The organism is Saccharomonospora xinjiangensis XJ-54 (assembly GCF_000258175.1).
In the GTDB taxonomy this organism is placed as follows: Bacteria; Actinomycetota; Actinomycetes; order Mycobacteriales; family Pseudonocardiaceae; genus Saccharomonospora; species Saccharomonospora xinjiangensis.
Genome location: NZ_JH636049.1, coordinates 952899 through 1062556, shown reverse-complemented (window position 1 = coordinate 1062556; position 109658 = coordinate 952899). Strand labels below are relative to the sequence as shown.

The 109658-nt window shown below is 69.5% G+C and carries 108 protein-coding genes and 1 tRNA gene (2 of these 109 cut by a window edge); 62 read left to right on the top strand and 47 right to left on the bottom strand.

Annotated elements, in window-relative coordinates; translation table 11 throughout:
* The 3 genes in view from nadA to nadC are tightly spaced (each overlapping or abutting the next) and all read left to right on the top strand, a layout consistent with a single transcriptional unit that may run on beyond the window.
* Positions 1 to 177 carry the final stretch of a quinolinate synthase NadA gene (nadA, locus tag SACXIDRAFT_RS04285; protein WP_006237257.1) on the top strand. It extends 831 nt beyond the left edge of the window, so the window shows 177 of its 1008 coding nt (coding positions 832–1008); its start codon lies beyond the left edge, outside the window; its stop codon occupies positions 175 to 177.
* The gene (locus SACXIDRAFT_RS04280) at positions 174 to 1835 is read left to right on the top strand and encodes an L-aspartate oxidase (RefSeq protein WP_006237256.1); all 1662 of its coding nucleotides are present in this window, start codon (positions 174 to 176) and stop codon (positions 1833 to 1835) included. Before nadA ends, SACXIDRAFT_RS04280 begins: the two co-directional genes overlap by 4 nt.
* Positions 1832 to 2692 (top strand): carboxylating nicotinate-nucleotide diphosphorylase, encoded by an 861-nt coding sequence (gene nadC / locus SACXIDRAFT_RS04275; protein ID WP_006237255.1) that lies wholly within the window; start codon positions 1832 to 1834, stop codon positions 2690 to 2692. The genes SACXIDRAFT_RS04280 and nadC overlap by 4 nt, the downstream gene beginning before the upstream one ends.
* Positions 2693 to 2709: 17 nt before the next feature.
* On the opposite strand, the gene SACXIDRAFT_RS04270 is transcribed toward nadC, so the two are convergent.
* Complete coding sequence (locus SACXIDRAFT_RS04270) at positions 2710 to 3519, bottom strand: carbon-nitrogen hydrolase family protein (RefSeq protein WP_040922455.1); 810 nt, start codon at positions 3517 to 3519, stop codon at positions 2710 to 2712.
* 206 nt (positions 3520 to 3725) lie between these two features.
* On the opposite strand from SACXIDRAFT_RS04270, the gene hisD reads away from it, so the two are divergent.
* The 4 genes from hisD to SACXIDRAFT_RS23260 are packed head-to-tail and all read left to right on the top strand — an operon-like array spanning position 3726 to position 6909.
* Positions 3726 to 5051, top strand: coding sequence for a histidinol dehydrogenase (hisD, locus tag SACXIDRAFT_RS04265; RefSeq protein ID WP_006237253.1), 1326 nt, complete (start codon positions 3726 to 3728; stop codon positions 5049 to 5051).
* Positions 5048 to 6154 carry a histidinol-phosphate transaminase gene (locus tag SACXIDRAFT_RS04260; RefSeq protein WP_006237252.1) on the top strand — a complete coding sequence of 369 codons (1107 nt, stop codon included), beginning with the start codon at positions 5048 to 5050 and terminating at the stop codon, positions 6152 to 6154. Before hisD ends, SACXIDRAFT_RS04260 begins: the two co-directional genes overlap by 4 nt.
* On the top strand, positions 6151 to 6750 hold the full coding sequence (gene hisB / locus SACXIDRAFT_RS04255) for an imidazoleglycerol-phosphate dehydratase HisB (RefSeq protein ID WP_006237251.1): 600 nt from the start codon (positions 6151 to 6153) through the stop codon (positions 6748 to 6750). Before SACXIDRAFT_RS04260 ends, hisB begins: the two co-directional genes overlap by 4 nt.
* Positions 6751 to 6909, top strand: coding sequence for a CG2302 family histidine operon protein (locus SACXIDRAFT_RS23260; RefSeq protein WP_006237250.1), 159 nt, complete (start codon positions 6751 to 6753; stop codon positions 6907 to 6909). It begins immediately after the preceding gene.
* Between the two features lie 55 nt (positions 6910 to 6964).
* Here the strand turns inward: SACXIDRAFT_RS23260 and SACXIDRAFT_RS04250 are convergent, their stop codons facing one another.
* The gene (locus SACXIDRAFT_RS04250) at positions 6965 to 9154 is read right to left on the bottom strand and encodes an MMPL family transporter (protein ID WP_006237249.1); all 2190 of its coding nucleotides are present in this window, start codon (positions 9152 to 9154) and stop codon (positions 6965 to 6967) included.
* A 196-nt stretch (positions 9155 to 9350) separates the two neighbouring features.
* Between SACXIDRAFT_RS04250 and SACXIDRAFT_RS04245 the strand changes: the two genes are divergently transcribed.
* Complete coding sequence (locus SACXIDRAFT_RS04245) at positions 9351 to 9944, top strand: TetR/AcrR family transcriptional regulator (protein ID WP_006237248.1); 594 nt, start codon at positions 9351 to 9353, stop codon at positions 9942 to 9944.
* Positions 9945 to 10031: 87 nt separating this feature from the next.
* On the opposite strand, the gene rpsR is transcribed toward SACXIDRAFT_RS04245, so the two are convergent.
* From rpsR to rpmB, 4 genes are read right to left on the bottom strand one after another with little or no spacing between them, the layout of a single operon-like run.
* Entirely contained in the window at positions 10032 to 10271 is a 240-nt protein-coding gene (gene rpsR / locus SACXIDRAFT_RS04240; RefSeq protein ID WP_006237247.1) for a 30S ribosomal protein S18, read from the bottom strand.
* 11 nt (positions 10272 to 10282) lie between these two features.
* The gene (gene rpsN / locus SACXIDRAFT_RS04235) at positions 10283 to 10588 is read right to left on the bottom strand and encodes a 30S ribosomal protein S14 (RefSeq protein WP_006237245.1); all 306 of its coding nucleotides are present in this window, start codon (positions 10586 to 10588) and stop codon (positions 10283 to 10285) included.
* Positions 10588 to 10752: a 50S ribosomal protein L33 gene (rpmG, locus tag SACXIDRAFT_RS04230; protein WP_006237244.1), complete on the bottom strand. Its 165-nt coding sequence runs from the start codon at positions 10750 to 10752 to the stop codon at positions 10588 to 10590. The genes rpsN and rpmG overlap by 1 nt, the downstream gene beginning before the upstream one ends.
* Positions 10753 to 10989, bottom strand: coding sequence for a 50S ribosomal protein L28 (gene rpmB, locus SACXIDRAFT_RS04225; RefSeq protein WP_006237243.1), 237 nt, complete (start codon positions 10987 to 10989; stop codon positions 10753 to 10755).
* Between the two features lie 50 nt (positions 10990 to 11039).
* Here rpmB and mrf point away from each other — a divergent pair, with 50 nt between their 5' ends.
* The 3 genes from mrf to ykgO all read left to right on the top strand — a co-directional run bounded on the left by mrf (position 11040) and on the right by ykgO (position 12825).
* Positions 11040 to 12362: a ribosome hibernation factor-recruiting GTPase MRF gene (mrf, locus tag SACXIDRAFT_RS04220; RefSeq protein WP_006237242.1), complete on the top strand. Its 1323-nt coding sequence runs from the start codon at positions 11040 to 11042 to the stop codon at positions 12360 to 12362.
* Positions 12359 to 12616, top strand: a complete 258-nt coding sequence (locus SACXIDRAFT_RS04215) for a type B 50S ribosomal protein L31 (protein WP_006237241.1) — start codon at positions 12359 to 12361, stop codon at positions 12614 to 12616. The genes mrf and SACXIDRAFT_RS04215 overlap by 4 nt, the downstream gene beginning before the upstream one ends.
* 86 nt (positions 12617 to 12702) lie before the next feature.
* A complete protein-coding gene (ykgO, locus tag SACXIDRAFT_RS04210) occupies positions 12703 to 12825 on the top strand; it encodes a type B 50S ribosomal protein L36 (RefSeq protein ID WP_040922454.1) in 123 nt (40 codons plus the stop codon).
* A 233-nt stretch (positions 12826 to 13058) separates the two neighbouring features.
* Here the strand turns inward: ykgO and soxR are convergent, their stop codons facing one another.
* The 4 genes from soxR to SACXIDRAFT_RS04190 form a co-directional block, all read right to left on the bottom strand.
* A complete protein-coding gene (gene soxR / locus SACXIDRAFT_RS04205; protein WP_040922039.1) occupies positions 13059 to 13520 on the bottom strand; it encodes a redox-sensitive transcriptional activator SoxR in 462 nt (153 codons plus the stop codon).
* Between the two features lie 310 nt (positions 13521 to 13830).
* Entirely contained in the window at positions 13831 to 14388 is a 558-nt protein-coding gene (locus SACXIDRAFT_RS04200; RefSeq protein WP_006237238.1) for a WXG100 family type VII secretion target, read from the bottom strand.
* Between the two features lie 39 nt (positions 14389 to 14427).
* Complete coding sequence (locus SACXIDRAFT_RS04195; protein WP_006237237.1) at positions 14428 to 14862, bottom strand: type VII secretion target; 435 nt, start codon at positions 14860 to 14862, stop codon at positions 14428 to 14430.
* A gap of 40 nt (positions 14863 to 14902) precedes the next feature.
* The gene (locus SACXIDRAFT_RS04190; protein WP_006237236.1) at positions 14903 to 15178 is read right to left on the bottom strand and encodes a YbaB/EbfC family nucleoid-associated protein; all 276 of its coding nucleotides are present in this window, start codon (positions 15176 to 15178) and stop codon (positions 14903 to 14905) included.
* Positions 15179 to 15473: 295 nt separating this feature from the next.
* Between SACXIDRAFT_RS04190 and SACXIDRAFT_RS04185 the strand changes: the two genes are divergently transcribed.
* The 15 genes from SACXIDRAFT_RS04185 (at position 15474) to SACXIDRAFT_RS04115 (ending at position 35724) form a co-directional block, all read left to right on the top strand.
* On the top strand, positions 15474 to 16442 hold the full coding sequence (locus SACXIDRAFT_RS04185; protein ID WP_006237235.1) for a threonine ammonia-lyase: 969 nt from the start codon (positions 15474 to 15476) through the stop codon (positions 16440 to 16442).
* Between the two features lie 3 nt (positions 16443 to 16445).
* The gene (locus SACXIDRAFT_RS04180) at positions 16446 to 16853 is read left to right on the top strand and encodes a nitroreductase family deazaflavin-dependent oxidoreductase (RefSeq protein WP_006237234.1); all 408 of its coding nucleotides are present in this window, start codon (positions 16446 to 16448) and stop codon (positions 16851 to 16853) included.
* A 50-nt stretch (positions 16854 to 16903) separates the two neighbouring features.
* The gene (locus SACXIDRAFT_RS04175) at positions 16904 to 17608 is read left to right on the top strand and encodes a lysophospholipid acyltransferase family protein (RefSeq protein ID WP_050986906.1); all 705 of its coding nucleotides are present in this window, start codon (positions 16904 to 16906) and stop codon (positions 17606 to 17608) included.
* An 8-nt stretch (positions 17609 to 17616) separates the two neighbouring features.
* On the top strand, positions 17617 to 19014 hold the full coding sequence (lpdA, locus tag SACXIDRAFT_RS04170) for a dihydrolipoyl dehydrogenase (protein WP_006237232.1): 1398 nt from the start codon (positions 17617 to 17619) through the stop codon (positions 19012 to 19014).
* A gap of 264 nt (positions 19015 to 19278) precedes the next feature.
* A complete protein-coding gene (locus tag SACXIDRAFT_RS04165) occupies positions 19279 to 20754 on the top strand; it encodes an ArnT family glycosyltransferase (RefSeq protein ID WP_006237231.1) in 1476 nt (491 codons plus the stop codon).
* A gap of 390 nt (positions 20755 to 21144) precedes the next feature.
* Positions 21145 to 22257 (top strand): Gfo/Idh/MocA family protein, encoded by a 1113-nt coding sequence (locus SACXIDRAFT_RS04160; protein WP_040922453.1) that lies wholly within the window; start codon positions 21145 to 21147, stop codon positions 22255 to 22257.
* Between the two features lie 49 nt (positions 22258 to 22306).
* Positions 22307 to 26890: a ThuA domain-containing protein gene (locus tag SACXIDRAFT_RS04155; RefSeq protein ID WP_006237229.1), complete on the top strand. Its 4584-nt coding sequence runs from the start codon at positions 22307 to 22309 to the stop codon at positions 26888 to 26890.
* Positions 26891 to 27058: 168 nt separating this feature from the next.
* A complete protein-coding gene (locus SACXIDRAFT_RS04150) occupies positions 27059 to 28207 on the top strand; it encodes an inositol-3-phosphate synthase (RefSeq protein WP_006237228.1) in 1149 nt (382 codons plus the stop codon).
* Complete coding sequence (locus SACXIDRAFT_RS04145; RefSeq protein ID WP_006237227.1) at positions 28204 to 29076, top strand: SCO3242 family prenyltransferase; 873 nt, start codon at positions 28204 to 28206, stop codon at positions 29074 to 29076. Before SACXIDRAFT_RS04150 ends, SACXIDRAFT_RS04145 begins: the two co-directional genes overlap by 4 nt.
* Positions 29073 to 30500: an EboA domain-containing protein gene (locus SACXIDRAFT_RS04140; protein ID WP_006237226.1), complete on the top strand. Its 1428-nt coding sequence runs from the start codon at positions 29073 to 29075 to the stop codon at positions 30498 to 30500. The genes SACXIDRAFT_RS04145 and SACXIDRAFT_RS04140 overlap by 4 nt, the downstream gene beginning before the upstream one ends.
* A complete protein-coding gene (locus SACXIDRAFT_RS04135; RefSeq protein ID WP_006237225.1) occupies positions 30497 to 31357 on the top strand; it encodes a TatD family hydrolase in 861 nt (286 codons plus the stop codon). Before SACXIDRAFT_RS04140 ends, SACXIDRAFT_RS04135 begins: the two co-directional genes overlap by 4 nt.
* 3 nt (positions 31358 to 31360) lie before the next feature.
* Positions 31361 to 32455, top strand: coding sequence for a metabolite traffic protein EboE (gene eboE, locus SACXIDRAFT_RS04130; protein WP_006237224.1), 1095 nt, complete (start codon positions 31361 to 31363; stop codon positions 32453 to 32455).
* The gene (locus SACXIDRAFT_RS04125; RefSeq protein WP_006237223.1) at positions 32452 to 33852 is read left to right on the top strand and encodes an alkaline phosphatase family protein; all 1401 of its coding nucleotides are present in this window, start codon (positions 32452 to 32454) and stop codon (positions 33850 to 33852) included. The genes eboE and SACXIDRAFT_RS04125 overlap by 4 nt, the downstream gene beginning before the upstream one ends.
* Positions 33849 to 34868: a sugar phosphate isomerase/epimerase family protein gene (locus SACXIDRAFT_RS04120; protein ID WP_006237222.1), complete on the top strand. Its 1020-nt coding sequence runs from the start codon at positions 33849 to 33851 to the stop codon at positions 34866 to 34868. Before SACXIDRAFT_RS04125 ends, SACXIDRAFT_RS04120 begins: the two co-directional genes overlap by 4 nt.
* A complete protein-coding gene (locus tag SACXIDRAFT_RS04115; RefSeq protein ID WP_006237221.1) occupies positions 34861 to 35724 on the top strand; it encodes a sugar phosphate isomerase/epimerase family protein in 864 nt (287 codons plus the stop codon). Before SACXIDRAFT_RS04120 ends, SACXIDRAFT_RS04115 begins: the two co-directional genes overlap by 8 nt.
* Before the next feature lie 126 nt (positions 35725 to 35850).
* Here the strand turns inward: SACXIDRAFT_RS04115 and SACXIDRAFT_RS04110 are convergent, their stop codons facing one another.
* Positions 35851 to 36771, bottom strand: a complete 921-nt coding sequence (locus SACXIDRAFT_RS04110; RefSeq protein WP_006237220.1) for a prenyltransferase/squalene oxidase repeat-containing protein — start codon at positions 36769 to 36771, stop codon at positions 35851 to 35853.
* Between the two features lie 187 nt (positions 36772 to 36958).
* Between SACXIDRAFT_RS04110 and SACXIDRAFT_RS04105 the strand changes: the two genes are divergently transcribed.
* On the top strand, positions 36959 to 37345 hold the full coding sequence (locus tag SACXIDRAFT_RS04105; RefSeq protein WP_006237219.1) for a VOC family protein: 387 nt from the start codon (positions 36959 to 36961) through the stop codon (positions 37343 to 37345).
* Positions 37346 to 37498: 153 nt separating this feature from the next.
* On the opposite strand, the gene SACXIDRAFT_RS04100 is transcribed toward SACXIDRAFT_RS04105, so the two are convergent.
* Positions 37499 to 37951: an anti-sigma factor antagonist gene (locus SACXIDRAFT_RS04100; protein ID WP_040922037.1), complete on the bottom strand. Its 453-nt coding sequence runs from the start codon at positions 37949 to 37951 to the stop codon at positions 37499 to 37501.
* Between the two features lie 157 nt (positions 37952 to 38108).
* Between SACXIDRAFT_RS04100 and SACXIDRAFT_RS04095 the strand changes: the two genes are divergently transcribed.
* Complete coding sequence (locus SACXIDRAFT_RS04095; RefSeq protein ID WP_006237217.1) at positions 38109 to 38525, top strand: CBS domain-containing protein; 417 nt, start codon at positions 38109 to 38111, stop codon at positions 38523 to 38525.
* A gap of 134 nt (positions 38526 to 38659) precedes the next feature.
* On the opposite strand, the gene SACXIDRAFT_RS04090 is transcribed toward SACXIDRAFT_RS04095, so the two are convergent.
* From SACXIDRAFT_RS04090 to SACXIDRAFT_RS04050, 9 genes are all read right to left on the bottom strand, one after another.
* Complete coding sequence (locus tag SACXIDRAFT_RS04090; protein ID WP_040922036.1) at positions 38660 to 39964, bottom strand: UDP-glucose dehydrogenase family protein; 1305 nt, start codon at positions 39962 to 39964, stop codon at positions 38660 to 38662.
* On the bottom strand, positions 39895 to 40929 hold the full coding sequence (locus SACXIDRAFT_RS04085; protein ID WP_006237215.1) for a glycosyltransferase family 9 protein: 1035 nt from the start codon (positions 40927 to 40929) through the stop codon (positions 39895 to 39897). Before SACXIDRAFT_RS04085 ends, SACXIDRAFT_RS04090 begins: the two co-directional genes overlap by 70 nt.
* Positions 40920 to 41597, bottom strand: a complete 678-nt coding sequence (locus SACXIDRAFT_RS04080) for an SDR family oxidoreductase (RefSeq protein ID WP_006237214.1) — start codon at positions 41595 to 41597, stop codon at positions 40920 to 40922. Before SACXIDRAFT_RS04080 ends, SACXIDRAFT_RS04085 begins: the two co-directional genes overlap by 10 nt.
* A gap of 20 nt (positions 41598 to 41617) precedes the next feature.
* Entirely contained in the window at positions 41618 to 43021 is a 1404-nt protein-coding gene (locus SACXIDRAFT_RS04075; protein WP_006237213.1) for a PfkB family carbohydrate kinase, read from the bottom strand.
* Positions 43018 to 43581: a D-sedoheptulose-7-phosphate isomerase gene (locus tag SACXIDRAFT_RS04070; protein WP_006237212.1), complete on the bottom strand. Its 564-nt coding sequence runs from the start codon at positions 43579 to 43581 to the stop codon at positions 43018 to 43020. The genes SACXIDRAFT_RS04075 and SACXIDRAFT_RS04070 overlap by 4 nt, the downstream gene beginning before the upstream one ends.
* Entirely contained in the window at positions 43578 to 44717 is a 1140-nt protein-coding gene (locus SACXIDRAFT_RS04065) for a glycosyltransferase family 9 protein (protein ID WP_006237211.1), read from the bottom strand. The genes SACXIDRAFT_RS04070 and SACXIDRAFT_RS04065 overlap by 4 nt, the downstream gene beginning before the upstream one ends.
* A complete protein-coding gene (locus SACXIDRAFT_RS04060; RefSeq protein ID WP_006237210.1) occupies positions 44714 to 46222 on the bottom strand; it encodes an HAD-IIIA family hydrolase in 1509 nt (502 codons plus the stop codon). The genes SACXIDRAFT_RS04065 and SACXIDRAFT_RS04060 overlap by 4 nt, the downstream gene beginning before the upstream one ends.
* A complete protein-coding gene (locus SACXIDRAFT_RS04055; protein WP_006237209.1) occupies positions 46219 to 47859 on the bottom strand; it encodes a carbamoyltransferase family protein in 1641 nt (546 codons plus the stop codon). The genes SACXIDRAFT_RS04060 and SACXIDRAFT_RS04055 overlap by 4 nt, the downstream gene beginning before the upstream one ends.
* Before the next feature lie 153 nt (positions 47860 to 48012).
* A complete protein-coding gene (locus SACXIDRAFT_RS04050) occupies positions 48013 to 48996 on the bottom strand; it encodes an NAD-dependent epimerase/dehydratase family protein (RefSeq protein WP_006237208.1) in 984 nt (327 codons plus the stop codon).
* A gap of 61 nt (positions 48997 to 49057) precedes the next feature.
* Between SACXIDRAFT_RS04050 and SACXIDRAFT_RS04045 the strand changes: the two genes are divergently transcribed.
* From SACXIDRAFT_RS04045 to SACXIDRAFT_RS04030, 4 genes are all read left to right on the top strand, one after another.
* Positions 49058 to 49927, top strand: coding sequence for a polysaccharide pyruvyl transferase family protein (locus tag SACXIDRAFT_RS04045; protein ID WP_006237207.1), 870 nt, complete (start codon positions 49058 to 49060; stop codon positions 49925 to 49927).
* Positions 49924 to 50754 (top strand): glycosyltransferase family 2 protein, encoded by an 831-nt coding sequence (locus SACXIDRAFT_RS04040; protein ID WP_006237206.1) that lies wholly within the window; start codon positions 49924 to 49926, stop codon positions 50752 to 50754. The genes SACXIDRAFT_RS04045 and SACXIDRAFT_RS04040 overlap by 4 nt, the downstream gene beginning before the upstream one ends.
* Entirely contained in the window at positions 50751 to 51641 is an 891-nt protein-coding gene (locus SACXIDRAFT_RS04035) for a glycosyltransferase family 2 protein (protein ID WP_006237205.1), read from the top strand. The genes SACXIDRAFT_RS04040 and SACXIDRAFT_RS04035 overlap by 4 nt, the downstream gene beginning before the upstream one ends.
* Positions 51642 to 51713: 72 nt before the next feature.
* Positions 51714 to 54245 (top strand): ATP-dependent Clp protease ATP-binding subunit, encoded by a 2532-nt coding sequence (locus tag SACXIDRAFT_RS04030; RefSeq protein ID WP_006237204.1) that lies wholly within the window; start codon positions 51714 to 51716, stop codon positions 54243 to 54245.
* Between the two features lie 46 nt (positions 54246 to 54291).
* On the opposite strand, the gene SACXIDRAFT_RS04025 is transcribed toward SACXIDRAFT_RS04030, so the two are convergent.
* From SACXIDRAFT_RS04025 to SACXIDRAFT_RS04010, 4 genes are all read right to left on the bottom strand, one after another.
* Positions 54292 to 55503 (bottom strand): glycosyltransferase, encoded by a 1212-nt coding sequence (locus tag SACXIDRAFT_RS04025; protein WP_006237203.1) that lies wholly within the window; start codon positions 55501 to 55503, stop codon positions 54292 to 54294.
* A gap of 19 nt (positions 55504 to 55522) precedes the next feature.
* A complete protein-coding gene (locus SACXIDRAFT_RS04020; RefSeq protein WP_006237202.1) occupies positions 55523 to 56467 on the bottom strand; it encodes a glycosyltransferase in 945 nt (314 codons plus the stop codon).
* Between the two features lie 96 nt (positions 56468 to 56563).
* On the bottom strand, positions 56564 to 56998 hold the full coding sequence (locus SACXIDRAFT_RS04015; RefSeq protein WP_006237201.1) for a DUF4383 domain-containing protein: 435 nt from the start codon (positions 56996 to 56998) through the stop codon (positions 56564 to 56566).
* Between the two features lie 48 nt (positions 56999 to 57046).
* Positions 57047 to 57490 carry an ATP-binding protein gene (locus SACXIDRAFT_RS04010; RefSeq protein WP_040922035.1) on the bottom strand — a complete coding sequence of 148 codons (444 nt, stop codon included), beginning with the start codon at positions 57488 to 57490 and terminating at the stop codon, positions 57047 to 57049.
* A gap of 197 nt (positions 57491 to 57687) precedes the next feature.
* Between SACXIDRAFT_RS04010 and SACXIDRAFT_RS04005 the strand changes: the two genes are divergently transcribed.
* From SACXIDRAFT_RS04005 to SACXIDRAFT_RS03985, 5 genes are read left to right on the top strand one after another with little or no spacing between them, the layout of a single operon-like run.
* Positions 57688 to 58101 carry a phage holin family protein gene (locus SACXIDRAFT_RS04005; protein WP_006237199.1) on the top strand — a complete coding sequence of 138 codons (414 nt, stop codon included), beginning with the start codon at positions 57688 to 57690 and terminating at the stop codon, positions 58099 to 58101.
* A complete protein-coding gene (locus SACXIDRAFT_RS04000) occupies positions 58098 to 58379 on the top strand; it encodes a DUF3618 domain-containing protein (RefSeq protein ID WP_006237198.1) in 282 nt (93 codons plus the stop codon). Before SACXIDRAFT_RS04005 ends, SACXIDRAFT_RS04000 begins: the two co-directional genes overlap by 4 nt.
* Entirely contained in the window at positions 58376 to 58639 is a 264-nt protein-coding gene (locus tag SACXIDRAFT_RS03995) for a DUF4235 domain-containing protein (protein ID WP_006237197.1), read from the top strand. Before SACXIDRAFT_RS04000 ends, SACXIDRAFT_RS03995 begins: the two co-directional genes overlap by 4 nt.
* A gap of 4 nt (positions 58640 to 58643) precedes the next feature.
* On the top strand, positions 58644 to 59297 hold the full coding sequence (locus tag SACXIDRAFT_RS03990; protein ID WP_040922033.1) for a HemK2/MTQ2 family protein methyltransferase: 654 nt from the start codon (positions 58644 to 58646) through the stop codon (positions 59295 to 59297).
* On the top strand, positions 59269 to 59499 hold the full coding sequence (locus SACXIDRAFT_RS03985; protein ID WP_006237196.1) for a CDGSH iron-sulfur domain-containing protein: 231 nt from the start codon (positions 59269 to 59271) through the stop codon (positions 59497 to 59499). The genes SACXIDRAFT_RS03990 and SACXIDRAFT_RS03985 overlap by 29 nt, the downstream gene beginning before the upstream one ends.
* A 32-nt stretch (positions 59500 to 59531) precedes the next feature.
* On the opposite strand, the gene SACXIDRAFT_RS03980 is transcribed toward SACXIDRAFT_RS03985, so the two are convergent.
* The 3 genes from SACXIDRAFT_RS03980 to SACXIDRAFT_RS03970 form a co-directional block, all read right to left on the bottom strand.
* A complete protein-coding gene (locus SACXIDRAFT_RS03980) occupies positions 59532 to 60545 on the bottom strand; it encodes an iron-containing redox enzyme family protein (protein ID WP_006237195.1) in 1014 nt (337 codons plus the stop codon).
* Positions 60546 to 60621: 76 nt separating this feature from the next.
* Positions 60622 to 61275, bottom strand: a complete 654-nt coding sequence (locus SACXIDRAFT_RS03975) for a hypothetical protein (protein WP_006237194.1) — start codon at positions 61273 to 61275, stop codon at positions 60622 to 60624.
* A gap of 218 nt (positions 61276 to 61493) precedes the next feature.
* The gene (locus SACXIDRAFT_RS03970) at positions 61494 to 62315 is read right to left on the bottom strand and encodes an alpha/beta fold hydrolase (protein WP_006237193.1); all 822 of its coding nucleotides are present in this window, start codon (positions 62313 to 62315) and stop codon (positions 61494 to 61496) included.
* 68 nt (positions 62316 to 62383) lie between these two features.
* Here SACXIDRAFT_RS03970 and SACXIDRAFT_RS03965 point away from each other — a divergent pair, with 68 nt between their 5' ends.
* From SACXIDRAFT_RS03965 to SACXIDRAFT_RS03955, 3 genes are all read left to right on the top strand, one after another.
* On the top strand, positions 62384 to 63715 hold the full coding sequence (locus SACXIDRAFT_RS03965; RefSeq protein WP_006237192.1) for an aminotransferase-like domain-containing protein: 1332 nt from the start codon (positions 62384 to 62386) through the stop codon (positions 63713 to 63715).
* A gap of 56 nt (positions 63716 to 63771) precedes the next feature.
* Complete coding sequence (locus SACXIDRAFT_RS03960; protein WP_006237191.1) at positions 63772 to 64086, top strand: DUF2795 domain-containing protein; 315 nt, start codon at positions 63772 to 63774, stop codon at positions 64084 to 64086.
* A gap of 71 nt (positions 64087 to 64157) precedes the next feature.
* Positions 64158 to 64550, top strand: coding sequence for a hypothetical protein (locus SACXIDRAFT_RS03955; protein ID WP_006237190.1), 393 nt, complete (start codon positions 64158 to 64160; stop codon positions 64548 to 64550).
* 56 nt (positions 64551 to 64606) lie between these two features.
* Here the strand turns inward: SACXIDRAFT_RS03955 and SACXIDRAFT_RS03950 are convergent, their stop codons facing one another.
* Positions 64607 to 64816, bottom strand: coding sequence for a Rho termination factor (locus SACXIDRAFT_RS03950; RefSeq protein WP_040922450.1), 210 nt, complete (start codon positions 64814 to 64816; stop codon positions 64607 to 64609).
* A gap of 123 nt (positions 64817 to 64939) precedes the next feature.
* On the opposite strand from SACXIDRAFT_RS03950, the gene SACXIDRAFT_RS03945 reads away from it, so the two are divergent.
* On the top strand, positions 64940 to 66109 hold the full coding sequence (locus tag SACXIDRAFT_RS03945; RefSeq protein ID WP_006237188.1) for a site-2 protease family protein: 1170 nt from the start codon (positions 64940 to 64942) through the stop codon (positions 66107 to 66109).
* An 18-nt stretch (positions 66110 to 66127) separates the two neighbouring features.
* On the opposite strand, the gene SACXIDRAFT_RS03940 is transcribed toward SACXIDRAFT_RS03945, so the two are convergent.
* The 5 genes from SACXIDRAFT_RS03940 to SACXIDRAFT_RS03920 form a co-directional block, all read right to left on the bottom strand.
* Entirely contained in the window at positions 66128 to 67195 is a 1068-nt protein-coding gene (locus SACXIDRAFT_RS03940; protein WP_006237187.1) for an NAD-dependent epimerase/dehydratase family protein, read from the bottom strand.
* Between the two features lie 5 nt (positions 67196 to 67200).
* Positions 67201 to 67635 (bottom strand): SRPBCC family protein, encoded by a 435-nt coding sequence (locus SACXIDRAFT_RS03935; protein ID WP_006237186.1) that lies wholly within the window; start codon positions 67633 to 67635, stop codon positions 67201 to 67203.
* Between the two features lie 48 nt (positions 67636 to 67683).
* The gene (locus SACXIDRAFT_RS03930) at positions 67684 to 68976 is read right to left on the bottom strand and encodes a glycosyltransferase (RefSeq protein WP_006237185.1); all 1293 of its coding nucleotides are present in this window, start codon (positions 68974 to 68976) and stop codon (positions 67684 to 67686) included.
* A 245-nt stretch (positions 68977 to 69221) separates the two neighbouring features.
* Entirely contained in the window at positions 69222 to 70088 is an 867-nt protein-coding gene (gene folP / locus SACXIDRAFT_RS03925; RefSeq protein WP_006237184.1) for a dihydropteroate synthase, read from the bottom strand.
* Positions 70089 to 70185: 97 nt separating this feature from the next.
* Positions 70186 to 71019, bottom strand: a complete 834-nt coding sequence (locus SACXIDRAFT_RS03920) for an SAM-dependent methyltransferase (protein ID WP_006237183.1) — start codon at positions 71017 to 71019, stop codon at positions 70186 to 70188.
* 134 nt (positions 71020 to 71153) lie between these two features.
* Between SACXIDRAFT_RS03920 and SACXIDRAFT_RS03915 the strand changes: the two genes are divergently transcribed.
* Together SACXIDRAFT_RS03915 and SACXIDRAFT_RS03910 are read left to right on the top strand one after the other, a co-directional pair.
* On the top strand, positions 71154 to 71369 hold the full coding sequence (locus SACXIDRAFT_RS03915) for a type II toxin-antitoxin system VapB family antitoxin (protein WP_006237182.1): 216 nt from the start codon (positions 71154 to 71156) through the stop codon (positions 71367 to 71369).
* Positions 71366 to 71791 carry a PIN domain nuclease gene (locus SACXIDRAFT_RS03910; RefSeq protein WP_006237181.1) on the top strand — a complete coding sequence of 142 codons (426 nt, stop codon included), beginning with the start codon at positions 71366 to 71368 and terminating at the stop codon, positions 71789 to 71791. The genes SACXIDRAFT_RS03915 and SACXIDRAFT_RS03910 overlap by 4 nt, the downstream gene beginning before the upstream one ends.
* A 21-nt stretch (positions 71792 to 71812) precedes the next feature.
* Here SACXIDRAFT_RS03910 and SACXIDRAFT_RS03905 read toward each other — a convergent pair whose 3' ends face one another.
* Positions 71813 to 72283, bottom strand: a complete 471-nt coding sequence (locus tag SACXIDRAFT_RS03905; RefSeq protein WP_006237180.1) for a hemerythrin domain-containing protein — start codon at positions 72281 to 72283, stop codon at positions 71813 to 71815.
* 210 nt (positions 72284 to 72493) lie between these two features.
* Here SACXIDRAFT_RS03905 and SACXIDRAFT_RS03900 point away from each other — a divergent pair, with 210 nt between their 5' ends.
* Positions 72494 to 73111, top strand: a complete 618-nt coding sequence (locus SACXIDRAFT_RS03900; RefSeq protein ID WP_006237179.1) for an NUDIX hydrolase — start codon at positions 72494 to 72496, stop codon at positions 73109 to 73111.
* Here SACXIDRAFT_RS03900 and SACXIDRAFT_RS03895 read toward each other — a convergent pair.
* Positions 73062 to 75989 carry an AfsR/SARP family transcriptional regulator gene (locus tag SACXIDRAFT_RS03895; RefSeq protein ID WP_006237178.1) on the bottom strand — a complete coding sequence of 976 codons (2928 nt, stop codon included), beginning with the start codon at positions 75987 to 75989 and terminating at the stop codon, positions 73062 to 73064. The genes SACXIDRAFT_RS03900 and SACXIDRAFT_RS03895 overlap by 50 nt on opposite strands.
* Before the next feature lie 233 nt (positions 75990 to 76222).
* On the opposite strand from SACXIDRAFT_RS03895, the gene SACXIDRAFT_RS03890 reads away from it, so the two are divergent.
* Together SACXIDRAFT_RS03890 and SACXIDRAFT_RS03885 are read left to right on the top strand one after the other, a co-directional pair.
* Positions 76223 to 77314 (top strand): HesA/MoeB/ThiF family protein, encoded by a 1092-nt coding sequence (locus tag SACXIDRAFT_RS03890; protein WP_006237176.1) that lies wholly within the window; start codon positions 76223 to 76225, stop codon positions 77312 to 77314.
* Positions 77314 to 78549, top strand: coding sequence for a hypothetical protein (locus SACXIDRAFT_RS03885; RefSeq protein WP_006237175.1), 1236 nt, complete (start codon positions 77314 to 77316; stop codon positions 78547 to 78549). Before SACXIDRAFT_RS03890 ends, SACXIDRAFT_RS03885 begins: the two co-directional genes overlap by 1 nt.
* A gap of 3 nt (positions 78550 to 78552) precedes the next feature.
* Here the strand turns inward: SACXIDRAFT_RS03885 and map are convergent, their stop codons facing one another.
* Positions 78553 to 79326, bottom strand: coding sequence for a type I methionyl aminopeptidase (gene map / locus SACXIDRAFT_RS03880; RefSeq protein WP_006237174.1), 774 nt, complete (start codon positions 79324 to 79326; stop codon positions 78553 to 78555).
* Positions 79327 to 79411: 85 nt separating this feature from the next.
* On the opposite strand from map, the gene SACXIDRAFT_RS03875 reads away from it, so the two are divergent.
* On the top strand, positions 79412 to 79678 hold the full coding sequence (locus SACXIDRAFT_RS03875) for a helix-turn-helix domain-containing protein (RefSeq protein ID WP_006237173.1): 267 nt from the start codon (positions 79412 to 79414) through the stop codon (positions 79676 to 79678).
* 119 nt (positions 79679 to 79797) lie between these two features.
* Positions 79798 to 80025, top strand: coding sequence for a hypothetical protein (locus SACXIDRAFT_RS03870; protein WP_006237172.1), 228 nt, complete (start codon positions 79798 to 79800; stop codon positions 80023 to 80025).
* Between the two features lie 54 nt (positions 80026 to 80079).
* On the opposite strand, the gene SACXIDRAFT_RS03865 is transcribed toward SACXIDRAFT_RS03870, so the two are convergent.
* The 7 genes from SACXIDRAFT_RS03865 to SACXIDRAFT_RS03835 all read right to left on the bottom strand — a co-directional run bounded on the left by SACXIDRAFT_RS03865 (position 80080) and on the right by SACXIDRAFT_RS03835 (position 87596).
* Positions 80080 to 81045: a phosphotriesterase family protein gene (locus SACXIDRAFT_RS03865; protein ID WP_006237171.1), complete on the bottom strand. Its 966-nt coding sequence runs from the start codon at positions 81043 to 81045 to the stop codon at positions 80080 to 80082.
* Positions 81046 to 81149: 104 nt separating this feature from the next.
* Positions 81150 to 82184, bottom strand: a complete 1035-nt coding sequence (locus tag SACXIDRAFT_RS03860) for a LacI family DNA-binding transcriptional regulator (RefSeq protein WP_006237170.1) — start codon at positions 82182 to 82184, stop codon at positions 81150 to 81152.
* The gene (locus SACXIDRAFT_RS03855) at positions 82177 to 83745 is read right to left on the bottom strand and encodes a glycoside hydrolase family 13 protein (RefSeq protein WP_006237169.1); all 1569 of its coding nucleotides are present in this window, start codon (positions 83743 to 83745) and stop codon (positions 82177 to 82179) included. The genes SACXIDRAFT_RS03860 and SACXIDRAFT_RS03855 overlap by 8 nt, the downstream gene beginning before the upstream one ends.
* 9 nt (positions 83746 to 83754) lie before the next feature.
* Positions 83755 to 84603: a sugar ABC transporter permease gene (locus tag SACXIDRAFT_RS03850; protein WP_006237168.1), complete on the bottom strand. Its 849-nt coding sequence runs from the start codon at positions 84601 to 84603 to the stop codon at positions 83755 to 83757.
* Positions 84600 to 85592 carry a carbohydrate ABC transporter permease gene (locus SACXIDRAFT_RS03845; RefSeq protein ID WP_006237167.1) on the bottom strand — a complete coding sequence of 331 codons (993 nt, stop codon included), beginning with the start codon at positions 85590 to 85592 and terminating at the stop codon, positions 84600 to 84602. Before SACXIDRAFT_RS03845 ends, SACXIDRAFT_RS03850 begins: the two co-directional genes overlap by 4 nt.
* Entirely contained in the window at positions 85589 to 86884 is a 1296-nt protein-coding gene (locus tag SACXIDRAFT_RS03840) for an extracellular solute-binding protein (protein ID WP_006237166.1), read from the bottom strand. The genes SACXIDRAFT_RS03845 and SACXIDRAFT_RS03840 overlap by 4 nt, the downstream gene beginning before the upstream one ends.
* Positions 86885 to 86960: 76 nt before the next feature.
* Positions 86961 to 87596, bottom strand: a complete 636-nt coding sequence (locus SACXIDRAFT_RS03835) for a hypothetical protein (RefSeq protein WP_006237165.1) — start codon at positions 87594 to 87596, stop codon at positions 86961 to 86963.
* A 754-nt stretch (positions 87597 to 88350) separates the two neighbouring features.
* On the opposite strand from SACXIDRAFT_RS03835, the gene SACXIDRAFT_RS03830 reads away from it, so the two are divergent.
* The 9 genes from SACXIDRAFT_RS03830 (at position 88351) to SACXIDRAFT_RS03790 (ending at position 98301) form a co-directional block, all read left to right on the top strand.
* Positions 88351 to 89826, top strand: a complete 1476-nt coding sequence (locus tag SACXIDRAFT_RS03830; RefSeq protein ID WP_006237164.1) for an alanine/glycine:cation symporter family protein — start codon at positions 88351 to 88353, stop codon at positions 89824 to 89826.
* A gap of 72 nt (positions 89827 to 89898) precedes the next feature.
* The gene (locus SACXIDRAFT_RS03825; protein ID WP_006237163.1) at positions 89899 to 90804 is read left to right on the top strand and encodes a dihydrodipicolinate synthase family protein; all 906 of its coding nucleotides are present in this window, start codon (positions 89899 to 89901) and stop codon (positions 90802 to 90804) included.
* A gap of 16 nt (positions 90805 to 90820) precedes the next feature.
* Positions 90821 to 91822, top strand: coding sequence for a proline racemase family protein (locus SACXIDRAFT_RS03820; RefSeq protein WP_006237162.1), 1002 nt, complete (start codon positions 90821 to 90823; stop codon positions 91820 to 91822).
* A 103-nt stretch (positions 91823 to 91925) separates the two neighbouring features.
* Positions 91926 to 92615: a GntR family transcriptional regulator gene (locus SACXIDRAFT_RS03815; RefSeq protein ID WP_006237161.1), complete on the top strand. Its 690-nt coding sequence runs from the start codon at positions 91926 to 91928 to the stop codon at positions 92613 to 92615.
* A 16-nt stretch (positions 92616 to 92631) separates the two neighbouring features.
* Positions 92632 to 93798, top strand: a complete 1167-nt coding sequence (locus SACXIDRAFT_RS03810; RefSeq protein WP_040922032.1) for an NAD(P)/FAD-dependent oxidoreductase — start codon at positions 92632 to 92634, stop codon at positions 93796 to 93798.
* A gap of 3 nt (positions 93799 to 93801) precedes the next feature.
* Positions 93802 to 94080, top strand: coding sequence for a (2Fe-2S)-binding protein (locus SACXIDRAFT_RS03805; RefSeq protein WP_006237159.1), 279 nt, complete (start codon positions 93802 to 93804; stop codon positions 94078 to 94080).
* On the top strand, positions 94077 to 95531 hold the full coding sequence (locus SACXIDRAFT_RS03800) for an FAD-dependent oxidoreductase (RefSeq protein WP_006237158.1): 1455 nt from the start codon (positions 94077 to 94079) through the stop codon (positions 95529 to 95531). Before SACXIDRAFT_RS03805 ends, SACXIDRAFT_RS03800 begins: the two co-directional genes overlap by 4 nt.
* 1 nt (position 95532) lies before the next feature.
* Positions 95533 to 96963, top strand: a complete 1431-nt coding sequence (locus tag SACXIDRAFT_RS03795; protein WP_006237157.1) for an aldehyde dehydrogenase (NADP(+)) — start codon at positions 95533 to 95535, stop codon at positions 96961 to 96963.
* A 342-nt stretch (positions 96964 to 97305) separates the two neighbouring features.
* Positions 97306 to 98301: a C39 family peptidase gene (locus SACXIDRAFT_RS03790; RefSeq protein ID WP_232285246.1), complete on the top strand. Its 996-nt coding sequence runs from the start codon at positions 97306 to 97308 to the stop codon at positions 98299 to 98301.
* Between the two features lie 28 nt (positions 98302 to 98329).
* Here the strand turns inward: SACXIDRAFT_RS03790 and SACXIDRAFT_RS03785 are convergent, their stop codons facing one another.
* The 3 genes from SACXIDRAFT_RS03785 to SACXIDRAFT_RS03775 form a co-directional block, all read right to left on the bottom strand.
* Complete coding sequence (locus SACXIDRAFT_RS03785; protein WP_006237155.1) at positions 98330 to 99046, bottom strand: DUF2867 domain-containing protein; 717 nt, start codon at positions 99044 to 99046, stop codon at positions 98330 to 98332.
* A gap of 618 nt (positions 99047 to 99664) precedes the next feature.
* Positions 99665 to 99738 (bottom strand) — tRNA-Arg (locus SACXIDRAFT_RS03780).
* A gap of 478 nt (positions 99739 to 100216) precedes the next feature.
* Positions 100217 to 100720 carry a peptidase inhibitor family I36 protein gene (locus SACXIDRAFT_RS03775; RefSeq protein WP_006237154.1) on the bottom strand — a complete coding sequence of 168 codons (504 nt, stop codon included), beginning with the start codon at positions 100718 to 100720 and terminating at the stop codon, positions 100217 to 100219.
* Positions 100721 to 101014: 294 nt separating this feature from the next.
* Between SACXIDRAFT_RS03775 and SACXIDRAFT_RS03770 the strand changes: the two genes are divergently transcribed.
* The 5 genes from SACXIDRAFT_RS03770 to SACXIDRAFT_RS03750 all read left to right on the top strand — a co-directional run.
* Positions 101015 to 102211, top strand: coding sequence for an MFS transporter (locus SACXIDRAFT_RS03770; protein ID WP_006237153.1), 1197 nt, complete (start codon positions 101015 to 101017; stop codon positions 102209 to 102211).
* Between the two features lie 185 nt (positions 102212 to 102396).
* Positions 102397 to 104364: a bifunctional copper resistance protein CopD/cytochrome c oxidase assembly protein gene (locus tag SACXIDRAFT_RS03765; RefSeq protein WP_040922445.1), complete on the top strand. Its 1968-nt coding sequence runs from the start codon at positions 102397 to 102399 to the stop codon at positions 104362 to 104364.
* A gap of 79 nt (positions 104365 to 104443) precedes the next feature.
* Positions 104444 to 106120, top strand: coding sequence for an energy-dependent translational throttle protein EttA (ettA, locus tag SACXIDRAFT_RS03760; protein ID WP_040922031.1), 1677 nt, complete (start codon positions 104444 to 104446; stop codon positions 106118 to 106120).
* 44 nt (positions 106121 to 106164) lie between these two features.
* Positions 106165 to 108381: a hypothetical protein gene (locus SACXIDRAFT_RS03755; RefSeq protein ID WP_006237147.1), complete on the top strand. Its 2217-nt coding sequence runs from the start codon at positions 106165 to 106167 to the stop codon at positions 108379 to 108381.
* Positions 108382 to 108480: 99 nt separating this feature from the next.
* A protein-coding gene (locus SACXIDRAFT_RS03750) for an NAD-glutamate dehydrogenase (protein ID WP_006237144.1) crosses the window boundary here: on the top strand, positions 108481 to 109658 show its start. Its footprint extends 3805 nt past the window's final position; 1178 of the gene's 4983 nt are visible here — the first part of the coding sequence; the start codon lies at positions 108481 to 108483; its stop codon lies beyond the right edge, outside the window.

Genomic DNA, 109658 nt, shown 5'->3' with positions numbered 1-109658 from the left:
CGTGCGGTGAATGATCGCGCGTCCTGCCGCTACATGAAGATGATCACACCGGCCGCGCTGTTGAGGTCGCTGCGGGAAGGTGCCGACGAGGTCCACGTCGATCCCGGGATCGCGGAGCGGGCTCGCGCCTCGGTGCGGCGGATGGTGGAGATCGGCAACCCTGGTGGTGGGGAATGACACTCCCAGTTTTTGACTCTCAGTCGAAAACTGCGTGGGAGGCTGACGCCGACGTTGTGGTCGTCGGCAGTGGCGTCGCGGGGTTGACGGCGGCCCTGCGCGCCGCCGAACTCGGACTCTCCGTCCTTGTGGTGACGAAGGGCCGCCTCGGTGATGGCAACACCCGCTGGGCGCAGGGTGGCGTCGCCGTGGTGCTCGACGAGGCAGGCGAGACAGGTGGCAGCGGCGCCGACTCGCTCGACGCGCACATCGCCGACACACTCACCGCGGGAGCCGGCCTGTGCGATGCCGACGCGGTCCGCACGGTGGTCGAGGCAGGTCCGGAGGCCGTCGAGCGGTTGCGCGGCAGGGGAGCCCGGTTCGACGAGGAGTCGCCTGGCAGGCTCGCCCGCACCCGCGAGGGCGGTCACAGTGACTTCCGGGTGATCCACGCCGGTGGCGACGCGACGGGCGCCGAGGTGCAGCGCTGCCTCGTCAGCGCGGCGGAGGGACTGCCGGTACTAGAGAGGCACGTCGCCGTTGACGCGATCACGACCGCGTCCGGCGAGGTGTGTGGTTTGCGAGTCCTTGCGGCGGCGGCGGATCACGCACCCGGCGTCGTGCGGACGCGGGCGGTGCTGCTGGCCACGGGCGGTATCGGCCAGCTCTACCGGGCGACGTCGAACCCGGACCTCGCCACAGGCGACGGACTCGCGCTGGCACTGCGGGCCGGAGCGAGCGTGGCCGACCTCGAATTCGTGCAGTTCCACCCCACCGTCCTCTACACGCCCGGCGGCACGGGGCGACGTCCACTTGTGACGGAGGCGGTTCGCGGTGAAGGGGCTGTGCTCGTGGACGCGGAGGGTGAGCGAGTGATGCGAGGTGTGCACCCGCTGGCCGATCTCGCGCCGCGCGACGTGGTGTCGGCCGCCATCACGCGCAGGCTCGCGTCGGCTCCGGGCGGCGTCGATGACCACGTCTTCCTCGACGCGACAGGAGTCGAGGGGTTCGCGCAGCGGTTCCCCACCGTGCGCGCCGCCTGCGCCGAGGCCGGGATCGACCCCGAGCGCGAGCCGATTCCGGTAGCACCTGCCGCGCATTTCTCGTGCGGCGGTGTGGTCACCGACTCACACGGGAGGACGGAGGTCACCGGCCTCTACGCGGCGGGTGAGGTGGCGAGGACCGGCCTGCACGGCGCCAACAGGCTCGCCTCCAACAGCCTCCTCGAAGGGCTGGTGATGGGGAGAAGGGCCGCCGAGGCGGTGGCGCGGGACCTGGTGGAAGGCAGGCTCGCCGACGTTGACACCGGTACAGGGCCCGTACCCGGCCCTGTACCGGTGTCTCCCGTGGCCGAACGGTCGCTCCTGCAACGGCTGATGAGCCGGTACGCGGGTATCGGAAGGGATGCCGAGGGCCTGGCCGTGGCAGGGTCCGTGCTCGACGTCTCCACCTCCGATACTCCGTTGTGGACGGTGGAGGCGGTGGAGGACGCCGCCCTCACGCTCGTGGCTCGTGCGCTGCTCGCCTCGGCGAGCGCGCGCACAGAATCACGGGGCTGTCACGTCCGGTCGGATCACCCCGAACGCGACGACGCCGGGTGGCGGCGCAGCCTGACCGTCCGGTTGAACCCGTCGGGGCAACCGGTGCTGGCAGACCCGATTCTGGAGGGCGTGGCATGAGCGAATTGGATGTCGCCGAGGTAAGCAGGGTTGTCACCACGGCGCTGGAGGAGGACCTGCGGTACGGGCCGGACGTCACCACGCAGGCGACGGTGTCTGAGAAGGCGAAGGCCACCGCCGAGTTCACGCCTCGCGCGCAGGGAGTGCTGGCGGGGGCCGGGGTCGCGACAGCCGTGCTCGACGCGGTGCTCGGGCAGAATGGCTACGACGTGGTGTCCCACCGCGAGGACGGAAGCGGGCTACGGCCTGGCGAGCCCGCGCTCGTGGTACGCGGAGCGGTGCGGGGACTGCTGACGGCCGAGCGCACGGCGCTGAACCTGCTGTGCCATCTCTCCGGCGTGGCGACGGCGACGGCGACGTGGGTAGCGGCGGTGTCGGGAACCGGCTGCGCGATCAGGGACTCACGCAAGACCCTGCCGGGGTTGCGGGTGCTGGAGAAGTACGCCGTCCGTTGCGGCGGCGGGGTCAACCACCGCATGGGACTCGGCGACGCCGTGTTGATCAAGGACAACCACGTGGTCGCGGCCGGTTCGGTGACCGAGGCGTTGCGGCTGGCCCGCGAACGGGCCGGTGAGCTGCCGTGCGAAGTCGAAGTCGATGATCTGACACAGCTTCAGGAGGCGCTCGACGCGGGCGCCGACGAGGTGCTGCTCGACAACTTCAGCCCTCGCGACTGCGCGAGAGCCGTGGAACTGCGTGATCGGCTGTCGCCGAAGACCCGGCTCGAAGCATCGGGAGGGCTGACCCTCGCGGTGGCCCGCGACTACGCGGATACGGGCGTGGACTACCTCGCTGTGGGCGCGCTCACCCACTCCGCGCCGGTGCTCGACATCGGGATGGATCTGCGCGAGGCGTGAGGCGGCGCGGCCAGGTCTCAGCGGCTCGCGTTCGTGAACCGTCTGCCGTTGGCCAGCACGGCGGTGGCCGTGCGTGACTTCTCGGCGACGGCGGGGTCGATGTCGGTCACGAGCAGCTCCGGTGCGGGGCCGAGCTGCGCGCTCACCTGGCCGAAGGGGTCGGCGACGGTGGAGTGGCCGATCCCGGTCGGTGCTGTCGGATGCACCTCGGCGCCTGTGGCCGCGGGATCGGCCTGCCCGCAGGCGAGGACCCACGCGCCCGAGTCCAGAGCCCTGGCGCGCACCAGCAGTTCCCACTGCTCGCGCTTGCCGGGGCCGGAGCCCCAGGACGCGGACACCACGACGGCGCTGCTGCCGTCACGGGCCAGTGCCTGGAACAGCGCGGGAAACCGGACGTCGTAGCAGGTGGCGAAACCGAGGGTGACGCCGTCCACCGTGACGGTCACCGGCACGGTGCCCGCCGCCACGGTGTCGGACTCCTTGAACCCGAAGGCGTCGTAGAGGTGAATCTTGTCGTAGCCGAGGTGGTGGCCGAGGCCGGTGATGAGCAGGGTGTTGCGCACCCGATCGCCGTCCGGTGTGAACATGCCGGCCACGACGACAACGCCGAAGGTGTCGGCGATGCCTTTCACCCCGAGAGCCCACGGTCCGTCGAGGGGCTGGGCAAGCGGCTTCAACGGTGATCCGAACCGGGCCATCATGGCCTCGGGAAACACGACGACGCGGGCGCCTCTCGCGGAGGCGGAGGCCGTCCACTCACGCACAAGGCGGAGGTTCTCCTCCGGATCGGCGCTGGATGTGAGCTGGCACAAGCCGACTCGGAGCACGGCTCGGTCGTGTTTCATAGGTCCTCTCCGTACGAGCGGGGTGAGGCGTGGAGGAGGCGCAAGGCGGAGAAGCTGATAGCAGCGCTACCCGCGACGACGACGCGGCGGATCGCCGCGCCACGCCCCGCGCAGCCGGTACGGCGGACCTGTGAAACACGGCCCACCTCCCGGTCGCGAACGGGGTCCCGCCTCGTACCCTAGACGGTATGTTGAACCGCACCGACCTGCGAGGTCGTGTCCCGTCCCCGGCCCGGCTGCGCGCTCTGCTCCCGCGCGCCGAGATGGATGTGGACGCGGTGCTGCATCAGGTGCGCCCCGTCGTGGAGGCGGTGCGCGACCGGGGAGTCGAGGCCGTGCTCGACTTCGCCGAGCGGTTCGACAAGGTTCGTCCCGGCCGGATCAGGGTTCCCGCGTCCGAGCTGGAGAGCGCGCTCGCCGGGCTCGACCCCGTCGTGCGCGCGGCGCTGGAGGAGTCGATCGCCAGAGCGCGCGTCGTGCACGCCGACCAGCGCAGGCAGGACGTCACCACCGAGGTCGTGCCAGGCGGGACGGTCACTGAGCGATGGGTTCCGGTGCGCAGGGTCGGCCTCTACGCGCCGGGCGGGCTCGCCGTGTACCCGTCGAGCGTGGTGATGAACGTGGTGCCAGCGCAGACGGCGGGGGTGGAGTCGCTGGTGCTGTGCTCACCGCCGCAGGCCGAGTTCGGTGGCCTTCCACACCCGACGATCCTCGCGGCGGCTGAGCTGCTCGGAGTCGGCGAGGTGTGGGCCGTCGGCGGTGCGCAGGCGGTGGCACTGCTGGCGTACGGCGGCACCGACACCGACGGTGCGGAGCTGGAGCCGGTCGATCTGGTGACCGGGCCCGGCAACATCTACCTCACCGCGGCCAAGCGCATGCTGCGCGGCCTGATCGGGATCGACTCAGAGGCGGGGCCGACGGAGATCGCGATCCTCGCCGACGACACCGCGGATCCCTCGCACGTGGCCGCCGACCTGGTCAGCCAGGCCGAGCACGACACGCTGGCCGCGAGCATCCTCGTCACCACCTCGGAGCGGCTCGCCGACGAGGTGGACGAGCGACTGCGGCACAGGGTCGCGGCGACGAAACACAGCGAACGGGTGGAGCAGGCACTGCGGGGACCGCAGTCCGGCACCGTTCTGGTGTCCACACTGGATGATGGTGTCCGGGTCGTTGACGCCTACGCCGCCGAACACCTGGAGATCCAGACGGCCGACGCGTCCTCGGTGGCCGCGAGGGTCCGTAACGCGGGCGCGGTCTTCGTCGGTCCCTACGCCCCGGTGTCGTTGGGGGATTACTGCGCCGGGTCCAACCATGTTCTGCCGACGGGCGGTTTCGCGCGGCACTCCTCGGGGCTGTCTGTGCAGAGCTTCCTGCGTGGCATCCACGTGGTGGACTACAGCGCGGAGGCGCTGCGCGACGTCGCGGGCAAGGTCGTCGCCCTCGCGAACGCGGAGGACCTGCCAGCGCACGGTGAGGCCGTCCTCGCGCGGGATCTGGGAGACGGCGCATGAGCGGCGAGGTGGGCGCGGAGATCACCCTCGGCCAGCTTCCCCTTCGTGACGATCTTCGGGGCAAGAGCCCGTACGGGGCTCCCCAGCTCGACGTGCCGGTGCGGCTGAACACCAACGAGAACCCGTTTCCGCCGCCTGCCGCGCTGGTGGCGGACGTGGCCGGGGCGGTGAGGGAGGCCGCTCGCGAGCTGCACCGCTATCCCGACCGCGACGCCGTCGCGTTGCGGCGGGACCTCGCGGCCTACCTCTCCACGGCAACGGGCGTGTCGCTGACCGAACGCAATGTGTGGGCGGCCAACGGGTCCAACGAAATCCTGCAACAACTGCTCCAGGCGTTCGGCGGGCCAGGGCGCTCTGCGCTCGGTTTCGAACCGTCGTACTCGATGCATCCGATCATCGCGGGGGGTACCCGCACCGAGTGGGTACCCGCACCGCGCAGGGACGACTTCACCCTCGACGCCGAGCGGGCGGCGACGCTGGTGGCCGACCGCGCGCCGGACGTCGTGTTCCTCACCAGTCCGAACAACCCGACGGGCGGGTCGATCCCGCTCACCGATCTGGAGATGGTGCTGAGGGCGGCCCCCGGCATCGTCGTGATCGACGAGGCGTACGCGGAGTTCTCGTCGCAGCCCAGCGCCGTGCACCTGCTCGCCGAGTATCCGGGCAGGCTCGTGGTGTCGCGCACGATGAGCAAGGCCTTCGCCTTCGCCGGTGGCAGGCTCGGCTACCTCGCCGCGGCACCCGCCGTGGTGGACGCGCTGCAACTGGTGCGGCTGCCCTACCACCTCTCCGCGCTGACTCAAGCGGCCGCCCGCGCGGCACTGCGGCACGCCGACGCCACGCTGGGCTCGGTGGCGCTCCTGGCCGCCGAACGCGAGCGGGTCGCCGATGCGCTGCGCGGGATGGGGTACGAGCCGGTGCCCAGTGACGCGAACTTCATCCTCTTCGGCCCCTTCTCCGACGCCGCCGCGGCGTGGAAGTCCTATGTGGAGAAAGGCGTGCTGATCCGGGATGTCGGGATCAGTGGCAGACTGCGCGTCTCGATCGGCACTGCCGAGGAGAACGACACCTTCCTACAGGTGAGCAAGGAGGTCCGGGGATGAGCCGGGTCGGCAAGGTGGAGCGCACCACGAAAGAATCGTCGATCAGGGTCGAGCTCGACCTCGACGGCAGCGGGCATGTCGAGGTGTCCACCGGGGTTCCGTTCTACGACCACATGCTGCATGCCTTCGGCGTGCACGGCAGCCTCGACCTCAGGATCGAGGCGCAGGGCGACGTCCACATCGACGCGCACCACACGGTGGAGGACACCGCGATCGTGCTCGGGCAGGCGATTCGCGAGGCACTCGGCGACAAGAGCGGCATCAGGCGGTTCGGTGACGCCTGGGTGCCGATGGACGAGACGCTGGTCCACGCCGCCATCGACGTCTCGGGCCGCCCCTACTGCGTGCACGTCGGGGAGCCCGAGCAGTTCAACGCCTTCACCATTGGCGGCAACTATCCGTTCGTGCTGAACCGGCACGTGTTCGACTCGCTGTCGTTCCACGCGCAGATCGCGGTACACGTGCGTGTGATCCACGGGCGCGATCCGCACCACATCGCCGAGGCCGAGTACAAGGCCGTCGCGCGAGCGTTGCGGGCGGCGACGGAGCCGGACCCGAGGGCGGGCGGTATCCCGTCAACGAAGGGAGTGCTGTAGGTGTCGCGAGAGGTCGTCGGCCTGCTGCTGTTCGCGCTGGCCGGGTTTCTGGCGGGTGGCGCCTTCAGTTTGTGGAAGAAGTCGCGCGGTATGGCCGTGGCGATCGGCGCCGCTGCCGTGCTCGCGGCAGGCGGCGCCGTTCTCTGGCTCTCGTCCTAGCGCTGTCCGCTCCGGTCACCCACCGGAGCGGCGGGCGACCGGAGCGCCGGAGCAGCTAGCGCTTCAGCGGTTCCAGTTCGCGGTCGCCGTCCGCACCACCGTTGCCGCCGCTCGTGCGGTGGGCCAGCTTCTCCCCCTCGACATCCACGCTGGGCAGGATGCGGTCCAGCCAGCGGGGCAGCCACCACGCGCTGCGGCCGAGCAGCGACATCAGCGCGGGCACGATCGTCATCCGCACCACGAAGGCGTCAACGGCGACACCGAACGCCAGCGCGAACCCGATCGACTGGATCAGGATCGACTCGGCGAGGACGAACCCGGCGAACACACTGATCATGATGAGCGCGGCGGCCACGACGACACGGGAGCCGTGCTGGAAACCGACGATCATGGCCTGGTCGGGTTCGCTGCCGTGGACGTGTTCCTCTCGCATCCGCGTCACCAGGAACACCTGGTAGTCCATGGCGAGACCGAACAGCACACCGATCAGCAGCACGGGGAGCACACTCATGATCGGCCCCGTCGCATCGACGCCGAGTAGATCACTGAGCCAGCCCCACTGGAACACGGCCACCACCGCACCGAACGTGGCGGCCACGGAGCCGAGGAAGCCCAGCGTCGCCTTGAGCGGCACGAGAATCGACCGGAACACGAGCATCAGCAGGAGAAACGCGAGACCCACGATGAGCGCGAGATAGGGCAGCAGCGCGTCGGACATCGTGCGTGAGATGTCGATGTTCATGGCGGTGGCACCCGTCACCGACACCGTGGCGCCGGTCTCGGCTTTCAGCGCCCCACTCGCGTCCCGGATGTCGGTGACGAGGTCCTCGGTCTCCTGCGTTTGCGGCCCCGTCTTGGGGATGACCGTGAGCAGTGCCGTGTCCGCAGCCCGGTTGAACTGCGGCGGTGTGACCATGGCGACGTTGTCGAGAGCGCCGATGCGCCGCATGGCGGTCTGCGCCGTGCCCTGCGGGTCCTTCTCCACGTCGAGCACGACGACGAGGGGGCCGTTCAGACCGGGGCCGAAGCTCTCACTGATCAGGTTGTACGCCTTGTGCTGTGTCGAGTCAGGCGCGGCCGTGGCGTCCGTGGGCAGGCCGAGCCGCATGTCCGAGGCAGGCACCGCGAGGACACCGAGGGCGGCAACGGCCGCGAGCAGCATCACGATGCGGCGGCGGGCGAGGAGCCCTGCCCACCGCTCACCTGCGGTGGGGCCGGACTTCGCCGTGCGGCGCAGTCCCGGAATGCGTCCGCCCAGCACCTTGGTGCCCACGAAGCCGAGCATGGCGGGAAGCAGGGTGACGGCGATGAGCACGGCGACGGCCACCGTCGCGGAGGCGGCGAGACCCATCTGGCCGAGCAGCGGAATGCCGACCACGGTGAGCCCCGCGAGGGCAATGATCACGGTGAGACCGGCGAACACGACGGCCGAGCCCGCGGTGCCGACGGCGATGGCGACCGCGTCCTCGGGACTTGCCCCGTCCTCGAGTTCGCTGCGGTGGCGCGACACGATGAACAGCGCGTAGTCGATGCCGACGGCGAGGCCGATCATCAGCGCGAGCACCGGCGTGTTGGCGTTGAGATCGACGAAGCCGGACAGCGTGGTGATGCCAGCCATGCCGATGCCGACGCCGATCAACGCCGTGAGCAGGGGAAGTCCGGCCGCGAGCAGTGACCCGAAAGTCATGACGAGAACGAGTGCGGCGACGATCACGCCGATGCCCTCGGTGGGCTGGGTGACCGGGACGCCCTGCATGGCGTCCCCGCCGAACTCGACGGTCCAGCCCGCCTCGCGCGTCGGCTCGGCCGCGGCCTGCAACGCGTCGCGGTCGGCGTCGGTCACCTCGGGGGACGGCACCCGGTAGACGACCTTGACCAGGGCAAGGGAGCCGTCGGGGGCGATCGCCTTGACCTGGAAGGGATCGACGACGGTGGCGACGTTCGGGGCCTTGCCGAGTGCCTCGACGAGACCGGCCACGGCCTTCGGATCGAGCCCGCCCTCTTCCGGCGGCGCGACGGCGACGTTCACCGTGCCCTTGCCGACTCCGGCTTCGGGGAACTTGTTCTCAAGGCGGTCGATGGCCTGCTGCGCCTCCGTGCCGGGAATGGTCACGGAGTTGGTGGTCTGTCCGGACAGCGTCACGGCGCCGACGCCGAAGACCACGAGCAGCAGCACCCACAGGCTGGTGACAAGGCGGCGTCGCCGGAAGGACGCGCGGCCGAGCCGGGCGAGAAACGTTGCCAAGACGGATGCTCCCAACGCGAATCGAATTCACGCAAAGTATGCGCAGCAGGCTAGCCGATCGGCAAGTACCGTTTAAGCCGTTCGGCAAGTGTGTGACCCGGGAAACAGAAGCCGAAACCCGCGGCCTTCCCGCAGGCCGAGGTGTGGTCGCTCATCGAGGCGGGGCGTAGGGTCGGGATGCTCGCGAGGAGGAACCATGAGTGCCGGAACCGCTGCGGATGACACCCGGTCCCGCCTGCTTGCCACGGCGTTGCGGCTGTTCAGCAAGCACGGCGTCGGGGGGACGTCGCTTCAGATGATCGCCGACGAACTCGGCGTGACAAAGGCGGCCGTCTACTACCACTTCAAGACCAAGGACGAGATCACGGAGGCTGTCGCGGCCCCCGCGCTCCAGGAACTCCTCGCCCGCATGGACGAGGCCGAGCGGCAACGCACCCGGGGTGCGCAGATCGATCAGGCGCTCAGCGGTTTCGTGGACATCATCGTGCGGTACCGGTCGCTCATCGCGTTGTTCAACAGCGACCCCGGGATCATGCGTGCCATCGAGAGGTCGCTCGACGGTGTCGAGAACTTCGCCGCGCGGATGCGGACCCTGCTCGCGGGGCCCGACCCCGACCTGGCCACGGCCATCAACGTCAACGTGATGCTGGCCGGTCTCGCACTCGCCGGTGGCGCGCCGGAGCAAGCGGACCTCGACGACGAAACGCTGCGCACCCATCTCTTCGACATCGGACGGCGGATGCTCGGCAGACCGAAGCGGCGAGGCGCGAGAGCCGAAGACAAGTCCTGAACCGGCGGCGGACCGATCGGCCGCACGATGGCAGGCCGATCGGTCCGCCGCCCGGTGTGGCGGACGAGCCGTCGCGGTGGGTCCGCGTCACATCCGCCGGGGCGTGGGGTAGGGGAGCAGCGCCATCTCGCGGGCGTTCTTGATCGCGGTCGCGACCTGCTTCTGTTCCTGCGGACTCAGGCCCGTCACGCGCCGGGAGCGGATCTTGCCGCGGTCGGAGATGAACTGGCGAAGCAACGCCGTGTCCTTCCAGTCGGCCTCGACGACCCCGTTGACTCTCAGCAGATTCCGCTTGCGTCGCGGGACGCGCGGATCACGCTTGACCATGGATTTCTCCTTCACCAGCTCGATTTCCGGACCCCGGGCAGCTCGCCCCGATGGGCCAGGTCCCTCAGGTGAATCCTGGAAAGGCCGAACGCGCGGACGTACCCGCGCGGGCGGCCGTCGATCGCGTCGCGGTTGCGGACACGCGTGCGGCTCGCGTCGCGGGGCATGGCCTGCAGGGCCGACACGGCGGCGGCCTTCGCCTCCGGTGTGGAGCGCGGCGAGCGGATGACGGCCTTGAGTTCGGCTCTGCGCTCCGCGTACCGCGCCACCATGACCTTTCGCCGGTTGTTGCGGGCGATCGCGGATTTCTTGGCCATCAACGGTCCTCCTTGAACTCGACGTGCCGCCGGACGACGGGGTCGTACTTGCGCAGCACAAGGCGCTCGGGATCGTTGCGGCGGTTCTTGCGCGTCACGTACGTGTAGCCGGTGCCCGCTGTCGAACGAAGCTTGACGAGCTGGCGCACCTCGTTGCGGGCCATCTACCGCAGCACCCCCGTGGCGCGCAGTTCGGCGACGACGGCGTCGATGCCGCGCTTGTCGATGGTCTTCATGCCCTTGACCGAGACGCGAAGACGTACCCAGCGGCCTTCGCTCGGCACCCAGTACCTGCGGGTCTGGAGGTTCGGCTCCCAGCGTCGTGATGTGCGCCTATGTGAGTGCGACACCTGTTTGCCGTAGCCCGGTTTGCGGCCGGTGACCTGGCAGATGGCCGACATCAACCCTCCTAGTTGAAAGTGGTTTTCATTATCGTCTAACCTAGCTCATCGTGACCCCCAAGCACCGAACACCCCTGACCCTCGTGAGCGGCCTCTCGCCGGGCGCGAACCACGACGTGACGAGCCTGCTTCGTGGGGACGACCAGCGCACCGCCGTCGTCCACCACGACCTGCGCCGGATCTCCTCCGGCGTGGTGCTGAGAACGGTGCGGCTCGGGCCGGACGAGTCGCACACGGCCCTCGAACTGGCCCACGGCTGTGTTTCGTGCACGCTGCGCGAAGACCTCCTGCCGCTGCTGCGCTCGCTCTCCGCCGACCCCGATGTGGAGCGCGTCGTCCTGCGGCTGGACGAGTCGATGGAGCCGGAACAGGTCAGCTGGGCCATCCACCACGTGCTCGTGGGCGACCGCCCTGTGATCGAGGACGTCGAGATCGAACTCGTCGTGACGGCCTTCGACGCGGGCAGCTGGCTCGATTCCGCGATCGGTGACGAGACACTGGCCGAGCACGGCCTGCCGGGCGCGCCGGACGACGAGCGCACGCTCGCGCAGGTCGCGCTGGCCCAGGTCGAGTTCGCCGATGTGCTCGTGTCCGCAGGCGCCCCGCCCGACGCGTGGACGGCCGCGAGGACGAACGCCGTTCTGCGGCGCGTCGCCCCGGCGGCTCCCGTCGTCGCATTGCCGGAGTTGTCGAAGGTGGCGAAGGGAGCGGAGGGGCTGGAGGGAGTGGAGCCGTCAGGGACGGCGCGGGACCGGCTGCTGAGAGTGCTGCCGTCACACGCCCGCCGTGGTGAGGTGGAGGACCCGCACGGGAGCCTTCTGCGAGGTGAACCACCCCTGCGCCCGGACTGCGGAGTCGCCGTCGCGGTGTTCACCGCCCGAAGGCCGTTCCACCCGGGAAGGCTTTACGACGCGATCGATGTGCTGCTCGACGGCGTCGTGCGCACCCGAGGCAGGGCATGGATCGCGAGTCAGCCCGACACCGTCCTGTGGATCGAGTCAGCAGGCGGAGGTCTCCGGATCGGGCACCTCGGTGCCTGGCTCGACTCGGCAGGGGCGCCTGCGTGGGACGACGTGTCCGGTGAACGCCGCACACTCGCGTCGCTGCGCTGGGACCCGGCCTTCGGCGATCGTCACCAGGAGATTGTGGTCGTCACCCACGATGCCGACCCCCAGCACATCGAGGACACCTTGCGCGCGGCGCTGCTGACCGACACCGAACTCGCGCAGGGCAGGCAGGTCTGGACGGGTTGGACCGACCCCTTCGGACAGTGGCAGCAGGACTGGCAAGAAGGCTGGCAAGACGACCCGCGTGACAGCACCGAGCGCGCCGATGCGCGGGCGAGCGCTCACGGAGAAGGGAACGAGAAGTGAAGCGAGGAATCCACCCCGAGTACCACCCCGTCGTCTTCCAGGACCGATCGACCGGTGACGCCTTCCTCACGCGATCGACGGCCACCTCGGACCGCACGATCGAATGGAGCGACGGGAAGACGTATCCACTGGTGACTCTCGACGTCAGCGCGTACTCGCACCCGTTCTGGACCGGCAACCGGCGCATCGTGGACTCCGCGGGGCAGGTCGAGAAGTTCCGGCGCCGCTACGGCGACCGGGGAACGCGGCGGTGAATACCGCGGCATTTCGACGTCGCCGTTCGCGAGACGGTGACGGAAGCCGCCGCGAGGTGGTGTTCGGTGGCAATGAGGAGGAAACGATGAAGGTGCGCAGGTCGTTGCGGTCGCTCAAGCAGAAGCCCGGGTCTCAGGTGGTCCGGCGGCGCGGCAAGGTTTATGTGATCAACAAGCGGAATCCGCGGTTCAAGGCGCGCCAGGGCTGAACCGTCCGGCGGGTGGCCGGAGAACTGGCCGGTGAGGGAGCCGAGTTTCGGTGCGGCCTGTTCCGCAGTTCTCGGTGTGGCGGGTACGCGGGCTGCGCTCACTCGTACCCGGCCTGCGGCCATGCGTACGAGAAGTGCGGACACGAGACGCGGGGTGTCGTGTCCGCAGTCTGTGTACGGGTGTTTGCACTTTGCGGCGCGGACAGGGGTGCGGGAGGTGCGGACACGCCGGGTCAGAGACCGCCTTCGGCTCTCGGTTTCAAGCCGGGGGCTCCGGGGCCGAGAGCTGCGATCTGGTCGTCCGGATTGTTGAGGGAACAGGTACGCAAGGACAGGCAGCCGCAGCCGACACAGCCCGTCAGCTGGTCGCGAAGGCGCTGGAGCGCGTCGATACGGGCGTCCAGTTCGTCCTGCCACCCGCGTGACAACCTCGCCCAGTCGGCCTTCGTCGGGGCATGGTCGTGCGGCAGAGTGGCCAGCGCCTCGCCGATCTGCTCCAGCGTCAGGCCGACCCGCTGGGCCGCCCGAATGAACGCGATCCTCCGCAGCACGGAGCGAGGGTAACGACGCTGGTTGCCCGCAGTGCGCTCGGCGAAGATCAGGCCACGGTCCTCGTAGAACCGGAGCGCTGTGTGTGGCACGCCACTACGTCGGGCTACCTGTCCGATGGTGAGATGGTCGGCGAGCTTCGGCACTCCGTCACGATACCCGTACTTCCACCAATGTGGAGGTATACCTCGCCGGTTGCCCATCAGGCCATGCCTGCGCACAGCCTCCACGTGTCCGCACTTCCTGCACACGTGTGCGCGTCGTGGAGTGCAAACGCCCGTGCACAGACTGCGGACACGGCACCGTGCGTCTCGTGTCCGCACTTCTTGTACTCGTGTCCGCAGTTGCTGTACGTGTGTGCGCAGTTCCTGTACGCGCATGCGCGTCGCCTGCGCTCCGGTGCTGGCAGCACAGCCTTCGGGCACGCGGGCACGCGGGCACCGGCCCGCTGCGGATCTACCCGATCGCCGACAGCGTCGCGGCCAGCTCTCCGACAGACGCGACCGAACTCTGCACGCGTTTGACGATCTCCCGGCAGGCTTCGTTGACCGCCTCCACCGCCTGCGGTTCCCGTTCGCCGGAAAGCACCTGCCTGCACTGCTCGCCGACCGACGCCGCGATCGACATGGCGTCAGCCGCCGTGCCCGTCGCCAGCGAGTCGAGGTTCCCCGCCACGTCACGGCCTGCCTTCGCGGTCTGCTCCGTCTTCTCCAGCGTGTTGTCGTATCGCGACCCCAGCTCGGCCGCGCTCGCCGCGAAGGCGTCGTGAGCTTCGCCGGACCAGCCGCCGCTGATCTCCCCGACGCCTGCCCGGTATTCGCCCGACGCGTCCCGCAGCCGTGCGGCGGAACGCTCCACCTGGTCGGCATGTGCGATGACGGCAGGCGGATCGCAGTCCATGTGCCGCAACGCGACGATCGGGTCCGGCGAGCCGATCGCGCCTGCCGCTCGGGAAAGCAGAACGAGATCGTCCGACGTCGCGGCTCGCGCGAGGGCGGTGTGCTGGAAACTCATCGGCTCACTCCGCTCGATCGACTTTCTCCCGCCGTCCGTTCAGTTGCCTTCGGAGGGGCCACGGCGGCGCGCCTCTTCCTCTGCCTCGGCCTCAGCGGACTCCTGCTGCTGCCTCTCCTGGCTTTCGCCGCGCCGCTGCCGCTCCTGCTCCGTGGTGGGCTCCATCTCCTTCTGCTGGAGGTCCTCGGAGTGTTCGGAGTCGGCCTGCTCGTAGGTGTCGGCGGCGGCACGAACCGCATGGGCGAGTTCTCTCGTCGAACTCGCCAGCGACGCCATCTCGTCGGCGCGGGTCTTCACCAGCGCGGCCCAGGCGGAAGCCGTCTCCTGAGCCTGCGCGCTCGGGCCGAAGTCCTCCGCTGCGCCCGTGGCAGCACCGGCCGTGTTCGCGGCCTCGTTTGCCCCGTCGGCCGCCGTGTCGAGCCGAGCCGCCCCGCGATACAGGACCTCCGGATCGAGTTCGAATCCCCGCGTCATGTGTCCTCCCCAGTGTTCGTCGGCAGAGCTGTGGTGTCTCTCAGGACAGGGCCTCGGCGCGAGACTGGGCGGCACGTGCCGCCTGGAGCACGGCTTCGGCAAGGTCGGCGAGATTCGTCCGTGCCGCGAGGTCGGCGTTGATCGCCACTTCGAGCACGCGGCCTCGCGAATCGACGACGACCTCGGCGAGCCCCCAGTCGTCCTGCGCCTTGACGCGCTGATCGGCGGCCTGTCCGCGATGGGCGAGAAGGCGGCGATCGACCTGGTCCGACTGTGCGAGCAGGTCGTCGAGTGACGGCAGGTTCTTCTCGCTCATTCCCGTTCCGACGCACACCGGCCCTGCGAGGTTCCGTCGCCGAGGGAACGGGACACCACTCTCACACGTCCCAATGCTCATGGCTTGGGTGAGGGCGCGCGCGGAGGAACTGGCACACCGCACGGAGGCGCCGTCGGCGAACGCGCTCGGCAAATGCCAGCCGAGATGGGTGCGTTCCGGGGGCGGTTCCCCTCAGCCGCCCACCTCGGCGGCCGGTCGCGCCACTCGGGGTGCTCGCCCCGCACGCGCCGGCGAGCGCCTCACCCGCCGTGCTGGATGAGGCATACTCTGCGCTGTGGATCTGGTGACACTCGACGACATTCGCGCCGCAGCGGAGCGGATCACCTCCGGCGTGGTCCGGACGCCCCTGCTGCCGTGCCCGTGGGCGGACTCCGGAAGGCCGTTGTGGCTCAAACCGGAGACGCTCCAGCCCATCGGCGCGTTCAAGATCAGGGGTGCTGTCAACGCCATCGCGCGGCTCGACGACGACGCGCGTCGTCGCGGTGTGGTGGCCTACTCCAGCGGTAATCACGCGCAGGCGGTCGCCTACGCGGCGGCGCAGGAGGGCATCGCCGCGCACATCGTGATGCCCCGGTCCACACCGCAGATCAAAATCGACAACACCCGGTCGTACGGGGCGGAGGTCGTTCTCTGCGGCGACGGGCAGCGGGAGCGGGTGGCGTACGAGATCGTCGCCGAACGCGGTGCCGTGCTCGTGCCGCCGTTCGACCACCCGGACATCATCGCCGGTCAGGGCACCATCGGCCTTGAGATCGCCGAGGACCTTCCTGACGTCGATGTCGTGCTGGTGCCGGTCAGCGGCGGCGGGCTCGCCTCGGGCATCGCGTCGGCCGTGACAGCGCTGCGCCCGGACGCGAAGGTGATCGGGGTCGAGCCGGAACTCGCCGCCGACACGCGCGAGAGCCTGCGCTCGGGATCGCTTGTGGACTGGTCGATCGAGGCCCGCAACCGCACCATCGCGGACGGCCTTCGCTCCCAGCCCTCCGAGTTGACGTTCGCACATCTGTCGGCCCACTTGCACGACCTCGTCACCGTGACCGAGGACGAAATCCGCTCCGCCATGGCCGTGCTGGCGCGCAAGGGCAGGCTGGTCGCCGAGCCGAGCGGTGCCGTCGCGCTGGCCGCGTTCCTGTATCACGCGGGCGAGTTGCCCGAGGGGCGTACGGTGGTTGTGGTGTCCGGCGGCAATGTGGACCCCGTCCTGCTGTCGGACGTGCTGAGCCGATCCCTTGACGAGGAGTGAACGATGTTGTTTGGTGACGACCATGTCCGCCGCTACGAGGAGACCGACGGCGAGGTCGGCTACACCTGGATGAAGGGCACGCCGACCCTCATCCTGACCACGACGGGCCGCCGCAGTGGTCAGCCGCGCAAGTCGGCGCTCATCTTCGGGGAGTACGACGGTCACCACGTCGTCGTCGCGTCGAAGGGTGGCGCGCCCGACCACCCAGACTGGTACAAGAACCTGGTGGCGAACCCGGAGGTCATGGTGCAGGTCAAGGCGGACAAGTTCGCCGCCCGCGCCCGCACGGCGACCGGCGAGGAGCGCGCCACGCTGTGGGCTCACATGGCCGAGATCTGGCCTGACTACAACGAGTATCAGCCCAAGACCGACAGGGAGATTCCCGTCGTCGTCCTGGAGCGTCTCGACTGAGCACCGCAGGACCCGGCGAACGGCGTCGCCGTCCACATCCGCTCACGCTCATCCGCCGGTTTCCCCGTCGCGACAGGGGTTTCTGGTTCGGTCTCGCCATCGAGGTCATCGCGCCGCTCTTGGCGCTCGCGACCCGGTGGCGGCTCGAAGGACACCACAACGTGCCCCGGCGGGGCGGAGTGCTCGTGGCGGCCAACCATCTCTCCTTCGCCGATCCGATCGCGGTGACGTTGTTCACACTGGCCGCGGGGCGGGTGCCGAGGTTCTTCGCCAAGGCCGAATTGTGGGAGACACCCGTTGTGCGGCGGGTGATGGCGTCCGGGCGGCACATCCCCGTGCACAGGGGTAAGGCCAGCGCCCTGCACGCATTCCGTGACGGCGTGGCCTCGGTCCGTGCGGGGGAGTGCGTCGTGGTGTTCCCCGAAGGCGGGTTCACCGACAGGGCGGACGGCTGGCCTACCAGGGGAAAAACGGGACTCGCGCGAATGGCCCTGACCACGGGGACACCGGTGGTTCCCGTGGCGTGCTGGGGCACCCACGAGCTGCTGCCGGTGACCAGCAAGCTACCGAGAGTGCGCCCGAGGCCGACTCTGCACGTGGTGGCCGGTCCCGCCGTCGAGCTGTCGGATCTGCTGAGTGAGCGGCCGAGCGCCAGCGAGCTGAGGGAGGCGACGGAACGCATCATGGCGGCGATCACAAGCCTGCTGGCGGACGTGCGCGGGCGGACCCCACCGGCCGAAGCGGTGGGGGCATAATCGCGGCCATGAGCGAACACTTCGACGTTGTGGTGCTGGGTGCGGGCCCCGGTGGTTACACCGCCGCCGTCCGCGCGGCCCAGCTCGGGTTCGACACCGCCGTCATCGAGGAACGCTACTGGGGCGGGGTGTGCCTCAACGTCGGGTGCATTCCGTCGAAGGCGCTGCTGCGCAACGCCGAGCTGGCCCACCTGTTCACCCACGAGGCGCGCACGTTCGGCATCAAGGTCGATGGCGAGGTGACGTTCGACTACTCCGCTGCCCACCAGCGCAGCCGGAAGGTGGCCGACGGCCGCGTCAAGGGCATCCACTACCTGATGAAGAAGAACGCGATCACGCAGTTCAACGGTCGCGGGACGTTCACGGGTGACAAGTCCATCGAGGTCACCACCGCCAACGGTGTGGAGACCGTGACGTTCGATCACTGCATCATCGCCGCAGGCGCCTCCCCGAAGTTGCTGCCAGGAACCTCCGTCACCGACAGGGTCGTCACCTACGAGGAGCAGATCCTGTCGTCCGACCTGCCCGAGAGCATCGTCATCTGCGGCGCGGGCGCCATCGGTGTCGAGTTCGGCTACGTGCTCCACAACTACGGCGTCAAGGTCACCATCGTGGAGTTCATGGACCGCATGGTGCCTGCCGAGGACGAGGAGGTGTCGGCCGAGCTGGCGAGGCGCTACCGCAGGCTGGGCATCGAGGTGCTCACGTCCACGCGCGTCGAGTCCATCGACGAGTCGGGCGCGAAGGTGCGGGTCACCGTCTCCAAGGACGGTCAGCAGCAGGTGCTCGAAGCCGACAAGGTGTTGCAGGCCATGGGCTTCGCGCCCAATGTGGAGGGTTACGGCCTCGAGAACACCGGCGTGGCGCTCACCGAGCGTGGCGCGATCGATGTGGACGGCCGCTGCCGGACGAGCGTGCCGCACATCTTCGCCATCGGTGACGTGACGGCCAAGCTGATGCTCGCCCACGCGGCGGAGTCGATGGGCATCGTGGCGGCGGAGACGATCGCCGACGTGGAGACCATGGAACTGGACTACCGCATGATCCCGAGGGCGACCTACTGCCAGCCGCAGGTGGCGAGTTTCGGTCTCACCGAGGAGCAGGCCCGCGCCGAGGGCTACGACGTAAAGGTGGCCAAGTTCCCGTTCACCGCCAACGGCAAGGCGCACGGCCTTGCCGACCCGGTCGGGTTCGTGAAGCTGGTCAGCGACGCCAAGTACGGCGAGCTGCTGGGCGGGCACCTCATCGGCCCCGATGTCACGGAGTTGCTGCCCGAACTGACGCTGGCGCAGCAGTGGGACCTGACGGTGCACGAGGTGGCGCGCAACGTGCACGCGCATCCGACCCTGGGTGAGGCCGTGAAGGAAGCCGTCCACGGTCTCGCGGGACACATGATCAACATGTGATGGAGTGGTGCCCTGCGGTGGTTCACGCCGCCGCGGGGCACCGTCATGCCACGGCCTGGCCCCTGCCTGACGGCACCGTGATCGTCGTGTCCTCGTGCCGACCGTCGCCTCGCGTCCGATCGTCGCGGTCCGAGAGCGGCGGCGATCGGAGTCCGGTGTCCACACGGAGCACCATGAACGTCCGAACGGGCTAGTCACGGCAACGCATGGGTGGGTAAAGATCACTACTGATCCGTGTGGTTCCTTCCCCTAAGGTTCTCGTCTATGGCCGTCCCGCACTTCGCCCGGCTCCCGGTGTGTCTCGTGGCCGGCGCCGCGATGGTGGTGCTGCTGGCATTCGGCAACCGGTACGGCTATCACGGTGACGAGTTGTACTTCATCGCCGCCGGGCGGCATCTCGACTGGGGTTATGCCGATCAGCCTCCGCTGCTGCCGCTTCTGGCGCTGCTGATGGACAGTCTGTTCCCCGACTCCGTGCTGGCGTTCCGCCTGCCCGCGGTGCTGTTCACCGGCGCGGGCATCGTCGTGGCCGGGCTGACGGCCCGCGAACTCGGGGGTGGGACACGGGCTCAGGTCATGGCTGCGGGTGCTTATGCGTGCTCGCCGTTCCTGCTCGCCGGTGCCGGGCACATTCTCGCCACCCACATGGTGGACGCTTTCCTGTGGACGGTCGTCGTCTGGCTCGTGGTCCGCTGGGTGCGGGTGCGCGACGATCGCGTGCTGTTCGCGGCGGCACTCGTGACCGCGATCGATCTTCAGGTGAAGTTCCTGATTCCCGTGTTCTGGGCCGTCGTCGTGGTGTCCGCGTTGCTGCTCGGGCCGAGGGACCTCGTGAGGCGGCCGTTACTGTGGGCAGGCGGTGCGGTGGCGGCGGCCGCGTGCGTGCCGACCCTGGTGTGGCAGGCGGCCAACGGCTGGCCGCAGCTGGAGATGAACCGCATCGTCGCCGGTGAGGTGTCGTACGCGGGTGGGCGCGTCACATTCCTGCCGATGGCACTGGAACAGGCCGGGTACGGCGTGGGAGCGGTGCTCGTGGTGCTCGGCGTGTGGTGGTTGCTGCGGTCGCCGAGGCTGCGCGCGTACCGGTTCCTCGGGCTGACCGTGCTCGGTGTGACGGCGGTGTTCTGGGCGTCCTCGGGGCGGCCGTACTACGTCGGCGGCATGTTCGCCCTGTGCTTCGCGGCGTCGGCCGTTGAACTCGACAGGGTGCTCACGTCGCGGTGGCGGCCCGCTGTGGCACTGGCCTACGCGGTGTCGGCGCTGGTGGCCGTGAGCTGGCTGCCGGTGAAGCCGATCTCGGCGTACGCGGGGCAGCCGTACGATCCGATGAACATGGAGCTGGAGGAGTTCGGCTGGCCGCAGGTCGCTGAGAGCGTGGCGTCGGCATACGCCGCGCTGCCGCAGGAGCAGCGGGCGGCGACCACGATCGTCACGGAGACCTACTGGCAGGCGGCGGCGATCGAGAAGTTCGAGCCCGGTCTTCCCGAGGCTCACAGCGGCGGGCGCGGCTACTGGTATTTCGGCTCGCCGCCGGAGGACGCTCCGCTCACCCTGTTCGTCGGTGGGAGCCGCGACCGCCTTGAAGAGTACTTCGGCAGGGTGCGGCTGATCGGCACCGTGGACAACGGGCACGAGGTCAACAACGACAACCAGGGTGCTCCCATCTGGTTGTGCGAGGAGCGCGGGGCGACGTGGGCCGAGTTGTGGCCCTCCTTCCGGCACATGACCTTCAAGTGGTGACGCCCTGGTCACGCACCGTTTCGGCGCGGATCATCCCCTGATGGCCCACCTGGCCGCTTGACGGCGACACGACGCAGCCCTACTTTTGCATGCCAGCGGAGAAAGTGGGGCTGAAATGGATTTAAGTCTGCACGCGACAAGCGGCGAAGTGAGCACCCAGCCCCGGCTCACCACGCGTGGACCAGACCACAACCCCTCGGCGCCGACCACCCGCCTTCCCGGTCGGGAGGGCACGCGAGTGTGGCCGGGCAGGCCGAACCCGCTCCGCAGGCCGAACCTTCGGCGAGCCGGCGGTGGTCACCAAGGAAAAGCGAATCTGACGTTGGGTTTCGACTCGTGACTGAACAGGCAAGCAGCAACGACGGCAGGCGGCCCTCACTCGGGGTCGCCATGGTGGGCCACGCCTTCATGGGCGCCGTGCATTCGCATGCGTGGCGCAGTGTCGCCCGGTTCTTCGACGTGCCGCGCACCCCGAGGATGGTGGTGCTCGGCGGCCGAGACCCCGAACGCACGGCACAGGCGGCCGAGCGCATGGGCTGGGCAGAGTCGGCCACCGACTGGCGGGCGCTCGTGGAACGCGACGACGTGGACCTCGTGGACATCTGCACGCCCGGCGACACGCATGCCGAGATCGCCATCGCGGCGCTTGAGGCAGGCAAGCACGTGCTGTGCGAGAAGCCGCTGGCGAACACGGTGGACGAGGCCGAGCGCATGGTCGAGGCCGCCGAGCGGGCTCGTCAGCGCGGCGTGTTCTCGATGGTGGCGTTCAACTACCGGAGGGTGCCCGCGCTCGCGCTGGCGCGGAGGCTGGTGGCCGAAGGCAGGATGGGGGAACTGCGCCACGTGCGGGCGGCGTACCTTCAGGACTGGCTTTCCGACGCCGAGTCGCCGATGACGTGGCGGTTGCGGAAGGAACAGGCCGGTTCCGGCGCGCTCGGCGACATCGGCGCGCACATCATCGACGCCACGCAGTACGTGTCGGGTCAGACGATCACGGGCGTGTCCGGGCTGACCGAGACGTTCGTACGGCAGCGGCCTTCTCAGGGCGCCGGTGGCACCGAAAACGTCACGGTGGATGACTGCGCGGTGTTCACCGCGCGGTTCTCGTCCGGCGCGGTGGGCACCTTCGAGGCCACCCGGTACGCGCTGGGCCGTAAGAACGCGTTGCGGATCGAGATCAACGGATCGAGGGGCAGCCTCGCGTTCGACCTGGAATCGATGAACGAGCTGTGGTTCCACGACGGGCAGGAGCCGCCGGAGACCGGAGGTTTCCGCCGGATCGTCGTCACCGAACCCACTCATCCCTACGCCGGTGCCTGGTGGCCGCCGGGGCATGTGCTCGGCTACGAGCACACCTTCACGCACGAGATCGCGGATCTGCTCGTCGCGATCGAGGCGGGCACACCACCTGAGCCCGGTTTCGCCGACGGCCTGCGCGTGCAGCGGGTGCTGGAGGCGGTCGAGCGGAGCGCGGAGAACGGATCGACGTACATCACGGTGTAGCCGAGGACCGAGAAGGTCCCCCCCCGTTGGCGACGAGGAGTAGGTACCAGTGCGACGAGGCAGTAGTACCAGGGTGAGCGGGGCGTCACGACGCGGCTGGAAGGCCGGGGTCGCGGCGCTGGCGTTGAGCACGGGGCTCGGTGGCTTCACCGCGGCCGCCGACCAGCGACAAGTCCAGCACGAGGAAGCCAGCGTTCTCGTCTTCTCCAAGACCGCGGGTTTCCGGCACGACTCGATTCCGGCGGGGATCGCGGCCATCGAGGAGTTGGGGGCCGAGCACCACTTCTCCGTGGACGCCACGGAGGACGCCTCGGTCTTCACCGACGACAACCTCGCCGGTTACGACGCCGTCGTGTGGCTTTCCACCACCGGCGACGTCCTGAACTCCGAACAACAGGCCGCCTTCGAGCGTTACGTGGAGGCGGGCGGCGGCTATGTGGGTGTGCATGCCGCGTCGGACACCGAGTACGACTGGCCCTGGTACGGCGATCTGGTGGGCGCCTGGTTCGACTCCCACCCGCGCATCCAGGAAGCGGTCGTCAACGTCGAGGACCGCCAGCATCCGTCCACAGCGGACCTTCCGTACCAGTGGACGCGTACCGACGAGTGGTACAACTACCGCGAGAATCCGAGGCAGGACGTGCACGTGCTGGCCTCGCTCGACGAGGAAAGCTATGACCCCGGCTCCGGGGCGATGGGTGACGACCACCCGATCGCCTGGTGCCACGAGAACAGCGGCGGCCGAGCCTGGTACACCGGAGGCGGCCACACCGCCGAGTCCTACGGCGAACCCGAATTCCTGTCCCACCTCGCGGGCGGCATCCGGTACGCGGCGGGGCTCGCCGACGCCGACTGCTCCACCTCCGAGGACCCCGGCGCCGAACCTCCGGCCGACGGCGACTTCGACCAGATCACCCTGGCCAAGGGCGAGGCCGTCACGGGTGAGCCCATCGCGCTGGCTGTGCTGCCGGACCGCAGGGTGCTCCACACCTCTCGCGACGGCCGCGTCTTCCTGACCACGCCCGACGGCAACACGAGCGTCGCGGCGAACCTCGACGTCTACAACCACGACGAGGACGGGCTCCAGGGCATCGCCGTCGATCCGGACTTCGAGACCAACCGCTGGGTCTACCTCTACTACGCGCCCCCGCTGGACACGCCGTCCGGGGACGCCCCGGAGAACGGGACGCCAGAGGACTTCGCGCCGTACGCGGGGCACAACCAGCTGTCGCGCTTCAAGCTCACCGACTCCGGCACACTCGATCTGGCCAGTGAACAGCGGATTCTCCAGGTGCCTGCCGACAGGGGCATTTGCTGCCACGCCGGTGGGGAGATCGACTTCGACGCCGATGGCAACCTCTTGCTGTCCACAGGGGACGACACGAACCCGTTCGCCTCGGATGGGTACACACCGATCGACGAGCGCTCCGACCGCAATCCCGCGTTCGACGCTCAGCGCAGTGCGGGCAACACCGACGATCTGCGCGGCAAGATCCTGCGGATCACGGTGAGCGAGGACGGCGGCTACACGATCCCCGAGGGCAACCTGTTCGAGCCCGGAACGGAGAAGACCCGCCCTGAGATCTACGCGATGGGTTTCCGCAATCCGTTCCGGTTCGCCGTGGACCGCGAGACCGGCTGGCTGTACGTCGGTGACTACGGGCCGGACGCGGGATCGGCGAACCCCGACCGGGGTCCGGCAGGCACTGTGGAGTTCAACCTCGTGAAGGGGCCGGGCAACTACGGCTGGCCCTACTGCGTGGGAGACAACCAGCCGTACCGCGACTACGACTTCGCGAGCGGAACCTCCGGTGAGGCGTTCGACTGCTCCGCGCCGGTCAACGACAGCCCGCACAACACGGGCCTCACCGAACTGCCGCCCGCGCAGCCCGCGTGGATTCCGTACGACGGCGGGTCGGTTCCGGAGTTCGGCACGGGCGGCGAGTCGCCCATGGGCGGTCCGGTCTATCACTTCGACCCCGGCCTGGACTCGGCCACGAAGTTCCCTGAGTTCTACGACGGCAAGAACTTCGCCTACGAATGGGACCGAGGGTGGATCAAGACGATCGAGGTCGGCGAGAACGGTGAACGTGGCGCCATCGAGCCGTTCTTCGACTCGATGCAGCTGCGAAGGCCGATGAACATCGAGTTCGGTCCCGAAGGTTCGCTGTACGTGCTGGACTACGGCAGCGGCTACTTCGGTGGCGCACCGGACTCGGCGGTCTACCGCATCGATTACACGTTGGGCAACCGCACGCCGCAGGTGTCGCTGTCGGCCGACGTGACGTCGGGTCCGGCGCCGCTTCGGGTCACGTTCGACCCCTCCGGCACGACGGATGCCGACGGCGACGAGCTGGCCTACGCCTGGGACTTTGACGGCGACGGCCAGACCGACGCGACCGATGCGGGTCCCGTGACCCACACCTACACCGAGAAGGGCCAGTACAGCGCCAAGCTGTCGGTGACCGACAGCACCGGACTGACCGGGAGCGCCGGTGTTGTGGTGACCGTGGGCAACACCGCTCCGGTCGTCACACTCGAAACACCGGCCGACGGCGGGTTCTTCGGCTTCGGCGACACCGTGCCGTTCACGGTGAGCGTCACGGACGCCGAGGACGGCGAGATCGACTGCTCGAAGGTCACGGTCGAGTACATCCTCGGCCACGACAACCACGGCCACCCGCTGTCGAGGGCGACCGGGTGCGAGGGCGTCATCGAGACTCCGGCCGACGAGGGCCACGGACTCGACGCGAACATCTTCGGCGTCCTCAACGCGCGCTACACCGACACGGGTTCCGGTGATGTGCCCGCGCTGGAGGGCTCCGACGAGGTCGTGCTCCAGCCGAAGACCAAGCAGGCCGAGTACTTCACCGAGTTGAGCGGCGTGCAGGTCGTGAACGCGGGCGGCGCCAGTGGCGGCAAGCGGGTCGGCTACATCGACGACGGCGACTGGATCAAGCTCGAACCCGCCGACCTCGGCGGCGTGGACGGCATCACCTACCGGGTCTCCTCCGGCGGTGCGGGCGGCACGATCGAGGCGAGGATCGGCGCGGCCGACGGCCCCGTGGTGCACACGGTGGAGGTGCCCAACACCGGCGGGTACGACAACTACACGGAGATCGGTCCGATCGCTGTCACCGATCCGGGTGAGAGGGGGCCGCTGTTCCTGGTCTTCCGCGGCCAGGCCGGTGGAGGATTGTTCGACGTGGACGCTCTCCACGTCGCCGGAGACGGCGTCGCCCAACCCGGTACCCCGCCTGCCGACTGCGAGCCCGCACAGCCAGAGGAGGGCTACCGGATGCTGTTCGACGGCACCGCCTCCTCGCTCGCAGGCTGGCATCAGGCCGGTCCCGGCTCGTTCGAACTCGGTGAGAACTGCACCATCTCCTCGGTCGGCGGCATGGGGCTGCTGTGGTTCGGCGAGGAGTTCGGCTCCTACAGCCTCAAGCTCGACTGGAAGATGGCCGGTGACGACAACTCCGGTGTGTTCGTCGGGTTCCCCGACCCTGGCGACGACCCGTGGATCGCGGTGAACCAGGGCTACGAGATCCAGATCGACGCCACGGACGCCCCGGAGAAGACCACCGGCGCGATCTACGGGTTCCAGTCGGCCGATCTGGCGGCACGGGACGCCGCGCTCAACCCTCCCGGCGAATGGAACTCCTACGAGATCGTGGTCCGCGATCAGACGATCACGGTGTATCTCAACGGAACGCTGATCAACGAGTTCGTCAGCACCGATCCTGGACGCGATCTGACTACGGGTTTCGTGGGGCTTCAGAACCACGGCGACGGTGACGACGTGTCGTTCCGTGACGTTCAGATCAAGGAACTGGACACCACGGCCCCCGTCACGGAGGCGTCGTTCGCCGAACCCGGTGCCGGAGGATGGCACGCGGGAGCGGTCGGGGTGACGCTGACGGCAACGGATTCCGGCTCCGGCGTCGAGCGCATCGAGTACAGCCTCGACGGCGGTGACTGGACGCCCTACACCGAGCCGGTCGTGATCAGCGGCGACGGTGAGCACACGATGCTCTACCGCGCCGTGGACAGGGCAGGCAACGTCGAGACCGACAAGGCCGTCACCGTCGCGATCGACGGGACCGCCCCGGTCGTTCTTGTCAGCGGGGTCGCCGACGGCGTCGTCTACGGCGATGCGGAGGACCTCGCCGTGTCCTGGCAGGCACGCGATGCCACGTCCGGTATCTCGTCGGCCTCGGCTCGGCTCGACGGTGCGGAACTGGAGCCGAGCACCACGGTGCCGCTGCACACGCTGGACCTCGGCGAGCACACGATCACCGTGGAGGCCACGGACAGGGCGGGCAACACCGCCGAGCACACGCTGACCTTCGTTTCGACGACGTCGATCGACGACGCGCGGGCGCTGGTGTACCGGTTCGCGGGCGACGACCGGCTGTCGCGGGCGGGGAAGGTCAGGCTGCTGGCGGATCTGGCGCAGGCCGACCTCGCACTCGACCGCGACCGTCACCGGCAGGCACTGCGTGCTCTGGAGTCGTTCGTCCAGACGGCCGAGCGCGTCCCGGACAGCGCCGTGAGGGAGGTGCTGGTGCGGGACGGGCGAGCCCTGATCGGCGATCTCGATGGCAGCGCGCCGTTGCCCGGCGTGTCGTGATCGTCTCCCCGGTGGGTGCGTGCGGCGCGGCGGGCGCCCACCGGGGAGTCTCCAGGGATACATCGCACGGCGGACGCCGGGGGAGCGTGACGGGACAGGGCAAGGCAGGCAGGGCAGGGCGGCGCGAGGCCCGCCGCGAACGAGGACGAGGAAACTGAGGTGTGCAGCATGGCGCCCACAGGGTTGTGGTTGATCGGTGCCCGGGGTTCGGTCGCGACCACGGCGATCACGGGTCTGTTCGCGTTGCGGTCCGGTATCGCCGCTCCAGCCGGATGTGTCAGCGCGCTGCGGGAGTTCGCCGACGCCGGGCTGCCGGAGTGGGACGAGCTGCACGTCGGTGGCCACGACATCGTTGACACAAGCCTCGACAAGCGGGCCGAACTGCTCGCCGAGTCGGGCGTGATCCCGCACCGGGTCGTCGAGGCCGTGCGGCCCGCTCTGTCCGATGTGGAATCCCAGATCCGGTACGGCTACCACCCGGCGACGCACGCGGGAACGCAAGCCGAAGCGGCACAGAAGCTCGCGGCCGACATCACCGCGTTCGCGCGACAGTACGACCTCGCCAGGGTCGTGGTGGTCAACGTGTCCTCGACGGAGCCAGTGTTTCCCGCGCTGCCCGAACACGACGACCTCGCCGCGCTGGAGGCGGCCATGGCCGTGCCAGGCAGGACGGTGCTGCCGCCGAGTTCGGTCGCGGCCTACGCGGCGCTGCGGGCGGGCTGCCCCTTCGTCGATTTCACGCCGTCGAGAGGGGTCCGGCTGCCCGCGCTGGAAGAGCTGGCACGGCAGCGGCGCCTGCCGTACGCGGGATCGGACGGCAAGACCGGCGAAACCCTGGTGCGCAGCACGCTCGCGCCCATGTTCACCACGCGTGGCCTCGCCGTGCGCTCGTGGGCGGGTACCAACCTGCTCGGCGGAGGTGACGGGATGACGCTGGCCGACGCCGAGCACGCAGGCAGCAAGCTCGCGTCCAAGGGCCGAGGATTGGCGACGTTGCTCGGCGGCGAGGTCACGGCACCCCTGCACATCGACAACGTTCCCGACCTCGGCGAGCAGAAGATCGCGTGGGACCACGTGTCGTTCGAGGGTTTCCTCGGAACGCGCATGAGCATGCAGTTCACCTGGACCGGCTACGATTCGTCGCTCGCCGCGCCGCTGGTGCTCGACCTGGCCCGCTTCACGGCCGCCGCTCACGCCGCAGGACAGGAAGGCCCGCTGGCGTCGCTGGCGTTCTTCTTCAAGGACCCGGTCGGCACGGCCGAACACCGCCTCGCCGAGCAGTTCTCCGAACTCGTGCGCTGGGCGGCCGCCCTGTGAACGCGTACGCCGAACTGGTCAGGGCCCCCGCTGCGCTGAGCGTGGTGGGTGACACGGTGGCCGGTGCCGCCGCCGCGAACGTCCCGCTGCGGGGCCGCAGGCGGCTGCTTCCGCTGGCGTCGGTGGCGTTCTACTGGGCCGGAATGGCGCTCAACGACTGGGCCGACCGCGATCTCGACGCGGTCGAGCGGCCCGAACGGCCGATCCCCTCGGGCAGGGTGAGCGCGAGGGCAGCGCTGAGCACGGGGATCGCCCTCACCGGCGCGGGACTCGCGCTGGCCCGGATCGGAGGCGGAGCCCGCGCGTGGCGCACCTCGGTGCCGCTGGCGGCGTGCCTGTGGGCCTACGACACGAGGGTCAAGGGCACGGTTCTCGGGCCGGTCGGCATGGCGGCGTGCCGGGCACTGGACGTGCTCCTCGGCGCGTCGGGAAGGGAGAGGGCCGCTGTCGCGGCGGCCGGAGCACTCGGTGTGCACACGCTCGGCGTCACCGCGTTGTCGGCGGGGGAGGTGCACGGCGCCGATCGGCGCGTGGCAGGAGGCGCGCTGACCGCCACCGTCACGGCTGTGTCCGTCGCCACCACGGTGCCCAAGCGGGGTGGCGAAGGCCAGGCCGGCGGCGGGCCGCGCCGTGCGGCGACGGCGTTGTTCTCGGCCACGTACGCGGCCTCCGTCGGCGGCGCCCAGTACGCGGCCCTGCGAAAGCCCTCGGCCCAGCGGGTGCGGGCCGCCACCGGTGCCGGAATCCACGGCATGGTTCCGCTGCAAGCCACCATCGCCGCCCGGCACGGAGCGGTGCGCGCCGCGACCGTGCTGATCACCGCCCTTCCGCTGGCCAGGAGACTCGCGAGAAAGGTGAGCCCCACGTGAGCACACTGCGATTCGGCTACGGCACCAACGGTTTCGCCAATCACCGGCTCGACGACGCGCTGGCCGTCATCGCCGATCTCGGCTATTCGGGCGTGGCGCTGACACTGGACCACGCGCACCTCGATCCCTTCGCCGACGACGTGGTCGCCCAGACCGCGCGGGTCGCGAGGCGGTTGTCGGAGCTGGGGCTCGGTGTGGTGGTCGAGACAGGGGCACGGTTCCTGCTCGACCCGTGGCGCAAGCACCAGCCGACACTGCTGTCCGGCGAACCGGGTCCCCGGATCGACTTCCTTCGCAGAGCGGCCGAGATCGCCGACGATCTCGGCGCGGAATGCGTGTCGTTCTGGTCGGGGGTCGCCGACTCCGCAGTGGACGAAGAGACGGCGTGGCAACGCCTGCTGTCGGGGGTCTCGGCCGTGCTGGAGAACACGAACGCCCGGTTCGCGCTCGAACCCGAACCAGGCCACTACGTGCAGCACCTCGATCAGGCACTGCGGCTTCGTGCGGAACTGGGCGAGGTTGACCGGCTCGGCATCACACTCGACGTCGGGCACTGCGTCGCCGTCGAACCGGTCAGCGCGGCGGAGTGTGTGCGCGAGGCCGGGCCGCTGCTGTTCAACGTCCAGCTCGACGACATGCTCCCCGGCGTGCACGAGCATCTCGAATTCGGCGAGGGACGGCTCGACCTGGCCGACACGCTCGCGGCGCTGGCCGAGGTGGGTTACCGGGGACTCGCGGCGGTCGAGCTGCCCCGGCACAGCCACGCCGCCCCCGACGTCGCCCGCAGGGCGAGAGCGGCATTGGCCTCGGCCGACTGGGTGGTGGACGCGGAATCGGCGATCCGTGCCGAACCGGAGCGCATCCGCGTGCTCTTCCCCTCGGCAGGCCGGAGAGTGGGACGCGCCGCGCTCCGCCCCGGCGTGGACCCGGAAGGGCTCGTCCACGGCACCGCCGACGACCGCGCGCGGGGCCGCTTGCTCGCCGCGCTGGCCTCGGCGCTGGACACCGACGCGCTCGTGAAGGAAGTGGAAGAGCTATACCGCTACGGCGACGGCGCCGAGCGCCGGGGTGTGTTGCGCAACCTCCACGTCCTGCCGGACGAGCCCCGCGTCGTCGAGGCGGGGCAGCGGATGGTGGCCGACGCGCTACGGGCCAACGACACCGGGCTCGTGGCCGCAGCGCTCGGGGAGTTCGCGGCCGACCATCTCGATGACCACAGTTGGCGGCACGGGGTGTTGAAGTGCCTGTTCACCGGGGTTCCGACCGCGGCCGTCGCCGGACTCGACCGGCGCGGCGACGCCGAGTTGCGCCGCATGGTCGCCGACTACGTGGCCGAGCGGAAGGCGGCGGGACGCACCGTGCCTGCCGACGCCGAGGCGATCCTGGCCTCCGGCGCCACCTGTGACGAGGAGGTCAGCCGATGAAGATCTTCGACCCGCACATCCACATGACGTCGCGGACCACCGACGACTACGAGAAGATGCGCGCCGCCGGAGTACGGGCACTGGTCGAACCCGCTTTCTGGCTCGGGCAGCCCCGCACGAACGTCGGGTCGTTCACCGACTACTTCGACGGGCTGATCGGATGGGAGCGGTTCAGAGCGGCGCAGTTCGGTATCCGCCACCACTGCACCATCGCGCTCAACCCGAAGGAGGCGAACGATCCCCGCTGCGCCGGTGTGCTCGACGTCCTGCCGCGCTACCTCGCCAAGGACGGCGTGGTGGCCGTCGGCGAGGTCGGCTATGACTCGATGACCGACGCCGAGGAGAAGGCGTTCACGTATCAGCTCGGGCTCGCGATCGAGCACGACCTTCCCGTGCTCGTCCACACGCCGCACCGCGACAAGCTCGCGGGCACACGGCGCACCCTCGACGTCGTCGCGGAGTCGGGCATCGACCCGGCCCGGGTGGTGGTTGACCACCTCAACGAGGTCACCGTCGGGCTCGTGGCCGACGCGGGATGCTGGATGGGCTTCTCGATTTACCCCGACACGAAGATGGACGAACACCGCATGGTCGCCATCCTCAAGGAGTACGGCACCGACCGGATGCTCGTGAACTCGGCGGCCGACTGGGGACGTTCGGACCCGCTGACGACCTACCGCACCGGGAAGACCATGCTCGAAGCCGGGTTCACCGAGTCTGATGTGGACGCTGTGTTGTGGGACAACCCCGTCGCCTTCTACGGGCAGAGCGGCAAACTGATGATCGAACAGCTGCCGGTCACCTCGGAGTCCGGCACGTTCGAGGGCAACTCGATCCTGCGCGGCGCGAGGAAGTGAGCCGTGCTCTCCTACTGCACGAACGTCCATGCCGCCGACAATCTGGACGACCTCGTCGCCGCGCTCGACACCTACGCCGTGCCGGTGAGGGAGCGGCTCGGTGCCGATCTCCTCGGAGTGGGGCTGTGGCTGGCCTCGACCGTGGCCGCAGGGCTGGCCGCCGACCCAGCCGCCCTGAGGCGCTTCGCCGCCGAACTGAAGGCACGAGGACTCGCGGTGCAGACCCTCAACGCCTTCCCCTACGGGGGTTTCCACGACACCGTCGTCAAGCACGCCGTGTACGTCCCGACGTGGACCGACGAGCGCAGGCTGCGTTACACGCGCGACTGTCTCACGGTGCTGGCCGGTCTCCTGCACGAGGACGCGCGGTACGGAAGCATCTCGACACTGCCGCTGGCCTGGCGTGAGCCGTGGACTCCTGCCGACGACGACCGCGCGACGGCGGCCTTCACCGAGATCACAGCTCACGCGCGTGAACTCTCGGACGGCAGGCCACTGCGGCTCGCCGTGGAACCCGAGCCAGGGTGTGTGCTCGACACGGTGGCCGACGCGGTGTCGTGGCTGGCAGGCCGCGTCGATCCGGCCCATGTCGGGTTGTGCCTTGACACCTGTCATCTCGCCGTGTCGTTCGCCGACCCCGCCGAGGAGATCCGCCGCGTCCACGACGCCGGGCTCGACATCGTGAAGGTGCAGGCATCGGCTGCCCTGCATGTCGAGAACCCGGCAGCGCGGGAGGCTCGCGCCGCGCTCGCCGAGTTCTGCGAACCCCGGTACCTGCACCAGGTACGGGAATTGTCGCCGAGCGGCGAGGTGCTCGCGGCCGACGACCTCGACGCCGCGCTGGCCGATCTGCCGGGTGCCGGGCCGTGGCGCGTGCACTTCCACGTTCCCCTGCACGCCGGCCCACGGTCGCCGCTGGCCTCGACCACGGACGTGCTCACCGGTGCCGTGGCCGCCCTGGCCGACACCGGGCGGCCCGTTCCCCACATCGAGGTCGAGACCTACACGTGGACGGTCCTGCCTGCCTCCGGCGACATCGATCTCGCCGCGGGAATCGCCGACGAACTGCGCTGGGCGCACACGGAGGTAGCCGCATGAAGAAACTGCTCCTGCTCGACGTGGTCGGTATGACGCCCGCACTGCTGCCGCACATGCCGAACCTGTCGGGGCTCGCCGAGGAGGGCTGGCGCGCCGAGCTGGGTACCGTGCTGCCCGCCGTCACGTGCAGCGTGCAATCGACCCTGCTCACCGGGACGATGCCTGCCGAACACGGGATCGTCGGCAACGGCTGGTACTTCCGCGACCTCGGCGAGATCCACCTGTGGCGGCAGCACAACAGGCTCGTGCGGGGGCCGAAGGTGTGGGAGACCGCGAGGGCGGAGCATCCCGGCTACACCGCCGCGAACGTGTGCTGGTGGTACGCGATGGGCATGACCACCGATATCACGGTCACCCCACGCCCCGTCTACCACGCCGACGGCCGCAAATCGCCCGACTGCTACGTGCGCCCACCGCACCTGCACGACGCACTCACCGCGGACCTCGGCCCGTTCCCGCTGTTCCAGTACTGGGGCCCGACGGCGTCGATCACCTCGACGAAGTGGATCGTGGCGGCCACCCGGCGCATCCTGCGCACCGACAACCCCGACCTGCTGATGGCCTACGTCCCGCACCTCGACTACGACCTCCAGCGGTACGGCCCCGGCTCACCGCAGGCGGTGAAGGCCGCGCGGGAGGTCGATGCCGCGCTGGCCCCGCTGCTCGCCGACGCGCGCCGCGCGGGCACCACGGTGGTCGCGCTGTCCGAGTACGGCATCACCTCAGTGGACACGCCCGTGGACATCAACAGGGCACTGCGCAGGGAAGGGCTGCTGGAGGTCTACACCCAGGACGGCATGGAGTACCTGGACCCGTGGACTTCGAGGGCGTTCGCCGTGGCCGACCACCAGGTCGCCCACGTCTACGTCGCCGACGACGCCGACCTGCCCAGGGTGCGCTCGATCGTCGAGGGCCTCACCGGGGTGGATGAGGTGCTCGATCGTGAGGCCCAGTCGCGATACGGGCTGGGCCACCCTCGGGCGGGCGAGTTCGTGGTGGTGGCAGAGCCAAGGGCATGGTTCACCTACTACTACTGGCTCGACGACGATCGTGCGCCCGACTTCGCGCGCGGCGTCGAGATCCACCGCAAACCCGGCTACGACCCGGCCGAGTTGTTCTTCGATCCGGCCGACCGTTTCGCCAAGGCCAGGGCGGGGCTCAACCTCGTGCGCAAGAAAGCCGGGCTGCGCTACGCGATGAACGTGGTGCCCACCGACCCGAGGTGGGTGCGCGGATCGCACGGGCGGTTACCGGATTCGGCCGAGCACGGGCCGATGCTGATCTGCTCCGACCCCGAGATGCCGTCCGCCGTCGAGTCGAGCGGGCGGATGGCCGCCACGGATGTACGTCACCTTCTCCTGCAACTGCACGGAATCCGAGAGGGAGCACGCCAATGAGCCGACCGGTGACCCTGTTCACGGGCCAATGGGCCGACCTGCCGTTCGAGGAGGTCTGCCGCCTCGCCTCACAGTGGGGCTACGACGGGCTGGAGATCGCATGCTCCGGCGACCACTTCGAGGTCGATCGAGCACTGTCTGAAAAGGACTACGTCGCGAACCGGCTCGCGTTGCTGGATTCCTACGGGCTCAAGGTATGGGCGATCTCCAACCATCTCGTCGGGCAGGCGGTGTGTGACGACCCGATCGACGAGCGGCACCGCAACATCCTCCCTTCCCGGATCTGGGGCGACGGCGAACCCGAGGGGGTGCGGCAGCGCGCGGCCACCGAGATGGCCGACACGGCGAGGGCCGCCGCGAAACTCGGCGTGGACACCGTCGTCGGCTTCACCGGGTCGAAGATCTGGAAGTACGTCGCGATGTTCCCGCCGGTGCCCGCGGAGGTGATCGAGGACGGCTACGCCGACTTCGCGCGCAGGTGGAACCCGATCCTCGACGTCTTCGACGAGGTCGGCGTGCGGTTCGCCCACGAGGTGCACCCCAGTGAGATCGCCTACGACTACTGGACGACCACGCTGGCGCTCAAGGCAGTGGACAACCGGCCCGCGTTCGGCCTGAACTGGGACCCTTCGCATTTCGTGTGGCAGGACCTCGATCCGGTGGGTTTCATCATCGACTTCGCTGACCGCATCTATCACGTGGACTGCAAGGACACGAAGAAGCGGTTCGACGGCAGGGGCGGCAGGCTCGGCTCCCACCTTCCGTGGGGCGACCCGCGCCGGGGCTGGGACTTCGTGTCCACAGGGCACGGCGACGTTGACTGGGAGAGCGCGTTCCGTGCGCTCAACGCCATCGGCTACACCGGGCCGATCTCGGTCGAGTGGGAGGACGCGGGCATGGATCGCCTGCGGGGTGCCGCCGAAGCGGTGACCTACATCCGCAGCAGGGTGTTCGACAAGCCGGAGGCGGCCTTCGACGCCGCGTTCAGCACGGAGAGGAACCGAGGCCATGAGTGACGAGAGACTGTCCCGTCGAGCGATGTTCCGCACCGCGGCCGGTGCGGCTGCGGCGGTGGGGCTCGCCGGAGCGCTGGGCGGTACCGCGCACGCCACCGCCACCTGGGGGCCGCCGACGAGGCGGGTTCCCAGGCAGATGATCAGCATCCAGCTCTACACCCTCCGCAACCTTTTGCAGGCAGACCTGGAGGGCACCTTGGAGGCGCTGGCCGACATCGGCTACCGCACCGTCGAGCTGGCAGGCACCTACGGCCGGTCCGCGACCGAGTTCAGGGCCATCCTCGACCGGTATCACCTCAGCGCGACGTCGGCCCACGTCTCCTTCGACGGTGCCGACGTGAACCGGCTGATCGAGGACGCCCGGATTCTCGGGTACCGGAAGGCGGCCTGCGCGTGGGCGAACTTTCCGACCGCCGACGACTGGAGAGCTTTCGCGGGGCGGCTCGACGAGGCTGCGGCGGCGTTCCACAAGGCCGGGATCGCCTACGGCTACCACAACCACGCCCACGAGTACGCCCTCGTTGACGGCGTCCGGCCGATCGACGTGATCGCCGAGCACACCGACCCCCGCACCGTGCACTTCGAGTACGACCTGTACTGGGTCGTCGCGGGTGGTGCCGACCCGGTGGAGGAGTATCACCGCCGCTTCGGCAGGGTGTTGCAGTTCCACGTCAAGGACAGAGCATCGGACGGCAGCTTCGCCGACCTGGGGACGGGCACGATCGACTTCCCGGACCTGTTCCGCAGGACGTGGGCAGGGCCGATGAAGCAGTACATCGTCGAACACGACGCTCCCACCGATGCGCTGAACACCGCGAAGGTCGGCTACGAGTACCTGGCGAACCTTCGGTTCTGACGCGACACTCGCGGTTCGCGACGCCGCCCCCGCCAGGGTGCGGACGCGACATCGGCAACGTCCTGGTGTCTGACAGCGTCTCGCTCTCCCCGTGAGGCCCCCGGTCAGGGCCTCACGGGGAAGGCGTCAGCCGTCGTACGCGATCAACGTCCGCAGCGCGCCCACCGTGGCGTAGCCACGCCACTCCAGCGCGGCGGCGGGGGAGTAGCTGACGAAATCGACCGTCCAGCCACCGTCGTCGGCCTGCCCCGAACGCAGTCGCTCCAGGTCGGCCTCGATCGCCTCAGGGGACAGCAGCTGTTGCGCGGACCCGGGCGCCGGTGCGAAGTCGAGCGGTCGCATGTACTCATCCTCGGCACCGCCCTGGACATGCACAGTGCCGTCGGCAGGCACAAACGCGCCCAGCACGTCGAACAGGTCACGGGCGATCTCGGGATGCCTGGCACTCAGGACGTCGGCGAACCGCACCGCGAAGGCCAATTCGATGGCGTGGGGAGTGCGGTCTTCCTCACGGAGGGCACGGATGGCCGACACACAGAACTCGGTGGCGCGCGCCAGCCAGGGATGGTCAGCGACAGCGCGGTCGTGGACGGCGACGCGGTGAGCGTGCAGGGTTACGACGGCGGTGATCTGGAGTGACGACGTCGTCGGATCAGCCTGGACCCAGAACGGCGCGCAGCTCTCCGGAGTGGTGATCGGCAGCGCGAATGGCAAGCCGCCGTCGGGCAAGCTCGCCGTCAGCAGCCAGTCACAGAGTTGCCCTGCCTGCGAGCTGGTGACCGGCCCGAGCTCCGCCAGTACCTCAAGCGCATGCAGCGCGGCGGCTGGCTGGCTCTCGGGGGAGCGCAGGTCCGGTTCGAGGCCGTGTCCGTACCCTCCGTCGGGGTTGCGGTAGGCGGCGAGCGCGGACAACGTCGCCTCGGGGTCGGAGTTCCCCGTGAGCAGCCGATACCGGTGCTGGTCGAGCAATCGGGCGTTGGCGGTCAGGAAGGTTGCCGCCGCTGTGAGGGTCGAGGTGTCGGTCACGACAGCAACCGTATCACCCATTCGAACACACGTTCGAGTGGATGTGAGTCGTCGGAGTCGGACTCGGTCCACGACGCCGAATCGGGGTGTCCGGCACTCGCCGCCGAGCGTGCCGTGGTTCGTCACGGCTTGTCATGGCTTGTCACAGCTACAGTGTCCGCACCGTCGGTCTTCGGCGGATTGTCTCCTGGACCGGAGGTTTTCCCAGATGGTCAGCAAGTTCACCGAACTCGGGATCGACTGCGCCGATCCTGCCGCGCTCGCCCGCTTCTGGTGCGCGGTCCTCGATTACGAGGTGCAGGACGAGGACGACGGCACCGTGACGATCGGCCCTCGTCCGGATGCTCGCGGCGGGAGCGGGCCCAGCCCTGTGCCACCGATGTTGACGTTCGCCGAGGTTCCCGAGGGCAAGACTGTCAAGAACAGGCTCCATCTCGACCTCAGCCCGGCAGACAGAGGACAGGACGAGGAGGTCCGCCGCCTGCTCGCCCTGGGTGCCCGGCGCGCCGATGTCGGCCAGGGTGACGAGAGCTGGGTCGTCCTCGCCGATCCCGAGGGCAACGAGTTCTGTGTCCTCGCCGACCGCTGCCCCTGATCGCTTCTGGACCCGCGTCGTCTGCCTCACCGGGATCGTGGGTCCGCCTTCGAGCCCACGCGGTCGCTACCTCGCCGGGAGCACGCCAAGAGTTGATGACACAGACAGGGGCGCGTTCCTCGCGTCAACGGCGAGGAGCGCGCCCGAGTCCGTTCACCGTATTGCCGGGTCTGCCCTCAACGGGAAGTCCACGAGCTCGTCACCTCGCCGAGGTACGGGGACGTCGGCCAGCGCGGATGCCACCGTCGGGTGCAACGGCAGCACGTCGGAAAGCCCGACGGCCTCGATAGGTCTCCGCACGGCACGCTGGGTGGCGACCACGCGGAGCGTGACTCCCTCGCGGACGGCGGTGTCCTGCGTGTCGAGCAGCAGTGCCAGCCCGGCCGAGCCGAGGAACGTGACCTCGGTGAGATCGACGACGAGTGGCTGGGGCGGAGACACCACGTCGAGCGCACCGTCGAGGTGCTCGGCGAGCTCGCCCCTCGTGCTGAGGTCGATCTCACCACTCACCGTGACGACGACTCCTGCTCCGTGACATTCGGTGGTTAGGCCCAACAGTGAAGTGGGTATTGCCAATTCGGACACGGCACCTCCAGCGGTGTCCATCAACCGATAGGTCGAAACTACGTCTGGCCTATGTCTGGCCGCTGCCTGCTCAACGCCCGACTGCACAAAGACTAGCCCGGACGGCGCAATGTGCAAAGGCAGGATTCGGTGGGCACTCCCTAATCGGAGGAATTCGCGATACAAGGAGTGACTTTCGATGACCCGTGTTCGAGACATCATGACGGCAGACCCCACCTACGCGGAGACGAGTGAAACGGTGTCGCGGGCGGCTCGCACGATGGCGAGCCACGATATCGGGGCTCTGCCGATCCGTGGAGAAGATCACCATTTCAAGGGCATGCTCACCGACCGGGACATCGTGGTGAAGGTCCTGGCAGAGGGCAAGGACCCGGCCGCACTGCACGTCGGGGAGCTCGCGCAGGGAGTCGTCTACTCGGTCGGTCCCGACGACGATGTGAGGGACGCGCTGCGGGAGATGTCGAACCACCAGGTGCGGCGGCTTCCCGTGATGGAAGGCGAGGAACTGGTCGGCATCGTGTCGCAGGCGGACGTCGCCAGGAAACTGCCGGAAGGTGAAGTCGGCAACACGGTGGAGAACATCTCACGTGACTGATCGGGTGAAACTGAAATTTTCTTCGTAACTCGTCCGAGTTAGTCACCGGCTAGTTTGCCAATATGATAGGAGCGCGGAACATGAACTTGTTCCGCGCTTTTCTCTGTGTTCTCTGTGCCGATCGGATTCAGCGATCATCGCCCCAGCCCGAAGTACACGAATCCGGCGCAGGCCAGCTCGTCGGGATCGAGCAGGTTGCGGGTGTCCACGATCGTGGCGCGGTCGGTGAGGTCGGCGAGGTGCGCCCAGTCGAGGTCGCGGAATTCCGGCCACTCCGTCAGCAGGACCAGCCCCGCGGCGTCCTTCGCGACGAGCGTGACGTCATCGACGAGCTGGACGACACCGCCGGTGCGGTCGGCGCGGCCGAGTCCGGGATCGTAGCCGGTGAGCACGGCGCCGCACTCGGCGAGCCGTGTCGCGACCGCCAGCGCGGGAGATTCGCGGACGTCGTCGGTGCCTGCCTTGAACGCCAGCCCGAGCAGCCCGAGCCGCAGTCCCTCCAGCGAGCCGTCCGGCGAACCGGTGACGGCCTGCCTGACCTTCTCGACCACGCGCTCGCGCTGATGGTGGTTGGCCGCCATCGCATCGGCGAGAACGGAGAAATCGACACCGGCCTCACCCGCCGCGCGCAGCAGAGCCCTGGTGTCCTTCGGCAGGCACGAGCCACCCCAGCCGGGACCCGGGGACAGAAACGCCGAGCCGATGCGCGGGTCGAGACGCATGGCCTTCGCCACGTCGGCGATGTCGGCGCCGAGGCGTTCGCACAGTTCGGCCAGCACGTTGACGTAGGACACCTTCACGGCGAGAAAGGCGTTGCTCGCGTACTTGGCCAGCTCGGAGCTGGCCGGGTCGGTGCGCAACACGGGGGCGGACAGCCCCTCGTAGAGGGCGGCGACGCGGTCGGCGGCGGCGTGGTCGCTCGCTCCGATGACGATGCGGTCGGGGTTGAGGAAGTCGTAGGCGGCGTGGCCCTCGCGGAGGAACTCGGGGTTGTTCACCGTGGGACGGCGGAGCGCCAACTCGGTGCGCGTGGTGGTGCCGACGGGCACGGTGGACTTGACCGCGACGACGCAGCCGGGGGACAGGACGCGGGCCAGCGCCTCGACCGCGGCGTCGAACGCGTGCAGATCGGAGGTGCCGTCCTGCCCTGTGGGGGTCGGCACGCACAGCAGCACCACGTCGGCGCGCGAGAGCGCGGCCAGGTCGGTGGCGAAGGCGAGCCTGCCCTCGGCGAGGCCCTCGGCCACCAGCGTGTCGAGTCCGGGTTCGGCGATGGGAATCTCGCCCCTGGACAGGGCAGCGACCTTGCCCGCGTCGATATCGACGCCCGTGACCCGGTGGCCCAGGTGGGCAAGGCAGGCGGCGCTGGTCAGTCCGACGTAGCCGGTGCCGACGACGCCGACGGTGAGACGGTTTCGCTCTTCCACGCGTTGCGACATGGTTCACCTCCCGCGAGCAGGGTCCGCGCGGCGTCCAGCACGGCAGGGGCGGTGAGCCGCAGCAGTCCCGCGTCCGGAGTCGTGGCATGGGGGTCACCGCTGGTGCCTGCCCACAGCACGACGTGCGGCGTCCTGCCCTCCGGAGGTCCCCACTCCTCGGGCGGGGTGGGCCCGAACAGCAGGACCGACGGTGTGCCGAAGGCTGTGGCGAGGTGGCCGACTCCCGTGTCACCGCAGACGACGAGAGCGGCCCCGGCCACGAGAGCCGCGAGTTCGGCGAGATCGTGCCCTGCGAACACCGCGTCGGGGCCGAGCCCCGCGGCGACGGCGACGTCGGTGGCCAGACCGCGTTCCCCCGCGCTGCCGGTGACGAGGACGGGCCTTCCGGTGCCGGACAGGTCGTCGGCGAGTGCGCGCGCGACGGTGGCGAACCGGTCAGGCGGCCACCTCCTCGCGGCGGATTTCGCACCGGGATGGATCACCACGGCACCCGGAGCGGGGCTGGGCAGCGGCGGTGAGAGCAGCTCCAGGTCGGTGGGGTCGGCGGGGATGCCGTAGAAGTCGAGCAGAGCGCACCAGCGGTGCACCTCGTGCAGGTCGTCCCTCCACTCGGGGCCTTCGAACCGGGGATGGTCCGGATGCCGGTGGGTGATCATCCGCAGGGGGTGGGTCGCCGCGAGGTCGGCGATGCTCTGCGGACCCCTGCCGTGCAGGTTCACGGCGAGGTCGATCGGCGGCAGTGCGGGGAGCGCGGGTGATGAGGGCAGCGCCGCGAGGCCGGGCGTCGGCAGCAGTTCGACGGCTGCCGGTCTCGGCACCAGCAGCGGTACGAGGGGAGCCATCGGAGCGGGTGCCGCCAGCACGAGCCGGTCGTGCGGCCTTGCCCCGTGCAGCGCACGCAGCGCGGGCACGGCGGTGAGGACGTCGCCGAGCCCGAGCGCGCGCAGCACCAGCGTCACGGCCATGAGCCCTCTTCGGAGTGGCAGACGACGAGTTCCCTGATCTCGCAGCCCTCCGGCTGCCGCAGCGCGTGCAGAACGGCCTTCGCCACGTTCGCCGGATCGTTGAGCTTGGCGTCGGCCGGCGGCTTGTACCGGTCGTCCCTTTCGTCGAAGAAGGCGGTGTGCATGCCGCCGGGTACCAGCAGCGTCACTCCGATGCGGCCTGCCGTCTCGGCGGCGAGCGCGCGGGTGAACGCGACCACTCCCGCCTTGGACGCGCAGTACGCCGTGGCGTCGGAGACCGACCGCAGCCCGAGCGTCGAGGAGCAGGTGACGACCTTGCCCCTGCTGCGTTCCAGATAGGGCAGCGCGGCCCGCACGACGGCGGCGGTGCCGAGGAGATTGACCCGCACGACCCGCTCCCAGCCCTCGGTGGGCACGGAGTCCAGCCTCCCGGGGGTGTCGATGCCTGCCGCGGTGAACACGGCGTCGAGCCCGCCTGCCCGCTCAGCCAGCTCGCGGACCGCGTTCTCGGTCGCCCCCGTGTCGGCGAGGTCGGCGAGCGCGTAGTCCACGCCGCCTGCTTCGGGCGGTTTGCGGTCGAGCACGAGCGGGGTGCCCCCCGCGTCGAGGACCTCCCGGACCGTCGCCGCTCCCAGCCCGGACGATCCGCCACTGACCAGTACCTTCATCGTGCCTCCTCGTTCGCGTTTCACCTGCCTGCCTCCTGGAGCAGCCGGGTCGTGGAGTAGCCCTCCACGGTGGGCACGAGCACCACCTCACCGCCGTGCCTGCGCACCACCTCGGCCTCGGGGAGTTCACTGCCCGTGTAGTCGCCTCCCTTGACCCACACGTCGGGGCGCAACCGTTCCAGCACGGTCGAGGGCGACGACTCCTCGAAAACGACCACACCGTCTACAGAGGACAATTCGCTGAGCAGTCTCGCCCTGTCGGCGGCGGTGACGACGGGGCGGCCGGGGCCTTTGAGCCGCCTGACCGACTCGTCGGAGTTCAGGCACACCACGAGCGCGTCCCCGAGCGACCTCGCGTGCCGCAGCAGGCTCACATGCCCGGCATGCAGCAGGTCGAAACAGCCACCGGTGGCGACGAGTCGGCCGCCGCGCCGTCGCACGGACTCGGCGAGGTCGAAGCAGCCGACGGACGAACCCGGCGAGAACCGCTCCTGCCCGCCGTCGGTGGCACCGTGATCATCGGCTCGTCTCGACAGAGCCGAGGCACCACCGGCCGCGACGAACCGGGACGCCGACTCCACGGCGGTGGCCACGGCGTCGGCGGCACCGGCGCCCTCGACGAGAGCCGTGACGGCCGCGGTCGCGAACCGGTCGCCCGCGCCGCAGGTGTCGAGTCGCTGCCCGGTGAGCGTGGCATTGTCCGGGACGGGCACGGTCAGCGTCGTGCCGTCCTCGGTGGCGAGTACGGCGCCTCGTGCGCCCACCGTCACCGCCGCAGTGCGGCAGCGCCAGTGTCGGCGCAGCGCCATCGCCGCGTCGGCGGCGCCGGAACAACCCTCCACTGCCGCGGCGATGGCGAGTGCTTCCCGCTCGTTGGGTGTCACGAGCGTCGAGCCCGGCACGGGGGCAGCGCCCCGGGGATGCGGGTCCCAGACCACCGGCACGCGCGAAGCGGCCTCGGCGAGCAGCCGCCGCATCCCGGGATGGGCGGCCACACCCCGGCCGTAGTCGGAGACGAGGACCGCGCCAGCGTCGTGGATCGCGCGCACAACCCGGTCCGGCAGCGGGGCGTCCGCCGCGCGCCCCTCACCGCTGTCGAGGCGGGCCACCGGCTGTCCCGACGCCCTGATGCGGGTCTTGCGCACCGTCTCGCCCCGCAGCGGCAGCCGCAGCACCTCGACATCGTCTGCCAGCAACGCCGCGAGCCTGCGGCCCGTGCCGTCGTCGCCGAGCGCTGTCACGATTCGCACGCCCGGCGTCGCGTGTGTGGCGAGCAGGATCGCGGCGAGCCCCGCACCGCCAGGCCGCACCCACTCACCCTCCACATCGACCACGGGCACGGGCGCTTCGGGGCACAGCCGCGTGGCGCCGCCCTCGACGTCGGTGTCGAGCAGCGCGTCACCGACCACGACGAGCGGCCTCATGCCGGCACTCCCAGAGTGCGGTCGAGCTGCGCGCAGAGTGCGTGGACGACCGCGAGATGCACCTCCTGCACGGTGGCCACGTGGGTGGCATCGACGGCGACCGCGTCGTCACACAGCGCCGTGAGCGGATTCGGTTCCGGACCCGTGAGCGCCCACGTCACCAGACCGAGTTCGTGTGCCACCTTGGCCGCGGTGACGACGTTCTGGCTGCGCCCGCTCGTGGACAGCGCGACGAGGACGTCGCCCGGCCTTCCGTGGGCGCGCACCTGCCGCGCGTACAACTCGTGTTCGCCGTAGTCGTTGACGATCGCCGTGGCAGCCGAGGTGTCGGCGTGCAGTGCGATGGCGGAGAGGGGCTGCCGGTCGTGGCGGAACTTGCCGACCAGCTCACCGGTGAGGTGCTGTGCCTCCGCCGCGCTGCCGCCGTTGCCGCACGCCAGGAGCCTGCCGCCGCCCGTCAGCACTCCGGCGAGGTGCGCGGCCCACGACTCGATGGTCGGCGCGGCGGCGCGCATCCGGTGCAGCGCACCCTCCAATGCGCGGAAATGCCCTTCGATCACGTCACACCTCCTGTGGGTTTCGTGCCTGCGCGGATCGCGGTGCCGCGATCGCCTCCCGCCGTGCTGCCGAGCGTTCCGACGGTGTTGCCGGTGTTGACGGTGTTGCCGGCCTTGACGGTCTCGACGGCCTCGACGATGTCCGCCGCGTCGATCGCGAGGCACGGATGTCCCGGGACAGGACAGTGCCGCGCCCTGGTGTTCCTGCACGGTGCGTTCTGGTCTCCCAGCACGACTCTGGGCACGCCGTAGGGAGCCCAGCGTGCGCTCGGGACCACAGGCGCGAAAAGGGAGACCACAGGGGTGCCGACGGCGGCCGCGAGATGCGCGGGACCGGTGTTGGGGGCCACCACCACATCGGCGGCTGCCATCACGGAGGCGAGCTGGGGCAGCGTCGTCGCTCCACCGAGATCGACGATCTCACCGGCACCGTCCGCATCGGCGCGAGCGGCGCCGACGATGCGGGTCACCAGGTCGCGTTCGGCGACCCCACCGGTGACCACGACGCGGTGTCCCGCCTCGGCGAGCGCCGACACCGCGTCGGCAGACCGCTGCCACGACGGCTGCCGGGCGGGGACGGATGCGGCCGGATGCACCACCACGAAAGGGGCTTCGCCGGTGAGCGCGCCGGTGTCCGGCAGCGGGTGGCGCACGGCGAGCGCGCCGTCGTCGCCGTCGGGAAGCCGCAGACCGGCGGCGGTCACCAGCGACAGCGCGCGTTCGGCCTCGGGCAGGTCTTCCTCGACGCGATGCCGTAGGTCGAGCAGCGAGCCGGGGTAGTCGTCGCTGATCGCGCCGATCCACGGGACTCCGGCCAGCCGCAGCACGAGCGCCAGCGGCAGCGGAGACTGGTGGAACGACGTGAGGATGAACGCCCCGTCCAGCCGCAGGTCCCGCACCTGCTTGACGAGGGCGTTCACCGAATCTCCCGTGAGAGCGGGCGGTTCGGGGTCGATCCACGGCGCGCACCACTCCACGATCTCGTCCACACCCGGCAGGAGTTCCGCGCCTGCCCTGCCACGCGGACCCGCCAGCAGGACCACGTGATCGGCCCGCGCCGCCACTGCCCTCACCGCGGGACCGGCCAGCAGCACGTCGCCGATGTTGTCGAGGCGCGCGACGAGGATCCGGCCCTTCATGCCAGCTCCAGCGCGATCCTCGCGGCGGTGGGCAGGTCGGGTGCGACGATCGCGTGGCGGCGGGCCAGCTCGATCTCGTCGGGAAGTGTCCGTCCCGTCGGCACGAGGATCGCGCGCGCACCCGCCGTCACCGCGGCCTCCACATCGGCTCCGATGTCACCGACGACGACGCAGCGCCGCACGTCAACGCCGAGGTCGGCGGCGGCCCGCAACACCATGGCGGGCCGGGGTTTCCGGCAAGGGCAGCCCTCGTCCGGCCCGTGCGGGCAGTGCTGCCACGTCTGGAACGGCCCGAGCAGTTCGTCAACGCGACGGGTGACCGCGCGCAACTGCTCGGCGGTGATATGTCCCCTTGCCACACCGGACTGGTTGCTCACCACACCCACCGGCACGCCCTCGGCGCGCAGCAGTGCCAGGGCGTCGGCCGCTCCCGCCATGGGCCGGACCTTCTCAGGATCGGCGAGGTACGGCACGTCCTCGATCAGCGTGTCGTCCCGGTCGAACAACACCGCGCGGCCACGCCGGACCCGCCATTCGCCCGCGAGCCGGTGTGCGCACGCCACCGGAGGGATCACCGCACTCGTGACGGCCATCCTCGCCACCTCACGCGGTGTGCGGGGGCCGGGCGCGATCCGGCTGACCGCGAACTCGGCGGTGAGTCCGGCCCAGACTCCCGCCGCCAGCGCCGCCGCTCGCGGCGCCCTCGCGGCTGCCAGCGCGAGTGCCCCGACCCCGGCCGCACTCGCCAGCGCGTGCCTGCCGAGCCTTCCGGGGCCCTCACCCGCCTCGTGCCGCCAGTGCCCGCCGTGCTTGGCGCGCATGAGCGCGTTGTCGGCGTTGCCCCGCTGCCTCCGCACGCTCGCGAAGAATCCGCCCGACTTCGGGGGGTGTGTCGTGACACGGTCGCCCTCGGAGATGCGCCAGCCCGCCCGCCGCACACGCAACGCGAGGTCGGCGTCCTCCCGGTACGCCCTCGGGAACCGCTCGTCGAACCCGCCGGCCTCCACCAGCGCCTCCCGCCGGTACGCCATGTCGGCGGTGATCCAGCGCGACCGGGTCAGCGCCAGCGTGTCCCGCTCGTCGTCGGTCGGCCTGCGGGTGTCGGGCAGTGGGACGTCGATCCTCGCCACGGAGGCGGCCACGTCGTCGCCGAGCCCGGTGAGGTCGTCGGCCAGCCGGGCCGGCCACTCCCGCGCCGTGAGCACGTCGTCGTCGAGGAAGGCGACCCACTCGCTGTCCGCGGCCCTCCAGCCCACGTTGCGCGCGGCGGCGGGGCCTCTGCCGCCCGAGTCGAGCACCCGCAGCGGCAGCCCGAGGTCGGGCAGCGCCAGAGGTTTCCTGGTGGGGGACGGCGGCCGGTCGTCGATCACGAGAACCTCGCGGGGAGGCGGGCCCTCACCGTGAGCGAGGCCCCGCAACAGCGTGGTCAGGCCGCCCCTGCCCGTCGTCGGGATGACGACGCTGTAGGCGGGGGCACGATCGAGGGTGTCATCCCGCCCGCTCATGCCGTACCTCCCTCACGCCACACGGCGAACGGCCCGATGGCCAGCAGATCCACGGGTGCGGAGCCGAAGCACTCCAGCGCGTCCCTCGGGTCGTCCACCATGGGGCGCCCCGCCGTGTTCAAACTCGTGTTCACCACGGTGGGAAGGCCGGTTCTGCGTTCGAACGCCGACAGCATGCGCGCGAGCAGCGGTTTCTCGCGGGCGTCAACGGTCTGGATCCGCGCTGTACCATCCACATGGGTCACAGCGGGGATGCGGTCACGCCATTGTGGAGCGACGTCGTGAACGAAAAGCATGTACGGGCTGGGAATCGGGCCCCGCGAGAACAGCTCGGCGGCACGTTCGGCGAGCACCATCGGCGCCACAGGCCGGAACTGCTCGCGGCCCTTCACGTCGTTGAGCCGTTCGAGGTTCCCGGCGTGGGCGGGATTGGCGAGCAACGACCGGTGTCCCAGTGCGCGAGGGCCGAACTCCGCACGACCCTGGAACCACGCCACGACGGCGTTGTCGGCGAGCGCGGCGGCGACAGTCTCGGCGATGTCGTCGCAGCGCCGGTAGGGAACCTTCGCGCGCCGAAGCCAGGTCTCCAGCTCGTCGTCCGTCCAGCCCCTGCCGAGGTCGGCCCCGGGCATGGGTTCGATGGTCTCGCCGAAGTCGGCGGCGAGCTGGAGCGCGGCACCGAGTGCGGTGCCCGCATCGCCTGCCGCGGGCTGTACCCAGATCCGGTCAAACGGGCCTTCGTCGTGAAGGCGCGTGTTCGCCACGCAGTTGAGCGCCGTCCCGCCGGCCATGGCGAGGTCGGTGTGTCCGGTGCGCTCGTGCAACCACGCGGCGAGGTCCAGCAGAACCTCCTCGGTCATCTTCTGCACGCTGGCCGCGAGATCGGCGTGTTCGGCGAGGAACTCACCGTCCGCCGCACGGGCCGGGGCGAACCTTTCCCAGTCGATCCGCGCGGTGCGGAAGCCGCCGTCACCGGTGGAGAAGACCGACTCCCGCAGTTCGGGATAGAACCGTGGGGTGCCGTAGGAGGCCAGCGCCATGACCTTGTACTCGTCGCTGGACCGCTGGAAGCCCAGATGTGCCGTGGCGCTTTCGTAGGTCAGCCCGAGTGAGTGCGGAAGGCTCTGGTGGGCCAGTTCGAGGAACTTGCCGTCGCGGTACTCGCCGAGTACCGACGACTCCGCCTCGCCCCGGCCGTCGGAGGTGAGCACGGCGCAGTTGCCGAACGGCGCGGCCAGTGCCGCGGACGCGGCGTGCGCGACGTGGTGCCGGACGAACCGGACGATACTCGGATCGAGTCCTGGTAACGCCGTTTCCAGGAACGCGGGCGCCCGTTTGGCGTAGAGGGTGCGCAGTTTCTCCCACCCTCCGGCGTCCACACCGTCGAGACTGTGATCGGCGAGCGTGGGATCGTAGGAGTACGCGACGGCGTCGAGTTCGCGGACGTCAAGACCCGCCTCGTCGAGACACCATCTCGCGGCCCTCTCGGGAAGCTCCCATGTGGAGAACGGAACCGGTGACTTTCCGTGCTTGCGGCGGGTGAACCGCTCCTCCTCCGCCGCGGCGACGATCCGCCCGTCCACGACGACGGCGGCGGCGGGATCGTGGAAAACGGCGTTGATTCCGAGTATCCGCACTCGCGTACACCTCCCGGATCGGGTGCCGGAGTCGCTGTCGCGACTGGCACTATGTCGCTACCCCTTGAAGCGACGCCTAAACGGGTGGACGGCATAACCCCAGGACGTCGCTACTGGTGGTGAGCGACGACGGTCGCGAGGAATCGTGACCGGTCAGCCGGTGCGGGCCGCCTTCTCGGCACCGCCGGTGTTCCGGGCGAACCAGGCGATCGTGCGGTGCAGGCCTTCGCGAAGCCCGATCTCCGGCTCCCAGCCGAGTTCCGTGCGGGCGAGCGTGATGTCCGGACAGCGGCGACGAGGGTCGTCGGCGGCGCCCGCGACGGTGGTCACGGTGGAAGCGGTTCCCGTGATGGCGCGAACCTCCTCGGCGAGTTGCCGCACGGTCAGTTCCTGTGGGTTGCCGATGTTCACGGGACCGGTGAGGTCGCTGCGCCACAGGGCGAGCAGCCCCGAGACCGTGTCGTCGATGTAGCAGATCGAGCGGGTCTGCGTTCCGGTTCCCGCCACGGTCAGTGGCGCACCGGACAGTGCCTGGGTGATGAAGTTGGGGATCATCCGCCCGTCGTCGGCGCGCATCCTCGGCCCGTAGGTGTTGAAGATGCGCGCGATCGCGATGTTCGTGCCGCGCTTGGCGTGGTAGGCGACCGCGAGTGCTTCGGCGTACCGCTTCGCCTCGTCGTACATGCTCCGGGGTCCGACGGGATTGACGTTGCCCCAGTAGCTTTCGCGCTGCGGGTGCTCGGCGGGGTCCCCGTACACCTCGCTCGTCGAGGCGAGCAGGAACCTCGCCGAGTGGCGGGTCGCGAGTTCGAGCGCGTTCTCGGTTCCGCGTGCTCCCACTCGCAGTGTCTCGATGGGCAGCCGCTGGTAATCCCGTGGCGAGGCCGGTGAGGCGAGGTGGAACACGGAGCCGGGGACACCGATGTCGGGCCACTCCCGAAGGGGGCTGGTCACGTCGAATTCGACGAGCCGGAAATTCTCACTGCGCCGCAAGACGGAGACGTTGCCCGCGCTTCCGGTGATCAGACTGTCCACACAGGTCACTTGATGCCCTCGGTGCAGAAGTCGTTCGCACACATGGGAACCGATGAATCCGGCACCACCGATGACGATCACGTGTTCACCCGCAGAAACCATGCGGGCTCGATTACCCTTGCGGCTCGGTGTGAAACGCTCTGCCAGCGGGTACAGGCCCGGCATGCGGGTGCTGGTGACCGGATGGCCGAGTTTCCTCCATGGTGAGGCGACCGCGGGCGACGTGTTGAGCATGCGGCGGGTCGCCGACGCGCTCGACGGGGCAGGCATCGGCGTGGACACCGCGTGGAGTCCCACACTCCGGCCCGGCGCGCTGCATCTCGACGACGCGGACCCCGCTCGTTACACCCACCTGGTCTTCGCGTGCGGTCCCGCGCACGGCGAGCAGGTGGAGTGGCTCCACCACCGGTACGCCGCGTGCAGGCGGATCGCGGTCGGCGTCTCGGTGATCGATCCCCGCAACCCCGCGGCCGCCGGTTTCCACCGCATTCTCGCCCGCGACGGCCTCGGCGAGACGCAGCCAGACCTCTCCTACGCCGCGCACACCGACACGGTTCCGGTGGCCGGCATCATGCTCGCACCGGGGCAGTACGAGTACGGCGGGCGCCGCAGGCACGAGCAGGTGCACAAGACACTGCTGCACTGGGTCACCGGCCTCGACTGCGCACGCGTGAGCCTCGACACGCGGCTCGACAGCACCGATTGGCGGCACTGCGCGACACCGGACCAGTTCCTGTCACTCGTGGCGCGGCTCGACGTCGTGGTGACGACTCGCATGCACGGACTGGTGCTCGCGCTGCGCGCCGGTGTGCCCGCCATCGCCGTGGACCCGGTCGCGGGTGGCGGGAAGGTGGCGGCGCAGGGCCGGGCATTGGGGTGGCCTGCCGTGGTGGGCGCCGAGGAACTCGGCACCGACGCGCTCGACCGGTGGTGGCGCTGGTGCGTGGCGAGGGGCGTGGACAGCGGAGCTCGCACCCCGCCCGGATGCCAGGGCTCGCTGGTCGCCGAACTGCTCGGCGAGGTCCTTCGATGAGGACATCGGTGGTGATCGCCACGAGGGACCGTGCCCGCGATCTCGCCAACACCCTCACCAGGTTGCGGGCGCTGAACCCGGTTCCGCCGATCATCGTGGTGGACAACGGGTCCACCGACGACACGGCCGACCGTGTGCGTGCAGGCTTCCCCGGTGTGCGCTTGATCCGCCTTCCCGAGAACGTCGGCATGGCCGCGCGCAACCTCGGCGTCGAGGCGGCCGACACCCCGTACGTGGCGTTCAGCGACGACGACTCGTGGTGGGCGCAGGGATCGCTGACGCAGGCGGAAGTCCTGTTCGACGCCTACCCCAGAGTGGGGCTCGTCGCGGCGACGACCCTGGTCGGTCCCGAATGCCGCCGCGACCCCGTGTGCGACGAGATGGCGGGAAGCCCGCTGGGCACCGCACCGGATCTGCCGGGGCCGAGAGTGCTGGGTTTCCTCGCGTGCTCAGCCGTGGTGCGGCGCAGCGCGTTCCTCGACGCGGGCGGTTTCAACCCGCTGCTGCATTTCGGGGCCGAGGAGAAGTTGCTCGCCTACGACCTCGCCGCCCGTGGCTGGGAGCTGTGCTACGTGGACCGCTTGCGCGCGCACCACCATCCTTCCGCCAACCGGCCCTCGGTGTCCTGGCGGCGCCGCATCGAGCGGCGCAACAACGTCCTGATCACGTGGATGCGGCGCCCTGCCGGTGACTGCGCGCGAACGGCGGGGCTGCTGCTGCGCGATCCTCTCGCTGCGGCAGGGGCGCTTCGCAGGCTGCCCGGCGCTCTCGGCGCCCGTCGCAGGCTTCCCGACCACGTCGAGCGGCGGATCAGGGAGCTGGCATGAGCGAAGTCAGCGTTGTCATGATCACCCACAATCGCCGCGACGAGGCGCTGCGCACGCTGGAGGCGATGACATCCCTTCCGGACGCCGCCCCGATCGTGGTCGCCGACAACGCCTCGGACGACGGCACCGCCGACGCGATCGCCACCCTGTTCCCGAACGTGTCGCTGCTGCGTTGCGACCGCAACCTCGGCGCGCTCGCCCGCAACCTCGCGGTGCGCCAGATCCACACGCCGTATGTCGCGTTCTGCGACGACGACACCCGCTGGCAACCGGGGGCGCTGACGCGGGCCGTCGAGGTGCTCGACACCTATCCGGGGCTGGCTTCGGTGACGGGTCGTTGCCTCGTGGAACCGGACCTGGTGGAGGACCCGATCACTCCGGAACTCCGGCACTCCCCGGTCAAGGGACCGGACTGGCTTCCCGGCCCGGCACTGCTCGGGGTGATGGCGGGGTTGACGACCTTCCGGGTCGCGGCGTTCCGTCAGGTCGGTGGGTTCTCGCCACGCATGTGGCTCGGCGGTGAGGAGGAGTTGCTCGCCATCGACCTCGCCGCGCACGGCTGGTGGATGTGCTGGGACCCCGGCATCGTGATCCACCACGCGCCGTCGCGGTTGCGCGATCCACGCCGGAGGCGCCAGCTCGGTATCCGCAACACACTGTGGACGTTGTGGCTGCGCAGACCCGCACGATCCGCCGCGCGCCGCACCGTGGACGTGCTGCGGTCCGCGCCACGGGACACCGCCACCCTTGCCGCCGTCGCCGAGGCGGTGCGGGGGTTGCCCTGGGTGCTGGCGGAGCGCAGGGTGGTGCCGCTGTCGGTGGAGGAGGGGCTGCGCTCGCTGGAGGACTCGCAGCGCCGCTCCACCGCCCGCCGCTACGTCGGTTGACGGGGTTGACGGGGTGCGCAACCGGGTAGGCGGGGGGACAGAAGCGAACCTCCGTCGAGAGGGAGTGTGTCGATGACCGGCTTCTTCGGGGACCTCGGCCCGAGCCCGTTCGACCAGCTGCTCGCCCAGTTCTTCGGCAGCGCCATGCCGGGGCGGCGACCGCACGCCGTCGGGATCACGCGCCTCATGAGCGAGCAGGCACTCGCGCTGGTGTCGGCGGCGGTGCGGCAGGTCGGCGACTGGGGTCAGCACGAACTGGACTCGACGCACCTGCTGTGGGCGGCGACCCGCGTCCCGGGAAGCAGGGAACTGATCCAGCGGGCGGGCGCGGACCCCGATGCGCTGGCGAGGCGGGTCGAGCGGGAAGCAGCGGAGCGGCGAGCGCCGCAGGGGGCTCCCGCGCTCACGCCAGGAGCCAAGCGCACCCTGCTCGACGCGCACCAGATCTCAAGGGGGCTCCGATCCTCCTACATCGGGCCGGAACACATCCTTCTCGCGCTCGTGGCGAATCCCGACTCGCGGGCGGGTCTGATGTTGTCGGAGGCCGGCGTCAATCCCGAGGCCATGCAGCGGGCGATCTCCGGCCCCGCGACACCGCCGCACGCCGGTCTCAACGGAGGTCAGCCGCAGGAGCAGGCCAGCGAGACGCCCACCCTCGACACGTACGGAACGGACCTCACGGCCATGGCCCGCGACGGGGAGATCGACCCTGTGGTGGGGAGGGACGACGAGATCGAGCAGACGATCGAGGTGCTGTCGCGGCGCACGAAGAACAACCCGGTTCTCATCGGCGAGGCGGGGGTCGGCAAGACGGCCATCGTGGAGGGGCTCGCCCAGCGGGTCGTCGATGGCAACGTGCCCGAGTCCATGGCGGGTCGCCGTGTGGTGCGGCTCGACATCGCGGGACTGGTCGCGGGCACGCGGTACCGGGGTGACTTCGAGGAGCGGATGACGAAGCTGCTCGACGAGCTGCGGGCGAACCAGGGCAAACTCATCGTGTTCATCGACGAGCTGCACACCGTGGTGGGCGCGGGTTCGTCCGAGGGCTCGATGGGTGCGGGCAACATGCTGAAACCCGCGCTGGCCAGGGGAGAACTGCACATCGTCGGTGCGACGACGCTGGACGAGTACCGGGAGAACATCGAGAACGATCCCGCGTTCGAACGCCGGTTCCAGCCCATCCTGGTCCCCGAGCCGAACGTGGAGGACACGATCGCGATCCTCTACGGGATCAGGGATCAGTACGAGGCGCACCACCAGGTGCGGTTCACGGACGAGGCGCTGAACGCGGCGGCCACGCTCTCCGACCGTTACATCACCGACCGGTACCTTCCGGACAAGGCGATCGATCTGATCGACCAGTCGGGCGCGCGGGTGCGGATGCGTTCCGGTCGCTGGCCCGAGCGCGTGCGCGACATGGAGTCCCGCCTCGAACAGCTCTGCCGCGACCGCGACCAGGCGGTGAGCGAGGAACACTACGAGCGGGCGTCGGCGTTGCGGGACGAGATCCACGATCTGCGCAGCCGGATCGAGGAGCAGCGCAAGGAGGAGCGGCCGTCCGAGGCACCGGAGGTCACGGCCACCGACATCGCCGAGGTCGTGTCGCGCAGCACCGGCATTCCGGTGGCGCAGTTGACGCAGGAGGAGCGGGAGCGCCTGCTGAGCCTGGAGGAACACCTGCACGGGAGGGTGGTCGGCCAGGACGAGGCGGTGGCCGCGGTGGCGGAGTCCGTGCGCAGGGCGAGGGCGGGGCTTGCCGAACCCGACCGGCCTTCGGGGAGTTTCCTGTTCCTCGGCCCGACGGGTGTCGGCAAGACCGAACTCGCGCGGGCGCTGGCCGAGGCACTGTTCGGCAGCGAGGAGAGCATGATCCGGCTGGACATGTCGGAGTACGGCGAGCGGCACACCGTGAGCAGGCTCGTCGGCGCGCCACCCGGATACGTCGGGTACGAGGAGGCAGGGCAGCTCACCGAGGCCGTGAGGCGGCGCCCGTACTCGGTGATCCTGCTCGACGAGATCGAGAAGGCTCATCCCGACGTGTTCAACATGCTGCTCCAGGTGCTGGAGGACGGTCGCCTCACCGACGGCAGGGGCCGCACGGTGAACTTCACCAACACGGTTCTGATCATGACCAGCAACATCGGTTCGGAACTCGTGCTGAGCGGTACGCAGGGCGCGCTGGGGTTCGCTCCGCGCGACGAGGCCGAGACGGAGAGCCCGCTGCGGGAACGCCTGATGCGGCGGCTTCGCGAGAACTTCCGGCCGGAGTTCCTCAACCGCATCGACGAGATCATCGTGTTCCGCAAGCTGTCGGCGGAGCAGTTGCAGCAGGTCACCACCTTGCTGCTCGGCGAGACCCGCCGTAAGGCACACGCGCAGGGGGTCGAGGTGGAATTCTCTCCCGACGCGGTGAGCTGGCTCGCGGAGGCCGGTTACCAACCGGAATACGGGGCGCGCCCGCTGCGCCGCACGATCCAGCGGGAGGTGGACAACGTGCTCTCCCGGATGCTGCTCAAGGGCGACCTGCATTCCGGTTCCCGCGTCACCGTGACGGCGGGGGACGGCGGACTGTCCTTCGACGTCGCCGCGCCGGTGGGTTCCTGAGCTGCCACGCCCTCCACCACCTCGCGCGGGCGCACTCCTGGGAGGTTCAGCCCGTTTCCTCGCCGCTGAGCGCGGCTGCGGGTACCACGCGCTCGTAGACGCGCAGGGTGTCGGTGGCGATGCGGTCCCACGAGTAGCGGCACCGGGCGCGGTCGGCTCCCGCGATGCCGTACGCGTCGCGCAGCGCGGCGTCGGACAGCAGCTTGCGCACGGCCGCGGCCACCGCGTCAGGACGTTTCGGCGGCACGTGGATACCGGTCACCCCATCCACCACGGTGTCGGTCAGCCCGCCCACCGCCGAGGCCACCACAGGAACACCACACGCCATCGCCTCAAGCGGAACGATCCCGAACGGTTCGTACCACGGCGTGCACACCACGACGTCAGCCGAGCGGAGCAGGGCAGGCACCTCGTCGCGCGAGATCTGCCCCGTCAGGTGCACGCGGTCGGCCACCCCGGTCTCGGCGGCGAAACGCCGCAGGCGCAGCGCCTCGGGATCCTCCGACAGCTTGCCTGCCTGCGGACCGCCCGCGATCACCAGTTCCACCTCGGGCAGCGACCGCAGCGCGGCGATGGCGACGTCGAAACCTTTGCGCGGTACCAGCCTTCCCATCGCGACGATGCGGTACCGGTGGTTCCGAGGCTCCCTCGGGCCGGAGGGAGTGAACCTGTCGAGGTCCACCCCGCACGGCACCACCGACATGCGCGACCGGGGAAGACCCATCCGCACCAGTTCGAACACCTCGTCGGAGCACGTCGCCGCCACCCTGGCCGCATGCCTTCCGATGAGCCGTTCGAGCCCGATCCGTTCGGCTGGACTCGGATCGTTCGCACCTTGATGCCTGCGCTTGACCACGCCGAGCGCGTGGAACGTCTGCACCACAGGGACGGCGACGGAACGCGCCGCCATCAGCGAAGCCAGTCCGGACATCCAGAAGTGCGCGTGGACGAGGTCGGGCCGATCCAGCTCCCACTGGGAGCACAGGAACCGGGTGAACTCGCCCATGTGCGGCAGCAGCTCGTCCTTCGGCACATGCCGCGCCGGGCCTGCGGGAACGTGCACCACGCGGTAACCGCCGGGCATGGTGACCTCGCCGGGCTGGTCCCTGCTGTCCCTGCGGGTGTAGACGGTGACGTCGTGTCCCGCTCTTGTCAGGCCTGCCGAGAGTTCCGCGACATGCACGTTCTGGCCACCGGCATCGACCTCTCCCAGCGCGGCGAGCGGGCTGGCGTGCTCGGAAACCATCGAGATCTTCATCGTGCCTCCTGCGGGAAGTTCAGGGCGCGAGTGAGTCGAGCAGGACGTCCCAGCGGCGCAGGAACGCGTCGAGGCCGAAGCGCGTCAGCGCGTATTCGCGCGCCGACTTGCCCATGCGCATGGCCAGGCCGTGGTCCGCACACAGAGCCGAGACGGCGGAGGTGAGGTCGGCGACATCGGTGGACACAAGCCCGGCGTCGGGCGGCACCGAGGTGGCCGCCTCCGTGGACGCGACAGCGACAACGGGCATGCCGAGGTGCATGGCCTCCAGCAGGGACAACCCCAGTGAGGTCCATCGCGCGGTGTGTACGTAGACGCGCCGGAGGGCCATCTCGGTGTGCAGGGCGTCGTGAGGCAGATCCCCGGCCGGCGTGACCCCGTCCACGGAGACGTCCTGGGTCTCCATTCCGTAGAGATCGACGGGGGCGGCTCTGGCGAACACCGGCAGCAGATCGGTCCCCACGACGCGGCCTCGGCGCACGGGTTCGTTGATGAGCACGGCGGCGCGGGGGAGTTCGCCGGTGTATCGGTGTCCGGGGTCCACGATGCCGTGGTCGATCACCACTGTGGGCGCGATCCCGTTGTCCCACATCAGCTCGTTGTAGTGGGTCACGTGCACCACGGGAACGGTGTCCTGATCCGCCATCGGGTGCGGGGTGGTCGCCGCGTGCTCCCTCGGGGTGTTGTGCTCGACGTACACGGCTGGCAGGTCAACCCCTGGTCGGCGGCCGAGCCAGCGGTGGGTCAGCTCGATCTCCTCGGGACGCTGGAGCACCACCGCGTCCACGTCGTGCTCGCGCAGCTCGCCCGGCTGGACCTCAACGGCCGAGGCAGGCCAGTCCCGCCCGCAACGCCCGCGTCCCCACGGACCTCGATCGTCCACAGTGGGCAGTAGGTACGTGTGCTTTCCTTGAACGAAAGCGGTTGTCCACGAACCATGGACGTGCCACACGAGCAGTCTCATGTCACCGAAGTTGCCCGTGCGCGGTGTGCGCTAAACCGTTCGCAGCGCGGTCGGTCGCAGGCCGATGACCCATCGTGAAGACGAGGCGGGGTGATGTCACGTGGCGTGTCCGGTCGCGGGTGCGCCCCGGCTGGGAACGATACTGAGGAGCAGACCCAGCACGGACGACACCCCGTAAAGGCACACGTTCGCGATATGGACATTGGCGATGTTGCCCAGCGGTGACACGGTGACCGCCAGGATGCCGTAGGCGAGCAGCCCGGCGAAACCGAAGAAACTCAGCCAGCCGAAGGCCCGTACGGTTCCCTCGTTGCGGGTCGCGGCGAGGCCCAGCGCCCCGACGCCGGTGTGCCCGATGTTGAGCAGGCCGCTGACCCCGAACACCCACACGGTGCGGGTTTCGTCGTAACCCATGTCGGAGCCCGCGATGGCGAACCCGGCGATGCCGAGCACCAGATACGCCAGCCCGATCACACCGACCGCGGCGCGCAGGATCGCCACCGGCGGTTGCGCTCGTGCCGAAGGACTCATGTCTTGCCGCCTTCCGACGTCGCGGGTCGTCGCCGTCACCGGCCGCCGTCACCGGGAGATGCTTCCTGCGGCCTGCTTCGCGAAGTCGATGTGGACAACGCGATCCACCCCCCGCTGCGGGTCGAAGTCGTATCGCCACGCCGACACGGAATCGGTGACGGTGCCCAGCACCCGCCAGCCGAGAGACTGCGCGTTCGGCACGCCACCGGAGAAGGTCGTGGTGGACACGTCGGCGCGCAGCGTGCCGAACGCGACGGACAACCGGCAGGTCAGCAGGGACCCCGGCACGGAAGCATGGACCAGGGTCGCGCAGGCCTCGTCCACCGCGAGGACGATGTCGGTGACCTCGTCGGGGCCGAACCCCTCGCGGGCGGCCACCGCCTGCGCCACCATGCGAACCGTCGCGAGGTGCCGGGGATCGGCGGGCACACGCAGTTCCATCGGTCCGTGGCACCCCGGGCCGAACCAGTCCACCAGTTCACGTCTTGCCATGATGTGGCCGGGATACCCGCGCCACGGATGTCCACACTCACCCATGGGCTCGCCCGATTCCGCCGTGTTGCCGCGACGTTTCCGGTTTCCGTCGCCGCGCCCCGCGAGGTTTGTGCCAGCCACCTTCGGGGCACACGGTGACCACCGTCGAGCGGTGCTGCCGCGCAAGCGCCGCGCCCGACGAATGGGAGGAAGCCGTGGTGTACGACGAACAGCGTGACGCCGTGGGTCAGCGTTCGGTGGCACAGCTCGTCAACGACCTCTCCGCACAGGTCTCAAGGCTCGTCCGCGACGAGATGAAACTCGCGAGAGCCGAGATGGAGACGAAGGGCAAGCGGCTCGGGTTCGGGGCGGGAATGGCGGGAGCGGGCGGGTTGATGGCCTTCTTCGGCCTCGCGGTCCTCATCGCGGCCGCTGTCCTGGCACTCGCTCTCGTCATGCCCGCGTGGGCTGCGGCTCTGGTGGTCGGCGGTGCGCTGATGGCGCTGGCCGGGCTGCTGGCGCTCATCGGAAGGCGGCAGGTACGGAAGGCGACCCCGCCCGTGCCGAGGGAATCCATCGAGAGCGTGCGCAAGGACATCGACATCGTGAAGGAGACGATGCGGCGATGATGTCGTCCACCTCGCAGGCAGGCTCACCCGACGACGAGTTCCCGCAGACGGTGGAGCAGGCGCGCACCGACATCGAACTCACCCGGCAGGAGCTGGGGGAGACGGCGAGGGAACTGGTGCAGCGACTCGACGTCGGCAGGCGCGCCAGGGAACAGTTCCAGGATCGCTCGCGGCTTGCTCTGAATACGATGCGGGCCAACCCCGTCGCCGTCGCGGCAGGCGGCTCGGCGCTCACCCTCGCCGTCGGTGGCCTGCTGACGTGGAGGATCAAGCGATGAAGGCGCTGTACCGGCCGCTGAGCCTCGTGGTCAGCGTGGGTGGTGGCCTGCTGGCCAGTGCCGTGTTCCGGCAGGTCTGGCGGCGGCTGACGGGCGAGGACCGCGCGCCGAGGGCGACCGACAGGACGTTCTCGGCATGGCAGGTCGTGGCGGCGGCCGCGGCGCAGGGGGCTGTCGTGGGAGCGGTGAAGGCGGCGGTGGACCGGGCCGGTGCCGCGGGTTACGAGAAGGCGACCGGTGCCTGGCCAGGCAACGAGTAGGCGCATGATGCTGGTGCGTCCTCCCGGTGTGTACCGGCCGCAGGACGACACCGATCTGCTCGCCGAGGCCCTCACCGAGGTGACGCTGCCACCCCGCGCCAGGGTGCTCGACGTCGGCACGGGGACGGGCGCGCTCGCCGTGACGGCGGCGGCCGCGGGGGCGGCCGAGGTCACCGCCCTCGACGTGTCGCGGCGGGCATTGCTGGCGGCGTGGGTCAACACGCGTGTGCGGCGGCTTCCGGTCACGGTCCACCGTGGTGATGTCTCCTCCGCGCCCCCTCAGGGACCGTTCGACCTCGTACTCGCCAACCCGCCGTACGTCCCGTGGCCCGGTGGTCGTCGCCGGTCGCCCCGCTGGGACGCGGGCAGCGACGGGCGCGCGGTCATCGATCCGCTCTGCGCGGCGGTTCCCGCCCTGCTGTCCGACCGGGGTCGTTTCCTGCTGGTGCAGTCGTCGTTGTCCGGTGTCGAGGCCACACTCGCCGCACTCGCGGGTGCGGGGCTCGCGGCGTCGGTCGTGGCGGGCAGGCCCGTGCCCTTCGGGCCTGTGCTGCGGCGCAGGGCGCGTTACCTCGAACAGCGTGGGCTGATCGCCGAAGGGCAACGCGAGGAGGAGTTGGTGGTGATCCGTGCCGACCGAGTCGCAGACGCCTCGTGAGCGTTCTCCCCGGCGCGATTCCCAGCCGAGGCGCGTCACCGTGGTGCCAGGTGGTCCCGTGCTGATCGAGGGGCCCGTCGAGCTGTGTCTCGACGACGGAACCACCGTGGTCTCGGATCGCTTCCAGGTGGCGGTGTGCGCGTGCAGGCGCAGCAGGACCTACCCGTTCTGCGACGCCAGCCACCGCAGGAAGCGGCGCTGACCCGATGGTCCCGATGGTTTTGACGGGTGCTGTCAGCCTTCGTGCAAGGGAAGCCGCAGGGCGCTGCGGCCTTTCCGCCACTGGCGCAGCGTGTGGTCGGCGAGGTGCGACTCCAGCAGTTCCGTCGCCTGGATGCCGAACACCACGTCGGCGGCCAGCCGTGGCTCACGCGCGAGCAGGTCGCCGATCACCTCGCGGCGCATGACCTGCTCGTGCACCGCGTCGGCCTCGACGTGTTCGGCGAAGAAGAAGCGGCACGGTTCGGGGGCGCCCATCCGGTCGAGGGCTTCGACCATGCGGCGGGCGCTCGGCGCCGTGCTGATCTCCGCGGCCGCGAAGTGCCCGACGAGTGCGGCCCGAAGCCCCCGGTGCAGACCGAACAGCGACATCAGGTTCACCGTGGCGAACGCCTGCGGCGGCACGTGCTCGAGGTAGCCGAGATAGCCGGAAGAAAGTCCCGCCGCTTCTAGCAGATCGGCGTAGAGCCGGGAGTGCATGCGTTCGTACCGGCCGCCTCCGAACTCGTCGAACTCCACGGCCACCAGCGCGGCCTTGGCCTGCCCTCGCAGCCTCGGGACGACCCAGGCGTGCGGGTCGGCCTCCTTCAGGTGGTAGATCGACCGCATCGCGAGGTACTCGCGCATCTGCGACCACGTTCCCTCGGCGCGCAGCCAGTGACTCAACCCGGTTCCGTTCACGGGTTCGATCAGCAGTTCGTCGAGCGCGGCGGCGACGTCGGGGTCGCGGCCCCTGCCGGGCACATCGGCGCGCAGGGCCGAGAGGAAGCGGTGTTCCAGCGAGGAACGCAGGCGCAGCAGGCCGGGGTCCCACTCCCAGTCCGGTGAGACGTCGGCGAAGCCGCGATAGTGCAGCTCGTAGCACGTCTGCAACGCGAGCTGGAGGTCGTCACCGTAAGGTTCGGGGCAGCCGATGTCCCGCGGAAGGTGGTGCCTGCCCGACGGCGTGTCCCGCAAGGCCGTCACCACGGCCGCCGACAGCGGTCCTCTCGGCAACGGCAGTGTCGCCACCGGGTCCGGTTCGGGCACGGAGGTTCCTGGCCGCGCGCCCACGCTCGTACTCACACGAGCGGGCTACCCTCGCGCCCCGCCGGGTACACCGGTGTCACCAGCACCGTGGATGCCACCAGGGGCAGTCGTCGTCATCGTCGTCATCGTCGTCACCGCCGCCGTCACCTGGCGGGGTGGTCGAGGTCGGAGCCGGCGACGACGTCTTCGTGTGGCTGGGTTTGCCCGAGGTGCTGGGCGGGGTGCTGTCGCCGGGCTTGTCGTCCCTCCCACCGCCGTCGCCGCCGCGACCGCCACCGTTGTCGCCGTCACCGTTGCCGTTGCCGTTGCCGTTGCCGCGGTTGTCGCCGCCTCCGGCGTCGTCATCCTGGCCGGGTTCGGCGTCGTCGTCGGGCTCGTCGGGGGAGCCGCCTCCGCCGAGGTTGCCATCCTGGCTGTCTGAGGCGGTGCTCCCGTCGTCGGGAAGGGTGACCTCTGAGGAGACGGCGCCGGTCGAGGTGGGAGCGACGCCGCCGGTGGTGGGATACCGTGCGGTGTCGCTGGGCTCGACGATCACGATCCTGTCGCCGTCGTCGGCGCGGTCCTCACCGTCGTCCGGTGTGAGACTGACCGCCACGGCCGCGACTCCGCACCCGACGACCACCGCTCCCATCACCGCGAGCACGCGCAGCCGCGACCCTGGCCCCGGTGGAGTTCGATCGTTCCAGTCTTCATCGTCGGAGAGCCGGGCCACCGACACATCGTTGTCCACGTACTGAGCCCTTCCGGACCGGAATCAGGCGAGCTGAGCTGTCTCACCGTAGATCATGACGCAGCGTTGTCACCGTCAGGGATTGTTCCGGAAAGTGCGCTCGGTGTGACAGAATCGCCGGATTTCGTTCCCTCCGATCACGTTCCGCGACGATGAGGGTCACGGACCGCGTCGCCTCTCTCGGGCTCTGGTCCGTCCACTGTGTACCTGATGTTCGTTCAGGAACGCTTTTGTGTGCGCAGGAACTTGACGAGGTGGTCGTCGAACTCCACCTCTCGTTCGAGGTTCGGCAGGTGGCCGACACCGTCGAGGACGACGAGCTGTGAGCCCGCGATGTGCGTGTGCAGCAGCTCCGCCTCCGCGACGGGTGTGTAGGTGTCCTCGGTGCCGACGACGACGAGGGTCGGCACCGTGATGTGGGCGAGATGCTCGACGTAGTCGGCGCGGTCGGCGCGGCCTCGCAGGCTCGCGGCCGCCCCGTCCGGTGGAGTCGCGCGCATCATCCGCAGGACGTGCTTCGTCGTCGCGGGCAGCGCCCGGATGCTCTCGGCGCTCAGCATCCTCGGCAGGAGTTCGCCAGGCAGCGTGCTCATGCCCTCCCGGGTCAGGCGCTCGGCCGTCGCGAGGCGTTCCCGCTTCTGCTCCGGTGTGTCCGCGCGCGCCGAGGTGGCGGCGAGCAGCACGGCGTCGATCCGGTCGGCGAGGTGCCGGTGGCACTCCATGACGAGCTGGCCGCCCATCGACAGTCCGCCGAGGACGAACGTGTCGATGCCGAGTTCGTCGAGCAGTGCGGTGAGGTCGGCGGCATGCCGATCGAACGGCGTCACCGGCGCGGCGTCCTCGGTGGTGGGGAGCCTGCTGGTGCCGTATCCGCGCAGATCGGGAACGACGACGCGGAACCCCTCGGCGGCGAGACGCTCGACCTGGGGCCGCCACATCGTGCGGTCGAACGGATGGCCGTGCAGAAGGATGACGGGATCGCCGTGGCCGGTGTCGTCGTAGCCGAGAGTCGTGCCGTCTGGCAGGGAGAGAGAAGGCATGCACCGACGCTAACCAGGACAATGTCTCGATGCAATGAAAACATTGACCTCGGTGCAATAATGCGGGAATGAGCGACTACCGATCCCTCGCCGACGCCGTGGCCGCCGACATCGTGGCCGGGCGGCTCCGCCCTGGCGAACGACTGCCGACCCAGCGCAGGTTCGCTCGCGTCCACGGCATCGCGATCTCGACAGCGGGCCGCGTCTACCAGGAACTCACCCGCAGGGGGCTCGTCGTCGGCGAGGTCGGGCGTGGCACCTACGTGAGAGCGGCGAGGACCCGGCCGGAACCCGCGCTCGCCGAACCAAGCCAGGCAGGGGTCGATCTGGAACTCAACATCTCCCTGCCTCCGGGGCTTCCCGAGTCGCTGGACGAACTCCGGCCGGGATTCGATCGGCTGCTGCGCGCCGACGTGCTGGCCGAGGCACTGCGGCCGACGGGAACGGCAGGCACCCCCGCGGCTCGTGCCGCCGCGACCACCGTGCTCGCGCGCGCGGGCTGGACTCCCGATCCGGCGACGGTGTCGTTCGCGGGCAACGGCAGGCAGGCCATCGCCGCGGCGGTGTCGGCGCTCGTCGATGTCGGTGGCACTCTCGGCGTCGAGTCGTTGACCTATCCCGCGGTGAAGGGCATCGCCGCCCGGCTCGGCGTGATGCTCGTTCCTCTGCCCTGCGACGAACACGGGCTGCTGCCCGGCGCCGTCAGGGACGCCAGGCCCGACGCGCTCTACGTGCAGCCGACCCTGCACAACCCGCTCGGCGTCACGATGCCGGAGTCGCGTCGGCTCGAACTGGCAGGCGTACTGCGGGAGCTGGACATCGCCGTGGTCGAGGACACCATCTACGCCTTCCTACGCGAGGAGGTTCCACTCGCCGCCTACGCGCCCGAGCGCACGGTCCTCGTTGACAGCCTGTCGAAGCGGTTCTCTCCCGGTCTCACGCTCGGTTTCCTCGTCACGCCTGCCGGGCTGGACGGTCGTGTCGCGGCGGCGTTGCGTTCCGGTGGCTGGGCACCCCCGGGGTTCACGCTGGTGGCGACCACGCACTGGATGGAGGACGGGACCGTGGCGGAGGTCCAGCAACGCAAGCGCGCCGATGCCGTGCGGCGCTCGGAGATCGTCCGGCGTGCGCTCGACGGGTTCGACGTCCGGGGTGATCCGCGTGCCTACCACTGCTGGTGGGAGTTGCCGCAGCCATGGAGGGCCGACACGTTCGTGGCGGCGGCCGTGCGGCGCGGCATCGCGGTGAGCCCCTCCGGCGCCTTCGCCGTCGGCAGGTCGCACGCCCCTTCGGCGGTGCGGCTGGCGATCGCGGGCCCCGATCCGTCCACACTGGAATCGGCTGTGCGAGTGCTGGCCAGCCTTGCCCGGGCGACTCCCGAGGACGAGCGCGTGGAGTGAGCCGAGCCGTTTCACGGCTGTGGCGCCAGGGTAGTCGCGCCGTGGAGGTGAGCGTGATGCCAACCACCGTCAAACGGCTGCACGAGGCGCTGTCCGAGGCGGATTTCCCCGCCGACCGTGCCGCGCTGGTGCGGTATGCGGAACAGGCGGGAGCGGACGCGGCCACCCTTCGTGAACTTCACGGGATTCCGGCCGAGACCTACGGAAGTCTGGGGGAGGTGGAACGCGCCGTGTCGTTCGCGGTGCCGCAGGACCCGAGGGAACGTGCCGCTCGCCACCGCGCCCATGGCAGGCCCGGCCTTTCCGAGCAGGGCAGGGAGGTCGGGAAGCACCCGATCGTCGAGGAACTGGGTGAGAACCGGGACAGTTGAACCGTTTGCCCGATTCTGCCGAAGGGTAGCTGTACAACGCGGACGTCTCGACGCGAGAGAGTAAGGCGATCATGGACCTTTCCGGCAGTGGCGACGTGGAGAACTCGCCCGCACGGCTCGCCGCCCGCGCGGAGGACGCGGTCAGGGCGCTGTCGCTCCGGACCTCGGGCCCGGTGGACGGCGACATCCTCGCGAGCCCTGGTGAGATGCACGAGGTGCTGGGATCGCTGAAGGTTCTCGTCGAGAATCTGGCGAGGTGCCTTCCCGAACTCGCCACCTGGCTCGAACAGTGCCTGTGGTGCGGCAGAATCGGCGGCCGCGATCCGCATGCCTACGGCGAAGTGGCCGAATCGATCTTCGAGGTCGCTTCGGCTTTGGCGAGGGCACACCGGATGAGTGCCGCGCTGAGCAGGGAGATCCAGGCTGCGCAGGCGGCGAGCAGCGATCTCGCCGTCACCGAATGAGCTCCGAACGAGCTGACGACACCCGCGCCGGGACCGGGCGTTGCGTGGCCGCCCGCTCAGGACGAGGTGGCCGACGTGCCGGTCGAGTCGTCGTCGAGCGGGTTCCGTGGAGGTGGCGGCGCATGCGTGTTCGCCTCGCGCTGTTGCGCGATCGCCTCCACGAGTTCGCTCTGGCTCATATGAGCCACGAACGGGATTCCCTCGCGGCGTGCTGTGTCGGCCAGTTCTCCCAAGGTCTTGTCGTGAAGGTCTTCCGTGTCGGGCATGGGGTCGTGTATGGGGTCCGGCCTGGGTTCCGGCATTGTCATCCTCCGCGTCTGCCGCCTACAGATTCCGGGTAACCCACGAGGTGGAGCGTTAACCCATTCGGACGCTGCTGGAGACGTCACATGTCCTCGACCTTCAAACTCGGCACGATCGCGGGTATCCGGGTCGGCGCGCACTGGAGCGTGCTCGGAATCCTGATCATTCTGATCATCGCGCTCGGCAGGAACTGGCCCGTGCTCGTGCCCGGCTACTCCGCGGGTGCCTACGTCGCGGCGGCGCTCGTGGCGGCTCTGCTGTTCCTCGCGTCGCTGCTCGCGCACGAACTGGCACACGCCGTGGTGGCGCGGAGGGAGGGGGTCGAGGTCGAGGACATCACGCTGTGGCTGCTCGGCGGTCTCGCGTCCCTGCGCAGTGAGGCGCGCACCCCGGGGGCCGACCTGCGCATCGCGGCGGCCGGTCCGCTGACGAGCGTGCTCGCCGGTGCCCTCTTCGGCGGGCTCGCCTGGCTGCTCGTCACGGTGGACGCCCCGGCGCTGGTGGTGATGGTGGCCGTCTACCTCGCCATGCTGAACGTGGTGCTCGCCGCGTTCAACCTGGTGCCCGCCGCTCCTTTGGACGGTGGCCGCATCCTGCGGGCGGCTCTGTGGGCGTGGAAGGGCGACCGTTACCGCGCGGCTGTCTGGAGTGCCAGGGCAGGCAGGGGTTTCGGTATCGCCCTCATTCTGCTGGGAGTCTGGCAATTGCTGTTCGTGGGCACGGGAGGCGGCCTGTGGTGGATCTTGATCGGACTGTTCGTGGTCTCGGTCGCCGGTGCCGAGGAACGTCAGGCACAGCTCGGTGACACCCTCGCGGACGTGAAGGTCGCCGAGGTCATGACCGCCGATCCCGACGTCACCGACGCGAGTCTCTCGGTGCACGACTTCCTGCACGACGTCGTGCTCGTGCGGCGGCACTCGGCCTTCCCCGTCGTGGACGCGGCCGGTCGCGTCGAGGGACTGGTCACGCTGAACCGGCTGCGTGCCGTGCCGACCGAGGAGCGGAGAACGACCACCGTGCGCGCGATTGCGTGCCCGGTGGCGGACGTCCCGAGGGCCGCACCGGATACTCCGCTGCTCGACCTGCTTCCCGGTCTCCGCGACGCGCCCGACGGAAGGGCACTGGTGTTCGACGGCGAGCGGCTCGCCGGCATCGTGACGCCCACCGACGTCAGCCGCGCCGTGACTCTGCGCGGACTCGTGACGGGAAGCGGCGGCGGCACCCTCCGGCCAGGGGTATGGGGCCCTGCGGGCTGAGCGCACGGACAGCCGGGATCACGGCCGCTTGCCGACCCCGGTGGCCAGCTCGCCCAGTCTGCCGCCACGGGTGGTTGGCGCAAGGGGAGGCGTCTGCTCACCGGCACGCTCCCGCAGCCCGGTGAGGAACTCGGCGACAGCCTCGGCCGCCGTGTGGCGGGGCTGCCAGCCGAGTTCGGTCCGCGCCCGGCCGGTGTCCATCAACGGCAATCGCACCACCGCGTCGAACAGGTGCGGCGAGGCGGGCACGAGCCGCAACGTCCATGCCGTCGCCACGGCCGTGCGCAGCAGCCGGGCAGGCACCGGCACCGTGCGCGCCTCCAGCAGCCGGGCGAGGAGAGCGCCGTCCACGGGTTCGTCGGCGGCGATGTTGAACGCGCCGCGCACGTCCCGGGTGGCGGCGAGCCGGAACGCCTCACCGACGTCGGAGGAGTGCACGACCTGCATGCGCAGCGACCGCGTGTTCGGCACGACGGGGATCAGGCCGGGCCGCACGACGCTCGCCGGCACGAAAGGCCCGAGAAAGAGCCTGCGCTGCTGCGACGCCGTCTCCCTGCGGAAGACGAAACCGGGGCGCAGGCGCACGACCCGGGTCGCGTGTTCGGCCTCGAACGCATCGAGAACCCGTTCCAGGTACGCCTTCTCGCGGGTGTAGGCGGCGCCGGGCCAGCCGTGCGTCGGCCAGTCCTCCGTGACGGCGTGATCCTTGGGGCCCGGCGAGTACGCACCGACCGAGGAGGCGTGCACGAGCGCGGGCACGGCACACCGTGCCACGGCGTCGAACACGCGCAGGCTGCCGAGCACGTTGGCCCGCCACGTGGTGACGGGATCGCGGGTCGGCTGGAACAGCCACGCCAGGTGGATGACCACGTCGGCGTCGGCGACGAGCGAGTCGAGCGCGCCGGCATCGCCGGGGCTCCCGTCGAGCATGCCGAGGTCGATCTGCTCCATGGTCAGTTTCGGGTGCGACCACCGGGGCTTGCGGCGGGCGAGCCCCACGATCGACTCGACGGCCGGGTCGTCTCCGAGCGCGCGCACCACGCTGGTCCCGATGTTGCCGGTCGCGCCGGTCACCACCACACGCATGGCGCCTACCTCGTGGTCTCTGTGCTGTCGTGGACCAGCGCCGCGAGCCGGTCGAGCGCCTGCTCGATCCAGGTCTCGACATCGGCGCTGTACTCGCCGCCGAGCGTCTCCGGTGCCGCACCCGTGCAGGTCACGTGCAGGGTGGCCAGTGTGTGGCCGGGTTGTCCCTCCGCGCGCGGTTCGAGTTGCAGCCAGCCCTCGTAGCCGGTCTCCGTGCCACCCCACCGCAGCCGCAGTTGTTCGCGGTCGGCCTCGACGTAACCCGTCTCGTCACGAACCTCGCTGCCGCTCGACACCCACGTGTGCAGGACACCGCCGCCCTCGGATTCCACCTCGATGCCCTCGGGCGTCCAGCTGTCCAGTGACGATTCCGCTGAGGCGATGTCGAAGACGGCGCGCGGATCGGCGTCGATGACTCGGGTGTGTTCGAAATCGGCCATGCGATGGCATACCCGTCGCGGCCACGGCTATACCGGTGCGGGCATCGGCTACCCGTCGGCGAGCTGTTCCAGTTTGCGCACCGCATTGGCGATTCCGTCCTCGGTCGCGACCCGTGCGCCGAGCTCGCCCGCAGCGGCGGCCATCGAGGAGTCGGTGAGGGCCGCATCGAGCGCCCGCGCGAGAGAATCGGGGCGGAGAGCGCTCTGCTTGATCGGTCTCGGTGCCACGCCGAGTGCGTGCATCCGCCTGCCCCAGAACGGCTGGTCGGCCACGTAGGGACACACGATCTGCGGCCGTCCTGCCGCGACGGCTGTGCCTGTGGTTCCCGCGCCTCCGTGGTGGACCACGACGGACACCCTTGGAAAGAGCGCGTGATAGGGGACGTCTCCCACGACGTGGACGTCGTCGGCCTCGGCGACGTCCGTGAGACCTCCCCAGCCGGTGGCCAGCACGACCCGGACTCCCACGCGGCGCGCTGCGTCGATCACGGTGGCCGTCGTGGCGGCCGGGTCCGCTCCGGACATGCTGCCGAAGCCGACGAAGACGGGCGGTTCACCGGCCGCGAGAAAGTTCTCCAGCTCAGGGGGAAGGGCCCGCTTCTCCGCCGTGGCCGTCGAGGCGGCCGTGTCGTGGTGGAACCAGTAACCGGTCATGCTCGCCGTCGCGGGCCAGTCGGCAGGCGGGGGGAGAACATGCCTGCTCACCGCGTGCAGTACCGGCACGGGGGCGCCGTCGGGAGCGCGAAGCGGATTGTGCCGTCCCCTGCGCCGGGGCAGCCCCAACGTCGCCCGCCACCGGTCCACCGTGCGCCCGAACGTCAGCTCGATCCCCTTCATCCCGGTGTACGACAGCTTGTTCAGCGGCGCGGGGAGAGTGTGCGGGAGATCCTGGCCGGGCCAGGGGAACGCGCCCGTCGGCACGTACATCGGCAACGGCGAAGCCAGCACAGCCGGAATCCCGAGCTTCTCCGCGACGTGAGGACCGCCGATCACCTGTCCGTTGTGGACGATGATGTCGGCACGGCTGCCTTGCCCTTCGGACGCCACCATCCAGCAGTCGTGCAGAAGCCGGGTGGTCATCGTGGGGAGTTTCCTGGCCAGCGCGAGTTTGCCCCTGATGCCGCCTTCGGCCACATCGGCGATGGGGGAGCCCTCGTCGAGGACGCGCAGCGGGCCTTCGTCGATGCCCGCGAACGTCTCGCCATGGTCTCGGACGAGAGTGGCGAACCGGTGAGGGGCGGCGATCACCGCCTCGTGCCCCGCGTCACGGAGACCCCTGGCGAGCGCGATGAACGGCTGCACGTCGCCACGGGTACCGAGGGTGAGGATCAAAACCTTCATGATCGCTCCTTACGAGGCGAGGTTCGTGTGGTGGTCGGCAGGGCGGCGGGACCGGTGTTGGGAGCACTGTTCGCCGGTGATGGGCGAGGAGCGGCGCTCGGCGGTCCGGTCTCGGTGCCGGGAACGATGACGATCTTTCCAAAGATTCTGAACTTTCACAACATGCTGAATCTAATGGGATCGACTTGATCGTGCGGCCGAGGTGACGCCGTCCGCGCGGACACGACGTTCCGCCCCGCCGCGGTCTAGGTCATTGCGCGCAGGACCAGTGACGGCGGGCGGGTGCCCCTGATACTGGCGACCATGTCCACCACCTGCCGGGTGCGGCGAACCTCGTGTGCGCGGAACACCGCAGCGCCTTCCCAGGCCGCGACGGCCGTCGCCGCGAGTGTGCCGTCAACGCGGTCGCGCAGCTCCGCGCCGAGGGTCTCGCCGATGAAGTCCTTGTTGGACAGTGCGAGCAGCACGGACCACGGCGTTGACGTGAGTTCGCGGAGGCGGCGCAGCAGCTCAAGCCCGTGCCAGGTGTTCTTGCCGAAGTCATGTGTGGGGTCGATGAGGATGCCACGCTCGGGCACGCCCAGCGCGGCGACGTGCTCGGCGCGCCTCGTGACCTCCTCTGCCACGGCGGCGACCACGTCCTCGTACTGGACCCGATGCGGCAGTGTCCGTGGCGACGCGCCACCGGTGTGCGAGCAGACGTAGCCCGCTCCGAACTCGGCGGCCACCTCCGCGAGTTCGGGATCGGCGGCCTGCCACGTGTCGTTGAGCAGGTCCGCGCCTTCCTCGCACACCCGTCTGCCGACCTCCGCGCGCCACGTGTCCACACTGATGAGCAGGTCGGGATGCCGATCGCGGATCGCCGCGACCACGTCGGCGACGCGGCGGATCTCCTCGCCGACGGACACCTCCGAGCCGGGGCCCGCCTTCACACCGCCGATATCGACGATGTCGGCCCCGTCGGCGACGGCGGCGTCCACCGCGCGCACGGCCGCGTCGAGAGCGTAGGTGGCGCCCCGGTCGTAGAAGGAATCCGGAGTCCGGTTGACGATGGCCATGACGAAAGGCCGGTCGCGCTCCACGACACGGCCACGGCAATGCAGGGTCACCACGACCAGAACCCTAGCCGCGACCGGGAACCCGCGTGCCGCGCGGCGTCGGAACCAGCCCTCGTGCGATGTGTGCGGTCACCGGAATGCCTCCTGCCGATCAGACCGGGTTCTTGCGGGCCACCCCCGCCACCGCTCGTGTCCTGGCCGGATCGCCGACGAACGTCGTGTCGGGGCGCCACTGCGGAAGCCACACGAGGCCGGGATCGAGCAGCTCGAAGTCGCCGAAGAATTCGGCGATCTCCTGCCGGTTCCTGAGCCCACCGCTGCCACGCACGGCCGTCTTGGTGCGGTAGTCGTCGCTGATCCGGCCGAACGTCCGCGCGGCTGCCTCGTCGCCGGTATCGAGGCAGGCGTGGGACAGCACCAGCAGACTTCCCGGCGCGAGCTGGTCGCGGTAGAACGCGAGCACGGACTCCGGTTGCCGCTCCGAGGGCAGCAGGTGCAGCAGCGCGACCGTCAGCAGGCAGATCGGCTCCCGCGGGTCGAGGCCTTCGGCCCGCACCCGCTCCCACAGCGCGGGGCCGTCGAAGAAGTCACCTGCCAGCGCGCGGTGCCGGGCCGGGTCGGCGGTGTCCTCCAGGAGGATCCGCGCGTGGGCGCTGGCGACCGGTTCGTTGTCGATGTAGACCACCGTCGCGGCACCGGGGTCCACCTCGTCGGCGATCTCGTGCACGTTTCCCTGTGTGGGGAGGCCGCTGCCGATATCGACGAACTGGCGGATACCGGAGGCCGCGGCGAACCGCACCGCCCTGCGGAGGAACGCCCTGTTCTCGCGTACCGCCTCCCGGATCTCCGGTGCGCGCGCGAGTTGCCGCTCCGCGAATTCGCGGTCAACGGCGTAGTTGTGCGACCCCCCGAGCCAGTAGTCGTAGACCCGGCCCGGACTGGGACGGCTGAGGTCGAGATCGAGTGCGGGCTTGTGATCGGACACCTGCCGAGCGTAGCGAGACGGCCTTCCGCGCGCGTCCGCCGTTTCCGGCTTCGTGGATCACACCGGCAGCGCGGCCCTGCGCCAGCGATGCTGTATATTCAACGCGCGTTCATTGATATATGAGGTGATATCCGATGAGTCGCACCGTCATCGATCTCGACGATCAGCTGGTCGCCGAAGTGGCGCAGGCCCTTGGTACGAGCACGAAGAAGGACACTGTCAACACCGCCTTGCGTGAGGTGCTCCAGAGCCGTCGCCGCGCCTTGGCTCTCGCCCGTCTTCGCACGGCGGCGGAAGAGGGCGCTGTCGATCTCGGCCTCCTTCAGGACAAGGCCGACTACCGACGGTGAACCCGGCACGATTTCTGATCGACACCAGCGCGCTCGCCCATCTCCTGCGGCCGGACGCGGAACGGTTCGGCTGGGATCAGGCCGCAGCGGCCGGGCTCATCGCGGTGTGCCCGATCACCGAGCTGGAGTTTCTCTTCAGCGCTCGCAGCGCCGATGATCGTGCCAGGATCGAGGACGATCTGCGTCTGCTGTTCTGCTGGATACCCATCGACGATGGCGCCTACGAGCGTGCTCGGCAGGTGCAGGAGGCCCTCACCCGCCGAGGACAGCACCGAAGCGCCGGTGCTGTCGATCTCGTCGTGGCGGCCACCGCCGAGTCGCGCTCGCTCACCCTGCTCCATCGCGATCACGACTTCGACCACATCGCCGCTGTGACAGGCCAGTCCACGCAGTGGTACGGACCTGACACCGGCGGTTCGTAGGTGTTCGGCTCCCGATGTCGCTCACAGCGGCCCCAGGACGTCTCGGGGGTCGGCGTCGAGAGTGAGGCTTTCAAGCACCGCCAGCAGCCTGCGTTCCTCGTAGCGGAAGTGGTTCTCCATGATCGCTTCGATTCCCTCGAAGTGCCGGTTCAGCTCCGTGCGGGAAGCACCGCGATCCAGCGCCGCCTGTAACCCGGTGAGCAGGTGGGCGATCATGGAGTGATCCTGTTCCAGCTGCCGCAGGGTGTCGCGGAACTCCGGGTGGGCTGCGGCGATCACGGGGAACAACTCGCGGTCCTCACCCTCGTGATGCCCCGTCAGCGCGGTACAGAAGCCATGGCAGAACAACAGCAGTTCCCTGGTGAACGGCTCCGCCGTCTCCCCGCTGTCGAGCGCATGCCGTGTCACCCTCAGGGCTTCGCGCAGCCGCTCGTGGACGGCGTGCAGCTCCCGACTCCAGGCGATCAGCCTGGTCTTCTCGCCCTCAGCCATGAGAGGGCGAAGGAAACGACGTCATCATCGTCGAGTCCCTTCAACTTCGGCGCCTCCATGCCTGACACGGTCTGCCACCGGCACGCGACGCTGCGGCAGACGCTAGCACTCTGCCGGGGAGCGGCAGGGGTCTGGTAACCCGCCAGCGTCTGCCTGCGCCACGCGAATCTCGATCGACGCCGGGAAGCGGCCAGGGATAGCGTCTCGCGGATGACGACCACACCTGACGCCGCGGCCCCGGTACTGGAACTGCTCGATCGGCACAGCCCCGCCGACGACGTCGAACGCGCCGACGTCGCACGGGTCCGCGCGTTGCTCGACGAGACAGCCGACCCCTGGGACAGGGCGAGGCCGTTGCACGTGACGGCCTCGGCGTTCGTCGTGCATCCCGGCAGCGGGCGCGTGCTGTTGCGCTGGCACCCCCGGCAGAACACCTGGCTGCACGTCGGAGGACACGGCGACCCTGGAGAGACCGATCCCGTGGCGGTCGCGCTGCGCGAGGCACGGGAGGAGACCGCGCTGGCGGATCTGCGGCCGGCGGCCGGGCTGGTCCACGTCGCCGTGGTCCCCGTGGGGGCCGCGCCGGAGGCCACGGCCGAACACGCCGACCTCCGCTTCGTGCTCGTCACCGACCGGCCCGGCGACATCCGGGCGGAGCGGCCCGATGCACCGCTGCGCTGGGTGACCGCGGCCGAGGCGCGCGAGCTGACGGCCGAGGACAACGTGCGCCGCTCACTGCGGCACGTCGAGGACGTGCTGCGCGGCCTCACGGAGCGCCTCAGGGAGCACAGGAAGCACAGCTCACAAGAACGGCCCGGCATCGGCTGATCGCGTCGGCGGCCCTCGCTCTCCACGACGGGTCGGCGTCGGACCCGAGCAGGCTCACGCTGGCGACGTAGTGCCCCAGCGCGGTCCTGACGTCCCCGCGACGGCGGTGCGCCTCGCCGAGGGAAAACGCGGTCAGCGCCTCACCCCGCACGTCGCCCGCTTCACCGAACATCGCCCTGCACTGTTCCAGTAGCGTCATCGCGGTGTCGATCTCGCCGAGTGCGGCGCGGGCCTCACCGAGCCTCCGCAGGGTGATGCGCTCCCCCTTGCGCCAGCCGAGTTCCCTGCTCAACCGCACACTCTCCTCGTAGTAGGGAAGGGAACGCTGCGGCGAGCCCGACTCGAACAGCGCGATCCCCAGCACCCTCAGGAAAGCCGCCTTGTGGATGCCACAGCGAGCTTCCGGCACGGCGAGTGCCCTGTTGCACAGTTCCACGGCGGTGGTGTGCCTGCCTCGCTGCAGCAGCCCACCCGCGCGGACCAGCCAGGCTTGCAGACAGCCGTGCCGGTCGCCGTGTGCGGCGAACGTGGCCTCGGCCTCTCCGATCAGCGGCTCGGCGCCGTCGAGGTCCCCGCTCATCACCTTGCACGCGGCCAGCCCCGTGACCGCGTACGCGGCGGCGTGCTCGTCACCGACCCGCCGCAGGGAACCGAGTAGCGAGCGATACTCCGTGTCCGCCACGTCAACGCGTCCCCTGTCGATCTCGACGTCCGCCCGCACCAGCCTCAGGCGGGTCTCGGCGCCGATCTCGCCCCTGTCCTTCGCCTTGCCTGCCAGGTCCGTGAGCACCCGCACGGCGTCGTCGTGGAAGCCGTCGTTGACCAGGTGCGGCGTGTAGTCGCAGGCGAGGTCCACGGCGGTGCCGAATTCGAAGGAGGCCACGGCCTCGGCCAGCGGAAGCAGGCTCGTCCTCTCGGCCCTGAGCCAGGCGAGGTCATCGGGATTCGGTTCGGTGCGCGGAGGATGGTGGACACGGGGCGGTGCGAACGGCATCGGTAGTTGGCTGGAGGCCGCCACGACCCGGACGTGCGCGCGGACGGCCAGCCGCACCAGTCTTGCCCGGTCACCCGGGTGGTCCGAGCCGGATGCCGTGCCCGAGTGCTCCTGCGCGTAGGACCTGAGCAGGTCGTGCATGCGATACCGGAGCTGTCCCGCACCGTCGCGTTCGTGCGCGGTCACCAGCCCCGCATCGACGAGTGCCTCCATGGCCTCGTCGGCCCGCTCACCGCACTCGGTTCCGGTCAACGACGCCATGAAGGCCCACGGCGCGAGTGATTCGGCTCCGGTGAGGCCGAACAACCGGAAAGCACGTCGGGCGTCCTCGGGCAGGGCCGAATACCCCGCCGAGAATGTGGCACGCACGTCGAGCGAACCCACGCGGAGTTCGTCGAGCCGCGACCTCGCGCCGTGCAGCCGCCGGGACAACTCGGAAAGCGGCCAGGCAGGCCGGGCGGCCAGCCGCGCGGCGACCACCCGGATCGCCAGCGGGAGATACCCGCAGGACGACAGCAGGTCCTCCGCCGAGCGGGGATCGCTGTCCACCCGGTCACGTCCCACGAGCCTGGCGAGCAGGTTCTTGGCGGCGTCGGGGTCCGGCAGCTCCACGGGCACGGGGACGGAGCCGGGCAGCGCGGCGAGCGGGGTCCGGGACGTCACGAGCACCGCCGTCGAAGGCGTGCCCGGCAGCAGGGGCTCCACCTGGTTCTCGTCGGCCGCGTCGTCGAGCACCACCAGGATGCGCCGGTCGGCCATCCTCGCGCGGTACATCGCTGTCCGTTCGGCCACTGAGGCCGGGATCACCGCGCCGTCCACACCGAGCAGCCGCAGTAGTTCGCCGAGCACGTCGGCCGGTGTCCTCGGATTGTGCTCACCGCCCCTCAGCCGGACGAAAAGCTGTCCCTCCGGGTACTGAGGACGCGCCAGGTGCGCCGCGTGCACGGCGGCGGTGGTCTTGCCGACTCCCGGCGGGCCGCTCAGCACCACGATGGACGGCGCGGGGCCGTCGCTGTTCAGTGCCGTGTGGACAGTGGCGAGCTCCCGCTCGCGCCCGACGAAGTCCGCGATGTCCGGCGGTAGCTGACAGCCCGGTCCCGGCAGCGCCGGTTCGGCCGGAGGCAGCGAGCGCACCTCCACCACGCCGGGAACGTGAACCGCAGACAGCGCATCGTCGTGGAGTATCGACAGGTGCAGGTCCCGTAGCTCGGGGCCGGGTTCGACGCCCAGCTCGTTCACCAGCGCGGAACGTGCCTTCGAGTAGACGTGCAGCGCCTCGCCGCGCCTGCCCGCGTGGTGCAGCGCGGTCATCAGTTGGCGCCACGGTTGTTCGCGCAGTGGTTCCGCCTCGACGAGCACGGTCAGTTCGCTGATCACGTCGTCGTAGCGACGGAGGCCCAAGCGGACGTCAACCCACTCCGCCCTGGCACTGCGGGCCCTCTCCTCCAGCTCGGCTATCCGAGGGAGCGCCGCGTCGGCGAGTGGCGCTCCCTCCGCAGGGCTTCCCCGCCACAGCGCGAACGCTCTCCCGAACTCGGCGTGTGCCGTGTCGAGATCATCACCGGCCGCCGCTCGCCGCGCCGAACGCACCCCGTCCTCGAACTCGGCGAGGTCGAGGCGGTGGCCGTCGAGAGGCAGGCGGTAGGCCGGCCCCTCGTGTTCGATACCGATCCCCGCGCGACGCAGTTGCGAGACATACGTCTGCACGTTCGCGACGGCCGACTTCGGCGGATCGTCCCACAGCCACGCGACGATCCGTTCCCGTGACACGGCGACGTCCGGATGGAGTAGCAGGGTGCTCACAACGGCGGATCGCTTGCCCTGCAATCGGATGGGATTTCCTTCGCGAAAGACGCGAACCGGTCCGAGGACCGCGAAGTCCATCTTGGTCACCTCTCCGTGTACCGCTGATGTGGAGACTCTATGGCGGATTTCGAGCGCTGCCCACAATGCTGGTTTCACCAAGCGGTTCACACCGGAAGGAGGGTTGACATGACCATCGAGGTTCGCAAGGTCGAGTCCGTCAAGGCGACGGGCTTCGAGGTCTGATCCACCTCTCCGAGGCGGGGCGGGAGGGCTGCCTCCCGCCCCGTCCGTTTACCCCGACGGGAGACACGATGCGCGTAAGGTTGAAGGACTGCGCGTGGGAGCGCTTCGGCGACGATCTCATCCTGGTACACGACCCCCGCGAGGCGCTCACCCTCGCTGATCCCGACGGTATCGTGCGCGCGCTCCTTGAGTCGCTGTCGGCCGCGCCTGCCACGGTGGACGAACTCACCGCCCGCTTGCGTGGTCGCGGTCTCGACCTCGCGAGCGAGGACGTGCGGCAGGGTTTGCAGGGACTCGACTCTCTCGGTCTTGTGGAGAAAGCGGACGAGCAGTGGCTCGGTGACTCCGGTCTCGACGAGCGGCACTTCTCCAACCTGACCTTCTTCGGTACGTACTCGTCGCTGGAGCGGTCACGAGCCGACTTCGTCCGCAAGCTGCGCGACGCGCACGTGCTCGTGCTGGGCGTCGGCGGTGGAGGTTCCTCGCTGGTCCAGTGCCTCGCGGGTTTCGGGGTCGGCAGATTGACACTCGTGGATCGTGACGACGTCGAGCGCCGCAACTTCGCCCGCCAGTTCCTCTACCGGCATGCCGATCTCGGCCGGTCGAAGGTGGAGCGCGCCGCGGAATGGGTGCGGGACTACGACCCCGACATCGAGGTTCGCGCGGTGGATCGCTGGATCAGCGGCCCCGAGGATCTCGCCGACCTGATGGATGGTGTCGATGTCGTGGCGGGTGGCCTCGACGGCGAGCACGACATCCATCTGGTGGTCAACGCGGCGATCATGCGTGCCGGTGTGCCGCTGGTCTGTGGCGGCATGGGACGAACGCAGGTGATGTACTGCTCCGTCGATCCCGGCGTCAGCCCATGCCTGCTGTGCGACGAGTCCGACCAGCCGTCCCCCACCGAGCAGACCTCGGCAGGCATCGCCCGCAGGCTCTCGAGCGGCCTCGAACTGAACAACGCGCTGATCGCCCCCATCGCCATGCAGGTCGGTTCCCTCATCGCCTACGAGACACTGCGGTATCTGACAGGGTTCGAGCAGCCGATGGCAGCGGGCCAGCGCGTGATCCTCGATCTGCGCACAGGTTTGACGACGCAGGCGACGCCGTTTCCCCGCGACCCTCACTGCCCGGCGTGCGCGCTGGCGCCGGAGCGGTGATGAGCGCTCCGAGCGACGGCGAAGTGCGGCTGCGCCCGCTCAGCGTGGTGGAGGACGGCGACGAGGTTGTCATCGGCGACCCCGAATCGGGCACGTTCGTCACGATCCCGCCCGTGGGTGGCGTCGTCGTGCGAGCGCTGCAACGGGGCGCGGGCCTGAGGGACGCCGCTGAGGAGGCGGAGGCGTTCGCCGGGGAGCCGGTGGACGTGGCCGCGTTCGTCGAAGTGCTCACAGACCTCGGATTCGTGGACGACGGGGCGGGAAAGCAGCAGGAGGTCGAGCGGACGGCGGCGATCCAGAACAAACGGTGGCTCGCCGGGGTGAGCCAGAGGGTCGCCGCGCCGTTCTTCGGCAGGCTTGCCTTGGCCGGGTACATCGCCTTGGCACTGTTCTGCGTCGCGACGTTCGTCGCAGTACCCGGCCTGTGGCCGTCGTCGGGGCAGGACGCCTTCCTGACGGGCGACATCGGATCGAGCGCGTTGCTGCTGGTGCCGTTCGCGCTGCTGTCGATGGCGCTGCACGAGGGCGGTCACTGGTTCGCGGCGAGAGCCATCGGCATCAACGCGCGGTTCGGCATCGACCGGCGGTCGGTTCTGCTCGTGTTCGAGACCGACCTGACGCAGGTGTGGACGGTGCCGCGCCGTCGGCGTTACATCCCCCTGCTCGGCGGCATCGCCGTCGATGTCGTCGTGCTGAGTGTCCTGCTGGGGGCGCGGCTGCTCGTCCACATCGGCGTCTGGTCGCCACCGGCGATCGTCGATTCCACGCTCGCCGTCTGGGTGTACGTGAAACTGGCCGGACTGCTGTGGCAGTGCATGGTGTTCCTGCGCAGCGACCTTTACGCGGTGCTGGTGAACGCCCTCGGCTGCCGCAACCTCTGGCGCGTCAAGACGTTGCTGCTGCGCAGGGCTTTCGGGATGCTGACCGAACAGCAGCGGACCGAACTGGCCGGGGCTTCACCGGCGGATGTCCGTGTCGGCCTGTGGTTCCGCTGGGTCTGGCTCGCCGGTTCGGTCGTCGTGCTCGCGTGGTTCGCGGTGTTCGTGCTTCCCCCGATCGTCACGATGATCGACTGGACGGCGGGGATGCTCGCGGCGGGACCGCTGTCGGGCAGCTTCTGGTACGCCACGCTGTGCGCGGGGCTGCTGCTTCTGCCGCAGATCCTCGTCACGGTGGTCGCGGTGAAGCAGTTCCGGTCGTGGCTGGCCGGGCGCCGTGCGCGCGCGGCGGCGTGACGGTCACGCGCCTTCCGGAAGTGTCAGCACGACGGGACCGTCCCCAGTGATCGCGACGGTGTGCTCGGAGTGTGCCGTGCGCGAGCCGTCGGCCGACCGGATGGTCCAGCCGTCGGGGTCCGTCACGATACGGGGACTTCCCGAGGCGAACCACGGTTCCAGCGCCAGCGTCATCCCGGGGCGCAGCGCGAGTCCCCTCCCTGGCTTTCCCCGGTTGGGCACGTGCGGGTCCTCGTGCATGGTGCGGCCGAGACCGTGGCCGCCGAACTCGGTGTTGACGCGGTAGCCGTAGGCCTCGGCGACCGCGCCGATGGCCGCCGAGATGTCGCCGAGCCGGTTGCCGGGACGCGCCGCGTCGATGCCAGCGGAAAGGGCCTCCTCCGTGGCCCGCACGAGCCGGAGGTCGGCCTCGTCCGGCGTTCCGACGACGACGGTGACGGCGGCGTCGGCCACCCAGCCGTCGATCGAGACGGCGAGGTCCATGCTGAGGACGTCGCCGTCGCGCAGGGCATAGTCGTGGGGCAGCCCGTGCAGCACGGCGTCGTTGACCGACAGGCACACCGTGTTGCGGAACGGCCCTCGCCCGAACGACGGTGCGTAATCCCAGTAGCAGGACTGGGCTCCGCGGTCTCGGATCAGGCTTCTCGTGTGCTGTTCGAGGTCCAGCAGGTTCACGCCGACGGCGGCCTTGGCCCGCAGTTCGGCGAGCACCCCGGCGACGAACGCGCCGGTGACGCGCATGCGCTGGATCTCGGCGGGCGACTTCAACTCGATCACGCGACTCTCCCGTGGGTGGTATAAAAATACCACTCCAGGATAGCGGCACTTGCCGGTATTTGTATACCGGTTCTAGTCTGGTCGCATGGTGCGTCTGCCGCTCACACCGGAGCAGGTCGAGGCCGGTTCCCGCCTCGGGGCGCTGCTGCGCGAGCTCCGGGGTGATCGAGGGCTCGACGAGGTGGCCCGCGCGGCGACCATGTCCCCCGAGACGTTGCGCAAGATCGAGACGGGGCGGCTGCCGAGCCCGGCGTTCGGCACGGTGGTGCGGCTGGCCGACGCCCTGGGGGTGTCCGTGGAGGAGCTGGCCGACGTCTGGCGTGACGGTGCCGCCTTCGAGGCCGCATCCTGAGCAGTGCTGAGGCTTCCTTCGCGAATGGATGGCCGTCGTCCGCAACCACAAGATCATGTCATCTGGTGTCGCCTGCGACCTCGTCGAGAACTCGCTTGCCTGCTGGAGAGGGGGTAGCCGTGACCACGTACACCGTCATTGCCCAGCGTTGGGCGCGTCGCTGGGAACTGCACATCGACGGTGTCGGTGTCACTCAGATTCGTTCCTTGCCTACCGCCGAGTCGGTCGCCCGCGAGTACATCGCGTTCGCCTTCGATATCGAGGACGAGACATCGTTCGGAGTGGACATCGTGCCGGGAAGCTGGCCGGCGCTCGGGGCGGCACCACAGCGTCGTGACGGGCGTTGACGCCTGACGGTGCCGCCTTCGAGGCCGCGTTCCGGGGGGTGCTGCCGTGGTGGCTCAGGAGTCCCGGGTGAAATAGCGGCGTGGGTTCTCGACCAGCATGGTCGTCAGCTGGTCTTCGGTGACTCCCGCCTCCCTCAACGCCGGGATGACGTCGTCGTGCAGGTGCGTGTAGTGCCAGTTCGGCATCGCCTGCTCGCGCACACCCGGCCGGAGCCAGTCGATGTGGCAGGAGGCGTCGTGCGCCAGCACCATCCTGTCGGACAGCCCCTGCGCGGCCAGTGCCGCCACGGTGGCGATGCGCTGGTCTCCGGGAAGCAGGAAATCCAGCCCGAATCGGTCCATCCCCAGGTACGAACCCGCGTCGATGACGTGCCGCAGGTAGTCGAGGTCCGTGGTGTCGCCACTGTGCCCGATCACCACCTTGCCCAGATCCACGCCCCGCTCCCGCAACACCCGCTGGGCGACGAGACCGGTGCCCCGGTTCGGGTTCGTGTGAACGGTGATCGGCACCCCGGTGCGGTGGTGGGTTTCGGCGACGGCGTGGAGCACCCGCTCGACACCGGGTGTGAGGGCGTCCTCGATGGCGCACTTGAGAAACGCCGCCTTGATCGGAGTCCCCGCGATACCGTCGGTGATGTCGCGGACGAACAACTCCACCATCGGCTCGTCACCGCCGAGCGGCGTTCCCGGACCGTGCATCGAGAAGAAAAATGGCACGTCGTTGTAGGTGTACAGGCCGGTGGCCGGCACGATGTTGAGATCGACCTGCGCGTTGATCCGGGCCACTCGCTCGATGTCCCTGCCGAGGCCGAGCACCGTGGGATCGACGATCGTATCGACCCCACGGTCCTTCAGCGCCTTCAGCCGTCGCACCGCGGACTCCACTTGCGCTTCCTCGTCCCACAGGTGCGGGTAGTTGCGCCTGATCTCCTCGTTGAGCACGAACACGTGCTCGTGCATCAGCACCGTCCCGAGATCCTCCACCGGAACGGGGCCCCGGACAGTCTCCACTGTGGCCATTGATTCGCCTTCCTTCGGACCCGGACGACACCGTAGCGAAACCGATCTTGGTGCGGAAGGGGTGTCACAATCCGGACAGTTCGGCCACGTGTGACGGCGCGCTCTCACTCCTTGATCGGGCAGGCTGCGGTGGAGCCACGCACGACGAGTTCCGGCTGGAAGAGGTACTCCTCCGTGGGTGGTGCCGCGCCCGCGATCTCGTCGAGCAGTGTGCGCACCGCGGCGGTGACCATCGCGGTCACCTGCTGCTGGATGGTGGTCAGCGGCGGATCGGTGAACGCGATGAGCGGCGAGTCGTCGTAGCCGACCACGGAGAAGTCCCTCGGCACCTCCAGCCCGCGCCGCCGCGCCACCCTGATCGCGCCGAGGGCCATCAGGTCGCTGCCGCACACCACCGCCGTGCAGTGCCGCTCCAGCAGTGTCCAGGCCGCGGAATGCCCGCCCTCCACGGAGAACAGGGTGTGCACGATGAGGTCGTCCACCTCGTCGGCGCCGACCACGGGAGCCATGAGTTCGCGGAACTTCTCGGCCTTGCGTTGCACGGGCACGAACCGTTTCGGTCCCACAGCGAGCCCGATGCGTTCGTGGCCCAGCTCGCGCAGGTGTGTCAGCGCCAGTTCCACTGCCGCGCCGTCGTCGTCGGAGAAGAACGGGGCCCTCACGTCGGGCGCGTACCCGTTGACGAACACCACGGGAACCCCGCCCTCGATGAGGCGGCGGTACCTGTCGTGATCGGCGGTGGTGTCGGCGTGCAGGCCCGACACGAACACGATGCCCGAAACGCCTCGCGCGGTGAGTGTCTCGATGAACTCGTCCTCGGTGGCGCCGCCGGGCGCCTGCGTGCACAGCACCGACCGGTAGCCGCGCATCACCAGCGTCCGGTCGATCACCTGGGCGAACGCGGGGAAGATCGGGTTGTCCAGTTCTGGGATGATCAACCCGATCAGTCCCGCACTGCGCTGCCGTGCTCGCGCGGGACGCTCGTAGCCGAGCCGGTCCATCGCGGCCAGCACGGCCTGCCGGGTGGCCGCAGCGACCCCCGGCTTGCCGTTCAGCACCCGGCTCACCGTCGCCTCGCTGACGTTCGCCAGCCCGGCGATGTCGGCGAGCCGGATGCCGTCGAGCGCGCTCTTAACCATCCCTGTCTCCGCTCCACCACACGGCGGTCTCCGGTGGCAGCGTCACCGTGTCGCCGGAGAGGTCGAGCCCCGATACGGGCTCGCTCGCCAGCCGCACCGTCCCCGGGCGCTCGATCGTCACCGGAGACGGCGAGAAGTTCACCGTGCACACAAACGACGAACCTCGCCGGAAGGCGAGGACGTCACGGGGCGAGTCACACCACTCGACACTCTCGACCGGAAGATCACGGCGCTGCCGCAGAGCCTCACGGTACAGCGACAGGGTGGAGTGCGGATCATCGCGCTGCGCTTCGACGGTCAGCTCCGCCCAGCGCGGCGGCTGCGGCAGCCACGACCCTCCACCGAACCCGAACGGTGGCTCGCTGCCCGACCACGGCAGCGGGACGCGGCAGCCGTCCCTGCCACGGTCGGTGTGACCCGAGCGCTCCCACACCGGGTCGGCGAGCACCTCGTCCGGAAGGTCGGTGACCTCGTCGAGTCCCAGCTCCTCACCCTGGTAGACGTAGGCCGAACCCGGCAGCGCCAGGGTCAGCAGCGCGGCGGCCCTCGCCCTGCGCAGTCCCTGCTCACCGCCTCCGTAGCGGGTCACGTGGCGCTGAACGTCGTGATTGGACAGCACCCACGTCGGAGGGGCGTTGACACCGGCGACGGCGGCCAGCGACTCGTCAACGACCCTGCGGAACGCCTGCGCCGACCAGTCCGCCTCGACGTAGTGGAAGTTGAACGCCTGGTGCAACTCGTCGGGCCTCAGGTAGCGGGCCAGCCGCTCGGCGTTCGGCACCCACGCCTCCGCGACGCCGATGCGCTCGCCGGGGTAGGAGTCGAGGATCTTGCGCCACTCGCGGTAGATCTCGTGCACGCCGTCCTGGTCGAAGTACGGCAACGGCCGCGAGGTGAGCAGCGAAGCCTGGTCGGTGAACGCGGCGTCGGGCAACCCGTCGGCCTTCACCATGCCGTGCGCGACGTCGATGCGGAACCCATCGACACCCCGGTCGAGCCAGAACCGCAGGATGTCGTCGAACTCGGCTCGCACCTCGGCGTTCTGCCAGTTGAGGTCGGGCTGCGCGGGGTCGAAGAGGTGCAGGTACCACTGGCCGTCCGCGACCTGTGTCCACGCGGGACCGCCGAACACGGACTCCCAGTCGTTGGGTGGCCCGCCGTCGCGGCCGCCGCGGAAGAGATAGCGGTCGCGGGCCGGCGAGCCGGGTCCTGCCTTGAGGGCCTCCACGAACCACGGGTGCCGCGACGACGTGTGGTTGGGCACGATATCGACGATGACCTTCAAGCCGCGTTCGTGTGCCTCGGCGACGAGAGCCTCGGCGTCGGAGAGAGCACCGAAGACGGGATCGACGTCCCGGTAGTCGGCGACGTCGTAGCCGCCGTCGGCCATGGGGGAGGTGTAGAAGGGGGTCAGCCACACGGCGTCAACACCGAGGTCGGCCAGATAGTCGAGCTTCGACCGCACACCGGGCAGGTCGCCGATACCGTCACCGTTGGCGTCGGCGAAACTGCGCACGTACACCTGGTAGATGGCCGCGGTGCGCCACCACTCGTTGCTCATGATTTCCTTTCAGCTCTTGACGCCGCCCGCCGTCAACCCGGCGACGAGGTGGCGTTGGACGAGGAAGAACACGACAGCCGACGGCACCATGACCAGCACGGAACTCGCCGTGAGCAGTCCCCACTCCGCCTTGAAGTCACTGACGAAGGTCGCCATGCCCACCGGCAGCGTGTAATGGCCCTCGCTCTGCATGAACACTCCCGCGAAGGCCACCTCGCCCCAGGCGGTGATGAAGGAGTAGAACACCGTCACCGCGATGCCCGGCTTGGCGAGAGGGACGATGAGGCGCCAGAACGTGCCGAACGGGCTCAGCCCATCGACACGGCCTGCCTCGTCGATCGAGACCGGGATCGTGTCGAAGTAGCCCTTGAGCATCCACGCGCAGTAGGGCACGGCCACCGTCGAGGAGGCGAGCACGAGACCGCCGTAGGAGTCGAGCAGGCCGAGTTCCGACAGCACGTTGTACAGCGGCACGATCAGCACGGCGGCGGGGAACATCTGCGTGATGAGGAACGACCACATCAGCGGCCGCTTGCCGGGGAACCGCATCCGCGAGGCCGCGTAGCCCGCCGTCGCCGCGATCAGCACGGCCACCACGGTGGTCGCCGTCGCCACGATCAGTGAGTTCACGAACCAGGTCGTGAACTGCGTCTCGGACAGCACCTGGGAGTAGTTGTCGAGGCCGAGCGTGCCGATCTCGTCGGGGCGAGTCCACGAGGCGCGATCGGTCTTGAGCGACGTCAGGGTCACCCACGCCACCGGGAACACCGCGACGACGCTGGCGAGTACCAGCGTGGTGTGCAGTGCGGTGGACGACAGCGGACCGCGCCGGTCCCTGCGGTGCACCTTTTCGGTCATGACAGCACCTCACTCGACTGCCGATCGAGCCAGCGGCGGTAGAAGAACGCGAAGACCACGAGCATGGACGCGATGAGCGCCCCGTAGGTCGCCGCGCCCGCGTAGTCCCTGATGCCTTGGAACGCCCGCTCGTACGCCTCGGTGACGAGGATGTTCGTCGCGCCGCCGGGACCGCCTCCCGTGAGCAGGGCGATGACGGCGAACTGGTTGAACGTCCAGATGGTGCCGAGCAGGATCACCGTGCCCGACACGGGCCGAAGCCCCGGCAGGGTCACGGCGCGGAACCGCTGCCACGGCGTCGCACCGTCCATTTCGGCCGCCTCGTAGAGTTCCCTCGGCACCGTCTGCAACCCGCCGAGCAGCGCCACCATCATGAACGGCACACCCAGCCAGACGTTCACCAGAATCACCGCGATCTTGGCCGCTGTCGGGTCGCCCAGCCAGTCCACGCCGTCGAGGCCGACGGAGCCGAGCAGGGCGTTCAGCACGCCGCCGTCGGTGTTGAGCACCAGCCGCCATGCGAACGCCGCCACGAACGGCGGCACCGCCCACGGCAGGATCAGCAGCATCCGGTAGAGCGACCTGCCCTTGAGCGCGCGGTTGAGCAGCAGCGCGAGACCGAGCCCGAGCGAGTAGTGCAGCAGTACACAGGCGACTGTCCACACAAGCGTCCACAACAGACGTGGGTAGAACGCGCCCTCGACGCCCGAGAGAACATCGAGGTAGTTGTCGAGACCGACGAACTCGTAGGTCGCCTCGATCTCATTGACGCCGATCGTGCGCGCGCTGTTCATCTCGTTCGCGTCGGTCAGGGACAGGTAGACACCCTGGACCAGCGGGTAGAAGACGAGGACGGACAGGACCACCACCACGGGGGCGACCATCGCCCATGCGTACCAGTGCCCGCTGAGTCTTTCGCGCAACCGCCCGCGGGGCGGCACCGTCTCGGGTGCCGCCCCGGCGGGGGGACGAACGGCGGTCGTCGTCATGACTCGAAGCCCGGCACCGCGCTCTTGGCTTTGCGCTGCGCCTGCGCCAGTCCGTCCTCCACGGAGGCCTGGCCGCCGAGGATCTGCTCGTAGAACGGGGAGAACAGGTCGTACAGAGTGCCCGCGCCCGGCGCGGCGGGCCGCGGCTTCGCCAGTTCGATCGGCTGCTGGAAGGCGGTGAGGATCTCGTTGTCCGAGACCTCCGGCTTCTCGTACACCGACGTGCGCGTCGGCAGCGTGTTGTTCTCGCTTGCCACGTAGGCCTGGTTCTCGGGCCGGTTCATGAACTCGACGAACAGGTAGGAGGCGGCGAGGTCGGGCGAGCCCGCGTAGACGGTGTAGTTGTGGCCACCGACAGGACCGCCCTGGCCCTTCGGGCCTGCCGGAACGGGCGCCACACCGAGGTTGGCCGGGTCGTCGAACGCCTCGCCGGACAGTGCGTCGGACACCGACCACGGGCCGTTGATGATCATGCTGACGGTGCCCTTCTTGAAACCGTCCTGCATGTTCGTGTACTTGTTCGCGCTCGTGTCGGTGGTGCCGACGCCATCGGCCACCAGTTCGCGCACGGTGCCGATCGCGGCGTTGACCTCGGGGCTGTCGATGGTGATGCGCTTGGCTTCGACGTCCACGTAGTCGCCACCCTCGCCGTAGACGAAGGGAAGCAGGTAGTAGGAGTCGGCGTTGAGGAAGATGCCCTTCGTGCGCGGCACCTCGTCCTCGATCTTCTCGGCGGCCTCACGCAGCTCGTCCCAGGTGGCAGGTGGTTCGGTGATGCCGGCCTCGGCGAAGTGGTCCTTGTTGTAGAGCAGGGCGAGGGTGTCGGTGACCTGCGGCACGCCGTAGGTCTTGCCCTCGTAGACGTTGCTCTCCATCGGTACCGGCAGGTAGTCGTCCGAGTTCTTCAGCGCGGGTGTGTCGTCGAGTGGCTGAAGGTAGCCGAGCGCGGCGAAGGTTGGCGTCCAGCCGACGTCGGTACGCATGACGTCCGGTGCGCCGTCACCGTTCTGCGCGGCGGTCTTGAACTTGTCGTCAGCGCCGTCGAAGGGGACGTTGACGTAATCGACCTTGATGTTCGGATACTCCTGCTCGAATCGCTTGGCCAGTTCTCTGTAGGCCGGTGATTCGGTGGTGGCGTCCGAGGTGTCCCAGAAGGTGACGGTGCCCTTCACGGACTGGGGATCGGTGTTCGCCTGTTCCGCCGCGTTGCTCTGATCGGTGGCGGACTCGCCGCACGCGGTCACCGCAAGGGCGGTGGCCGCGGCGAGCGCCAGGACTCTTCTGCGTGTCATGGCTCTCCTCGCTGAGACCGGGTGCGCAAGACCGTAACCCCGGCCCAGCCAGGATGCAAGGATCTTTCAGTAATTTTCAGTGTTCTAGCTGCAAGAGCTTGCGGGATGAGTACCAGTCGGTGACCTCGTCGGCGAGTTCGGCCTCGGATCGGCCGGTGACGTCGAGTTCCAGCACCGGCAGCGCGCTGCTCGCCGCCGCTGTCCGCAAGGCGTCCTGCTCGCGGACGAAGACGTCCAGGTCGTCGTACTGGACGGGGTTGGCCGACACCCGCAGCCGTTCCTCTCGCGCCTCGGGGAAGCTCTCCGGCGTGCGGGTGCACAGCACCACGGCGAACCCGAGCGGCCGCAAGCGCCGTTCGATCCACTCGACGTCGAAGGCGCGATCATGTCGTTGCTGGTGCACGGCCGTCGAGAGGTGGAAGCGGTCCACGACCCAGGTGTAGTAGCGGTGTAGTTCGAACAGCCTGACCCACGTCCTGTACGTCTCCAGCACCGTTTCCTCGTGCTCCGGCGGGAACGAGATGAGGCTCGGGCCCCACGCCTCGTTCGTCAGGCCGCTCCACTCCGCCGACACCAGCGGAAGGTGATAACGGTACCGGCGGGCACCCGCGAAGCGGGGATGGTCGCGAAGGGTGAAGGCGAGCTCCGTCTTCTTCGTCAGCCTGGTTCCTTCGAGGATCACCTTGGGGCACAACGGTCGAGAGTTCTCCATCGCGCAATCCAATACCGCAACGGCGCCCACTGTCACCGTGTCCGCACCCTGTGTACGAGTGTTGGCAGCTTGCGTACGAGCGTTGGCAGCTTGTGTGCGGGTGTTGGCAGTCGGTGTGGCAGTGTCCGCGCTTTGTGTACGAGTGTTGGCACCTCAAGTACGAGTGCTGGCGGCTTGCGTACAGGTGTTGGCAGCTTGTGTGCGGGTGTTGGCAGGCTGCGTACGGGTGTCGGCGTTGTGAGGCGGTGTCGGCAGGCTGCGTGCCGAGTGAGGCGTGTCCGCGCTCGCCATGTGCGGATTGACATCCCTGACAATGCGGGCTCGTGCCCCCGGCGTGGTCTCGCGGTGCGGACGCGGTCGCGCCGGTGCAGGCACGCGGTCGCGAAGTGCATGCACGCGGTCGTGCGGTGCGGGCACGCGTGCGTGGGGTGCGGACACGCGGTCGCGAAGTGCGGGCACGCGTGCGTGGGGTGCGGACACGCGGTCGCGAAGTGCGGGCACGCGGTGCTGAATTCGGGGCGGACGAACTTCCTCACGACTATTGTCCGACATAGAGCAATGTGACATTGTATTGCGCACCGACGGGGCCGACCGGCCCTCGGGCCGCGCCGATCGCAGGCCGAACACCGGCCGATCGCACCTGTTCGCGAGGTCGATCGGGCCGATCACCGGCCGTCGTCAGGGCTGATCCGGTGTGCCGGGCTGTCTGTCGCGCACGTCGGTCGTTGTCACATTCGCGTGCAAAGGAGCTCCGATGGACACGCTCGTCGCGATCAGCGACAGCATCTGGAATCCCATGGCCTACGTCGCGCTGGCCGTGGGGTTGTTCTTCACAGTGCTGACCGCAGGGGTGCAGTTCCGCCGCATACCCGACATGCTCAGGGAAATCACCGCGAAACGGACGTCGGAGGAGGGCATCTCCCCGGTGCAGGCCCTGCTGCTGACCCTGTCCAGCCGCGTCGGGGTCGGCAACATCGCCGGTGTCGCCACGGCGATCGCGGCAGGCGGTCCAGGAGCGCTCGTGTGGATGGCGTTGTGTGCGTTGCTCGGTTCCGCCGCCGCCTTCGCCGAGACCGTCCTCGCGCAGGTCTACAAGCGCAAGGTCGCGGGGGAACACCGGGGCGGCATTCCCTTCTACGTCGAACACGGCCTCAAGGTGAAGTGGCTGGCCGTCGTGCTCGCGGTGGTGACGCTCACCGGGTACGGGTTCGTGTTCCCCGGCGTGCAGTCCAACAACATCGCCGCGAGTGTCGAGGGCGCCTTCGGGGTCCAACCCTGGGTCACGGCGGTCGCCGTCACGGCACTTTTCGCGTTCGTCATCGTCGGAGGCACCCGCCGTATCGTCGCCGCCGCGCAGGTGATGGTGCCGGTCATGGCGATCGGCTACCTGCTGACGGCCGCGATCATCCTGGTGGTGAACCTCGACAGCGTCGTGCCTGCGCTCGGCGTCATCGTCAGCAGTGCTGTGGGCACCCATCAGGTGTTTGGCGGCATCGTCGGCGCCGCGGTCGCCTGGGGTGTGCGGCGCGCCGTGTTCTCCAACGTCGCAGGCGTGGGCGAGGGCACCTTCGGGGCCGCGGCCTCAGCGGTGTCGCACCCGGCGAAGCAGGGGCTCGTCCAGGCGTTCTCGATCTTCGTGGACACGTTGCTCGTCTGCACGGCCACCGGTGTGATGATCGTGGTGACCGGTTCCTACAACGTCGTCGGCCCCGATGGTGCCGATCTCGTCACCAACGTGCCGGGTCTGTCGGCAGGGCCCGAGTACACGCAGCGGGCCGTGGACACCATGGCACCCGGGATCGGCCCTGGTTTCGTGGCTGTGGCGCTCTTCCTCTTCGCCTTCACCACGTTGATCGCCTTCTACTACATCGCCTCCACGAACCTCCTGTACCTGCTTTCCGGCAGGGCTGCGGGCTGGGCATCGCACGTGCTGAAGGCCGGGATGCTGGCCATCACGTTCTACGGCGCTGTGGAGTCGGCCGACGTGATCTGGACGATCGGCGACATCGGTTACGGGTCGCTCGGCTGGCTCAACATGATCTGCCTGCTGTTGTTGTCGCCGGTGGTGCGCAAGGTGATCCGGGATTACGACGCGCAGCGGAAGCAGGGGCTCGACCCGCAGTTCGACCCGGTGCGGCTCGGCATCACGGGGGCCGATTTCTGGACGGACACTGTGGACCCGGCGACGCAGCGGTCTCGTCCTGCGCCGGACTCCGAAGAGCTGGCTTAGTGCAATGTCACATGATACTGTCAACGCAGGATCGACCCGGCTCCGGGTCGCGACAGGTGGGAAGGATCGTTCATGTCCGAAGCTCGCAAGCCCTGGCACGGTGTCCTCGTCGCGACGGCGTTGCCCTTCACTGACGACCTCGCCGTGGACTACGACGCCTTCGCCGAGCACGTGCGCTTCCTCGCGGAGAACGGCTGCGACGGCGTCGCGGTGAACGGCTCGCTCGGTGAGTACCAGACGCTGGGTGAGGCCGAGCGCGCGAAGGTCGTCGAGACCGCCGTGCAGGCGGCGCCCGAAGGCTTCACCGTGATGTCCGGGGTCGGCGCGTACGGAGGCCTCCAGGTGGCGCACTGGGCGGAGCAGGCAGCCGAGGCCGGGGCGACGGCACTGATGCTGTTGCCCCCCAACGCGTACCGGGCGAACGACGAGGAGGTCATCGACCACTTCCGGCACGCGAACAAGGCGGGCCTGCCCGTCGTCGGCTACAACAACCCGATCGACACCAAGGTGGACCTCACGCCCGCGCTCATCGCGCGCCTCGCCGAGGAAGACCTGGTCGTCGGCGTCAAGGAGTTCAGCGGTGATGTGCGCCGCTGCTACGAGATCCGTGAACTCGCGCCGCAGGTGGACATCCTCATCGGCACCGACGACACGCTGCTCGAAACGGCCATGGCAGGCGCGGTCGGCTGGGTCGCCGGTTACCCCAACGCCATCCCGAGGTCCACTGTGGAGCTGTACCGGCTCGCGACCTCCGGTGACGTCGCGGACCTGGCGAGGGCGTCCGAGATCTACCGCGACCTGCACTCGTTGCTGCGGTGGGACAGCAAGACGGAATTCGTGCAGTGCATCAAGCTGTCGATGGACGTCGCCGGTCTTCGCGGCGGCGTCTGCCGTCCCCCGCGCGGCCCGCTGGCGCCGGAGATCCGCGAGAGCGTGCTCCGCGACACCGAGGCCGCGCTCGCCAAGGGCTACCGCTAAAGAGAAGGACACCGCGATGAGGAGCAAGCGCATCTTCCACGTCGTCGATTCCCACACCGAGGGAATGCCGACGCGCGTGGTCACCGGGGGTGTTCCCCCCATTCCCGGTGACACGATGGCCGAACGCAGGGTGTGGTTCAGACAGAACAGTGACCACATCCGCACCCTGCTGATGTACGAGCCGCGCGGGCACAGTGCGATGAGCGGGGCGATCCTGCAACCGCCGACTCGGCCCGACGCCGATGTCGGTGTGCTCTTCATCGAGGTATCCGGCCTGCTGCCGATGTGCGGGCACGGCACCATCGGAGTGGCCACGGTGCTCGTGGAGACCGGCATGGTGGAGGTCGTCGAGCCGGTCACCACGGTGCGGCTCGACACCCCCGCCGGGCTCGTGCACGCGGAGGTGGCGGTGCGCGACGGCCGTGCGGAGTCGGTGACCATACGCAACGTCGCGTCGTTCTCCGACCGCCTCGACGCGACAGTGGATGTCCCCGACCTCGGCAAGGTGCGTTACGACCTCGCGTTCGGCGGCAACTTCTACGCCGTCGTCGAGGTCGCCGAGCTGGGCCTTGAGTTCGGCAGGCACAACAAGGACGCCCTGCTGCGGGCCGGCCTGGCGATCATGGACGCGATCAACGCGGCCGACGAGCCGGTGCATCCGGAACGGGACGACATCCGGGGCTGCCACCACGTCTACCTGGCGGCCCCCGGGTCAACGGCGGCACTGTCGCGGCACGCGATGGCCATCGCGCCCGGCTGGTTCGATCGCTCCCCGTGCGGCACGGGCACGAGCGCCAGGATGGCGCAGCTGCACAGGCGAGGGGAGCTGCCGCTCGCGACCGACTTCGTCAACGAGTCGTTCATCGGCACCCGGTTCGTGGGCAGGCTGGTTGAGGAAACGGAGGTCGGGGGACGGCCCGCGGTCGTTCCCACGGTCACAGGACGGGCGTGGCTGACGGGCACCGCCCAGTACTTCCTCGACCCCGACGATCCCTTCCCCGCGGGGTTCCTGCTGTGACAGTCCGCGGATCCGGTTGTCGGCGAGCGCGTCGCACCCACCCGTTCGGGGTGGTAGGCGCGGTCAGGATGATGCTGGTGCCTTTCCGACTCCGAGGAGACACATGAGCATCACACCGAACCTGCCCCCGCTGAACCGCCACGCGAGCCTCAGGGAGACGGTGATCGAGCAGCTTCGCGCGGCCATCATCTCCGGTGAGATGGAGGAGGGCGTTGTCTACTCGGCGCCCGCGCTCGGCAAGGCGTTCGGGGTGTCGCCGACGCCGGTCCGTGAGGCCATGGTGGAACTCGCGCAAGACGGTCTGGTGGAGACCGTCAAGAACAAGGGGTTCCGCGTCCGCAGCGTGAGTGACAAGGAGTTGGACGACCTCGCGGAGGTCCGGTTGTTGCTCGAACCGCCTTCCGTGGTCGCCGTCGTCGGAAGGGTTCCGTCCGAGGGGTTCGCCGAGCTGCGCGAGCTGGCGCAGCGGATCGTCGATGCGGCGGAGGCATCCGACCTCGCGGGATACCTGATGGCCGACCGCGAATTCCACGCGGGACTGCTGGGCTACACGGGCAACGACCAGCTGGTGGCGCTGGCCACGAGCCTGCGCATGCGCACCCGCATGTACGGCTTGCAGTCGCTGATCCGGCAGGGCCTGCTCGCGGAGTCGGCACGCGAGCATCACGAGTTGCTCAACCACATGGAGGCGGGCGACGCCGAGGCGGTACTCGGCCTCATGCGGCGGCACATCGGGCACGCGCGCGGGCTGTGGGCCACCGGATACGACTCGGCCGAGGCCGACGAAAGGTAGGAAGCGAAGTGTGCGGATGAACGCCCTCGGGAGCACGGCCCCGGACGTCGTGGTGATCGGCGCCGGTGTGGTCGGAACGGCGGTGGCCTTCTTCGCGGCCCGGCGGGGGCTGTCGGTGACGATCGTGGACAGGGGCGCTCCCGCCTCGGGCACGTCGTCCTCGGGTGAGGGCAACGTCCTCATCTCGGACAAGGAACTCGGGCCGGAACTGGAGCTGGCCCGGTACTCCCTCGACGTGTGGCGCGACGACCTCGCGGAGTTCGCGCACCTGTGGGAATTCGAGGCCAAGGGCGGCATCATCGTGGCCTCACGCGAGTCGAGTCTCGCCTCGCTGGAGCGCCTCGTCGCCTCCCAGCGGGCGCACGGCATCACCGTGGAGCGGCTCGACGGTGCCGCGCTGCGGGAGGCGGAGCCCGAGGTGACCCCGCACGCTCTCGGCGCCGCGTACTACCCGGACGACTGCCAGGTGCAACCCATGCTCGTGGCCGCTCACCTCGCGCGCATGGCGCGGGAACACGGCGCCGACCTGGTCACCGGGGCGACGGTGACCGGACTGCTTCGGCGGGACGGCGCCGTGCGCGGCGTGCGCACGACGGCAGGCGATCTCCACTGTGGCGCCGTCGTCAACGCGGCGGGCCCGTGGGCTGCCGAGATCGCCGCACTCGCCGGGGTACGTCTCCCCGTCGAGCCGCGACGCGGATTCGTGCTCGTCACCGAGCCGCTGCCGCCCACCGTGCGGCACAAGGTGTACGCCGCCGAGTACGTCGATAACGTCGGCAGCTCCGACGCGGGCCTCCAGGCGTCCGCGGTGGTGGAGGGAACCCCCGGCGGCACGGTGCTCATCGGCTCCACCAGGGAACGGGTCGGTTTCGACCGCACCCCCAGCGCCGAGGCGCTCCAGGTGCTGGCACGCAACGCTGTGGCGTTGTTCCCCTTTCTCGCCGACGTGCGCGCGTTGCGCCACTACCACGGATTCCGGCCGTACTCGCCCGATCACCTTCCGGCCATCGGACCCGACCCGCGCGCGCCGGGACTGTGGCACGCCTGCGGGCATGAGGGCGCGGGCATCGGGTTGTCCGTCGGCACGGGAAAGCTCCTCGCAGCGGCGCTGGCGGGCGAGATGACGGATCTTCGCCTCGACCCCTTCGCGCCGCAGCGGTTCGATGACGACGGAGGACGGTGACGCATGGACGACCGCGACATCGATGACATCGACGTGGTCGAGGTGACCGTGGACGGAAGGCCGATCCGCGCGAAGGCGGGTCAGTCGCTCGGCGCGGCACTGGTGACGAACGGGATCACGGCCTGGCGCGCCACCCGGGTCGGAGGACGGCCACGGGGGCTGTTCTGCGGCATCGGTGTCTGCTTCGACTGTCTGATCACTGTGGACGATGAAAGGGGACAGCGAGCGTGCTGCGTTCAGGTGGCCGACGGCATGCGGGTCGAGACGGGGTTGGAGCCATGAGCGTGAATCCGGCCGGAACCGGGGAGGTCTACGACGTCGCCGTGATCGGTGCTGGGCCCGCCGGGCTCGCCGCGGCCGTCGCGGCGGCCGAGCGCGGACGGATGGTCGCGGTGGTGGACGCGGGTGAGGCACCCGGCGGGCAGTTCTGGCGCCATCCCAGCGAGACGGCGCGGCCCGGCTACGACGGTCGCGGCCAGCACGCGTGGCGGCTGTACACGGACCTGCGGCGCCGTTTCGACGCCGCGATCGCGCGGAAAGCGGTGACCTACCTACCGGGCAGGCAGGTGTGGTCCCTCGCGCGGCAGCGCGGCGGGTTCGAGGTACGGACGACCCCGACCACGGCACCGCACGGCCGCGGCACCGGCGTGCTGCGAAGCGATCAGCTCGTACTGTGTACCGGCGCCTACGACCGGCAGCTCCCTGTGCCCGGCTGGGACCTGCCCGGCGTCATGTCGGCAGGCGGGGTGCAGGCTTTCGTCAAGGCGAACGGCGTCTCGCCGGGCCGACGCGTCGTCGTGGCAGGCACGGGACCGTTCCTGCTTCCGGTGGCCGCCTCGGTGGCCCGCGCGGGAGGCACGGTGGTCGCGGTCTGCGAGGCCGCGTCGCTGACGGGGTGGCTCCCGCAGCTGCGCACCGCACTGCGGTCACCCGCCAAACTCGGCGAGGCTGCCGAGTACGCGGCGACGTTCGCAAGACACCGCATCCGGTGGCGCACCCGCACCGTCGTCACCGAGGTGCTGGGAGGTGAACGCGTGACGGGCGTCCGTCTGTCCAGAGTGGATGGACAAGGGCGGGTGCTGCCCGGCCGCGACACGATCCTCTCCGGCATCGACGTCGTGGGATTCGGCTGGGGGTTCACTCCACAGCTCGAACTCGCGGTGGCGCTGGGCGCGCGCACGCGCGTTGACGTGGACGGCAGTGTCGTCGGCGTCGTGGATCAGCGGCAGGCCACCGACGTGCCGGGCCTGTTCCTCGCCGGAGAGCTGACCGGAGTGGGCGGCGCGCTGCTCGCGGTGGCCGAGGGAACCGTCGCGGGCGCCTCCGCAGGCGGAGCGCCGGACCCGCACCCCGCGCTCGCGCGGAAGATCCGCCGGAACCGCGAATTCGCCGCAGCCATGCACACCGCGCACCCCGTTCCCCCCGGCTGGGAGTCGTGGCTGACGCCGGACACGCTCGTCTGCCGGTGCGAGGAGGTGCCCTACGAGCACGTGCGCGCGGCCAGAACCGAACTCGGCGCCGACGACACCCGCTCGCTGAAGTCGTTCACCCGCACCGGAATGGGCTGGTGCCAGGGCCGCATCTGCGGATTCGCGGCAGGCTGCCTCGCCACATCGGACACCGGGCAGCGCGCGGGCCGGGCCGCCGAGGGCGCTCTGAAACGCCCTCTCGCGGCGCCCGTGCGTCTCGGCGACCTCGCCGAGCTGCCCACCACCGACCGAGAAGGGACCTGACATGACACACCACACCGGCGATCACGTGGCGCGCATCGTCCGCGAGGCGGCCGATGCCGCCGAAGGCTGGGCGCGGACGGCGCCGTCGGAGCGAGCCGCCGCACTCACCTCGGTGGCCGACAGGGTGGAGGAGCACCGCGACGAGCTGGTGAAACTGGCCGACGCGGAGACCAGGCTCGGCAGCGCGCGGCTGAACGGCGAACTGACGCGCACGGTGTTCCAGTTGCGCCTGTTCGCGGAGGTCGCCGAGGCCGGGGAGTTCTACGATGTGCGCATCGACAGGGCGGACCAGGACTGGCCGACGGGCCCGCGTCCGGACCTGCGGCGCTACCGCGTCCCCCTCGGGCCGACCCTGGTGTTCGCGGCGAGCAACTTCCCGTTCGCCTTCAGCGTCGCGGGCGGCGACACCGCGTCGGCTCTCGCCTCGGGCTGCCCGGTCGTCGTCAAGGCCCACCCCGGCCACCCCGAGCTGTCGCGGCGCACGGCCGAGCTGGTCGGCGCCGCACTCGGCAGGCCCGGCGTGTTCGCGCTCATCGAAGGCCATCAGGCCGGGGTGGATGCGCTGCGCAGCGCCGAGATCAAGGCCGCCGCGTTCACCGGTTCGGTCGCGGGCGGTCTCGCGCTGGCGAAGATCGCGGCCGAGCGGCCGGAGCCGATCCCGTTCTTCGGCGAACTCGGCAGCATCAACCCTGTGGTGATCACGCCGGGTGCCGCGCGTGCGCGGGCGGCCGAGATCGTGACGGGCTACGTCGCGTCGCTGACCCAGGGCGCGGGGCAGTTCTGCACCAATCCGGGGCTGCTGTTCGCGCCGGAGGGCAGCGACCTGCTCGACCTCGCCTCGGCGGCCCTGCGGGAGGTCGCCCCGGCCCCGATGCTGAACGACCGCATCAGTACCGGGTTCCTCGACACGGCGCAACGGCTCGGCAATCGTCCCGGTCTGACGAGGCTCGTGTGGCCGGAGGACAACGACTCCCTCGCGCCCCGCCTCGTGACCACCGACCTGGACACCTTCGCGAGCGATCCCGGTGCGGCCGAGGAGTGCTTCGGCCCGTTCGGGCTGGTGGTGACGTACGCGCGGCTCACCGACGTCACGTCCGTCGTGCGCGGCCTCCCGGGACAGCTGACCACCACCGTGCACGCCGAGGACGACGAGGACGACGAGGCAGGCTCGCTCACCGACCTCGTGGCGGCGTGCGCCGACCGCAGCGGCCGGGTGGTGTGGAACGGCTGGCCCACAGGTGTGTCGGTGACTCCGGCCATGCAGCACGGCGGCCCGTTCCCCGCTACGACCGCACCGGCGACCACGTCGGTGGGCACGGCGGCCGTCGAGCGGTTCCTGCGTCCGGTGAGTTACCAGAACTGGCCTCCCGCGCTGCTGCCCGAGCCGCTGCGCGACGACAACCCGTGGAACGTGCCGCAAAAGGTGAGCTGACAGCGCGCTGCTTGTCGCGGAGCGGTCCGCCCAGCCCGGGAAACCCTGCCCGGACACGTCCGAGCAGGGTTTTTCGTGTGTCGTGGATTGGAGTGGGAGGCGGTCGCCGCGCCCTCAGAGACCAACCGTCCGATCAGGACTCGGCTGGCGAGCGGAGCGGGACGGTCAGCTGTGCCGCCGGGGCGGAACGTCGGATCCCGAGGCGCTCTCGGAGAGGGTGGCGTTGGCGGCCCTCTCACGGTGGTCACGTTGCGGGCCTCGGAGAACGCGAGCTCGTGGTGGCTTGATCCATTTCGAAAGCTCTTTCCTACTTTGCACCGTTTGCCGGTTCCGCTGGGGTCCGTGCGCACGTACAACGAGGCGCACGGTGGTGCGGGTCTGCCGGGGGACGCACACCCGCATCGCATCGCGCTGGGGGACACGACAGAACTGGGAGGGCTTGTGAGGTCACCCGCGAAGAAGGCGGTGGGAGCGAGGTCTATACCGATCCGCGTCCTGCTCGTACTGGCGGTCGCCGCCGCCATGCTCGTCGGAACAGGAACAGTCGCCTCCGCGGCGAGTGCGACCGTCGGCAACACCGACGGCGACGGCCTCAACGTCCGCAGCGGACCGACCACGTCCAGCTCCGTGGTGGGTGTGGTGTGGGACGGCACGGTGGTGGACATCTCGTGTCAGTCCGAGGGGCAGGCGGTCACCAACACCTACGGGTTCACCAGTGATCTGTGGGACTACGTGCCGAGCCTCGGCGGCTACGTCGCTGACGCCTACATGGCCACCGGGCACGACTACCGGATCCCGGGAGTGCCTGACTGCGGCGACGACGGCGCCTCCGACGGCCGTCTCGTGCCGATCTCGCAGTTCCAGGGCCAGCCCAACCAGGGCGAGGACTGCGGACCGACCAGTGTGGTCACGGCGCTGCTGGCGCTGGGTGTGACACCGAGGTCGTGGGACCCGGCGTACCCCGTGGCGGCGATCAACCGGGCGAGGGCCGACATGGGCTACGACCCGACCTGGAACAACCCCGGCGAGTTCGGTACCAGTGAGGCCGACGTCCGAAGAGCACTGGCCGCCAACGGGGTTCAGGCCACCGTGGTGTGGAACTTCGACACAGCACTGGCACACGTGCGCAGCGGAAGGCCGGTGATCATGGCGGGCAACATGAAGGACCTGCCGTGGTCGGGCAACAACGTCGCGCACTTCCTGACGGTCGCGGGCTACGAAAACGGCCAGTACCTCGTGCTCGACCCGGCCTCCGACACCGTTGTCTACCGCGCGTCGTCGCCAGTTCTCTGGGCGTACTGGGACAACTACCTCGGCAGGGCCGCGGTGGTGCTGTAAGCCGTAAGGACACCAGGCAGGGCAGCGGCTACGACACCGAGCCGGTGTGTCCATCGGCGTGCTTCTGCCCTCGGCGACACCCCAGAGGCGTGTCCGGCTGCGAGTGGACGCGGTTCCGCGTGATCCGTGACGACGCCGGTTCTCCTTCCGCTGCCGACGGTTGGCCGCGTTCTCGCCAGGCACGCTCCCACTGCCGGGTCATCGCCGGGTAGACGACGAGATACCGGAAGGGTGCGATGGCGGCGAGGTACAGCTTGCCGAGTAGTCCGTTCGGCTTGACGAGAACAGTCATCTGCAACCGGTACTCGCCGTCGGGCTTCCGCGCCCAGCCGAGGTGCATCACGGTGTGGACGGTCTTGTTCGCCAGTTCACTCGCACATTCGGTGTCGAGTTCGTACACGCTCGTGAACGGCATGCCCTCGACGTCCTTGCCGCGCGGCGCGTTGCGGAGGTCGTCGGGAAGGCGGTCGCGCAGGGAGGCAACGCGACGGCCGATGCCTGACGACGGCCGGTCCCAGCCGAGCAGCGCGCCGAGCTTCCAGCGGAGCGCGAACAGTGACCGCACCAGCCACGGCTGCTTCGCGGGTTCGCCCGCGGCCTGGATCGCGGCGAGCATCACAGGGAAGTCGGAAGGCCCCGCGCCCGGAGTGCGAAACGCCCACACGTCTTCGATGTGGAAGTCTCGTGTGATCTCGTGAATGCGCCACGGGTGCTCGGTGAATGTCGTCTTCTGGACTCGTGTCATCGTCCGGCTTCCCTCCCGGTGTTGGACACGCGATCCGCGTGCCCGAACGTGTGAGATCTTGTATACGCTGTGATCGTGCTCACTCTCGCCGGGCGCTCGCCTTACTGCCACGAAGCCAGCGGACACACACCGGCGAGGAAGGCTCGTTGACGATGCGTTCTCCAAACTCGCTGCGAGATCCCCAAGTCGCGTCAGGACACCGGGTTGACCGGTGACCGAGGAACCCGCGAGCACGCGATGGTCACGAGGCAAGACTCAGTTGCCGGATGTTTCCACCGGACAGCCGAGGCGTTGGCAAAGATCACGCACCTCGTCGCTGCGCCTAGCCGGAGGTTGACGAAGTCCCGAGAGCATTTGCCGCGAACCCTTGTGCAGAGCCGGACCTCTGCTGGATGCGGAGTGTCGCAGTTCACGTGTTGATCCCGGCGCGGATACGAATGCCGTCCATGCCGGCACCTGATCATCACGAACCGCGGGCTGAATGTCGCGCGCCGTCGTCAGCCTGGACGCGAGTGACGCACTAGGCGAGCGCCCGCGTCCGCTGCCCGCGTATAACGAGGGTTAAGCATGGGCAAGTTGTCCGTGGAGCTCCTGGCCAGCGTGTGACCAGGAGCTTTGCGCCCCCGGCAGGACTCGAACCTGCGACCTAGAGATTAGAAGGCTCTTGCTCTATCCAGCTGAGCTACGGAGGCTCGTGGCGACCGCTTCGGTCACGGCACGTAACCCCAGCTTAGTCACCACTGCCCGTCTGATCGTTCGGTACTGACGATTCGTTTCACCCCTCACCCGGGACGGTGACCGAATCTTCGCCCAAGGTAGGCGCAATCGTGACCGAGAGCTTCCGGTGCGACGAAGTCGCTGGTAGCGCCGATGGCGTATTGCGCATCCCGTTCTTGTTGTGACCATCGATACTCCGCTTCTCCTATCGATGTGCCATGCGTCTTGCGAGGCAGCGACTTAGTTGTTCACCCATACCCGGCCGGTGAGCACTCGCCGTTGTGGCGAACGCGATCACCGGCCGGGCGGGCGTCCCGGGGCGTCGTGCGGCGGTCGGACATCCCGGGAACCGGGGCCGCGCGGTCGGGGCGGGCGCGGCCCCCGGAGCTCACGTCGCCACGCACGGGTTCCCCTGCCGTGGTGGCGTCGCGGCTCGACTGGGCGGGAGAAGACTCAGTTCCAGATCTGCACAGCCCGCACGACGTACGGACTTCGCGGTACGAACGTGCCAGGGCCCGGATAGGTACTGAAATCCGCTTCCGTGGAACACTCCCCGTCCTGGTACACGGTCACGTGCCTGTCGATGCGGTTGGCGAATGACCGGGCCGCCACGCCGTCGGGCAGTGGCCTGCACTCGTCGGGATTCGTGTTACGCAGGTCGAGCCGCACGATCGGACCGCCGTAGTCGGCTTGCGGCCACAGGCAGAACTCGCCCGTCTCACACGCGTACTCCGCTCGCGTGGGAACGGTGGGTGCTGTGGGCCCCGCGGTATCGGCTGCCGCGATCCCCGGCGTGAACGCGATCGCGAGGCCGGACAGGGCGAGGGCTGCACGGCGCCGCCCGCAACGGAGGGAACGGGCTTCCGGAAGCTGATCAGCAGCGCGGTGAGCATGCGTGTGGCCGACGTCGTGGTGGTCGTGGTGGTCGTGCGAGTGGTGGTGCGTAAGGCTGTTCACGGATGATCTCCCCTTCGTGGAGCCGGGATCCTGGTTCCTGAGCCGGGTGGGTTGGCTGTGGTGTGCTCCACGATGGCGGCTCGTCGAAGGCGTGTCAGCACGGCGATCGCCAGGCTGTGGACAAGTCGAGGGGCATGCCCTGGTGGTGTGGAAGTTGTCCCCAGCTCGCCCGTGGAGCTGACGTGGGGCGAGAAGCGTGGTATCGGGTCAACACTTGCGGCGCGGTCCGGCTCTCCGGAAACGTGGTCGGCGAGGCCGGAATCGTCGGACACGCACGCGGATCGAGGGGGCGACATGGCGCGGCGGTGGGCGGTGTTCCTCGTGTTCGCCCTCAACGGGTTGGTGCTCGGCTCGTGGGCACCCCGGACTCCGGCGTTGAGCGCGCAGGTCGATGCGGGGCCTGGCGCGTTCAGTCTCGCCCTGCTCGCAGGCAGCGTCGGCATGCTGCTGGCCGCCACCGCCGCGGGGCGGTTTGTCGAACGATTCGGCGCGCGCGCCGCCATCGTGGTCTCGGGACTCGGAATGTTCACCGCGCTGCCGGTACTCGGGTCGGCACGGTCGCTGCCGTGGCTTGCCGTCGCGCTGCTGCTGATCGGTGTGACGTCGGGTGTGCTGGACGTCGCCATGAACGTGGCAGGGGTGGTGGTCGAACGGCTGCGAAGCAAGCCCACCATGCCGTTGCTGCACGCGGGGTTCAGCGTCGGAGCACTGGCTGGGTCGGGCGTGGCGGGTCTCGCGGCCTCGCTCGGCTGGTCGCCGTTGCGGCAGTTCGTCGTCGTCGCCGTGCCCGCGGCGGCCGTACTCGTGTCCGTCGTCAGGCTCGTACCCGGCGCGGCGACGCCCTCCCCCGGTGCGGAGCGCTCCGCGTCCACCACACTCTCGACATTGCTGCGCAGGCCGGTGTTGTGGTTGCTCGCCGCGGTCGCGCTGTGTTCCGCGATCGCGGAGGGCGCGAGTTCCGACTGGTCGGCGTTGCTGCTGGTCACCGAGCAGGGCGCGAGTCAGGGGGCCGCCGCGGCGGCCTACGCAGGTTTCTCGCTGGCGATGGCGCTGGCCCGGCTCGCCGGGTCGTGGGCACAGGCGCGCTTCGGTCCCGCCCGTGTCCTGGTGGCCGGGTCGCTCGCCGCAGGGGCTGGACTGCTCGCCACCGCGCTGGCTGGGGTGGCGTGGGTGAGCTACGCCGGGTTCGCTGTCGCGGGAGCGGGCTTGGCAGCCTGCTTCCCCCTCGCGCTGGGTCTCGCAGGCGAGGCGGGAAGGCGGGCCGACGGCACCGGTGGCGAGCGGGAGGTCGCCTTCGTCACGGCCATCGCCTACGCCGGGTTCCTCGCAGGCCCTCCGCTGATCGGGGGAATCGCGGCGTTGACGTCGCTGTCGGTGTCGTTCGTCGCGGTCGGGTTGATCGCCCTGGTCGTGGCGCCCTCGGCGTTCGGCGCCACCCGTGCGCTCGCCGTCGAACGGGCGAGCCGCCACACATCCGGCGCCCTCCGCTGAGGGAGTCTCAGCGAGCCGGGCATACCCTCGTAGGCGTGTCCGCGGAAGCCGAACCCGCCCGATCCGCCGCAGCCGAGGGAAGCGCGGCGGGTGCCGTGAGCGCGCCGAGCGCGCCGGCCTCGCCAGCCTTGTCGGTTTCGCCAGCCTCGTCGGTCTCGCAGCGGCGTCCTCGCCGTCCTGCGGCGCTGGGGCCATTCCTGCTCACCGGTGGCCTGCTCTCCGCCGCCGTCGCGGTGGGCATCGTCGTGCTCACCGGCGGCCTGAGCTATGCCGTCGCAGGACTGACCGATCCCGGTGACGTCACCCGCTACGGCATCATGGTCGTCCGTGTCGGGGCCGACCTCTCCGCCGCCGTGAGCGTCGGTTCGCTGCTGCTGGCCACGTTCCTCGTGCCACCACAGAAGTCGGGGACGCTCGACGTGGACGGCTACGCCGCGGTGAGGGCAGCGGGAACGGCAGCGTGGCTGTGGTTCCTCTTCGCGATCGCGTCGGTGTTCTTCACGGCGGCCGACGGCGCGGGAAAGCCCGTCACCGCCGTGTTCGATCCCGTGGTGCTGCTGAACTACGTCGAGGCGATCGAACAGCCGAAGGGCTGGCTTATCACGGCCGCCGTCGCGCTGCTGCTGGCGCTGGGTTGCAGGCTGGTGCTGTCGTGGGGCTGGACAGCGGTGTTGTTCTTCCTCTCGGTCGGAGGGCTGCTGCCGATCGCCGCCACGGGACACTCCGCGAGCGGCGGCTCGCACGACATGGCCACCAACAGCCTGCTGTTCCACCTCATCGGCGCCGCGCTGTGGGTGGGAGGGCTCATCGCCCTGCTCGCGCACGCGAGGCGAAGGGGAGATCACCTGCCGCTGGCTACGGCCAGGTTCTCCAAGCTGGCGCTGGTGTGCTGGTTCGTGCTCGGTGCTTCCGGCGTGGTGAACGCGCTCGTGCGGGTGGCCCCTGCTCAGTTGTTCACCACCGACTACGGCCTCGTCGTGCTCGCCAAGGTCGTCGCCATCGCGGTGCTCGGTGTGTTCGGCCACCAGCATCGGCAGCGGAGTGTGCGGGAGATCGGTGACGGCGCGGGCGGGGGCGCGTTCGTGCGGCTGGCCGCCGTCGAGGTGCTGGTCATGTTCGTCACGTTCGGCCTCGCCACGGCCCTGGCACGCACGCCGCCGCCACTGGAGATCGCGGCCCAGCCGTCCACGACGGAGTTGCTCATCGGCTACGACCTCGATGGACCACTCACGTTGCTCGGCGTGTTCACCGAATGGCGCTTCAACCTGGTGTACGGCACGGTGGCCATCGCTCTGGCTGCGCTGTACCTCGCCGGTGTGCGCGCGCTGCGGCGCAGGGGTGACGCCTGGCCGGTGGGACGCACGGTGGCGTGGCTGTCCGGAACGGCGGTGCTGCTTTTCGCCACGTCGTCCGGCCTCGGCCGCTACTCACCCGCGATGTTCAGCATCCACATGATCGGGCACATGACGCTGAACATGATGGTGCCGATCCTGCTGGTGCTCGGCGGGCCCGTGACGCTCGCGCTGCGGGCTCTCCCACCGTCGGGCAGGGGACGTCCTCCTGGTCCGAGGGAGTGGTTGCTCGCCCTGGTGCACTCACCGATCGCGAGGGTGCTCACCCACCCTGTCGTCGCCCTCGTGATCTTCGTCGGTTCGTTCTACGTCCTCTACTACTCGGGCCTTTTCGCTGTCGCACTCGACCAGCACTGGGCTCACCTGGCGATGAACGCGCACTTCCTCCTCGCCGGGTACGTGTTTTTCTGGCCGATCATCGGCATCGACCCCGCGCCTCGCCAGCTGCCGCCACTCGGAAAGCTCGGCCTGCTGATGGCGTCCGTGCCGTTCCACGCCTTCTTCGGCGTGGTCCTCATGAACATGCAGACGGTGATCGGCGAGAGTTTCTACCGCTCGCTCGATCTCCCTTGGGTGGACGGCCTGCTGGCCGATCAGCGGGTCGGCGGCGGCATCGCGTGGGCGTCCGGAGAGTTGCCCGTGCTGATCGTCATGATCGCTCTGCTCGTGCAGTGGACGCGGAGTGACGAGCGTGAGGCCAAGCGCAGTGATCGCCGGGAGGAGGCCACCGGTGATGCGGAGCTGACCGCCTACAACGCCATGCTGAAGCAGCTCGCCGAACGGGGCGCGCAACGCGACTGAACGGCACGCCCGCCGAACGCGGGGTGACCCACCGGTGACCGGGGTGAGGGTTGGCTCGGCCTCGCTCTACGATCGGGGTATGGCCGAGTTCATCTACACCATGAAGAAGGTGCGCAAGACCGTCGGGGACAAGGTCATCCTCGACGACGTCAGCACCGCGTTCTACCCCGGCGCCAAGATCGGCGTGGTGGGGCCGAACGGTGCGGGTAAGTCCACCGTTCTGAAGATCATGGCTGGGCTCGACCAACCGAGCAACGGTGAGGCGTTCCTCCAGCCGGGCGCGAGCGTGGGCATCCTCCAGCAGGAGCCGCCGCTCAACGAGGAGAAGACGGTGCGCGGCAACGTCGAGGAGGGTCTCGGCGACATCAAGGTGAAGCTCGACCGGTTCAACGAGATCGCCGAGCTGCTCGCCACCGACTACAGCGACGAGCTGATGGAGGAGATGGGCAAGCTCCAGGAGGAGCTCGACCACGCCGACGCATGGGAGCTCGACTCGCAACTCGAACAAGCGATGGACGCGCTGCGCTGCCCGCCGGGTGACGAGCCGGTGACCCACCTCTCGGGTGGTGAGCGGCGCAGGGTCGCGCTGTGCAAGCTGCTGCTGTCGAAGCCGGACCTGTTGCTGCTCGACGAGCCGACCAACCACCTCGACGCGGAAAGCGTGTTATGGCTGGAGCAGTTCCTCGCGAACTATCCGGGCGCGGTTCTCGCCGTCACACACGACCGGTACTTCCTCGACAACGTCGCCCAGTGGATCATGGAGCTGGACCGGGGTCGTGTCGAAGGCTACGAGGGCAACTACTCAACCTACTTGGAGAAGAAGCGGGAGCGGCTGGAGGTCCAGGGCAAGAAGGACGCCAAGCTCGCGAAGCGGCTGTCGAAGGAACTGGAGTGGGTCCGCTCGAACGCGAAGGCGCGACAGACCAAGTCGCGTTCCCGGCTCGAACGCTATGAGCAGATGGCCGCGGAGGCGGAGAAGACCCGCAAGCTCGACTTCGAGGAGATCCAGATCCCGCCAGGACCCCGGCTGGGCAACGTGGTCGTCGAGGTCGAGCACCTCAGCAAGGGTTTCGACGACCGGCTGCTGATCGACGACCTCACGTTCACTCTGCCGCGTAACGGCATCGTCGGTGTCATCGGCCCGAACGGTGTCGGCAAGACCACGCTGTTCAAGACGATCGTGGGGCTGGAGAAGCCGGACTCCGGATCGGTGCGCATCGGCGAGACGGTCAAGCTGTCCTATGTGGACCAGCAGAGGGCGGGTATCGACCCGGGCAAGACCGTCTGGGAGGTGGTGTCCGACGGGCTGGACTACATCCACGTCGGGCAGACCGAGATGCCGTCCCGCGCCTACGTCAGCGCGTTCGGTTTCAAGGGGCCTGACCAGCAGAAGCCGGCAGGTGTGCTGTCGGGTGGTGAGCGCAACCGGCTGAACCTGGCGCTCACGCTGAAGCAGGGCGGCAACCTGATCCTGCTGGACGAGCCGACCAACGACCTCGACGTCGAAACGCTGGGTTCATTGGAGAATGCGCTGGAGGAGTTCCCCGGCTGCGCCGTGGTGATCTCCCACGACAGGTGGTTCCTCGACAGGGTCGCGACCCATATTCTCGCCTGGGAAGGTACCGAGGAGACCCCGGCGAAGTGGTTCTGGTTCGAGGGCAACTTCGAAGGCTACGAGAAGAACAAGGTCGAGCGGCTGGGTGCGGAAGCGGCACGGCCACACCGGGTGACTCATCGAAAGCTGACCCGCGACTAGAGGACGTCGCGAGCCCCCGGAGCCGACAGTTGAGGAAAGACCCAGTGGCGACCACTGAGCAGACAGGCGAAAGCGCGACGGGCGGCCGGAGATCGGCCGGTGACGGCGTGACCGGGGGCTCGGCGTCCGCCGAGCTTCTGGTGGAGCGAGCCTCGGCACTCCGGGTGCGGGCGCCCGAGTTGGCGCTCATCCTCGGCGAACGAGCCGCCGCCGTTGCCGAATCCTCCGGCGACAACGAGTTGTGGGTGAGGGCGGAGAGCCTCGCCGTCCACGCGAAGGTCGTGCTCGGACACCGCGCGTCCACGGTGGGACGTGCGGTGACGGCGCTGCGCGCGGCGGAGGACGCGGGGCATCCCGTCATCGCGGCACAGTTGCGCACCGACCTCGCGGTGTGCGCACGGTCGGTGGGCGCGCCGTTGACGGGTCTCGCGGCGTTGCGCCCTGTGCTGACCGCGGGCGGTCTTTCGTCGGTGCAGCGCGCGGCGGCGCTGTGTCATCTCGTCGGCTGCCTCGGCACCTTCGGGCGCAAGGCCGAACTCGACAGGGTGTTGATGGAGGGGGATCGCCTGATCTCCCGGGATCCCCGGCTGCCTGACGACGACAGGCTGATCGCGCGCGCGTTGCTGCGTGTCGGTGTGTCGGCTCACCGCAGGCGGCACGGCGATCTGGTGAGTGCCGCCGACGCGGCCCGCACCGGCATCGGTTTCCTCGACGAACTGACGGACCCGGGCGCGGACGGAGGTCTCGCCAGGGTCCGGCTCGCCCTCGAACTGGTCTGCACGCTGCTCGACCGGGGTGACGCGGATTTGGCGCTGGAAGTGGCGGAGCCGCTGCTCGCCGCGCCGGAAAGGGCGGCGTCCGTCGCGCCCATGGCGTGGTTGAGGTCGGCCGTGGCGACCCGGGTTCACCTCGTGAACGGCTCGGCGGAGACGGCGGCACGCACGTTGCGCGAGGCCGTGCACACCGCGAGCCGACACGGGCTGTACGCGTTGACGGCGCGGTTGTGGCTCGAACTCGCGCATGTCGAGGAGCGCATCGGCGAGGCGAGCGAGGCGATTCAGTGTCTCTACCGCGCGCGTTCGGCCGAACACCTGCACACGCGGGTGAGCAGCCAGGCGCGGTCTCTGCTCACCGGCGCTTTCGGCGCGGGCGAGCAGGCGCCCGTCGATCTCGCGGAGATGGTGGCTGCCGCCGCGCGGGCAGCGTCGGCGGCAGCGGCGGGGACCGCGGCGCCTCCCGCTCAGCGTGCGTCGTCCGAACCGGTGTCCGAGCTCGCGGCAACGGCAGGAGCCGGTCAGGGAGTGCCCGGCCGGTCGGGTGGAAGGCGCAGAGCGGATGAACGCGGTGGCCGGTCGAGGGTCGTGCTGCCGATGTTGCGGCTGGCGCCTGCGTCCGGTGCCGAGGAAACCGGGCAGCGGTCGTCGGCCACCGAGGCAACGGCCCCGGCAGCGCGGATGGCGGAAGCACCCGCGCCGAGGACACCGACCGAGGAGCACGTCTCGGCCACCGAGGTCACGGCCGTCACCCCGGCCATCACCGACGAGCCGGTGTCCCCCGTGCTTCCTGTGCCTTCCGCGACTCCCACGACACCTTCGCCACCCATGCCCCGGCGACGGAGGCGCAAGCCGGAATCCGACGACGCCGAGACATCGCAGAGCGCGGCGAACACGACACGGCACGACGCCGAGCACGGCTCTGTCGCTGCGCGGTCGGTGCTCGACCGGCTCGGCATCTCGCCGGGTGGGGGCGGCAGGCGCCGTGCCGCCGACAAGGACGGCGCGGGCGAGGAGAGCCCCGGCGACGACGGCACCGGTAAGGACACCCCGGCCGTCGCGCCCGCTCCGCGGTCGGAGTCGCGTCCGGCCGAAGAGCCGTCCGCCAGGCCAGAGACAGGGGAGAGGGCGTCCACCTCGCCCGACGCTTACAGCTGGCTGCCGAGGCTGAAGTTGCCACCGTCGCTGGCCCCGCTGAACGAGGACGCCGTCCAATCGGCTGCGACGTCGTCGAACGGCACCGGTGGCGACACCACCCCGGAGCCCGGCGCCACGCACGCGGAGCGGTTCTCCGGACCGGGTGTCCCCTACGACGTGCCCACCGACGATCCGCCGCCGGACGCGGGCCTCGCGGAGCTGCTCGCGAGGGCACTGGCCGAGCATCAGGCGGGCACGGCGAGCGCGGCGGCGTTGGTCCGCAAGCTCGGCGTGGACGACGAGCAACCACGGGTCAACGGCAAGCATCGTGGCGAGAACTCCGAAGGCTGACCTACCACAGGGGGCCTGGCGACCGCTGTTCCGATGGCGTGGGACAGTAGCGAGGAGAGGCGTGACGTTGAGGTCTAGCCAGGACAGTGGAGAGTTGGGTTGTCTGACATACACTCGACCGGAACATCGATCCACCCCGGCACGGAGGGCGTGAACACCGACCCGCCCGGCCGGCCTCGGAGCCCGGAGCAGATCCGCGACGACCTCGTGGAGACTGCCGCCGCGCAGGCGCCGGACATCGCGGATCTCGTCCGGCTTTACTACCGGCTCGTTCCCGCCGAGGAGATTCTCGGCGACGACCCGACGGACCTGGTCGGGGCGGTCAGGGCGCACCTGGAACTCGCCAGGCAGCGGGTTCCCGGCAGGCCGGTCGTCCGGCTGTTCAACCCGACCTCGGCCCACGACGGGTGGGCACGGGAGGCCACGGTCGTGCAGGTTGTCACAGACGACATGCCGTACCTGGTGGACTCCGTGGCCGCCGAACTGTCCCGCAGCGGTGTGCAGGTGCAGCGCATCGTTCACCCGATCGTGGTCGTAAGCCGGGACGTCACGGGGGTTCTCCAGGAGGTCCACCCCAAGGCCGACGTCGCGGACCCTCCGCAGGGCGCCGCCGCGGAATCCTGGATGTACCTGGAGATCGACCCGATCGGTGATCCGGCACGGGCACGAGACCTCGACAACAAGCTGGTCGCCGTGCTCAGCGACGTCCGTGAGGTCGTCGAAGACACCGACAAGATGACGCAGGCCGCGATCGACATCGCTGCGTCGCTCGACGAGAACCCGCCTCCGCTGCCCAGCGACGAGGTCGCCGAGGGCGCCGCGCTCCTGCGGTGGCTGGCGAACAACCACTTCACGTTCCTGGGATACCGCCACTACGAGGTCGTGCCCGAGTCACAGGCCAGCGACGAGCCGGTGCTGCGAGCCGTGCTCGCGTCCGGTCTCGGTGTCCTGCGGCAGGACAGCCTCACGGCCCGCAGCCTCACCAGGGGCCCTGACACGGCGTCGCGCGTGCTGTCGCCCACGCTGCTCGTGCTGACCCACGCAAGTTCTCCGTCCACTGTGCACCGTCCGATCTATCCCTACTACGTCGGTGTCAAGACGTTCGACGGCGCGGGGAGGGTCACGGGCGAGCACCGATTTCTCGGCATGTTCACCTCGTCGGCTCTGCACGAGGACGTCCTCGACATTCCCGTGGTGAACACGCGTGTGCGCGAGGTCATCCACCGCGCAGGGTTCCCGATGGAGTCGTACTCGGGTCAGCGGATGCTGGAGGTGCT

What these genes read in the sequence shown, in the direction of transcription:
- SACXIDRAFT_RS03970 (WP_006237193.1), bottom strand. Translation starts at nt 62,315, where the DNA reads ATGCCTTCTCTCTCCCTGCCAGACGGCACGACTCTCGGCTACGACGAC.
- SACXIDRAFT_RS04000 (WP_006237198.1), top strand. Translation starts at nt 58,098, where the DNA reads ATGATGTCGTCCACCTCGCAGGCAGGCTCACCCGACGACGAGTTCCCG.
- SACXIDRAFT_RS03820 (WP_006237162.1), top strand. Translation starts at nt 90,821, where the DNA reads ATGAGGAGCAAGCGCATCTTCCACGTCGTCGATTCCCACACCGAGGGA.
- SACXIDRAFT_RS03830 (WP_006237164.1), top strand. Translation starts at nt 88,351, where the DNA reads ATGGACACGCTCGTCGCGATCAGCGACAGCATCTGGAATCCCATGGCC.
- SACXIDRAFT_RS03815 (WP_006237161.1), top strand. Translation starts at nt 91,926, where the DNA reads ATGAGCATCACACCGAACCTGCCCCCGCTGAACCGCCACGCGAGCCTC.
- nadC (WP_006237255.1), top strand. Translation starts at nt 1,832, where the DNA reads ATGAGCGAATTGGATGTCGCCGAGGTAAGCAGGGTTGTCACCACGGCG.
- SACXIDRAFT_RS04135 (WP_006237225.1), top strand. Translation starts at nt 30,497, where the DNA reads ATGAAGATCTTCGACCCGCACATCCACATGACGTCGCGGACCACCGAC.
- SACXIDRAFT_RS03840 (WP_006237166.1), bottom strand. Translation starts at nt 86,884, where the DNA reads ATGACACGCAGAAGAGTCCTGGCGCTCGCCGCGGCCACCGCCCTTGCG.
- SACXIDRAFT_RS04160 (WP_040922453.1), top strand. Translation starts at nt 21,145, where the DNA reads ATGGTGGGCCACGCCTTCATGGGCGCCGTGCATTCGCATGCGTGGCGC.
- ykgO (WP_040922454.1), top strand. Translation starts at nt 12,703, where the DNA reads ATGAAGGTGCGCAGGTCGTTGCGGTCGCTCAAGCAGAAGCCCGGGTCT.
- SACXIDRAFT_RS04110 (WP_006237220.1), bottom strand. Translation starts at nt 36,771, where the DNA reads ATGGGTGATACGGTTGCTGTCGTGACCGACACCTCGACCCTCACAGCG.
- SACXIDRAFT_RS03860 (WP_006237170.1), bottom strand. Translation starts at nt 82,184, where the DNA reads ATGGTTAAGAGCGCGCTCGACGGCATCCGGCTCGCCGACATCGCCGGG.
- SACXIDRAFT_RS04040 (WP_006237206.1), top strand. Translation starts at nt 49,924, where the DNA reads ATGAGGACATCGGTGGTGATCGCCACGAGGGACCGTGCCCGCGATCTC.
- SACXIDRAFT_RS03945 (WP_006237188.1), top strand. Translation starts at nt 64,940, where the DNA reads ATGTCCTCGACCTTCAAACTCGGCACGATCGCGGGTATCCGGGTCGGC.
- SACXIDRAFT_RS03890 (WP_006237176.1), top strand. Translation starts at nt 76,223, where the DNA reads ATGCGCGTAAGGTTGAAGGACTGCGCGTGGGAGCGCTTCGGCGACGAT.
- SACXIDRAFT_RS04020 (WP_006237202.1), bottom strand. Translation starts at nt 56,467, where the DNA reads ATGAGACTGCTCGTGTGGCACGTCCATGGTTCGTGGACAACCGCTTTC.
- SACXIDRAFT_RS03770 (WP_006237153.1), top strand. Translation starts at nt 101,015, where the DNA reads ATGGCGCGGCGGTGGGCGGTGTTCCTCGTGTTCGCCCTCAACGGGTTG.
- SACXIDRAFT_RS04010 (WP_040922035.1), bottom strand. Translation starts at nt 57,490, where the DNA reads ATGGCAAGACGTGAACTGGTGGACTGGTTCGGCCCGGGGTGCCACGGA.
- SACXIDRAFT_RS04150 (WP_006237228.1), top strand. Translation starts at nt 27,059, where the DNA reads ATGGCGCCCACAGGGTTGTGGTTGATCGGTGCCCGGGGTTCGGTCGCG.
- SACXIDRAFT_RS03935 (WP_006237186.1), bottom strand. Translation starts at nt 67,635, where the DNA reads ATGGCCGATTTCGAACACACCCGAGTCATCGACGCCGATCCGCGCGCC.
- SACXIDRAFT_RS04090 (WP_040922036.1), bottom strand. Translation starts at nt 39,964, where the DNA reads ATGTCGCAACGCGTGGAAGAGCGAAACCGTCTCACCGTCGGCGTCGTC.
- SACXIDRAFT_RS04080 (WP_006237214.1), bottom strand. Translation starts at nt 41,597, where the DNA reads ATGAAGGTACTGGTCAGTGGCGGATCGTCCGGGCTGGGAGCGGCGACG.
- SACXIDRAFT_RS04065 (WP_006237211.1), bottom strand. Translation starts at nt 44,717, where the DNA reads ATGAAGGGCCGGATCCTCGTCGCGCGCCTCGACAACATCGGCGACGTG.
- ettA (WP_040922031.1), top strand. Translation starts at nt 104,444, where the DNA reads ATGGCCGAGTTCATCTACACCATGAAGAAGGTGCGCAAGACCGTCGGG.
- SACXIDRAFT_RS03835 (WP_006237165.1), bottom strand. Translation starts at nt 87,596, where the DNA reads ATGGAGAACTCTCGACCGTTGTGCCCCAAGGTGATCCTCGAAGGAACC.
- SACXIDRAFT_RS04195 (WP_006237237.1), bottom strand. Translation starts at nt 14,862, where the DNA reads ATGACGCGGGGATTCGAACTCGATCCGGAGGTCCTGTATCGCGGGGCG.
- SACXIDRAFT_RS03960 (WP_006237191.1), top strand. Translation starts at nt 63,772, where the DNA reads ATGCCAACCACCGTCAAACGGCTGCACGAGGCGCTGTCCGAGGCGGAT.
- rpsN (WP_006237245.1), bottom strand. Translation starts at nt 10,588, where the DNA reads ATGGCCAAGAAATCCGCGATCGCCCGCAACAACCGGCGAAAGGTCATG.
- hisD (WP_006237253.1), top strand. Translation starts at nt 3,726, where the DNA reads ATGTTGAACCGCACCGACCTGCGAGGTCGTGTCCCGTCCCCGGCCCGG.
- SACXIDRAFT_RS03795 (WP_006237157.1), top strand. Translation starts at nt 95,533, where the DNA reads ATGACACACCACACCGGCGATCACGTGGCGCGCATCGTCCGCGAGGCG.
- SACXIDRAFT_RS04075 (WP_006237213.1), bottom strand. Translation starts at nt 43,021, where the DNA reads ATGAGGCCGCTCGTCGTGGTCGGTGACGCGCTGCTCGACACCGACGTC.
- lpdA (WP_006237232.1), top strand. Translation starts at nt 17,617, where the DNA reads ATGAGCGAACACTTCGACGTTGTGGTGCTGGGTGCGGGCCCCGGTGGT.
- SACXIDRAFT_RS03955 (WP_006237190.1), top strand. Translation starts at nt 64,158, where the DNA reads ATGGACCTTTCCGGCAGTGGCGACGTGGAGAACTCGCCCGCACGGCTC.
- SACXIDRAFT_RS03825 (WP_006237163.1), top strand. Translation starts at nt 89,899, where the DNA reads ATGTCCGAAGCTCGCAAGCCCTGGCACGGTGTCCTCGTCGCGACGGCG.
- SACXIDRAFT_RS04095 (WP_006237217.1), top strand. Translation starts at nt 38,109, where the DNA reads ATGACCCGTGTTCGAGACATCATGACGGCAGACCCCACCTACGCGGAG.
- SACXIDRAFT_RS03810 (WP_040922032.1), top strand. Translation starts at nt 92,632, where the DNA reads ATGAACGCCCTCGGGAGCACGGCCCCGGACGTCGTGGTGATCGGCGCC.
- SACXIDRAFT_RS04180 (WP_006237234.1), top strand. Translation starts at nt 16,446, where the DNA reads ATGTTGTTTGGTGACGACCATGTCCGCCGCTACGAGGAGACCGACGGC.
- SACXIDRAFT_RS04245 (WP_006237248.1), top strand. Translation starts at nt 9,351, where the DNA reads ATGAGTGCCGGAACCGCTGCGGATGACACCCGGTCCCGCCTGCTTGCC.
- SACXIDRAFT_RS04120 (WP_006237222.1), top strand. Translation starts at nt 33,849, where the DNA reads ATGAGCCGACCGGTGACCCTGTTCACGGGCCAATGGGCCGACCTGCCG.
- SACXIDRAFT_RS03845 (WP_006237167.1), bottom strand. Translation starts at nt 85,592, where the DNA reads ATGACGACGACCGCCGTTCGTCCCCCCGCCGGGGCGGCACCCGAGACG.
- SACXIDRAFT_RS03885 (WP_006237175.1), top strand. Translation starts at nt 77,314, where the DNA reads ATGAGCGCTCCGAGCGACGGCGAAGTGCGGCTGCGCCCGCTCAGCGTG.
- SACXIDRAFT_RS03895 (WP_006237178.1), bottom strand. Translation starts at nt 75,989, where the DNA reads ATGGACTTCGCGGTCCTCGGACCGGTTCGCGTCTTTCGCGAAGGAAAT.
- SACXIDRAFT_RS04200 (WP_006237238.1), bottom strand. Translation starts at nt 14,388, where the DNA reads ATGAGTTTCCAGCACACCGCCCTCGCGCGAGCCGCGACGTCGGACGAT.
- SACXIDRAFT_RS03875 (WP_006237173.1), top strand. Translation starts at nt 79,412, where the DNA reads ATGGTGCGTCTGCCGCTCACACCGGAGCAGGTCGAGGCCGGTTCCCGC.
- SACXIDRAFT_RS04050 (WP_006237208.1), bottom strand. Translation starts at nt 48,996, where the DNA reads ATGGTTTCTGCGGGTGAACACGTGATCGTCATCGGTGGTGCCGGATTC.
- SACXIDRAFT_RS04100 (WP_040922037.1), bottom strand. Translation starts at nt 37,951, where the DNA reads ATGGACACCGCTGGAGGTGCCGTGTCCGAATTGGCAATACCCACTTCA.
- hisB (WP_006237251.1), top strand. Translation starts at nt 6,151, where the DNA reads ATGAGCCGGGTCGGCAAGGTGGAGCGCACCACGAAAGAATCGTCGATC.
- SACXIDRAFT_RS04105 (WP_006237219.1), top strand. Translation starts at nt 36,959, where the DNA reads ATGGTCAGCAAGTTCACCGAACTCGGGATCGACTGCGCCGATCCTGCC.
- SACXIDRAFT_RS03990 (WP_040922033.1), top strand. Translation starts at nt 58,644, where the DNA reads ATGATGCTGGTGCGTCCTCCCGGTGTGTACCGGCCGCAGGACGACACC.
- rpmG (WP_006237244.1), bottom strand. Translation starts at nt 10,752, where the DNA reads ATGGCCCGCAACGAGGTGCGCCAGCTCGTCAAGCTTCGTTCGACAGCG.
- SACXIDRAFT_RS03930 (WP_006237185.1), bottom strand. Translation starts at nt 68,976, where the DNA reads ATGAAGGTTTTGATCCTCACCCTCGGTACCCGTGGCGACGTGCAGCCG.
- SACXIDRAFT_RS03805 (WP_006237159.1), top strand. Translation starts at nt 93,802, where the DNA reads ATGGACGACCGCGACATCGATGACATCGACGTGGTCGAGGTGACCGTG.
- SACXIDRAFT_RS04165 (WP_006237231.1), top strand. Translation starts at nt 19,279, where the DNA reads ATGGCCGTCCCGCACTTCGCCCGGCTCCCGGTGTGTCTCGTGGCCGGC.
- SACXIDRAFT_RS04030 (WP_006237204.1), top strand. Translation starts at nt 51,714, where the DNA reads ATGACCGGCTTCTTCGGGGACCTCGGCCCGAGCCCGTTCGACCAGCTG.
- SACXIDRAFT_RS03995 (WP_006237197.1), top strand. Translation starts at nt 58,376, where the DNA reads ATGAAGGCGCTGTACCGGCCGCTGAGCCTCGTGGTCAGCGTGGGTGGT.
- SACXIDRAFT_RS03950 (WP_040922450.1), bottom strand. Translation starts at nt 64,816, where the DNA reads ATGCCCGACACGGAAGACCTTCACGACAAGACCTTGGGAGAACTGGCC.
- SACXIDRAFT_RS04015 (WP_006237201.1), bottom strand. Translation starts at nt 56,998, where the DNA reads ATGAGTCCTTCGGCACGAGCGCAACCGCCGGTGGCGATCCTGCGCGCC.
- SACXIDRAFT_RS03965 (WP_006237192.1), top strand. Translation starts at nt 62,384, where the DNA reads ATGAGCGACTACCGATCCCTCGCCGACGCCGTGGCCGCCGACATCGTG.
- SACXIDRAFT_RS04060 (WP_006237210.1), bottom strand. Translation starts at nt 46,222, where the DNA reads ATGAGCGGGCGGGATGACACCCTCGATCGTGCCCCCGCCTACAGCGTC.
- SACXIDRAFT_RS04115 (WP_006237221.1), top strand. Translation starts at nt 34,861, where the DNA reads ATGAGTGACGAGAGACTGTCCCGTCGAGCGATGTTCCGCACCGCGGCC.
- rpmB (WP_006237243.1), bottom strand. Translation starts at nt 10,989, where the DNA reads ATGTCGGCCATCTGCCAGGTCACCGGCCGCAAACCGGGCTACGGCAAA.
- SACXIDRAFT_RS04190 (WP_006237236.1), bottom strand. Translation starts at nt 15,178, where the DNA reads ATGAGCGAGAAGAACCTGCCGTCACTCGACGACCTGCTCGCACAGTCG.
- SACXIDRAFT_RS04125 (WP_006237223.1), top strand. Translation starts at nt 32,452, where the DNA reads ATGAAGAAACTGCTCCTGCTCGACGTGGTCGGTATGACGCCCGCACTG.
- SACXIDRAFT_RS04260 (WP_006237252.1), top strand. Translation starts at nt 5,048, where the DNA reads ATGAGCGGCGAGGTGGGCGCGGAGATCACCCTCGGCCAGCTTCCCCTT.
- SACXIDRAFT_RS03785 (WP_006237155.1), bottom strand. Translation starts at nt 99,046, where the DNA reads ATGACACGAGTCCAGAAGACGACATTCACCGAGCACCCGTGGCGCATT.
- SACXIDRAFT_RS04280 (WP_006237256.1), top strand. Translation starts at nt 174, where the DNA reads ATGACACTCCCAGTTTTTGACTCTCAGTCGAAAACTGCGTGGGAGGCT.
- SACXIDRAFT_RS04025 (WP_006237203.1), bottom strand. Translation starts at nt 55,503, where the DNA reads ATGAAGATCTCGATGGTTTCCGAGCACGCCAGCCCGCTCGCCGCGCTG.
- SACXIDRAFT_RS04045 (WP_006237207.1), top strand. Translation starts at nt 49,058, where the DNA reads ATGCGGGTGCTGGTGACCGGATGGCCGAGTTTCCTCCATGGTGAGGCG.
- SACXIDRAFT_RS03915 (WP_006237182.1), top strand. Translation starts at nt 71,154, where the DNA reads ATGAGTCGCACCGTCATCGATCTCGACGATCAGCTGGTCGCCGAAGTG.
- SACXIDRAFT_RS03905 (WP_006237180.1), bottom strand. Translation starts at nt 72,283, where the DNA reads ATGGCTGAGGGCGAGAAGACCAGGCTGATCGCCTGGAGTCGGGAGCTG.
- SACXIDRAFT_RS04085 (WP_006237215.1), bottom strand. Translation starts at nt 40,929, where the DNA reads ATGGCCGTGACGCTGGTGCTGCGCGCGCTCGGGCTCGGCGACGTCCTC.
- SACXIDRAFT_RS03855 (WP_006237169.1), bottom strand. Translation starts at nt 83,745, where the DNA reads ATGAGCAACGAGTGGTGGCGCACCGCGGCCATCTACCAGGTGTACGTG.
- rpsR (WP_006237247.1), bottom strand. Translation starts at nt 10,271, where the DNA reads ATGGTCAAGCGTGATCCGCGCGTCCCGCGACGCAAGCGGAATCTGCTG.
- SACXIDRAFT_RS03800 (WP_006237158.1), top strand. Translation starts at nt 94,077, where the DNA reads ATGAGCGTGAATCCGGCCGGAACCGGGGAGGTCTACGACGTCGCCGTG.
- SACXIDRAFT_RS04035 (WP_006237205.1), top strand. Translation starts at nt 50,751, where the DNA reads ATGAGCGAAGTCAGCGTTGTCATGATCACCCACAATCGCCGCGACGAG.
- SACXIDRAFT_RS03850 (WP_006237168.1), bottom strand. Translation starts at nt 84,603, where the DNA reads ATGACCGAAAAGGTGCACCGCAGGGACCGGCGCGGTCCGCTGTCGTCC.
- SACXIDRAFT_RS03900 (WP_006237179.1), top strand. Translation starts at nt 72,494, where the DNA reads ATGACGACCACACCTGACGCCGCGGCCCCGGTACTGGAACTGCTCGAT.
- SACXIDRAFT_RS03940 (WP_006237187.1), bottom strand. Translation starts at nt 67,195, where the DNA reads ATGCGTGTGGTGGTGACCGGCGCGACCGGCAACATCGGGACCAGCGTG.
- SACXIDRAFT_RS03865 (WP_006237171.1), bottom strand. Translation starts at nt 81,045, where the DNA reads ATGGCCACAGTGGAGACTGTCCGGGGCCCCGTTCCGGTGGAGGATCTC.